At 44.0% G+C, this 115,343-nt stretch carries 101 protein-coding genes (2 of these 101 cut by a window edge); 40 read left to right on the top strand and 61 right to left on the bottom strand.

Annotated elements, in window-relative coordinates; translation table 11 throughout:
* Window positions 1–1,153: the 3' portion of an oxygen-independent coproporphyrinogen III oxidase gene (gene hemN, locus RJ41_RS01820; protein ID WP_052235380.1), read on the top strand. 221 nt of this gene lie to the left of the window's left edge; only the last 1,153 of its 1,374 coding nucleotides appear in the window; its start codon lies beyond the left edge, outside the window; the stop codon is at window positions 1,151–1,153.
* A gap of 2 nt (window positions 1,154–1,155) precedes the next feature.
* Here the strand turns inward: hemN and RJ41_RS01825 are convergent, their stop codons facing one another.
* From RJ41_RS01825 to moaB, 7 genes are all read right to left on the bottom strand, one after another.
* A complete protein-coding gene (locus RJ41_RS01825; protein WP_039216476.1) occupies window positions 1,156–2,397 on the bottom strand; it encodes an ATP-binding cassette domain-containing protein in 1,242 nt (413 codons plus the stop codon).
* Between the two features lies 1 nt (window position 2,398).
* Window positions 2,399–3,094 (bottom strand): molybdate ABC transporter permease subunit, encoded by a 696-nt coding sequence (gene modB / locus RJ41_RS01830; RefSeq protein WP_039216477.1) that lies wholly within the window; start codon window positions 3,092–3,094, stop codon window positions 2,399–2,401.
* 2 nt (window positions 3,095–3,096) lie between these two features.
* The gene (gene modA / locus RJ41_RS01835) at window positions 3,097–4,305 is read right to left on the bottom strand and encodes a molybdate ABC transporter substrate-binding protein (RefSeq protein WP_240485712.1); all 1,209 of its coding nucleotides are present in this window, start codon (window positions 4,303–4,305) and stop codon (window positions 3,097–3,099) included.
* A 17-nt stretch (window positions 4,306–4,322) separates the two neighbouring features.
* The gene (locus RJ41_RS01840) at window positions 4,323–4,796 is read right to left on the bottom strand and encodes a molybdenum cofactor biosynthesis protein MoaE (RefSeq protein ID WP_039216479.1); all 474 of its coding nucleotides are present in this window, start codon (window positions 4,794–4,796) and stop codon (window positions 4,323–4,325) included.
* A 2-nt stretch (window positions 4,797–4,798) separates the two neighbouring features.
* Window positions 4,799–5,047, bottom strand: a complete 249-nt coding sequence (locus RJ41_RS01845) for a MoaD/ThiS family protein (protein WP_014949773.1) — start codon at window positions 5,045–5,047, stop codon at window positions 4,799–4,801.
* A gap of 153 nt (window positions 5,048–5,200) precedes the next feature.
* Window positions 5,201–5,680, bottom strand: coding sequence for a cyclic pyranopterin monophosphate synthase MoaC (gene moaC / locus RJ41_RS01850; protein WP_039216480.1), 480 nt, complete (start codon window positions 5,678–5,680; stop codon window positions 5,201–5,203).
* Window positions 5,677–6,183, bottom strand: coding sequence for a molybdenum cofactor biosynthesis protein B (gene moaB, locus RJ41_RS01855; RefSeq protein ID WP_014949775.1), 507 nt, complete (start codon window positions 6,181–6,183; stop codon window positions 5,677–5,679). Before moaB ends, moaC begins: the two co-directional genes overlap by 4 nt.
* Window positions 6,184–6,307: 124 nt before the next feature.
* Here moaB and RJ41_RS01860 point away from each other — a divergent pair, with 124 nt between their 5' ends.
* Entirely contained in the window at window positions 6,308–7,078 is a 771-nt protein-coding gene (locus RJ41_RS01860) for a HesA/MoeB/ThiF family protein (RefSeq protein WP_039216481.1), read from the top strand.
* A gap of 90 nt (window positions 7,079–7,168) precedes the next feature.
* On the top strand, window positions 7,169–8,287 hold the full coding sequence (locus tag RJ41_RS01865; RefSeq protein WP_039216482.1) for a M14 family metallopeptidase: 1,119 nt from the start codon (window positions 7,169–7,171) through the stop codon (window positions 8,285–8,287).
* Window positions 8,288–8,831: 544 nt separating this feature from the next.
* Here the strand turns inward: RJ41_RS01865 and RJ41_RS01870 are convergent.
* The 7 genes from RJ41_RS01870 to RJ41_RS01900 all read right to left on the bottom strand — a co-directional run bounded on the left by RJ41_RS01870 (window position 8,832) and on the right by RJ41_RS01900 (window position 16,663).
* A complete protein-coding gene (locus tag RJ41_RS01870; RefSeq protein ID WP_032096159.1) occupies window positions 8,832–11,939 on the bottom strand; it encodes an efflux RND transporter permease subunit in 3,108 nt (1,035 codons plus the stop codon).
* A 60-nt stretch (window positions 11,940–11,999) separates the two neighbouring features.
* On the bottom strand, window positions 12,000–12,929 hold the full coding sequence (locus tag RJ41_RS01875) for an efflux RND transporter periplasmic adaptor subunit (RefSeq protein WP_014951216.1): 930 nt from the start codon (window positions 12,927–12,929) through the stop codon (window positions 12,000–12,002).
* Window positions 12,922–14,319, bottom strand: a complete 1,398-nt coding sequence (locus RJ41_RS01880) for a TolC family protein (protein WP_014951215.1) — start codon at window positions 14,317–14,319, stop codon at window positions 12,922–12,924. The genes RJ41_RS01875 and RJ41_RS01880 overlap by 8 nt, the downstream gene beginning before the upstream one ends.
* 72 nt (window positions 14,320–14,391) lie before the next feature.
* Window positions 14,392–14,769, bottom strand: a complete 378-nt coding sequence (locus RJ41_RS01885) for a hypothetical protein (RefSeq protein WP_014951214.1) — start codon at window positions 14,767–14,769, stop codon at window positions 14,392–14,394.
* A 19-nt stretch (window positions 14,770–14,788) separates the two neighbouring features.
* Window positions 14,789–15,688: a cation diffusion facilitator family transporter gene (locus RJ41_RS01890; RefSeq protein WP_014951213.1), complete on the bottom strand. Its 900-nt coding sequence runs from the start codon at window positions 15,686–15,688 to the stop codon at window positions 14,789–14,791.
* Window positions 15,675–16,040: a DUF3703 domain-containing protein gene (locus RJ41_RS01895; protein WP_039216483.1), complete on the bottom strand. Its 366-nt coding sequence runs from the start codon at window positions 16,038–16,040 to the stop codon at window positions 15,675–15,677. The genes RJ41_RS01890 and RJ41_RS01895 overlap by 14 nt, the downstream gene beginning before the upstream one ends.
* Window positions 16,037–16,663, bottom strand: a complete 627-nt coding sequence (locus RJ41_RS01900) for a cation efflux transmembrane domain-containing protein (protein ID WP_014951211.1) — start codon at window positions 16,661–16,663, stop codon at window positions 16,037–16,039. The genes RJ41_RS01895 and RJ41_RS01900 overlap by 4 nt, the downstream gene beginning before the upstream one ends.
* Before the next feature lie 79 nt (window positions 16,664–16,742).
* Here RJ41_RS01900 and cadR point away from each other — a divergent pair, with 79 nt between their 5' ends.
* Together cadR and RJ41_RS01910 are read left to right on the top strand one after the other, a co-directional pair.
* Window positions 16,743–17,165 carry a Cd(II)/Pb(II)-responsive transcriptional regulator gene (cadR, locus tag RJ41_RS01905; RefSeq protein WP_014951210.1) on the top strand — a complete coding sequence of 141 codons (423 nt, stop codon included), beginning with the start codon at window positions 16,743–16,745 and terminating at the stop codon, window positions 17,163–17,165.
* Window positions 17,166–17,492: 327 nt separating this feature from the next.
* Window positions 17,493–19,013, top strand: coding sequence for an ISNCY family transposase (locus RJ41_RS01910; protein WP_039216484.1), 1,521 nt, complete (start codon window positions 17,493–17,495; stop codon window positions 19,011–19,013).
* Window positions 19,014–19,043: 30 nt separating this feature from the next.
* On the opposite strand, the gene RJ41_RS19290 is transcribed toward RJ41_RS01910, so the two are convergent.
* The 9 genes from RJ41_RS19290 to RJ41_RS01950 form a co-directional block, all read right to left on the bottom strand.
* Complete coding sequence (locus RJ41_RS19290; RefSeq protein WP_080589192.1) at window positions 19,044–19,256, bottom strand: GDCCVxC domain-containing (seleno)protein; 213 nt, start codon at window positions 19,254–19,256, stop codon at window positions 19,044–19,046.
* A gap of 49 nt (window positions 19,257–19,305) precedes the next feature.
* Window positions 19,306–19,581 carry a mercury resistance system periplasmic binding protein MerP gene (merP, locus tag RJ41_RS01915; protein WP_014951208.1) on the bottom strand — a complete coding sequence of 92 codons (276 nt, stop codon included), beginning with the start codon at window positions 19,579–19,581 and terminating at the stop codon, window positions 19,306–19,308.
* A gap of 32 nt (window positions 19,582–19,613) precedes the next feature.
* On the bottom strand, window positions 19,614–19,958 hold the full coding sequence (locus RJ41_RS01920; RefSeq protein ID WP_014951207.1) for a mercuric transporter MerT family protein: 345 nt from the start codon (window positions 19,956–19,958) through the stop codon (window positions 19,614–19,616).
* Window positions 19,959–20,035: 77 nt separating this feature from the next.
* Window positions 20,036–20,419 (bottom strand): MerR family transcriptional regulator, encoded by a 384-nt coding sequence (locus RJ41_RS01925; RefSeq protein WP_014951206.1) that lies wholly within the window; start codon window positions 20,417–20,419, stop codon window positions 20,036–20,038.
* Between the two features lie 200 nt (window positions 20,420–20,619).
* On the bottom strand, window positions 20,620–21,405 hold the full coding sequence (locus RJ41_RS01930; RefSeq protein WP_039216485.1) for a DUF5677 domain-containing protein: 786 nt from the start codon (window positions 21,403–21,405) through the stop codon (window positions 20,620–20,622).
* Window positions 21,395–22,150, bottom strand: a complete 756-nt coding sequence (locus RJ41_RS01935; protein WP_032096156.1) for a hypothetical protein — start codon at window positions 22,148–22,150, stop codon at window positions 21,395–21,397. The genes RJ41_RS01930 and RJ41_RS01935 overlap by 11 nt, the downstream gene beginning before the upstream one ends.
* A gap of 14 nt (window positions 22,151–22,164) precedes the next feature.
* Window positions 22,165–22,962 (bottom strand): DUF3800 domain-containing protein, encoded by a 798-nt coding sequence (locus RJ41_RS01940; RefSeq protein ID WP_014951205.1) that lies wholly within the window; start codon window positions 22,960–22,962, stop codon window positions 22,165–22,167.
* Between the two features lie 101 nt (window positions 22,963–23,063).
* Window positions 23,064–23,369, bottom strand: coding sequence for a type II toxin-antitoxin system RelE/ParE family toxin (locus RJ41_RS01945; protein ID WP_039216487.1), 306 nt, complete (start codon window positions 23,367–23,369; stop codon window positions 23,064–23,066).
* Window positions 23,357–23,614 (bottom strand): type II toxin-antitoxin system Phd/YefM family antitoxin, encoded by a 258-nt coding sequence (locus tag RJ41_RS01950; RefSeq protein ID WP_039216488.1) that lies wholly within the window; start codon window positions 23,612–23,614, stop codon window positions 23,357–23,359. The genes RJ41_RS01945 and RJ41_RS01950 overlap by 13 nt, the downstream gene beginning before the upstream one ends.
* Before the next feature lie 475 nt (window positions 23,615–24,089).
* Between RJ41_RS01950 and RJ41_RS01955 the strand changes: the two genes are divergently transcribed.
* Window positions 24,090–25,139 (top strand): hypothetical protein, encoded by a 1,050-nt coding sequence (locus RJ41_RS01955; RefSeq protein ID WP_156964751.1) that lies wholly within the window; start codon window positions 24,090–24,092, stop codon window positions 25,137–25,139.
* Window positions 25,140–25,350: 211 nt separating this feature from the next.
* On the opposite strand, the gene RJ41_RS01960 is transcribed toward RJ41_RS01955, so the two are convergent.
* Entirely contained in the window at window positions 25,351–27,798 is a 2,448-nt protein-coding gene (locus RJ41_RS01960) for a zinc-dependent metalloprotease (protein WP_039216490.1), read from the bottom strand.
* Between the two features lie 456 nt (window positions 27,799–28,254).
* Here RJ41_RS01960 and trhP point away from each other — a divergent pair, with 456 nt between their 5' ends.
* Window positions 28,255–29,628 carry a prephenate-dependent tRNA uridine(34) hydroxylase TrhP gene (gene trhP / locus RJ41_RS01965; protein ID WP_052235382.1) on the top strand — a complete coding sequence of 458 codons (1,374 nt, stop codon included), beginning with the start codon at window positions 28,255–28,257 and terminating at the stop codon, window positions 29,626–29,628.
* A 3-nt stretch (window positions 29,629–29,631) separates the two neighbouring features.
* On the top strand, window positions 29,632–29,898 hold the full coding sequence (locus RJ41_RS01970) for a YfhL family 4Fe-4S dicluster ferredoxin (protein WP_039216492.1): 267 nt from the start codon (window positions 29,632–29,634) through the stop codon (window positions 29,896–29,898).
* Window positions 29,899–29,925: 27 nt separating this feature from the next.
* Here RJ41_RS01970 and RJ41_RS01975 read toward each other — a convergent pair whose 3' ends face one another.
* Complete coding sequence (locus tag RJ41_RS01975) at window positions 29,926–31,782, bottom strand: sensor histidine kinase (protein WP_039216493.1); 1,857 nt, start codon at window positions 31,780–31,782, stop codon at window positions 29,926–29,928.
* Complete coding sequence (locus RJ41_RS01980) at window positions 31,783–34,032, bottom strand: GGDEF/EAL domain-containing response regulator (protein WP_039216494.1); 2,250 nt, start codon at window positions 34,030–34,032, stop codon at window positions 31,783–31,785.
* 430 nt (window positions 34,033–34,462) lie between these two features.
* On the opposite strand from RJ41_RS01980, the gene RJ41_RS01985 reads away from it, so the two are divergent.
* Window positions 34,463–35,692 (top strand): aminotransferase class I/II-fold pyridoxal phosphate-dependent enzyme, encoded by a 1,230-nt coding sequence (locus tag RJ41_RS01985; RefSeq protein WP_039216495.1) that lies wholly within the window; start codon window positions 34,463–34,465, stop codon window positions 35,690–35,692.
* A 138-nt stretch (window positions 35,693–35,830) separates the two neighbouring features.
* Window positions 35,831–37,006: a saccharopine dehydrogenase family protein gene (locus tag RJ41_RS01990; RefSeq protein ID WP_039216496.1), complete on the top strand. Its 1,176-nt coding sequence runs from the start codon at window positions 35,831–35,833 to the stop codon at window positions 37,004–37,006.
* Window positions 37,007–37,080: 74 nt separating this feature from the next.
* Here the strand turns inward: RJ41_RS01990 and RJ41_RS01995 are convergent, their stop codons facing one another.
* Window positions 37,081–38,262 (bottom strand): pyridoxal phosphate-dependent aminotransferase, encoded by a 1,182-nt coding sequence (locus tag RJ41_RS01995; protein WP_039216497.1) that lies wholly within the window; start codon window positions 38,260–38,262, stop codon window positions 37,081–37,083.
* 370 nt (window positions 38,263–38,632) lie between these two features.
* On the opposite strand from RJ41_RS01995, the gene RJ41_RS02000 reads away from it, so the two are divergent.
* From RJ41_RS02000 to RJ41_RS02015, 4 genes are all read left to right on the top strand, one after another.
* Window positions 38,633–38,896, top strand: coding sequence for a DUF7218 family protein (locus RJ41_RS02000; RefSeq protein ID WP_014949788.1), 264 nt, complete (start codon window positions 38,633–38,635; stop codon window positions 38,894–38,896).
* Between the two features lie 262 nt (window positions 38,897–39,158).
* Window positions 39,159–40,133, top strand: a complete 975-nt coding sequence (locus RJ41_RS02005; RefSeq protein WP_014949789.1) for a DUF1852 domain-containing protein — start codon at window positions 39,159–39,161, stop codon at window positions 40,131–40,133.
* Between the two features lie 124 nt (window positions 40,134–40,257).
* On the top strand, window positions 40,258–41,298 hold the full coding sequence (locus RJ41_RS02010; protein ID WP_039216499.1) for a methionine synthase: 1,041 nt from the start codon (window positions 40,258–40,260) through the stop codon (window positions 41,296–41,298).
* A 726-nt stretch (window positions 41,299–42,024) separates the two neighbouring features.
* Window positions 42,025–44,865, top strand: coding sequence for a TonB-dependent receptor plug domain-containing protein (locus RJ41_RS02015; protein WP_039216500.1), 2,841 nt, complete (start codon window positions 42,025–42,027; stop codon window positions 44,863–44,865).
* 73 nt (window positions 44,866–44,938) lie between these two features.
* On the opposite strand, the gene RJ41_RS02020 is transcribed toward RJ41_RS02015, so the two are convergent.
* Complete coding sequence (locus RJ41_RS02020) at window positions 44,939–45,388, bottom strand: GyrI-like domain-containing protein (RefSeq protein ID WP_039216501.1); 450 nt, start codon at window positions 45,386–45,388, stop codon at window positions 44,939–44,941.
* 247 nt (window positions 45,389–45,635) lie between these two features.
* On the opposite strand from RJ41_RS02020, the gene RJ41_RS02025 reads away from it, so the two are divergent.
* The 3 genes from RJ41_RS02025 (at window position 45,636) to RJ41_RS02035 (ending at window position 47,751) form a co-directional block, all read left to right on the top strand.
* Entirely contained in the window at window positions 45,636–46,520 is an 885-nt protein-coding gene (locus RJ41_RS02025; RefSeq protein WP_039216502.1) for an EamA family transporter, read from the top strand.
* Between the two features lie 384 nt (window positions 46,521–46,904).
* On the top strand, window positions 46,905–47,123 hold the full coding sequence (locus tag RJ41_RS02030; protein WP_014949794.1) for a hypervirulence associated TUDOR domain-containing protein: 219 nt from the start codon (window positions 46,905–46,907) through the stop codon (window positions 47,121–47,123).
* A gap of 28 nt (window positions 47,124–47,151) precedes the next feature.
* Entirely contained in the window at window positions 47,152–47,751 is a 600-nt protein-coding gene (locus RJ41_RS02035) for a DNA-3-methyladenine glycosylase (RefSeq protein ID WP_039216646.1), read from the top strand.
* Window positions 47,752–47,767: 16 nt separating this feature from the next.
* Here the strand turns inward: RJ41_RS02035 and RJ41_RS18670 are convergent, their stop codons facing one another.
* The 3 genes from RJ41_RS18670 to RJ41_RS02050 all read right to left on the bottom strand — a co-directional run bounded on the left by RJ41_RS18670 (window position 47,768) and on the right by RJ41_RS02050 (window position 49,227).
* A complete protein-coding gene (locus RJ41_RS18670; protein ID WP_014979563.1) occupies window positions 47,768–48,103 on the bottom strand; it encodes a hypothetical protein in 336 nt (111 codons plus the stop codon).
* Between the two features lie 37 nt (window positions 48,104–48,140).
* Window positions 48,141–48,521, bottom strand: coding sequence for a VOC family protein (locus RJ41_RS02045; RefSeq protein WP_039216505.1), 381 nt, complete (start codon window positions 48,519–48,521; stop codon window positions 48,141–48,143).
* Window positions 48,522–48,606: 85 nt separating this feature from the next.
* The gene (locus RJ41_RS02050) at window positions 48,607–49,227 is read right to left on the bottom strand and encodes a LysE family translocator (RefSeq protein WP_039216506.1); all 621 of its coding nucleotides are present in this window, start codon (window positions 49,225–49,227) and stop codon (window positions 48,607–48,609) included.
* Between the two features lie 259 nt (window positions 49,228–49,486).
* Between RJ41_RS02050 and RJ41_RS02055 the strand changes: the two genes are divergently transcribed.
* Window positions 49,487–50,914, top strand: coding sequence for an aminotransferase-like domain-containing protein (locus tag RJ41_RS02055; RefSeq protein WP_039216509.1), 1,428 nt, complete (start codon window positions 49,487–49,489; stop codon window positions 50,912–50,914).
* A gap of 107 nt (window positions 50,915–51,021) precedes the next feature.
* Entirely contained in the window at window positions 51,022–51,429 is a 408-nt protein-coding gene (locus RJ41_RS02060) for a hypothetical protein (protein WP_039216512.1), read from the top strand.
* Between the two features lie 55 nt (window positions 51,430–51,484).
* Here the strand turns inward: RJ41_RS02060 and recD are convergent, their stop codons facing one another.
* The 3 genes from recD to recC are packed head-to-tail and all read right to left on the bottom strand — an operon-like array spanning window position 51,485 to window position 61,290.
* Entirely contained in the window at window positions 51,485–53,686 is a 2,202-nt protein-coding gene (recD, locus tag RJ41_RS02065; RefSeq protein WP_039216514.1) for an exodeoxyribonuclease V subunit alpha, read from the bottom strand.
* 33 nt (window positions 53,687–53,719) lie between these two features.
* Window positions 53,720–57,670 carry an exodeoxyribonuclease V subunit beta gene (gene recB / locus RJ41_RS02070; protein WP_039216516.1) on the bottom strand — a complete coding sequence of 1,317 codons (3,951 nt, stop codon included), beginning with the start codon at window positions 57,668–57,670 and terminating at the stop codon, window positions 53,720–53,722.
* Window positions 57,667–61,290: an exodeoxyribonuclease V subunit gamma gene (gene recC, locus RJ41_RS02075; RefSeq protein ID WP_039216518.1), complete on the bottom strand. Its 3,624-nt coding sequence runs from the start codon at window positions 61,288–61,290 to the stop codon at window positions 57,667–57,669. Before recC ends, recB begins: the two co-directional genes overlap by 4 nt.
* A 635-nt stretch (window positions 61,291–61,925) precedes the next feature.
* Between recC and RJ41_RS02080 the strand changes: the two genes are divergently transcribed.
* Entirely contained in the window at window positions 61,926–62,579 is a 654-nt protein-coding gene (locus tag RJ41_RS02080) for a dUTP diphosphatase (protein WP_039216519.1), read from the top strand.
* 159 nt (window positions 62,580–62,738) lie between these two features.
* On the opposite strand, the gene RJ41_RS02085 is transcribed toward RJ41_RS02080, so the two are convergent.
* From RJ41_RS02085 to RJ41_RS19135, 7 genes are all read right to left on the bottom strand, one after another.
* On the bottom strand, window positions 62,739–64,418 hold the full coding sequence (locus RJ41_RS02085) for an AMP-binding protein (protein WP_039216520.1): 1,680 nt from the start codon (window positions 64,416–64,418) through the stop codon (window positions 62,739–62,741).
* Between the two features lie 214 nt (window positions 64,419–64,632).
* Window positions 64,633–68,802 (bottom strand): EAL domain-containing protein, encoded by a 4,170-nt coding sequence (locus RJ41_RS02090; RefSeq protein ID WP_039216523.1) that lies wholly within the window; start codon window positions 68,800–68,802, stop codon window positions 64,633–64,635.
* 267 nt (window positions 68,803–69,069) lie between these two features.
* A complete protein-coding gene (locus RJ41_RS02095) occupies window positions 69,070–70,458 on the bottom strand; it encodes a ribonuclease J (protein WP_084081749.1) in 1,389 nt (462 codons plus the stop codon).
* 65 nt (window positions 70,459–70,523) lie between these two features.
* The gene (locus RJ41_RS02100) at window positions 70,524–70,757 is read right to left on the bottom strand and encodes a DUF2789 family protein (protein ID WP_039216525.1); all 234 of its coding nucleotides are present in this window, start codon (window positions 70,755–70,757) and stop codon (window positions 70,524–70,526) included.
* A gap of 131 nt (window positions 70,758–70,888) precedes the next feature.
* Entirely contained in the window at window positions 70,889–71,239 is a 351-nt protein-coding gene (locus RJ41_RS02105; protein ID WP_039216526.1) for a DUF2750 domain-containing protein, read from the bottom strand.
* A gap of 63 nt (window positions 71,240–71,302) precedes the next feature.
* The gene (locus RJ41_RS02110) at window positions 71,303–72,133 is read right to left on the bottom strand and encodes a LysR family transcriptional regulator (RefSeq protein ID WP_039216527.1); all 831 of its coding nucleotides are present in this window, start codon (window positions 72,131–72,133) and stop codon (window positions 71,303–71,305) included.
* A 126-nt stretch (window positions 72,134–72,259) separates the two neighbouring features.
* Window positions 72,260–72,427, bottom strand: a complete 168-nt coding sequence (locus RJ41_RS19135; RefSeq protein ID WP_167334062.1) for a hypothetical protein — start codon at window positions 72,425–72,427, stop codon at window positions 72,260–72,262.
* A 398-nt stretch (window positions 72,428–72,825) separates the two neighbouring features.
* Here RJ41_RS19135 and RJ41_RS02115 point away from each other — a divergent pair, with 398 nt between their 5' ends.
* Window positions 72,826–73,182 carry a MaoP family protein gene (locus tag RJ41_RS02115; RefSeq protein ID WP_039216528.1) on the top strand — a complete coding sequence of 119 codons (357 nt, stop codon included), beginning with the start codon at window positions 72,826–72,828 and terminating at the stop codon, window positions 73,180–73,182.
* Window positions 73,183–73,374: 192 nt separating this feature from the next.
* Window positions 73,375–74,115, top strand: coding sequence for a PRC-barrel domain-containing protein (locus RJ41_RS02120; protein WP_039216531.1), 741 nt, complete (start codon window positions 73,375–73,377; stop codon window positions 74,113–74,115).
* An 87-nt stretch (window positions 74,116–74,202) separates the two neighbouring features.
* Here the strand turns inward: RJ41_RS02120 and RJ41_RS02125 are convergent, their stop codons facing one another.
* Complete coding sequence (locus tag RJ41_RS02125) at window positions 74,203–74,514, bottom strand: ArsR/SmtB family transcription factor (protein WP_039216532.1); 312 nt, start codon at window positions 74,512–74,514, stop codon at window positions 74,203–74,205.
* 195 nt (window positions 74,515–74,709) lie between these two features.
* On the opposite strand from RJ41_RS02125, the gene RJ41_RS02130 reads away from it, so the two are divergent.
* Together RJ41_RS02130 and RJ41_RS02135 are read left to right on the top strand one after the other, a co-directional pair.
* On the top strand, window positions 74,710–75,060 hold the full coding sequence (locus RJ41_RS02130) for a rhodanese-like domain-containing protein (RefSeq protein ID WP_039216534.1): 351 nt from the start codon (window positions 74,710–74,712) through the stop codon (window positions 75,058–75,060).
* Between the two features lie 55 nt (window positions 75,061–75,115).
* Window positions 75,116–76,036 carry a LysR family transcriptional regulator gene (locus tag RJ41_RS02135; protein WP_039216536.1) on the top strand — a complete coding sequence of 307 codons (921 nt, stop codon included), beginning with the start codon at window positions 75,116–75,118 and terminating at the stop codon, window positions 76,034–76,036.
* Between the two features lie 11 nt (window positions 76,037–76,047).
* Here RJ41_RS02135 and RJ41_RS02140 read toward each other — a convergent pair whose 3' ends face one another.
* Complete coding sequence (locus tag RJ41_RS02140; protein WP_039216538.1) at window positions 76,048–76,653, bottom strand: exopolysaccharide biosynthesis protein; 606 nt, start codon at window positions 76,651–76,653, stop codon at window positions 76,048–76,050.
* 462 nt (window positions 76,654–77,115) lie between these two features.
* Here RJ41_RS02140 and RJ41_RS02145 point away from each other — a divergent pair, with 462 nt between their 5' ends.
* From RJ41_RS02145 to RJ41_RS02185, 9 genes are all read left to right on the top strand, one after another.
* Window positions 77,116–78,447, top strand: a complete 1,332-nt coding sequence (locus tag RJ41_RS02145) for a sigma-54-dependent transcriptional regulator (protein WP_039216539.1) — start codon at window positions 77,116–77,118, stop codon at window positions 78,445–78,447.
* A 14-nt stretch (window positions 78,448–78,461) separates the two neighbouring features.
* Window positions 78,462–78,686, top strand: coding sequence for a hypothetical protein (locus RJ41_RS02150; protein ID WP_039216542.1), 225 nt, complete (start codon window positions 78,462–78,464; stop codon window positions 78,684–78,686).
* A gap of 4 nt (window positions 78,687–78,690) precedes the next feature.
* A complete protein-coding gene (locus RJ41_RS02155) occupies window positions 78,691–80,196 on the top strand; it encodes a sensor histidine kinase (protein ID WP_039216543.1) in 1,506 nt (501 codons plus the stop codon).
* Window positions 80,193–80,645 carry a response regulator gene (locus tag RJ41_RS02160; RefSeq protein WP_039216546.1) on the top strand — a complete coding sequence of 151 codons (453 nt, stop codon included), beginning with the start codon at window positions 80,193–80,195 and terminating at the stop codon, window positions 80,643–80,645. The genes RJ41_RS02155 and RJ41_RS02160 overlap by 4 nt, the downstream gene beginning before the upstream one ends.
* A 12-nt stretch (window positions 80,646–80,657) precedes the next feature.
* Window positions 80,658–82,745 (top strand): response regulator, encoded by a 2,088-nt coding sequence (locus RJ41_RS02165; RefSeq protein WP_039216547.1) that lies wholly within the window; start codon window positions 80,658–80,660, stop codon window positions 82,743–82,745.
* Between the two features lie 186 nt (window positions 82,746–82,931).
* Window positions 82,932–83,261: a hypothetical protein gene (locus RJ41_RS02170; protein ID WP_039216549.1), complete on the top strand. Its 330-nt coding sequence runs from the start codon at window positions 82,932–82,934 to the stop codon at window positions 83,259–83,261.
* A gap of 4 nt (window positions 83,262–83,265) precedes the next feature.
* On the top strand, window positions 83,266–83,790 hold the full coding sequence (locus RJ41_RS02175; protein WP_039216550.1) for a hypothetical protein: 525 nt from the start codon (window positions 83,266–83,268) through the stop codon (window positions 83,788–83,790).
* A gap of 55 nt (window positions 83,791–83,845) precedes the next feature.
* Window positions 83,846–84,103, top strand: a complete 258-nt coding sequence (locus tag RJ41_RS02180) for a hypothetical protein (protein WP_039216551.1) — start codon at window positions 83,846–83,848, stop codon at window positions 84,101–84,103.
* A 24-nt stretch (window positions 84,104–84,127) separates the two neighbouring features.
* Entirely contained in the window at window positions 84,128–84,706 is a 579-nt protein-coding gene (locus RJ41_RS02185) for a CC0125/CC1285 family lipoprotein (RefSeq protein WP_039216552.1), read from the top strand.
* Between the two features lie 35 nt (window positions 84,707–84,741).
* Here the strand turns inward: RJ41_RS02185 and RJ41_RS02190 are convergent, their stop codons facing one another.
* Window positions 84,742–85,698, bottom strand: a complete 957-nt coding sequence (locus RJ41_RS02190) for a GlxA family transcriptional regulator (protein ID WP_039216553.1) — start codon at window positions 85,696–85,698, stop codon at window positions 84,742–84,744.
* 297 nt (window positions 85,699–85,995) lie between these two features.
* On the opposite strand from RJ41_RS02190, the gene RJ41_RS02195 reads away from it, so the two are divergent.
* From RJ41_RS02195 to RJ41_RS02205, 3 genes are all read left to right on the top strand, one after another.
* On the top strand, window positions 85,996–86,640 hold the full coding sequence (locus RJ41_RS02195) for a phosphoribosyl-AMP cyclohydrolase (protein ID WP_039216554.1): 645 nt from the start codon (window positions 85,996–85,998) through the stop codon (window positions 86,638–86,640).
* Between the two features lie 489 nt (window positions 86,641–87,129).
* On the top strand, window positions 87,130–87,306 hold the full coding sequence (locus RJ41_RS18825; RefSeq protein ID WP_014949832.1) for a DUF1328 domain-containing protein: 177 nt from the start codon (window positions 87,130–87,132) through the stop codon (window positions 87,304–87,306).
* 38 nt (window positions 87,307–87,344) lie between these two features.
* On the top strand, window positions 87,345–87,539 hold the full coding sequence (locus RJ41_RS02205; RefSeq protein ID WP_014949833.1) for a hypothetical protein: 195 nt from the start codon (window positions 87,345–87,347) through the stop codon (window positions 87,537–87,539).
* 83 nt (window positions 87,540–87,622) lie between these two features.
* Here the strand turns inward: RJ41_RS02205 and RJ41_RS02210 are convergent, their stop codons facing one another.
* From RJ41_RS02210 to RJ41_RS02240, 7 genes are all read right to left on the bottom strand, one after another.
* Window positions 87,623–87,841 carry a hypothetical protein gene (locus RJ41_RS02210; RefSeq protein WP_014949834.1) on the bottom strand — a complete coding sequence of 73 codons (219 nt, stop codon included), beginning with the start codon at window positions 87,839–87,841 and terminating at the stop codon, window positions 87,623–87,625.
* Between the two features lie 13 nt (window positions 87,842–87,854).
* Window positions 87,855–90,794 (bottom strand): DUF349 domain-containing protein, encoded by a 2,940-nt coding sequence (locus tag RJ41_RS02215; RefSeq protein WP_039216555.1) that lies wholly within the window; start codon window positions 90,792–90,794, stop codon window positions 87,855–87,857.
* The gene (locus tag RJ41_RS02220; protein ID WP_014949836.1) at window positions 90,784–91,077 is read right to left on the bottom strand and encodes a YeaC family protein; all 294 of its coding nucleotides are present in this window, start codon (window positions 91,075–91,077) and stop codon (window positions 90,784–90,786) included. The genes RJ41_RS02215 and RJ41_RS02220 overlap by 11 nt, the downstream gene beginning before the upstream one ends.
* A complete protein-coding gene (locus tag RJ41_RS02225; protein WP_014949837.1) occupies window positions 91,078–91,404 on the bottom strand; it encodes a zinc ribbon domain-containing protein in 327 nt (108 codons plus the stop codon).
* Window positions 91,405–91,660: 256 nt separating this feature from the next.
* On the bottom strand, window positions 91,661–93,319 hold the full coding sequence (locus RJ41_RS02230; protein WP_014949838.1) for an alanine/glycine:cation symporter family protein: 1,659 nt from the start codon (window positions 93,317–93,319) through the stop codon (window positions 91,661–91,663).
* 108 nt (window positions 93,320–93,427) lie between these two features.
* Complete coding sequence (locus RJ41_RS02235; protein ID WP_039216556.1) at window positions 93,428–94,567, bottom strand: M14 family metallopeptidase; 1,140 nt, start codon at window positions 94,565–94,567, stop codon at window positions 93,428–93,430.
* Window positions 94,568–94,735: 168 nt separating this feature from the next.
* A complete protein-coding gene (locus tag RJ41_RS02240) occupies window positions 94,736–96,181 on the bottom strand; it encodes a glyceraldehyde-3-phosphate dehydrogenase (RefSeq protein WP_039216557.1) in 1,446 nt (481 codons plus the stop codon).
* A gap of 192 nt (window positions 96,182–96,373) precedes the next feature.
* On the opposite strand from RJ41_RS02240, the gene RJ41_RS02245 reads away from it, so the two are divergent.
* The gene (locus RJ41_RS02245; protein ID WP_039216558.1) at window positions 96,374–97,258 is read left to right on the top strand and encodes a DUF2989 domain-containing protein; all 885 of its coding nucleotides are present in this window, start codon (window positions 96,374–96,376) and stop codon (window positions 97,256–97,258) included.
* A gap of 152 nt (window positions 97,259–97,410) precedes the next feature.
* Here the strand turns inward: RJ41_RS02245 and msrB are convergent, their stop codons facing one another.
* The 5 genes from msrB to malQ all read right to left on the bottom strand — a co-directional run bounded on the left by msrB (window position 97,411) and on the right by malQ (window position 106,496).
* Window positions 97,411–97,839 carry a peptide-methionine (R)-S-oxide reductase MsrB gene (gene msrB, locus RJ41_RS02250; protein ID WP_039216559.1) on the bottom strand — a complete coding sequence of 143 codons (429 nt, stop codon included), beginning with the start codon at window positions 97,837–97,839 and terminating at the stop codon, window positions 97,411–97,413.
* A 99-nt stretch (window positions 97,840–97,938) separates the two neighbouring features.
* Window positions 97,939–99,492 (bottom strand): NADP-dependent phosphogluconate dehydrogenase, encoded by a 1,554-nt coding sequence (gene gndA, locus RJ41_RS02255; RefSeq protein ID WP_052235384.1) that lies wholly within the window; start codon window positions 99,490–99,492, stop codon window positions 97,939–97,941.
* Window positions 99,493–99,820: 328 nt separating this feature from the next.
* The gene (glgX, locus tag RJ41_RS02260; RefSeq protein WP_084081750.1) at window positions 99,821–101,908 is read right to left on the bottom strand and encodes a glycogen debranching protein GlgX; all 2,088 of its coding nucleotides are present in this window, start codon (window positions 101,906–101,908) and stop codon (window positions 99,821–99,823) included.
* 47 nt (window positions 101,909–101,955) lie between these two features.
* Window positions 101,956–104,139 carry a 1,4-alpha-glucan branching protein GlgB gene (gene glgB / locus RJ41_RS02265; RefSeq protein WP_039216560.1) on the bottom strand — a complete coding sequence of 728 codons (2,184 nt, stop codon included), beginning with the start codon at window positions 104,137–104,139 and terminating at the stop codon, window positions 101,956–101,958.
* Between the two features lie 158 nt (window positions 104,140–104,297).
* Complete coding sequence (gene malQ, locus RJ41_RS02270) at window positions 104,298–106,496, bottom strand: 4-alpha-glucanotransferase (RefSeq protein WP_039216561.1); 2,199 nt, start codon at window positions 106,494–106,496, stop codon at window positions 104,298–104,300.
* Between the two features lie 237 nt (window positions 106,497–106,733).
* Here malQ and gap point away from each other — a divergent pair, with 237 nt between their 5' ends.
* Window positions 106,734–107,729 carry a type I glyceraldehyde-3-phosphate dehydrogenase gene (gap, locus tag RJ41_RS02275; protein WP_039216562.1) on the top strand — a complete coding sequence of 332 codons (996 nt, stop codon included), beginning with the start codon at window positions 106,734–106,736 and terminating at the stop codon, window positions 107,727–107,729.
* A gap of 172 nt (window positions 107,730–107,901) precedes the next feature.
* Window positions 107,902–108,753 carry a D-hexose-6-phosphate mutarotase gene (locus RJ41_RS02280; protein WP_039216563.1) on the top strand — a complete coding sequence of 284 codons (852 nt, stop codon included), beginning with the start codon at window positions 107,902–107,904 and terminating at the stop codon, window positions 108,751–108,753.
* A 122-nt stretch (window positions 108,754–108,875) separates the two neighbouring features.
* Here RJ41_RS02280 and RJ41_RS02285 read toward each other — a convergent pair whose 3' ends face one another.
* From RJ41_RS02285 to zwf, 5 genes are read right to left on the bottom strand one after another with little or no spacing between them, the layout of a single operon-like run.
* Window positions 108,876–109,520: a bifunctional 4-hydroxy-2-oxoglutarate aldolase/2-dehydro-3-deoxy-phosphogluconate aldolase gene (locus tag RJ41_RS02285; RefSeq protein ID WP_014949849.1), complete on the bottom strand. Its 645-nt coding sequence runs from the start codon at window positions 109,518–109,520 to the stop codon at window positions 108,876–108,878.
* A 3-nt stretch (window positions 109,521–109,523) separates the two neighbouring features.
* Complete coding sequence (locus tag RJ41_RS02290; protein WP_014949850.1) at window positions 109,524–110,477, bottom strand: glucokinase; 954 nt, start codon at window positions 110,475–110,477, stop codon at window positions 109,524–109,526.
* Window positions 110,477–112,303, bottom strand: coding sequence for a phosphogluconate dehydratase (edd, locus tag RJ41_RS02295; protein WP_039216564.1), 1,827 nt, complete (start codon window positions 112,301–112,303; stop codon window positions 110,477–110,479). The genes RJ41_RS02290 and edd overlap by 1 nt, the downstream gene beginning before the upstream one ends.
* 10 nt (window positions 112,304–112,313) lie before the next feature.
* The gene (pgl, locus tag RJ41_RS02300; RefSeq protein WP_039216565.1) at window positions 112,314–113,006 is read right to left on the bottom strand and encodes a 6-phosphogluconolactonase; all 693 of its coding nucleotides are present in this window, start codon (window positions 113,004–113,006) and stop codon (window positions 112,314–112,316) included.
* A 1-nt stretch (window position 113,007) separates the two neighbouring features.
* Window positions 113,008–114,501 (bottom strand): glucose-6-phosphate dehydrogenase, encoded by a 1,494-nt coding sequence (gene zwf / locus RJ41_RS02305; RefSeq protein ID WP_015067466.1) that lies wholly within the window; start codon window positions 114,499–114,501, stop codon window positions 113,008–113,010.
* Window positions 114,502–114,785: 284 nt separating this feature from the next.
* On the opposite strand from zwf, the gene RJ41_RS02310 reads away from it, so the two are divergent.
* A protein-coding gene (locus tag RJ41_RS02310; RefSeq protein WP_015067467.1) for a MurR/RpiR family transcriptional regulator crosses the window boundary here: on the top strand, window positions 114,786–115,343 show its 5' portion. It continues 294 nt past the right edge of the window; 558 of the gene's 852 nt are visible here — the first part of the coding sequence; it begins with the start codon at window positions 114,786–114,788; its stop codon lies beyond the right edge, outside the window.

Below are 115,343 nucleotides of genomic sequence, written 5' to 3' on the forward strand. Positions count from 1 at the left end.
GGTGACACGTCACAATGAAAAAGCGGACGAATATTTAGATTACATAGAAAAAGAAATTCTGTCTAAGCGTTATTTAACTGACGGCAGGCGTGCAGTTTCTCTGCACTTGGGTGGCGGTTCACCCAGTTTTTTGAGCGAGACTCAGCATACTTATTTAATGTACCTGCTTAAGAAACACTTTACCTTTGAAGCAGGTGCTGAACTGTCAATTGAGTTAGATCCCAGAAATATCGATAAACGCTATCTTCAAAACTTAAAGTGTCTTGGCTACACACGCATTAGCTTTGGTCTACAAGATACTGATTACAATGTTCAGAAAACCATAAATCGCGTACAAAGCACGTCTCACATTGCCGATTTAGTATTCGAGGCTCGGTCGCTGGGTTTCGACTCAGTCAACTTAGATCTAATTTATGGTTTACCGAATCAGTCAATTGAAACGTTCTCATCAACCATCGCCGCGACAAAAGCCATGATGCCAGATCGTATTTCGCTTTTTAGCTATGCACATCTTCCCGAGAGGTTTGCAGCGCAGCGTAAATTTGCTGAAGAAACACTGCCAAGTAGTGAAGAAAAAGCGGCGCTTTACAAGCTTGCCGTTAACAGCTTTACAAACATAGGTTATGAAATGATTGGTCTTGATCATTTTGCCTTAAGCAAAGACTCACTGGCTATTGCGAAAAATAAAGGCGAGCTTCACCGCAACTTTCAAGGCTATACTTTACGTGGAGACACCGACCTTATAGGGTTCGGCGTTTCAGCCATTAGCACGGTAGGTAATGCCTTTGCGCAAAATGCTAAGGAGCTAAAAGAATATTACCATCGGTTAGACAACCACCTGCCCAATGCGAAGGTTGGGCTGTCATTAAGTGCCGACGACCTGATTCGCAGAGACGTGATTTCTAGCTTAATGTGCAATTTAGCGGTAGACAAGCAAGCAATTGCCGACAAGCACCACATCATTTTTGATGAATACTTTGCTTCAGCCTTAAACAACCTTGAAGAACTTAAAGAAGACGGGCTTATCGAAATGACATCTCGGTATATTCGAGCGCCAGAGCCTGCTCGTATTTACATTCGGGCTATTTGTGCGCGTTTCGACGCTTATTTGAACGCAAGTGAAATACTCAGTAGCTACTCCAAAGCCATTTAAACCTAGGGCAGTTTAAACCGCGCAATCACTTGCACCCCTACATCAAGCTTAAGACGCGATAGAGAGATACAGCTAATGCTGGCATAGAGGGTTTGGTTACTGTTTAGTACATCAAGTTTTATCAACACTTTCGCGCTGTTTACGGTCGCTAGCTTTTTAGGGGTTAGTTTTGTATCTGCGAGTTTTGTGTCGGCGTTATTTTCTTCCACGTTCAAGGGGCTGAGTGAATTCGCCACGGGTTCGATGCTAGATATAACACATGGCAGCGCATTTAAAATACTGATTGTGCTGGCACTGCCAAAGTCAGCAGTATTGGTATCGACACTTACATCACAAGCTTTAACTGCAAAACGAACAGAAACTTGCTCAGCGCTTTGCTTAGGCAAATAGGACACTGATTCTGCAGTGACGAATATCTCGTGCCCCGCTACCTCAACGCGCTCAATGCCGTTTTCCGACTGGCACTGATCGTTGCCTTGTAAGGTTAGAACATTTTGATCTTGTTGCGTTTGGATACCGTGTTTGTAGCTGACAACGGCGTTTTGTGACTGGTTGCTGTCACGAGCTTCGCTTTGCGCAGTAACTTTAAATCCCTCAAGTACGCTAGACGGTGTCGCAAATCCCTCTTTTGCGAATACTTGAGTCAATACATCGCGCGTTTTTCCACAAAGCTCGGTGCGGCCTTGGTCAATAAAAACCAACTCATCGCTGAACAAGGCAAGGTCATCTAAATCGTGAGAAATAACAAGGCAGGTGAGCTTCCCCGACACACACAAATTGTTCAAGAACTGGTAAATTTTGCGACGGGTAAAGATATCAATCGCGCTTAACGATTCATCTAGCAATAACACATCTGGTCCATTGACCAACGCACGCGCAATCGCGACCCGCTGCGCTTCTCCACCAGAAAGCGCTTGAACTGGCTTATCGATTAAATGTTCGCAATAACAGCCGCGCAAGCAGGCGTCGATAGACATTGCATTAGGGCTTGCGTGACGCTGCGCCAAGGCTAAATTACCGCACACATCGGTATGGGGAAATAGCATGGGCTGCTGAAAAACGATGCCGACCTTTTGAGAGGTCCACGGCGTTTGCACTTTTGCGCTTTTTTCTACGCCAGCTAGGGCGCGAAACAGGCTGCTTTTTCCCGCACCTGATGGACCGGTAACCCCAATGAATCGGCTTTGTGGCTGCAATGAGATTTGTGCGTTAATGCGATTTGGTAGTAGCGCAGATATTTGCATGTTAACGCGCCTCATCACTTCGTGCGACGCCGTTAAAACGATAGAGCGCCGCGAGCATTACGAATGAAAAAATCAAAAGGGCCAACGCAAGGTTGTGTGCACTGTTATATTCCAACGCTTCTACCTGTTCATATAGCGCGATAGACAGCACCTGAGTTTCTCCAGGAATATTGCCACCTATCATTAGTACTACGCCAAACTCGCCTATGGTATGTGCAAAGCTTAAGCCTAATGCCACCACGATGGGCGCTTTGCTTAAAGGAATCACTATTTTTATAAACGCTTCAAAGGCCGAAAACCCCAGCGTTTTTGCTACATCTAAATAACGGTTATCCAATTGTGAAAAGCCGCTGTACAAAGGCTGTAGAGCAAATGGAAGGGAGTAGATAACAGACCCCAATACCAAGCCTTCAAAGCTAAATGCTAAATTACTCCCGATTAGGCTTTGCCATCCCTGCCCCAACGCACTTTGCGGTGAAAAAGCAATAAGCAAATAAAAACCCAGCACAGTTGGCGGTAACACCAAAGGCAACGCGAGTATCGACATAACCAAAGGCTTAGCTTTGCTCTGCCATTTCGCTAAAAACCACGCTAGCGGCAATGCGATTAACAACAGCAAACCACTGGTTATAAAGGCCAGTTTCAAGGTGAGTAATATGGCTTCAAGTGTCGATGCCCCGAAGAATTCTGTGAGCATACTTAGTTACCGACGCCCGATGCAATGGTAGGTTCATAGCCCCATTCAATTAAGCTGTGCTGCACCCCTTGCGACATTAAATATTGTACGAAAAGGCTGGGTGATGACACTCCACTAGCGTCACTCAAACGAAATGCTCTGGTTGGCTCAACGTTGTCGTTGTGAATAGGCTCATCAACTGGCGCTGCCGCATTTTTAATTGGAAGTGGTTCGAACAGATTCGGTGATAGTGTAGCTACCGTTTTACTGTTAACCACCAACGACTGAATGATGGGTTGATACAAGGTTTCAGGTACTGGGACGATAACCGTAACAGCATCGGCGCTTTTGGTATTCACAACACTGTTAAATTTAGAAGGCAAATTAGAGGATAAGTCTGCGGGCAAATCTAAGGCCAATGAGTACGCAACGAACGCCCCTTTCACGCTGCCGGTGGTATAAAACTGCAAGGTTTGTAGCACGTTTTTACCCATCACTCTGTGAGGTAAAAACTGTTGCCATAAGGATAAGTTTTGCAACGTCTGTTGCGCAGCATCACCATAGGGAGCCAGTTTAGGATTTGCGATAGCCACCTTGTTTTGTGGATTTTCCATTAATTGAACAAGCTGCTTCGACAAGCAATCGGTAAGCTGAACGTTTATTTGTGCAGTTGTTTCACCAGTAGATGAGCGCGCGATTTGCTCGCAGTTTCTTTCACTCGATTTCTTACTAGATATTTCGCTGAATGACTCTCTTGATAAGTCGCCAGCATAGACAAACGCCAATTTGCCTTTAGCATAATTCACCAGATTGCCGTGGTGAACTAGGTTATTATCAACTAACGCTTGCGGCCTAGCGCGATCTGCAGATAGAAACACGTCGAAGCTAGCACCATGTTGAATTTGCGCATACAAAGTGCCGCTAGAAGATACCGTTACCGCGACTTCTATGCCGGTTAGCTCAGTAAACTGCTCGGCAATACTCTTTAGCGGTTTTGCAAAGTTTGCCGCAACGGCTACGTTAATTTTTTCGTCGCGCTTGAAATTTACTGACTGGTTTTGTTTTTCGGCACTAATAACGCTCCCTTCATTTACAGTATTATTCGCCGCTTCAAAACTGCTCGCCTGTGCCACAGAACTTGAAAAAGCCATAACGCCTAGGGCTACACTTGCACATGTACTTGCACTTACCAAAATAAGCATGGCTAGGTTAACAAAGCTTGAAAGTCGCATTGCCAAAGAAAAAACCATTACTTTTTATGCATCCACTTGAGTGCCGCTTTATCGTCAGATGCTTTCGCCTCAACCCATTCAGATTTATCGCCCTTAAATTCTTTTTTCCAAAGCGGTACCGACTGTTTAAGCATGTCCATTAAGTAGCAGGCAGCGTCAAACGCCGCTTTACGGTGGGGAGCGGCGGCACCTACCCATACAATTTGTTCGTTGTTGTGTATGCGCCCTACTCTGTGCAGTGCGCCAGCACTGTTAAGTGAAAAGCGTTCGCTCGCTTGTTCAACCAGAAGCATTAACGCTTTTTCAGTCATGCCCGGGTAATGCTCTAATTCGATGCCGTCTATATCGCCAGCGTTATTAAAATCTCGCACTAGCCCAGTAAAAGTAACAATCGCGCCGGTGTTGCCGCAGGCCTTCTTATCTGCCGACTGCTTTAGCCTAGCGTAAAGCTCTCCTTGATCGAAATCTTCAACTTGAACTAGCGCAAACATAGCTAGCCCCCTGTCACAGGTGGAAATAGCGCCAGCTCATCACCGTCGCTAAGTACTGTTTGGAGATCGCAAAGCTCTTGATTACAGGCAGTAAGCACACTGCCCTCTAGGGCTAATGCCCACTTGTCACTACGCGTTTTAAGCTGCGATATCACGGTCTCAATAGTGCTGTTTTCGCTTATATGAAGCGCGATATTGTCCTCTCCCGTAATCTCTCGGGTTTGTGCGAATGTTTTTACCGTTACCTGCATGCTTTGCCTGTTATCTACGTTATTAAGGTCGCTTTATGCGCGCAAATTAATCTTTCCAAGCCTCTGAAATGGGTTGAGCCTAAAGTGCGTTGCTTTTTGAGCACGTGTACTCTTTATGCACGTCATTTTTTAGCTCACTGGCCTTTGTGAAAACTAGGTGTCGAACTGCCAGTAGCCTGTCTTACCGCCTTTTTTCTCCAGAACCCGTACCCCTTCCATATGCATGCCAGGGTCGATGGCTTTGCACATATCAAACAAGGTTAACAGCGCCACATTTACACCCGTGAGCGCTTCCATTTCAACGCCGGTTTTACCGCTTAGCTTGCAATAGCAGGTGGCTTGAATTCGGTTTTGGTCGGCCTGAATGTCGAAGTTTATATCCACCTTTGACAGTGCCAATGGGTGACAAAGAGGAATAAGATCGGCGCAGCGTTTTGCCCCTTGAATACCCGCTACACGGGCAACTGCAAATACATCACCTTTTGCAATTTTTGATTCAGAGATTTGGCGAATAACGTCTTCGCTTACGTATAAAAAACCTTCTGCTGTGGCTTCTCGCTTGGTAACGTCTTTATCGCTAACGTCGACCATATTGGCTTCGCCGCCAGCGTCTAAGTGGCTAAAGGTGCTCATGCTTCCACCAGATGCTTTACGAAATTACACGGTCTAAAGTCGGCATCAAGCTGGCTAGAAATAATTTTTTCCCACGCCGTACGACACGCGCCTGTTGAACCTGGCAGGCAGAAAATAACCGTATTATTAGCAAAGCCCGCTACTGCGCGAGACTGAATGGTTGATGTACCAATCTCTTCATAGCTAATTTGGCGAAATAGCTCGCCAAAGCCGTCGACTTCTTTGTCGAACAATACACTGATGGCCTCTGGCGTTGAGTCCCGGTGGGTGAAACCTGTACCACCGGTAATTAATACGGCGTGAATGTTTTTATCGGCAATCCACTTCGACACCACGGCGCGCTGCTGATAAATATCGTCTTTCACCAAGTCGCGATCATAAAGGTTATGGCCAACCGAGGTAAGCGCCTCTTTCAAGTAGTCTCCCGACTTGTCGTTTTCGAGGGTGCGCGTATCTGAAATAGTGAGTACGGCAATATTAAGGGGTTGGCTGACAACTGACATATGAAATCCTAATTTGATATGCGACATTTTGGCGGTTTTTGATAAAGTACCAGCCAAAATACTAATTGGTAATCACTTTATAAGGGTGCATGCCATGAATTCAACAACTAAGTTGGCATAAACTATGTCTAAAAGCCTAACTAATCAGCAGGCTATGCGCTATAACCGCCATATTGTACTTCCCAAAGTCGACCTAAACGGTCAGGAAGCGTTGTTAAACGCAAATATCTGTATCATTGGCATTGGCGGGCTTGGTACCGCGGCCGCAACTAGTCTGTGTGCCAGCGGCGTAGGCTCGCTTACACTCATCGACCATGACATTGTAGAGACCACCAACCTGCCAAGGCAAACCTTGTTTAGCGAACAAGACGTGGGCACAAGTAAAGTGGAAGCGGCTAAGTCGCGGCTTAATGCGATAAATAGCGACTGCGACATTACCGTAATAGCAAAGCCGTTTTCAGCGCCCGGCACTGCTCCACTATCGCCGACATTAAAACAGGCCATAAAACGTGCTGATGTTGTATTAGATTGCACTGACAACGTCGACTCGCGAGATGTAATCAATGAATTGTGTTTCAAACTGAATACACCGCTGGTTTCAGGCGCGGCCATTCGCTTTGAAGGCCAGCTTTTCGTCGCTATACCCGGTGAGAGCCGTTGCTATGCATGCTTACGAACGCTATTTGAATCGCCCGATTTAAGCTGTGTAGAGGCAGGTATATTCTCGCCAGTAGTAAATATTGTTGGTACTTACCAAGCTATGCTTGCCATGCAAGTATTGATGGATTTCGATAATATTCCTAAAAACACGTTAATGACGTTTGATGCTCTGTCGCACGAGTGGCGAAACTGGAAGCTACCTAAAGGCGTGGACTGCGAGCTATGTGCTTGTTAAGTTTATGTGCATTTGCGGTATGAATTCTAAAAACGTGATTAAAAACAACAGACTAAAACAAAGAACAAGACAGAAAATAGGTTGATTTAAATGACAACCCAAGTAGTGAAAAAACACATGGTAGTGGCGCAAAACGCGTCTGGACGTAACATGAACGTGCCAATTTATCGTATGAAAGGCGCGCGGCCTGGCCCTACTGTGTATATTCAAAGTTCTATTCACGGCGCAGAAGTACAAGGTAACGTGGTTATTTACCATCTTATTCAGCGCTTAAAAGACATGGATATTTGCGGCGAGATTATCTTAGTGCCCAACTGTAATCCCATTGGTACAAACATTAAAGCCGGTGAATACACATTAGGACGTTTCGACCCTGTGAACGGCACAAACTGGAACCGTGGCTATTTCTTTGACAAAGGTGCAGTTGAGCATTTCGCCAAAACCGTCACCCGCGAAGAGTCGATTGAAGGCATAAAACAACGTTTTCGTGCACACCTGTCTAATGCTATCGACAACAAGTTGGCTGAACCCTGGGGTTTAGGGCTTGCGCAGCAGCTAAATCTAAAGCTACAGCAAATGGCGGTGAACGCCGACTTCGTACTAGATCTACATAACGGCCCAGTATCTACCCGCCACGTTTATGTTCCCGAATACGCCAAAGACAGCGCCAAATTATTTAACATTCCACACTGTATTTTTATTCCGAATGTATTTGCAGGCGCATTAGACGAAGCAACATTTTGCCCGTGGTGGACACTGCAAGAAAGTATAAAAACTAATTTAGAGCGTGAGATCAGCTTTAACGTTGAAGCCTTTACCCTTGAAATGGGTAGCCAAGAAGTTATCGACTTTAATGAAGGCAATATAGACGCCACCAGTATTCTTAGTTACCTAAACGCAAAAGGTGTATTGCACGAGTGCGATATTAAGCCGAAAGAGATGCAGCGTTTAGGCGTGTATTTAAAAGACTATAAAACCCTGTTTACTAACTGGGGCGGCATGGTGGAGTACATGGCGAAACCAGGCCAAACAGTTAAGAAAGGTGAGCCGCTAGCGCAAATTTTAAATATTGACGACCTAGATACGGACAACGGCAGCAGAACTTTAGAAGCGCCCTGCGATCTTATCCCTATTTTACACTTCCCTTCAGCATCAGTGTTGAGTGGTACGCAGTTGTATAAGGTGTTTACGAATTATAAGGAGTTGTAGGTTTTTGTACGCCATTTGATGGAATAAAACTTTATTACAACATGGTTGATTAGAGTACCTAGAAATGTCTCACGCTAGCTGCTGGTTTAATTTTTGAATTACTTCCTGCCGTTCAATTTATTGTATTGAACGGCAGAAGAGTACCTTAAGCGGCCCATCGCTCAAAGACCCTTCGATGGCTGCAATGAGCGTAAAGCGGACCTTGACCACAGCAAATGCGCTGGTCCGCTTCAGACAAACAGCAGACGTTCAGGGCTCTCTGCTCTTGATTCCGATATTTACCATAAGCGGAAGTTAATATGCTTTATTCTGACTGACTCTTCAGTGGCATAAAGCAGTTATTCAGACCACAATAGTCCACAGGATGCGCCTCCAAAAGCCGAATGTTGAATATTACAATTGATAACCAACCCTACAACTCCAAATTTTTATTACAAAGCGATTTACGAGCCACCTCCCCATTTTGTCAAAAGAAGTCGAATGATCGTCATGGGGGTAAGTAAATCCGGGGCATTGATTTATAAACCCAAATGCCCCAGTGCTGCTAATTCACCTTATAGTGAACGAGTCTATAGAGTACAGGTAGTACAACCAGAGTTAACAAGGTAGAGGATATGATCCCACCAATGACCACCGTTGCCAGAGGTCGCTGCACCTCTGCGCCAGTACCTACGTTAAGCGCCATGGGCACGAAACCAAGACTCGCCACTAACGCTGTCATCAGCACTGGCCGCAAGCGAGTCATTGCACCATCAATAATCGAGTTTACCAACTCGCCAGTCTCTTCCATCCTCTGCCTGATAAAAGACAGCATTACCAGACCATTCAATACAGCAATACCAGAGAGCGCGATAAAACCAATCCCTGCCGATATTGAAAGAGGCATATCTCTGATCCAAAGAGCAAAGATGCCGCCAGTTAATGCCAAAGGGACGCCTGTGAAAATTATCAAGGCGTCTTTGACTGAGCCAAATGCAATCACAAGTAATGCAAGGATCAGGAAAAGCGTTGCGGGCACAACCAAGCTCAGTCGTTGACTTGCACTTTCCAATTGCTCAAACGTTCCACCATAACTTATCCAATAACCACTCGGCAGTGCCACATTGGCTGCGATTTGCTCTTTAGCATCATTGACAAAAGAGCCTAAATCACGATCTCTCACATTTGCTGTGACGACGATACGGCGTTTTGCGTTTTCTCGACTTATTTGACTGGGTATATTGGTATATTCAAGCTCAGCCACCTCGGCGATTGGCACATACTCACCATCATTGGTCATGATGGGTATATTTCCCAGCGCTTCTAAATCATTGCGAATCTCTTCAGGATAACGAACAACAATCTCAAAGCGTCTGTCGCCTTCAAATACCAAACCAGCTTCTTTGCCGCCAACTGATGCACTTAACCACGTTTGCAAGTCAGTTACGTCTAAGTTGTAACGCGCCAGCGCATAAGGCTTCGGGTTCACCGTGAAGATGGGGATCTCATCTACTTGTTCTACTCGTGCATCAGCAGCGCCCGGAATATCTTGTAATACGGATAAAACATCACCAGCTGAATCCCGCAGCTTATCCAGATCATCACCATATATCTTGATCCCTAAATCTGCCCTAACGCCACTAATTAATTCGTTAAAGCGCATCTGTATAGGTTGCGTAAACTCATAGTTATTGCCGGGTACATTTTGAAGATCCCTCTCCAATTGCTCGACAAATTCCGTTTTCGATAATGCAGGGTTTGGCCATTCATCAATTGGTTTTAGCATTACAAAAGTGTCAGTGACGTTGGGTGGCATAGCATCAGTAGCCACCTCAGCAGTACCCGTTTTAGCAAATACGGTGTTTACCTGTGGGTATTGCATAATGACCTGTTCAAGCCGTTTTTGCATATCGACAGCTTGTTCAATTCCTGTGCCGGGCACTCTCATTGCATGAAGGGCTATGTCACCCTCATCTAGTTGCGGCACAAATTCAGAACCTAGGCGCATCCCAAACCAAACACTGATAACTACGAGTAATGTTGCTGCACCTACTACCAACCATCGTAATTTTAATGCCCACTCCAGTACAGGGCGGTAAACTGATTTAGCCCCAGTGATTATTGGACTCGCTTTTTCACTGACTTTGCCTGACATAAACATAGCAACAGCTGCGGGCACAATGGTGATTGAAAATACCATTGCCGCTAGCAATGCCAATATTACGGTAGCCGCCATTGGGTGAAACATCTTCCCTTCGACACCTGTTAAGCTAAAGATAGGAATGTACACAATCGTGATTATCATCACGCCAAATAGACTTGGGCGTATCACCTCATTCGTTGCCTCAAATACGACTTCCAGCCGTTCTTTAAGAGGCAGTATTGCACCCGTTCGCCGCTGCGATTCACTTAATCGCCTAATACAGTTCTCGACGATAATAACCGCTCCGTCAACAATCAGTCCAAAGTCTAACGCACCTAAGCTCATTAGGTTCGCGCTAACGCCCGTTTGTACCATGCCTATTATTGTGGCAAGCATGGCAAGTGGGATGACAGCGGCGGTGATAATTGCTGCCCGTATATTGCCCAGCAATAAAAATAAGACAACAATAACGAGTAGTGCGCCTTCAACAAGGTTTTTTTGTACTGTATTGATGGCTTTATCCACGAGCGTAGTGCGATCGTATACACTTTGGATAATTACGCCCTCTGGCAGGCTTGCTTGGATTTCATCCACTTTATCAGCCACGTCTAGCGCAACAGCTCGGCTATTTTCGCCTATTAGCATCATAGCTGTGCCCAACACCGTCTCTTGACCTTCTCGTGTTGCAGCGCCCGTTCTAAGCTCCTTACCGATGGCGACCTCTGCAATGTCACTTACCGTGACGGGAGATCGGTTTGTAAGCGTTACCACCACGTTACCGATGTCCTCAACGCTCGAAAGTCTCGCTTGTGAACGTACTAGTATTTGCTGGCCGTTGCGTTCAATGTACCCAGCGCCCTGATTAGCGTTATTTCGATTTAATGCCCGCAATAAATCGTCAGTACTAACGCCGTAATTAAGCATAAGTTGAGGATTAGGCTTCACATGATACTGTTTGGTAAACCCCCCAATAGCATTAACCTCTGTTACCCCTTTCACCAAGGCCAGTTGAGGTTTCACCACCCAATCGTGTAACTCTCGAAGCGCCATTGCATCAAATTTTCTGCCATCGACAGTTACTGTGCCGGGCTTCGCGCTAAGCGTGTACATGTAAATTTCACCCAAACCTGTGGCAATCGGCCCCATCTTAGGCTCAATACCATCGGGCAATTGGCTTTTGATAATGCCTAGCCGTTCGTTTATGAGGTTTCTGGCAAAATAGAGATCCGTGCCTTCTTCAAAAACGGCCGTCACTTGTGATAAGCCATAGCGCGATAGTGAACGTGTGTAGTCCAAGTTTGGTAATCCTGCCAAAGCGTTTTCTACCAAAAAGGTGATACGTTGTTCAGTTTCAAGCGGTGAATAACCTTCTGCTTGTGTGTTGATTTGTACCTGAACGTTGGTGATATCGGGTACGGCATCAATAGGCAGCTTTTGATAACTGAATAGGCCTAATCCAATCACCAAAAAGGAAAGCATCAGAAAAATACCGCGCTTTTCGATTGCGGTACGAATAATGGAAACTAGCATCTTAAACCTCCCTTAGAACTACACGCCATTTGACAGGGAAATATCAGTTGTAGTGAGGCATTAATGATCATGGCCTGCCTCCGATTTTTCCAAATCTGCTTTAATTATGTAGCTATTGGAAGCCACGACGCGTTCGCCTGCTTCAAGGCCACTGATAACCTCGATATAGTGACCATCTGAGACACCAAGCTCTACCGCTCTGGGCGCATACTCATCACCCTCAACCACAAAAACAACTTGTTTGGCTTCATACTCTTGCACAGAAGATAGAGGAACCGAATGACTTACTGACTTAGTTGACGTCGTAACTTGTGCTTTGACCAGCGTACCGAGTGGCCAATATCCAGTACTATTATCGACAGCTACATTGGCAAGAGAGTGTGGATTGCCATCAGCTGAAGGCGTAATATATGCAATCTTGGAGGTTTGGTTGAAACCTGCGTGGCTTAGTTCAACTGACTGTCCAACCTTGATGCTGCTAAGCATTTGTGAAAAAACGGTCAGCTGTGCCCATACGTTTTTATAGTTAGCTAACGAAAAAAGTACTTGCCCGTTTGATAACTCACCATTATTCGCATGTCGCGCAATCACATTGCCATCAAAAGGTGACGTGATGGAATAACTTTTTAAACTCTCATTGGACTCAACAACCGCTAAAATATCACCTTTCTTAACGGAATCGCCAATGTTGACTTTTACATCTTTAATAACACCGTCAAACCGTGCTCTTATATGACTTAATGAGGCGGGGTCTGCACTAATTCGCCCATAAAGCGTACTCGTTAACGCAATATCGCGTGCGAGCACGGGAGTTGCAGAAATACCATTCTGAATTGCTGTTTCATTGCTCATTCTTACGACTTCACCTGCGTGATTGTCTTGATCGCTGGAACTTACATCACTGTGTTTACCTCCTGCGATTGCGGTTAGGCTATAAAGGCTAAGGGTGAAGATAGAAATAAGTACTTTTTGTATTGTGAATTTATTCATAATCATGACTTCTTATCGAAATGTTAGATGACTGCTGCCAATTGCTTTTGTGACTTGGGTGAAATGAGTCATCATTGTGCTCATTCGTCAGCGCGAGACCTGTGAGTGTTTCAATTTCTGTTTTGCTTAAGTGAACTTGAGACGCTGCCTCTATTAATGTCAGCCGGGTTGTCAGAAATTCTTGTCGAGTAGTTACCCATTCCAAGTAGCTGAAACGGCCCTCCAAATAGGCGTTCTCGACTAAATCTAACGCGCCCTTTAACGGAGGAATCACCTTGCGCTGAAGTGTGTCAATCTCTAGCAATGCTCGTGTATGTTCGCCTAACGCTTGATTAACTGAATGTAATAGGCTTCGAACGTTGCTTTGTCTTTGCTGCTCTATTGCGTCAAGACGTGCCCTGTTTGCTTCATATTCACCAAGGTTTCGTTCTTTTTGAAACAATGGAACGCTTACTCCGGCAACCAGTGCTGTTTCATCAATACCTTGCATTCTGCGAAGCCCCGCTGACCACTCAATATCAGCGCGGTTATTCGCTTGCACTAAACGAAGCTGCGCCGCTTGCACACGGCTTTGTTTAGCGTATAGGTCAATGTGAGGGCTATTTTGGATTGCGACTGCCAGCGCATCAAACGACTCAATCTTATTAAAAGCAAAAAGATCGCCTTCCACACGCTTAAAGCTCGGTACCTGCTCCCCCCACATGATGGATAAACTGCGCAAGGCAAACGTTAGGTCCTGTTGAGCTAGATTAACATCGAGCTTTGCTTGGGCCAGCGCAGCTTGGGCACGTTTTTGTTCTAACAAGGGGGACGCGCCTGCTTCAACGCGTTTCGTTACGGCATTCAATGTATAAAGTGCAAGTGCCTCTGCATCTTTTATGACGTCTAAGTTCGCCTGCAATACGAGTACTTTGATGTAACGACGATTAAGCTCACCGAGGATATCTAAGGTGAGTATTCGCTTTTCAACATCTTGCTGTATTCTTCGTTCAGAGAGTACATTCAACCTTGCTGCTGGCTTATCATTGAGCTGTAACACTGATGATAATGTCAAGGTAACTTCAAGCTCTTTGAGACCTGATACCTCGCCAGTTCCCAAAAAGTTCTCTAATTCAACCCCTGCATTCAATGCGGGTTTAAGCGCCGCCGTTTTTGACTCTCCGTCTATAACACGTTGTTTAAATTTAAACTCATACAGACTTGGATTATTGGCAAGTGTTAGTCTAATAGCGTCCTCAAGAGTCAGCGTTTCTCGTATGGGCGCTTGGACACTTTTGTCTACAAATCTGTTGGTTTTCGCCGCATGAGCGGTCGGTGGACTGAGTAATAAGCCCAGTATGCAACTGCACACAATGGCAGATGCATGCCCGAAAATAGGAAACATTTTCATTGGAATATCCTAATAATTTATCAATATTTAGCATCGCGAGTGTTATCAGCGCGGTGCTATCGAAAAAACGTACTAGGAAGTAATTTTGGGGGGGCGAAGTAAGCGGTTAATAGGTGCGTCAATTACCGCATCTAAATAGTTGAAATTGTGGACTGAAACCACTGTTTTCAGACTGTTGATATGACTCTGACTGACCCATTGTGCATGTGTGCCATGGCAGTGGCCGCAATGGTGACAATCAGCAGGATTGTGGTGCTCTGTACTTACTTTATCACTGGTTTCATTGGCAGACAGCTCAGACTGCACTTGCTCGTGCTCAGAATGCTTATGCTCGTGTTGCAAGTGCTGAATGTCTATTGCATGAAAATCTAACGAATTCGCCACAGCAGAAAACGACTGAAAGAGTATCAGCGAGATCACGATGTAACTTATGCGTTTTAGATTTTTCATGTATGAAAGGTTACCAAACCTAATTCACTTCGTCACGACATTGTTCATTAGCAAACTCCAGCTCAACTGTCGTATGTTCAAATTTATACTTTTCTAACGAACTGTGTATGTTTTCTTTGAGTGATTGGAGGTGCTCAAGACTGACATCTTCATCAAGAACAAGATGGACCGTCATTACGTTACGCTCACCGTCTAGAGACCAAATATGAAAATGATGAAGATCACTTACCTTATCGTTTGCCAGTAAATCGCTTCGAATCTTTGAAAGCTGTTCTTCATCGGGCGTTGCTTGCAAAAACAGCATTAGGGTTTCTTTGAGATTGCGGAACACATTGAAAAGGATGAACAAAGTAAAGCCAATGGATAAGATTGGATCTAAAATAGGCCAAGGCTTAAACATTAAGACGATGGACACGATAAATACTGCTACCCAACCAAGCACATCTTCCAGCAAATGCCAGTTGAGGACTCGCTCATTTAATGAGTCTCCCTCACTCAGTTTATAAGCCGCAAAGCCGTTTACTGCCATCCCAAAGATAGACAATAAAACCATCCCTTCAACTTGGGGCATTTCAGGCTCAGCCAAACGAGGTATCGCTTCAAGCAATATCCAAATGGAGCCTACCGTCAGCACAATACCGTTAATCAATGCACCGAGTAAGGAAAATCTTTTGTAGCCGTATGAGAATGTTTGATTAGAATCTTTATCGCTAAGCTTGTTTAATCCCCACGCTGTACCAATGGAAAGACTATCACCCAAATCGTGCACTGCGTCAGCCATAATAGCGGTGCTGTTGGTAAGCCATCCACCAATGAATTCAATAACAGTGAACACCACATTTAAGAAAAACGCCCATCCAATACGTTTAGACGCGTCGGTTGAATTCTCTTGCGAGTGTGAATGGTTATGACTGTGCATTTCTAATTTTTTCCAATATGGCTTTGTTTTCGGGTGAAATAGACATTGACTTGAATGGACTCACGTTTGCCCCACCAGTATTGCCCTCAGGCAATAAGCCAATTGGAGTTTTAGTCAGCGCACCTAGCATTCTAAAAATTTGTCCAAATATCTCTTTAAGGTCGCGGCGTTCTATTCCAAATTTAAGCATTTCATAATGCACTCGTGTGTGGTGGTATGTTGAGTGCTGACCGATGACATGAGCATACTCTAAGGCCTTAAATCCTGCTTTATTGTCATTGTTCGAAAGGGATTGATGCGCGGCGCTCAGTTTTTGAAGTATGTAAGGTTTTGCTGCTTGAGTGAAATTCATACGATCTCTCCATTCGTCGAGCTGTTTTCACGGAATTCCTGTCTGGCGTCTTTTAGAATTAAGACTGCGCCTCGTAACACAACGATAGACACAATAAAACCTATGACCAAATCAGGCCAACGAGTATCGAATAGATAAACCATCACACCCGCCAATATCACTCCTATGTTTGCAATGACGTCGTTTGCCGAGAATATCCAACTTGCTCGCATATGCACCTCGCCATTTTTTTGTTTTCTGATTATCGCCAAACATATAACGTTAGCGATAAGTGCAACACCGCCCATGCCCATCATAAGCATAGATTCAGGCCCACTTCCAAAGGTTGCGCGACGAGCTATGTCAAACAAAATTAATAGGCCTAATGCCAATTGAAAATATCCACTTACCTTTGCAGCATTGGCTTTGTGAACAATTGTTTTCCCTACTGCATATATACCAACACCGTAAACGACTGCGTCAGCCAACATATCAAGGGAGTCTGCAATAAGTGCTGTTGAGTCAGCGAGTAACCCTACACTCATTTCAATGATAAACATCACAGCATTGATGCCCAATAGCCAGTAGAGAACTGCCTTTTGTTCTTGGTCTTTTATCTCAATTTCGCACCCACAACCACTCATAAAAACACTCGCTTTACTCACCTATAACGCGAGTGTAAACTCTATACTTGGTATAGAGTCAAGCTTTAGGCAAGTTAAAATGAAAATTGGGCTTCTGGCAGCTAAGACAGGGTTAAGTATTCAGACAATTCGTTTTTATGAGCGTAAATCACTATTGGCTGCACCTGAGCGAACGGCATCGAATTATCGAAGCTACTCTGAAGATGCACTGAAGCAGTTATTGTTTATAAAGCAATGTCGCGCATTAGATATGACAATCGAGGAAATTAAATTAGTACTGGAAACCCGAGCAAACCCAGAGAATAGCTGCGAAAACGTTAATACTACAATAGATAAGCATGTTGACGATATCGAACATCGGATAGCTGAATTAAAAGTACTACAAGAAACACTGATTTCAATTCGTTCTGCTTGCGATCATGATAAGAAGGTTAAAGAGTGCGGGGTATTGCATCAATTAGATAGCATTGCAGAAGTGTGTTCTTCTAGTACGGAGAATTAGTCTCGAATTATCAGTTTTATGTTGGAGCTTTGTCATAGGTATTCGGCTAAAGCAGCCATTCAATTTTTATTAGTAGCATGACCGTTGATTACCTCATTCGTGTCATTAAAATCTTAATGAGCCAAGGTCTGCTTCACGTGCACAAGAGACTGTCAATTTTGGTCTAGCTCTATCTCTGAAAGTGTCAGGTTAAGTTACGACTAATCCAGTTTAGCGTGTTAACACCAAGCGACTTTGTCGTATCTTAATTACCAAGCGATTCTGTCGGTCATTTTTTTATGTGCCTGTTAGTGTTTTGTTTTTTGAATACTAGAAGGCATGTTGAGGATGATTGTGATGGATTCTAAAGCTCAACTCACCGTTGATATAATAGCTAAAGTGGTTGAAGGTAAAATATCGATTGCCAATGCTACCAAGTTACTCAATAAATCCCGACGTTCAATTGAACGCTATATAAAACGCTATCAAGAAGTCGGTATTCAGTTTGTGGTGCATGGTAATTGCGGTAAATCACCCCCGAATAAAACGCCTATTTCGATAAAAAAAGCCGTTCAAGCGTTAATTAAGGATAAGTATTTTGATTTGAATTTACTGCACTTAGCCGAGCAGTTGGCTGAGAATGAACACATTGTTGTTAAGCGTGAGACCTTACGTGGTTGGGCGCACGATATTCATCATGTAAAGCGAGCTAAGCGTCGTCGTAGCCATGTTCGTAAACGCAGAGAACGTATGGCCGCACCGGGCTTAATGATGCAAATGGATGGTAGTCCGCACCGTTGGTTTGGTAACAAAAAGCATTGTCTCATTGCGATGATAGATGATGCCACCAGTGAAGTTTATGCTGAATTCTTCCCATCAGAGACCACCGTTGGATGTTTGAAAGTCATGCGTGACTGCCTTGAAAAGAAAGGTGTGTTTAAAACACTTTATGTGGACAGAGCCGGAATCTATGGTGGGCCTAAGCGTTGTAACTTCTCACAAATGCAACGCGCTTGTGAGGAGCTGGGCATTGAAATTATCTTTGCCAATTCCCCACAAGGTAAAGGGCGCGTTGAACGAGCGTTCGAAACCTTCCAAGACAGGTTGGTGCCCGAACTTAGGTTGAACAATATCAACGATATCGCCGCTGCCAATGCTTACCTTAAGCATGTCTTCATTCCGCAGTTCTGGCAGTCGAAAGTCCAAGTGAAATCAAAGCAAGCACCTGAATTTACGCCTCTGTCAAAACACATCAACCTTGATGATATCTGCGTCATTAAAGACCATCGTAAAATACGTAACGACCATACCTTCAGTTATGGCAACAAATTCTACCTCATTGATTCACCGCTCAAGCACTCCATTGCCAATCAGAAAATCGAGATAAGGAACACGAGTAAAAAAGGGTTTACCGCTCACTTCGCTGGTCGCAAACTGAAGATCTCGGAAGTTAATGAGCCAAGCAAACTGGCATCAGAAGACTTGGCAGTACAGAAGAAACTTGAAGTATTAGCGTTAATCGAAAAGCTCGGAAGCGTCAGTGCTGCATCACGCCAAAGTGGCGTCTCACGAGACACTATTCATCGGCACTTAAGAATGGTTAAGCGAGGTGGCCCTGATGCGCTAAAACGGCAAGAAACGCCTAACATACGGCATAAAAACTGTGTAGATATGGAAATCGAGAAAGCGGTAATCGAGTTCTCTCTTGAACATCCTCACCTTGGTCAGCAGAAGGTGGCACATAAGCTAACAGAAGCATTAGGCATTGATGTTAGCCCAAATGGCGTGCGCAGTATGTGGTTGAGAAATGATATGAATACAACCGCACTGAGAATTGAGAGATCACTAGCTTTGCATGAATCATCATAATAAATAGCCAGTTGTTTAACTGACTACTTTTCAATTACAACAACTGTTGCCCTCTTGAATTGGAGGGCACTTCACTGTTCCATATGAGCAATAAACGCAGCAGTCGCCGCTCAAAGGCTTTAGCAGTGTTTTACATTTAGTGCATTCATAAAAAAATTGGCATGCAGTGGTTGGCATTTCTTCTTGCTGGCTGTAATCGCAATGTGGGCAAGTAATCGTCGATGAGAGTTCTATTTTCGCCATAGTTTTGTGTTCCTCTGAGGGTTTCAATATCGTTCAACTAGCGACGGCCTTACGACTTCACTAATGAAGGATAACCAGCATTCTTTGTAGCCTTTGTTAGTGCATCAGGATTTGTTATCTCATCGTCAAATGTTACAACAGCAAGTTTATTTTCAAATGTCACTTCCACTTGTTTAACGCCTTTAACGCGCTCAAGTGCTTTTTCTACTGTTATCGGGCACGTTACACAATCCATAGACGGAACTTCTAACGTAACAGTTACATCTTTTGCAAACGTCGCCGTGCTGCTTATCAACAATAAAGTTGTAATCAATAACTTCTTCATTTTTCTCTCCAATTAGAGTTAAGTGGTAGCACCTACACGACCCATATGATCCAGTAGTTGCTGGTAACAAAAACAAACGCCAACAGTGTGGTAAACCAAAATACTGCTTTTCGTCGTGTTCTTACCTTTGGGACTGCACAAGCCTCGTCATCCGCACAGTTTTCAACAGGCTGATGTATCTTCCACCCAGCAAAGCCAAATAAAACTACAACCACGAATATAAAAATAGGACGATAAGGGTCTAAGAGTGTTAAATGACTAATCCATGAACCACTTATACCCAATAAAAGTAAAACAAGAGGCCCGGCACAGCAGGCACTTGCACCGATTGCTGCGGCAAGCCCGCCTAAGATTGATAGTTGACTACTTTTTGCCATATTTACGTTTATTACACTGTTCTTTTAAGCACAGCATAAACTCCGTATATGGGTACGGAGTCAAGTGATGAGTCATTTTACGGTTGAAGTGACTGAATGATTGGGCAATCTTTATCACTTGGATTAGTTTTACAGTCTGAAATGAGCGAGACAAGGCTGTCTTTAAGGTTAAGCAAATCTCTTAACTTATCTTCAATTACTGCAAGCTTTTGCTCAGCGAGTTGCTGAACATCTTCACAATTACTAGCACTTAATATTAATAATGATGATATTTCCGCCAATGTAAAACCTAAATACTGTGCACGCTTTATGAACAATAGTCTTGAAAGTGCTTGTTCTGTATATTGCCTGTATCCCTGTATCGGTTTGATGGGTTGTTCAAGTAAGCCTTTGCGTTCATAGAAACGAACGGTCTCTACACCAACATTTGCCTCTTTGGCGAGTTTACTGATTGTATACATTGGCTACCTTTAATATTCTGGTTAATTCAATAATATACAAAACGTCTAATTAACTCATGCTTCAAAGGAAATATTTGCATATTTATTGAAGTGGATAATACTAACTGTTACCTTAAATGCGACAAAGTCGCTCGGTAATTAGACCGACATAATCCCTTGGTAATCACACTAATCCAGTTTAGCGGACTTCTTCAAAGGCGCTACTTTACATCTTCTTCTATTGGAATAGATTCCCAATAGTTGTTCCACCAATCGAGCGGCATTAGTTTTATTGATACTTCAAAGTGCTTTTCAAACAACCGATAAGTCTTGTCAACGTATTTGCAGGATCTATACAAGTAGTCGGGGTCGAGCGGCACGTCTAGTAGAGCAGGAATCAAGTGGTGCTTATGTAGTGGATTTTTGCAACGAGTCATATTGTAAACTGAAACATGGGGCCACATGCTATGCGCCACTTGGCTAAAGGGCGTGTAAGCAAAATTATAAAGGTCTTCGCAATCTGCCTCTTGCGCCATTTTCCTACAATTTAAATTCGACCACGTTCCAACATCCACTTCGACAAAAAATTCATTGCGTTGTGAATTAATCCAATGCTCTCTAAACTCTATCATTTGTTGAAGATCTTCTTTGTCTTCTTGATATTCCTCCTTTTCTAACAGGAGCTTGTAGTGTTCGATAAGTAACTTTGCTTCACCCAGACCATGCATAATGTATTTATGGGGTCGCTCTTCCAAATCATCCATCATCCACGCAAGCGTGATATATAAATCGGTCATAGAGCGTAAGAATAATGGTGCAGAATGTCCGTTCCATGTTGAGGGAGCTTGAGCCAACTCGATGGAGAGAGTAATTTGTCGAGATAAAAGACCACCAATGGCAGATAATGCCTCCAGTTTATCCGCGGGAATTTTAACTTTAGTCCAAACTTTATCGAAACTGTCCACTAGATAATCGACGTAGCCACTTACTAATTCTTCAATATCCATTGTCGCATCCATCTAAATCAAAAGCCTCATTCCAAAAAGTCTCTGGCCAATTGTTTTCAGGAACCCCTATTTCTTTCAAAAAAGAAGCTGCTGCAAATCCGTTGATATGAGCGCGAGCAAAACTTGCAACACGCTTTGCATCATCAGACTCTGGCGCTTTGAATATTGCATTGAAGTCAGGCAAGTCGATATGAGCAGAAATTTTCATTCGCCCAGATATTATCTCTGCGTAAACCGCAGTAACCTGAACTTTGGTCGCTTTTGATGACAGTCTATCCAAAAGCGCCTCTACATCCTCTTTCAGCATTTCAATGGCATCTTCACGGTCAACACCATACTGGTGCTCAGAAAAAAGAAACGCTAATGGATAGCTCTTTAATAAGTGATACTGATGTTCGAGATTACTTAAAACGTCGTTGAAATATGGTTTCGTTCTTAATGTCTCATACAATTCATTCTTTTTTGAATCTGACAGAGTTGTATAGCTACCCATGTATTGAAGCGGCGCAATTTTTTCACCCTCAAAGCAGTTATACGCAGTATCAATAAAATCAACAATGACTTTAGTTGCATTCCTATCGCCAAGACGAAGATATAATGACGACATCCAAATTAAGCACGGAAGCCGGTCGTTTACAAACGATGTTTCTCTCATCTTGTCGATTTGCATTAAAGGGGGGATGAACTTTTTGCCCACTTTTTTATGATCTTTTAACACCTTTCCTTGGTGGTTACTTTTTTTCATTCTTTTTTTCTACTTCACTTAAGTGATTTTGCAGGGAGCGGATATCTCAGCTCTACATTCTTCGTATGAATTTCACGTTGATCTCGCCTGATATCATGAAAATACCAAATATTAAATTTTCGCTCATAGTCCCAAGTGTCGTGTTTGAGCGAGTCCCAGCCTAAATATGATGCAATATGATTCGCCATATCTCGCTTTCTATCAGAGGTTACTTTTCCTTGAAACGCGCTCATAACTGCTCCCAACAGAAAGTCAGCCAGCTGTATTTGCTGAGAATCTTTTGAGTCTTTAGTCACAACTGTTTGAATCAGAGCATCACCGCCTAATTCTTGTTTTAGGATATTGTTAGCGATTGTATGAAACGCTTCGTCAGCCTTATTGTATCGCGACGGTAATGGGTCGACTTCGACTCGAAATTCTGATAACTGATTAGGATGTGCTTTTTTAACTGCTTTTATTTTTGAAGAAATAAGAGTTGTGAAGTGTTTTCGCATTGCAAGGTCGTAGTCACCGTCATGAAATGATTTATCTACCAATCCTTTTCTAATAACTATGCAATGAAAAGCCAGCCACGCGTGTTTGAAAAATACATCGGCAAGCTCTTTGTAAAAATCAATGTTATTTTTCTGATGAGCACGTTGCCATTTAATTTCGTTTGTATATCGATACTTTTCCCTAAGATTTCTGATGATACGAACAAAATCGCCGCGACGTTGGTACTTCATCCACAAGGAACCAAAACCGTAGTATACCTGCCCATCTATACCAGATTCGTCACAGGCAATATGCCAAATTAGCTTTCCTTTTGCCATTTATACACGCCTCCGTATGCATAATCATATTAAACAATGCAACATATAGTATTAGCAAGTTTAACTTTTAGTCAGGTAGGCGATGTTGTGAAAATTTGGACCTATTGACCCGTTAAGCGCTGATTGCACCAAACATTCCTGAACGACCGGAGTACGTGCAAAGTAAAGGCTTTGTTGTCCTCAAACTTATTAAAAATTCGACAGGGCTTCACATAAAGCTCACGGTAATTTAGAGATGGTAATTCAGAAACTGACTTTCCTGATTTAGGATATTCCTCAAGCATATCTACTTTAGCGAAGACTTCTTTAACCAGTTGCTTTGCCGCAACTAAATTAGATACCGTTATGTATTCAGCAATATTGTCCAAGTCATTTAGAGCAGGTTCTGTCCATACTATTTCAGCCATTTATCCATTTTCTCTTTGGCCTGCTGGTTAGTTAAAACGTCATCATTTCTTATTGCCTGCTCACCTTTTGCAATACCTTCTAGAATCGACATGCGCTTTTGCATCATCTCATAATCATCAACATCGACTAAGTAAGCCGATGGCTGACCATGTTCAGTAATCAAAACAGGCTCTTTTGAAGTATGCAGGTCTTGCAAAATTTTTGTGGCTTGTCTCTTCAATGTAGTAACTAATTCTACTTTCACGATGCAGGCTCCAACTTTCAAATGTATCACTTAACGATGACCACACAAGATTTCATTCGCTGAAAGCAGATTTGAAAAGAACTTACCACAATCTTCGCCACTAAAATTAAACCAATCGCCAAACTCATTACGCTGGGTGAATACATCAAAACCATTATCAGAATGTTTTAAACCATTGATCCCATACTCAATTTTTTTTAATCAATTTTAGTTCATAGTGTTTTACAGGAAGCGGGCATTTTTAGGTTAGAAGTCATGGTAGTTTTTCCCCACAGAGGCTGGGTGTGCGGTAAACACGTAAATGGTGTTATTTTCCAAATCGAATTCTTTGTGAAGTAGTTTCGATTAGCTACTAGTGTTGTATTTGAACATTTTCTGTTCTACTTTCAACTATACAAGGATGACGTCTTTTTGCCGCTTTTCAGTGCTACTGAATAAAGAGTTCTTTGTGATAACAGATCAAAAGGACTCTAATATGAAAAACTTTATGGTATTGCTACTCACAGCTTGCATTCTCTCGGGCTGTATCATTAAAACGAATAAAGTGAATGAAGTTTACGCTGGTAGCACCGCAAACATTGAATTCGATGGAATTGTTGACGTAATTAAAGGAACGAACAAAGATATCAGAATAGTTTTTATACATGGAATGGGGGGATATTCTTCCACCGGAGGTATCAATGACTACTCGCGTGTCATCAACGATTTACGTTCAGCTCTTAAAATAAAAAGTCCCTACATTGATGACTCTCTCGATAGCTTTAGCTACAAGGGTCAAACTCTAACATTCAATGTATTGTGGTGGTTGGACATCACGTCTCAAGCCAAAAGAAAACTAAGGGATGTCGATGACGACCCTGTATTAAATCCAAATAGAACCGCAACGACGAAACTCGCGAAAGATAGCCTACTTAATAATGGAATTGTTGACGTGGTCATGTATACGGGTAGTTCTAAAAAGCAGATAGTACAAAGGGTTAGAAGCCAAGTTTTAGATTTGAAAGAACAGATTGATGAAAATGAAAAGCTCATTGTTGTCACCTTTAGTCTAGGCTCTAAGATCCTTATTGATGTTCTCAATGAACTGAAGGCGGATGGAGATCATGTTCTAGATAATCGTGTCGATATGATTTATATGATGGCAAACCAAATCGCTCTATTAAATACCGGAGATTCGGTAAACAAAGCTCCGAAAACGTTGTCTGAGAAAATGGCTAGCGATTATGACACACTTCACTCAATCTTAGATGACGGTACTATTGATGCTAGAAACGCTAACCAAAAAAAGAGAGTAATTGCGTTTAGCGATCCTAACGATCTTCTGTCTTACCCAATAGATGAGAGCAGTGTTGGCGAATTAAAAGGCCAATATGCCAATGTTGCGATATCAGTTGCGAGAAAAACCTACAAGGTTCCACTCCCTGGCGTATATAAATATGGTGTGGTTAATTATTTACAAGCTCACACAGGGTATGTACATGATGAAGTAGTGTCAGATTATCTGCTCTTTGGTACGAGTAAGTAACGATTCATTACTTGGTCTAAATAGGCGAAATATGAGTTTCACTGTTTAAAGATTAATGTCTTGCTCAATTTTGTCCGCCAATATTTGCGTGTTGGCATAGGGGCCAGTAGCAAAGCTAGCCTAATAGATATAACAATACGCTGTGCCGCAGCATTATTCTGCGGCACTAGCTACTCATCAACGTTGCACTACACTGCCCCTTCACCTGCTATTAAATCGGCGAACCTGGCGGTAGCGGCTCTACTTCAAAGATGCTTGGCCATGCCTTACTAGCCCAATAAGTATCGAACTGTTCTTTCAGTATTTCATACTGATTGTCGTCTGCTTTGTCGTCTAACCATTCGCTAAATTCAAGCAGAGCAAGTTCGGCTTCCATTCTTACTTCAGGCGCCAACTTATCGTTAGTTACTGCTTTCATCACTGCATTTAACGCCACTAACTGTAAGCGTTTTGCTAATGGGCTTTGTGACTTATTTTTATACCAGTGAACGTTAAGTATTTGCTTCACCAGCATAGAAACGCCTACTTTTTTGCGTCTGTCATTAGTGCTTCTTGTCTGCCACTCCAAGCGGTTTAAGCGCTCTGGGTGCAATAGTAATTCAAACGCAAAGTTAGATGCAGAAGCGGCCGCAGAAACAGGGTCTAACATTAACCCCATTTTGCCCTCAAAGTGCTCGCGAGTAATATCGTCGCCATACGCTGTCGGTGGAATAAGGGCGAGTACCGATTCAGGTATCTTCAGGTAATCAGCAGTAGTGGCCGTAATTAACTGCTGCATAGCGCGTTGCTGCACTGCAGGCGCTACAAACTGTTGGCCCTGTGCTTTGGTATAGTCACCTTTGCGTTCGTATTCATACACTAAGCCGCCGACTTGCTTTGCAACGGCTTCTAACTGATAACGGTGGAGTAAGTAAATAGGTACTAAAGCATTTTCAAGAGACGACAAGCTACTGTTCGGGCTTAAGGTGTCCAAACCTAAATTGGCTAATGCCAGTTCGCGCACTTGTGAAATTTCATCGAAAGCATCTAGCGGATTGCTACCGTTTTCCCACATATGACCATTTGCTGATGCATGACGACTACTGCGGGTATCGGGGTCTGACTTAAAACTTAAACCCTCATTACGGCCTTTTACGATAATTTTTGCCAAGGCTTCGGTTGCCTCTACGTCGCTGGCAAAATCTTGATAGCCATACGCTACGGCGTGAATATCCCATGCGCCTATGCCTTTATCATACGCGCCTTCCAAGCTAATTTTGCCGTTTTTAATACTAATTTTGGGATGAGGATAATCCATTACCGACGCACGGTTATTTTCACTTGCCGCAAAGTTGTGGGCTATACCCAATGTGTGCCCTACTTCGTGGGCTGAGAGCTGCCTAATGCGGTCTAGCGCCATTTCTTGCTGTGCAGTGGTGTCGGTGCTGCCGTCCTTAAAAGGACTGGTTAGGCCTAGGGCAATTAAATAATCTTGTCTTACACGCAATGAGCCGAGCGTTACGTGACCTTTAATAATTTCACCAGTGCGCGGGTCGACAACCGACGAACCATAAGACCAACCGCGCGTTGCGCGATGTACCCAGTTGATTACGTTATAGCGCACGTCCATTGGGTCGGCACCTTCGGGCAATACTTTCACCTGAAACGCATCTTTGTAGCCTGCGGCTTCATAGGCTTGATTCCACCAGCTCGCCCCTTCTTTAAGCGCGGTCATTACGGGTTCTGGAATACCAGGATCTAGGTAATACACAATAGGCTCTACTGCTTCGCTCATTGCAGCATGCGGGGTTTTCTTGTTTAAACGATGACGGGTAATAAAACGCTGTTCGGTAGGCTCACTTATCGGTGTAGAGTAATCAAAGTAACTGAATTTCCAGTAGCCCGAGTACGGGTGGTACTCTCTGGGCTTGTAATTGTCGTCAGGCAGCGCCACAAACGAATGATGCAAGTGCACCGACAAGCTTTCTGGGTCGGGCGTAACTTGCTGCACGTATTCGCCTGGCTTCTTACCTGCAAAGGTGACTAAAGCCTCTAATTCAGTATTCTTTTCAAACCCTTTGGTTTTAGGTAAATACACGCCGCTTCGCATGTTATCTACGCTAAAACTGCCTTGGTTAGTTCCCGCTAAGCGATTGCCAATGCCGTGAATATCGCTTAATAAGAACGGTGTGTAATCTATTAGACTGGCGCTGTCGTTTTTGGCTACCAGCGTAAAACCTGCGATAACCGAATCAGCAAAGGCTTCATCAATGCTCTGTTTCTCAGCGTCGCTGCCGTGAGCTGCTCGGTATTTGGTGTTGTGCTGCTTTAATAAAACCTTGTTTCCAAATTTTTCAAAGCTTACTAAACGCGTATTGCCTAGCTGGCCGCGATCAAGGCCAATGTCGTTTGAACCTACGCCATACGGCAAACTACTTTGAAACAGGTATTCGGCGTGGTCTGTTGGCACCGCCAAGTAAACTTTGTCGCTTTCATCATCATAGTAAACAGGAATTAGCCCATCTTTTTTGGTCATATCGCTGGTGAATTCACCAATGCTTGGCAGCGCTGCCAATGCGGAAGACGTAGACACGACAAATAATACTGTAATCGCAATGGCCGATTTACCCGATGCTTTTACTTGTCGTGCCGCTTTATGAAAAATGTTCAATTGTAGCATGCAGTTAGTCCTTATTATTGTGAATTTCTAGCCTACCCTATGTGGCGGGTTTTGCCCAAGGTTGTTCATCGTTTAATGCGCTCTTTTTGCTTAGTATTTAGCTGTGAACGGGCTTGGTTTTTACTACCAAAGGTAATGCACTAAAAACGCAACTACATGGAGTAAAGCAGCTGGCATTGACTCTACTCAATTGTAAGTTAAACGTTCAAGAACATAATCGACAACAAATTGTTTGATCTTGGTCAACACCAATCGTTGTTTGACTTGTAGAGGTATTTTACGGCTTATAAAATCCGCCGCCTTGTTTAAAGCGTCTAGTAGCGGTTTTTATCTATGACTTCAAAATTATCACCTAATAGCAGCTCTTCTAACCTACGTGAAGACCCAGATTCAACATTGCCAAAACAAACGTTAATCGCGCCAGAATTGCTTGCACCTGCGGGTAGCTTACGCAACATGCGCTACGCTTTCGCCTATGGCGCTGATGCTGTTTATGCTGGGCAGCCACGCTACTCGCTTCGCGTAAGAAACAACGAATTCAGCCTTGAGAACTTAGCGATAGGCATAGAAGAAGCACATGCTTTAGGTAAAAAGTTCTATGTAGTAAGCAACATTGCCCCCCACAACAGTAAGCTAGGTACCTACTTAAAAGATATTTCACCAGTAATTGCTATGAAGCCCGATGCGTTAATTATGTCAGACCCAGGGCTTATTATGATGGTGCGCGACGCCTTCCCTGAAATGCCTATTCACCTAAGTGTACAGGCTAATGCGGTGAACTATGCCACGGTGAAGTTTTGGCAGAAACAAGGCATAGAGCGCGTTATTTTGTCTCGAGAGCTCTCTTTGGAAGAAATTGAAACTATTCGCGAGCATGTTCCAGACATGGAATTGGAAGTGTTTGTGCATGGCGCGCTTTGTATGGCGTATTCGGGGCGCTGCTTATTGTCTGGATATATGAATAAGCGCGATCCAAATCAGGGCACTTGTACCAATGCTTGTCGATGGTCTTACGATGTTAAGGCAGGCGAGGAAAACGAAACTGGCGACATCGTTCTAACCAATGAGATTAATAAGGCAGTTACAGCACCTCAAGAGGTAATTCCTACCCTTGGTGAAGGCACGCCAAGCCCCAAAGTGTTTATGTTAGAAGAAAAGGAAAAGCCTGGCGAACTGATGCCAGCTTTTGAAGACGAACATGGCACCTATATTATGAATTCTAAAGATTTGCGTGCCGTGCAACATGTTGGCAGGTTAACCCAAATGGGCGTGCATAGTTTAAAAATAGAAGGCCGCACTAAATCACATTACTACTGTGCCCGAACCGCTCAAGTCTATAGAAAAGCAATTGACGACGCGGTAGCAGGAAAGCCTTTTGATAGTACATTAATGGGAAGCTTGGAAACTTTAGCGCATCGAGGTTATACCGAGGGTTTCTTGCGTCGCCATGCGCACCACGCGTATCAGAACTATGAGTATGGCCACTCAGTCAGCGATAAACAGCAATTTGTTGGTGAAGTGATTGATCGTTGTGAAGAGTCTGGCTATGCAATTATAAACGTTAAAAACAAATTCTGTGTGGGTGACTCGCTCGAGTTGATGACGCCAAGCGGCAACATTACATTTACTCTAAATGAGATGCTGGATAAGAGAAACCATTCTATTAAGGATGCTAAAGGTTCAGGACACCAAGTAAGAATACCGATACCTAGCGATGTATCTTTAAATTTTGCACTACTGTTGCGAAACCTAGATGAAGGCGTTGATACCCGCAATCCGTTTCGAAAAGCACCTAATGCAGTAACACCTGAAAACGTGAGCGAGGCATAATTTATGGCACTGCTTATTCTTGATAGCTGCATAAACTGCGACATGTGCGAACCAGAATGCCCTAATGCAGCTATAAGTATGGGCAATAAAGTGTATGAAATAGACCCTTTGCGCTGTACTGAATGCGTAGGGCATTACGATGCGCCTACTTGCGTAGCGGTATGCCCAATCGATGTTGTTAAGCCCGACCCGCACAATAAAGAGTCACTAGACGAGCTGGCTGAAAAGTTTGTTCGTTTAAATAGCGAAACTTATGCTGTTGCCGAGTGAGCAACTTGAGGCGGGTCAATGCGTTTTTCAAGCGGCTCTATCTGGATCCATAACTGCGATGTTTGCAGGAACAATCAGCGTAAAGTTGGTGCCGCTTGCGCCACTTTTTACATTAATCTTGCCGCGCAAATTGTTTACCGTCCATAAGTACACCAAGTGAAGGCCTAACCCTGAGTTTCCGTTAGCTCTCGCGCTCGTTACAAACGGGTCAAAGATAGTGGACATGAGTTTTTTCGGGATACCCTGGCCATTGTCACAAACAGAAATTGTCACAGTCTCCTTACCTGACACTTTGATCGTCACTAAATTTGCTGAGTTTCCATCAAAAGCATGTTCAGCAGCGTTGGCTACAAGGTTTTGTAGGACTTGTGATACTACACCTGGGTAACTCTGCATCTCAATATCATCGTCTATATCAAGGTTTATGGACACACGTTTCGGTTTGAGTAAAGGTTTCATAGAAACAATGAGATCATTGAGCAGTTCCCCCAACGAGAAAACAATTATATCATCACTACCTCTGTCGATAGAAAGACGTTTAAAACGTTTAATTATCTCAGCACTTTTGTTAAGCCCACCTAGTGTAAGCTCAACAGCCTCATCAGCGTAGTCTAGAAAATTATGTAAGGCATCATAGCTCAACTTATCTGGTAGCAGCTCTTTAATTGCAACCACCTTATTTTGCAGCCCGCTTACTGCCATGATGCCACCACCGATGGGCGTATTAAGCTCATGTGCAACACCTGAAACAAGTAGGCCGAGTGATGCTAACTTTTCAGACTCAACTAACTCTTCTTGCAATAGTTCACGTTCATTTAACGATTTCTGGAGGGCATCTCTGTCGTTGGCCAATCGCTTTGCTAAGTCATTTAGCCTCAACGACTTATGTCTATCTCTTAAAAACCAAACAATGAATACGAAGCCAATAACTATTCCGGTAAATAATGCAGGTATGAAAGCAGCGTGAAATTGATTTTTGTAGATAGCGGGAGGCGAATAGGCAAATAACACAACTGACTCTTCTTCAAAGCTTTCTTTCCCGTGAGGATTAAGCGCTATTGCGCTGTAGATGGCATTATTATCGTCACGCCACATAGACTCACTGCCATTTTGAAGTACTTTTGACCAAAGTGTAGCCAGCCGAATATTGGCGCTACTCTCCTTCGAGCCCAACATCAGCGCCCACTCTTCATTTTTACTCGGTGAAAGCATCCATTCACCACTACCTTTCGCAACGAGAATTTTTGCCATTTCATTGCTGGCGTTTCGAAGTTCATCAAATAGAGGGTTTAATGCAAAATTAATAATGAATACACCGTTACCTAAGGGGTGATCTTTTCCAGTTATTGCACTTCTGATAGTCGTTGTTAGAGGATATTCTATCTTTCCATTTTCAATATTGAGATCGATAGACGATAAATAAACTTCACCGCTTTTATTTTTCAGAGCCTCTTGAAAGTAATAACGAGAATTCTTGTTCTGCAATCGTTCCTTAGAGACAACATTGTGACCGTTTTTTCTAAAATTAACGCGGATTTTTTCCTGTCCGTCGGTAGATAACCAACGCATTTGTGATATTGAAGGGTGATTCTTGCCAACATGAATAAATACATCAGTAGCAGTTAAGTGATTAACCCGAAGCAGGTCGATAACATGATTATTAATGAGTATAGTGCTGTTTCGAATATCACCCAATTTTGTATTAAGAGATTGATTTGCCTTGCTCAGTACCATGCTATGCTGGTTTGAAATTTGAGCAAGTTTTTCATCAAGTAGAGAGTTAAAAATGACTAGACTTAAGGAGAACGACGTCAGGATAGCGAACAGTAGCGCCACTATAACGTTTTTGTCGCTCAGTAACTTACGAGGAAAAGGAAGCCTCATTTATTGCGACCTTTTATTAGCCCACTTAATAAATTCTGAAAGAGCCATAGGTTTCGCAAAATAGAAACCCTGTGCCAATTCGTATCCTATGCCTATAAGCTCTAACTTTTCTTCATCGTTCTCAACGCCCTCAGCAATTACCTCAAAATTGAATTTGTTTGCAAGGCGTAACACCATTTCACACACTGCTACCCCAGCCTGTTTTTCATCACCTGACAATTTTGATACAAAGCTTCTATCGAGTTTCAATGTAGATACCGCCAAATCAGTAATATGAGAAAGCGATGAGTAACCAGTTCCAAAATCGTCGATACTAATTTTAATACCACGCTGTCTGAATTGTCTAAGAATAGGGTTGATAAAGTCGTAATCCTCCATGGCCTGAGTTTCTGTTATTTCTATCTCTAAAAGTGATGGCTCAATCGAACTTGAATCCAGTGAGTTCCAAACCTCTTCGACAAACGTTTCGTTACGCAAGTCACTGCACGTCACGTTGAATGATACAGGTACGCGTATACCCTCGTTGGAAAGCGCATCTATGGCGGCAATAGTTTTTCTTAAGACAATAAGGTCAATTCTGTTAATCAAACCTGACGCTTCTGCAACGGGAATAAATTTTGAAGGAGGTACGGTTTTGCCGTCAGGTCTCACCCACCGAATAAGGGCTTCTGCGCCGACGAGCTTACCAGTTAACATATTTACTTTTGGCTGCAATGCCACGCTTAGCTCGTTCGCCGATGTCATTGCACCATATAATTCGTGCAAAATGAGTTGTCGGTTAGCGATCTCACCTGTGGTCTTCACGTCAAAATGTGTATAGCTGAGTTTCTTTTCTCTGGCCGAGGCTACAGCAATTTGCGCGGTAGTGACTATTTCTGATGCAGCACTTCCTACGATATGTTTTAGCGACATTTCACCAACTGTTGATAAAACCGTATGCTGAACGCCGTCAATGACAACTTTCTTCTCCGTCAGCCTTGCCAATCTTTGTGAATCTACTGTGTCACTCTCAAGAAACAGCAAAGCGAGCTGATTATCATCTACTCGACATATCGCTGCGGCACGAGAAAACTCGAATAGCAACACCTGATGAAAAGAGCGCATTAAGGTTTCTATGTAGCGTTTACCTAACATTACTGCTGTTTCTGCGTAATTTTTTACATCGACAAGTACCAATATTGAGTCCGACAACGCTGAAGTATCTAACTGAGAGATTTCTCGCTCTAACCAGTTTCGATTCGGCGCATTCATTTCCGTATCATAATAGGCTAATTGCGATAGCCTGTTGAAAAGTGCAAGGTTAGTAAAACCGTTGGAAATGTTTTCACAAAATACCTGAAGAAGGGCAATATGTGCAGATGAAAGCGTTTCAGGTGTTTGCACATAGATTATGTAAGAACGCTTATCGACGCCCTGTGTTGAAAAATAAAGCGCTGACAGCCCCTCTGAAAAACTATGGCTTTGGCTGTTCATTGCGGTTTCTAGTAAAGATAAAATATTCGATTTTTCTTTCGAGTCAACGGCTTGTAATATATCTTGAATTAATCCCGATTGGTGTTTGCTAAAGCGGCCACTTACTGCGATAACATCGGCTTCTTTAATCGATTTGTATGCGTTATGGTGGGCGCAAACAATTCCCCCTTCACTAGAAACGCCTATAACTTTGGCTATCTCTAATAAAACCGTTCTGGTGAAACTACGTATATCTCGTTTAGACGTGATCACCCTTGATGCGTCAACTAACATTTGCAAGCCACGTTTTGCATTGAACAACTCTGTTAGATAATGCCATGTTCGAATATTACTGGTAACCGATGAGCGTAATTGCTCTTCAGATGTATCTGTTTTTATCCAGTATTCATCAATATCATACTGTTTCATTACATCTTCGTGAGGTGCCATCCCGGGCTGACCTGTTAGTAAGATTATTCTTACTCGGTTGTTTCCTATTACACTTCTAATGGTATCAACTAGGCGAAGTCCTGCATCATCAGTTTCCATCACTACATCAAGAAGAATAACGGAGATATCGTCTCTGGATGATAGTATTAGCGAAGCCTCAGCAGCAGAACTTGCAGTTACTACATTGACGGGGGTGTTATTAACCTCTAAGCCCCTTAAAGCTAAACAGAGTGTTTGCTGGTATAGATTATCATCTTCCACACTCAATATTGTCCAACAAGCGTTCTTTAAGTCCTGCTCGGTCTGACTACTTGCTTTGTCAAATTCTACTAGTCGCTTTATAGACATGGGAACCCCACATTAGTTTCTTCCTTGAAGTAACGACGACTTCACAATGCACAATTAGGAATGAGTATTACGTTGCTTAGACTTGGTAATTAAAAGATAGATAACACTGGTCGCTTTATGCAAATTAGAATACATGATTTTTTGTTAATATTTATTAGCAGCTCTAAATTCAGGAGTTCACAGTACACAAAAACGAACAACAATGGTTTTAAACTATGACAGTCCGACAAATCTCGATGTTGTTAAGCCCGACCCGCACAATAAAGAGTCACTAGACGAGCTGGCTGAAAAGTTTGTTCGTTTAAACAGTTAGCAAAAAAGTAATTCAGCGAGTTAATTGTACTTCTCAAAGAATTCCCTTGAATCATAACCAAGAGTGGTCCCTAATTGCGGTAAAGTTTGAATTGGCACTACTAATAAGGGGTTTATTTTGAAGTTTGCCTCTCGCGCTACGGCGATTTCTCCGTTTCTTGCTATGGCCTATGGCGAAAAAGCCACGGCACTAGAACAGCAAGGTAAAGATGTTATAAGACTTAATTTAGGCGAGCCTGATTTCGGCGCACCCGCGACAGTGCTCGCGGCAATGAAAGAAAGCTTGAGTGCCCCAGATTTTCCCTATACCTCGGCGCTGGGCATGCCTGAACTACGTGAAGCCATTGCACGTTTTTATGAAGTTAAACATGGCGTAGCGGTAAGCCCTTCTAGAGTGGTAGTTACCGCTGGGGCTTCTGGTGCTTTACTTTTGGCAAGTGCTGCCTTGGTTGAATCAGGCGACAACGTGATATTGGGCGACCCGTCTTACCCCTGTAACCGACGATTTTTAAACGCATTTGGCGCAGAGGTAACGCTGGTGCCAACACGCAGCGAGGATAACTTTCAGCTAACCGCTACAAGTGTTGCTGATAATTGGAAGCACAACACGAAAGGTGTACTTATCGCCACACCTGCCAATCCTACAGGTACGGTTATAGATGTAGAAGAACTGATTAAAATTGGCGAATACTGCAAATCCAAAGGTGGCTTTTTAATTGTTGACGAAATTTACTTGGATCTTTCGCTTTCGGCTAATCTTGATATTCGCGATGATGCATTCGCTTCCCAATCGACCCTGGGCACTAATACCAAACTTCAAACCGTACTTGCCAATACACAGCTTGAAGAAACAGTTGTCGTAATAAACAGTTTTTCCAAATATTTCGGTATGACCGGCTGGCGTCTTGGCTGGTGTGTGGTACCTGAAGCGATGACGCCCATCGTTGAAAAACTCGCGCAGAATTTGTTTATTTGCCCCTCTACCCTATCGCAAAAAGCCGCTCTTGCGTGCTTTACCCCAGAAGCTTTGGCGCAATGCGAGCAAAACCGCCATACGCTAGCAAAGCGAGCTTCCCTGGTTTTTAATGCTCTTGAAAATATGGGGCTTGGTTTAGATGCAAAGCCTGACGGTGCGTTTTACGCCTACATCAATATTAAGCACACAGGGCTAAGTGCAATTGAATTTTGTGATGCCCTACTTTCACAACATCATGTAGCGCTTACGCCGGGTAATGATTTTGGTGAGCACAATGCCAACCATTACGTAAGACTGTCTTTCGCCACTAGCATTGAACGCTTGAAGGAAGGCCTGTCACGGCTGGCTGAGTTTGTAGCGTCATTAAACTAACGGTTTTTACCAGTTACCGTTTAATTTCGTGAATAGACAAATATTACCGAAAAAAATGATAGATATGGGCGCTTGTGCGTATATTGGGTCACATAAATGGTTAACTCGTGTCGAAACGAAATAAAACAGGATAAAACAATGAGTAACGAACGGGAATTTGATGTAGTTATTTTCGGTGCTACAGGTTTTACGGGCAAATTAGTAGCTGAATATTTTCAGGCGCAGTATGGCAGCGACAGCAGTGTAAAATGGGCAGTGGCAGGTCGTAACGAAGCAAAGCTTAACGACGTAAAACAGGAGTTAGGCATTAGTGATAGTGTAGCTAGTATTGTAGCCGATGGTGACGATGCCGAAGCACTCGATGCCATGACAAAGCGCACGGCGGTAGTACTCACCACTGTTGGTCCATACCAAATTTACGGCGAAAAATTACTTTCTGCGTGCGTCGATAACGGTACTGGCTATACGGATTTATGTGGTGAGCCAGCGTGGATGCACCAAATGATCAACAAATATGAAGCGAAAGCCAAAGAAACCGGCGCTAACATTGTGTTCTCGTGTGGCTTTGACTCTGTGCCTTTTGACCTTGGTGTGTACTACCTTCAAGAACATGCCAAAAAGCAAACTGGCGATGTCATTGAATATGTAAAAGGTCGCGTTCGTAAAATGCAGGGCACGTTCTCTGGCGGTACGGCTGCAAGTTTAAAAGCGACCATGGCGGCTGCGCACAAAGATAAGTCTGTCATGGCTGCGCTTATTAACCCGCACTCATTAACCGATGGCACGTCAAATCAGACACAACCCGATGGCAACAAACCTTACTTCGATGAACAGTTAGGCACATGGGTTGCACCATTTATTATGGCGGCCATCAATACTAAAAACGTTCATCGCACGAACTATCTGGGCGGATATAGCTACGGTAAGAACTTTCAGTACGATGAAATGATGATGACCGGCCCAGGCGAGAAAGGTGAAGCCATGGCGAATCACGTTGCCAAAGATAAGTCGCTTGCTAGTGATGATGGCCCTAAACCAGGTGAAGGCCCGAGCAAAGAAGAGCGCGAAAATGGCTTTTACGATGTCATGTTTGTGGGTACCGCTGCCAATGGTGATATGCTAGCCGTATCGGTAAAAGGCGACAAAGATCCAGGCTACGGCTCTACCAGTAAAATGATTTCAGAATCTGCCCTTTGCTTGTGCAAAGACGTTAGTTTATCTGGTGGTTTCTTCACTCCTGCGGCAGCACTCGGTAACAAGCTTATCAGCCGTTTAGAAGAAAAAGCAGGCTTAACGTTTGCTATCGAGAAATAGCGATTCAAAAAATGAAGGCTGAACACAACTTGCGTTCAGCCTTTTCTCTCTGCGCTAGGTGTTATTGTTGTTTTTTAAGCGAGTACTGCTTTTAATGCTTTAACGCATGCGTCTGTTTCTGCTGGCGTACCCACACTTATTCGCGACCAAGAATCAAAACCGGGCCAGGTGCGCCCTACTACCTTTATACCCTGAGCTTTCATTTTTTCCGCAAACTTGTCGTGCGGCATACCCGTATCCATGTAAATGAAATTCCCTTGTGGATTCGGCGCATACGGCTGCTTTAATTCTTTGGCAACTTTTACTAACTTTTCGCGCTCAGTTTTAATCCGTGAGCGCATGGTGTTTAGGTTCGCGTGGTCATCCATGCTAGCCATACCCGCTACTAATGCCAAGTAATTCACACCACCCATGCGCAGCATACCGCCCATTGTTTTAGCTTGCTCAGCAGGCATGATGGCGTAACCGAGACGCTGTCCCGCCATGGCGTGAATTTTAGAGAAGGTGCGGCAAATCACCACGTTGTACCCTTCAGCTACTAGCTTCGATTGCACATTTGCGGGGTAAGCATCAGACATTTCAATGTAGGCTTCATCGATGAAAACCTGTGCTTTTTTCGATACGCGTTTTGCAAAAGCGGTAAGCTTCGCCGCATCTACCATGCTCCCTGTCGGGTTATTTGGATTACATACGTACACAGCAGTCGTATCTTCGGTTACTGCTGCTTCAATTGCATCTAGATCAAAAGTCATATCATTGGCTAACGGCACGTAGGTCACGTCTGCCCCCATAAACTCAGCGCCCCGTGGTACGCCTTCGTAGGTTGCCATAGACGTTACCAGCTTATTGCCGTTTTTGGTGATCCAGTCCGCATAGCCAAAAAGAATAGGTGAAGATCCATTCGTAATTACGATTTGCTCAGCAGATACGCCTTCTTGCTCAGCAATTTTTTGCGCTAACACTTCAACCGTAGCGTCGGTATAACGCGCTAGGTTTAAAAGCTCGCTTTGCATTGCCTTTGCGGCTTTTTTTGACGGCCCAAAGGCGTTTTCATTTGACGATAAGCGAATAAGACCATCGTTTACATTGGGGGTAGCAGACGGGAAGTGTTCAGTTTGCATACCTGCGGCACGAAGGTCGCCCATAATACTGTCAACGCTGGTCGTTAGCGCTACTGCTCCTGCACCTAATCCCACTGACTTTAACCAATTACGGCGTGAAGAATTCACGGTGCTCTGTTGTTCATTTTTATTCATATTTCGCTCTGTCTTCCGTCTACATTCACTTTAGACTAAAGGCTTAATTTTAAACGCGCAATAGCATAAAAACGCTAAACCATTGACATAAATGCACTTTCTACGTGCATGTGGCGCACTAAAATTGACAATATAAGAAGTTTTAACGCGTTAAGTCGTTACATTACGGTGCAGCGTTATTTTGTCGTTTTTAGCGTTTGCGATGAATGACATTTTTTCTGATGTTAAAGGCGTAGCACTCTCTCGCTATTGGTTCTTCGCACTTGAAGCCTGTCTTTTAAACGACTGTGTAATCCATCTATGTAAATACAAAGTAAGAATTACGGCGAAACATTAATCGATTACTCAGTATGCAAAACAGGAGTTAAATATGGCTAAGGACCACGGCAACCAAATTAAAAACGACGACACTTACGAAGCCCTTCGCGAGGAAGGCTATAGCAAAGAGAAGTCGGCGCGCATTGCCAATGCGCAAGCCAATAGCGAACAAACGCCTTCTAAAGATGGTGGAAAAGGCAAAAAGTACGAGGATCGCACTAAAGAGGAACTGTATCAAAAGGCCAAGGAAGTCGGCATTGAAGGTCGCTCTAACATGAGCAAAGACGAATTAATTGATGCGTTACGCAATCATTAGTGGCGGTGATGATTACGTTTTATCAGACACGCATAATTTGTGCATTTCATGGCAAACCTCAACTTCAAGTAAAGATCTACCGCCTCAATAGTAGGCGACTAGCTCTTCGCCCGCCCAATACATGACAATATTTCATGATAAAATGAAAATAAGTCATTTTTATTCATAGTTAAATCAACGTATAACGTGTTCATAGCTTTTACAGCAGTCTCACTACTCGGTTTAACTTTAGGAATAGAAGCGCATTCTCATGAACAACAACGTGAACACAGATTTCTCTTTTACTATTAACAGCGTTCAGTTTAATGAAGATTATCGCCCTTCAGACAACACACGCATCACCACCAACTTCGCCAATTTAGCTCGTGGTCAACGCCGCAAAGAAAATTTGCGCGATGCACTAAGCATGATAAACAACCGCTTTAATGCACTGGCTAGCTGGGATAATGAAAGTGGCGATCGCTATGCCGTCGAACTTGAAATTGTGTCGGTAGATATCGACGTTGAGGGTAACGGCAACACATTCCCAACTATCGAAATCTTACAAACCAATATCATTGACAAAAAAACGGGCAAGCGTACCCAAGGTATTGTGGGAAACAACTTCTCGTCTTATGTTCGCGATTATGACTTTAGCGTTCGCCTCTCTAATCACAATCGCGGCCAGTCTTCGTTCAGTGTCCCCACCGATTTTGGTGATCTGCACGGAAAGTTGTTTAAGTATTTCGTTAATTCAGAAGCCTATAAAGCACATTTTTCAAAGCTGCCGGTCATTTGTTTAAGCGTTTCCGACAATAAAACCTACCGTCGAACAGAAAATCAGCACCCCGTTTTAGGTGTTGAATATCAGCCTAATGAATCATCACTAACTGAACAATATTTCAAGAAGATGGGCTTAAACGTGCGCTATTTCATGCCACCAAACAGTGCTGCTCCTTTTGCATTTTATTTCTTTGGTGATTTGTTAAACGACTACACCAATTTAGAACTTATCAGCACAATTGCTACGATGGAGACCTTCCAGAAAATTTATCGCCCTGAGATTTATAACGCTAACGCCCAGGCAGGTTTAAGCTACAAACCAAACTTGAAAAATAGCGATCACTCAGTGACTCGCATTGTTTATGACCGTGAAGAGCGGACTCATCTAGCCGTTGAACAAGGCAAGTTCGTAGAAGAGAACTTTATAAAGCCTTATCAACACAAGTTAGCGCAATTCACAGCAAGCTACGCCTGATAAGTTCATTTTAATACTTGCGATATTCAAACCGCATACGTTGCGACACAAAACTATGATAAGGGCAGCACGTTCTGCCCTTCGCGCATCCATACAAATTATTGATTAGAAGAAAGCGAATTACATGAAAAAACTACTCCCCACTTCTATTGCAGGCAGTCTTCCAAAACCATCGTGGCTAGCACAGCCTGAAACCCTGTGGTCGCCGTGGAAGCTAGAAGATGAAGCATTAGAGGAAGGCAAAAAAGACGCGCTTCGCGTTACGCTTCAGGAACAAGCCCTATCAGGCATAGATATTGTGTGTGACGGTGAGCAAACCCGTCAGCATTTTGTAACTACCTTTATTGAGCACCTAGACGGTGTTGATTTTGAAAACCGTAAAACCGTACGTATTCGCAATCGCTACGACGCTAGCGTACCTGTCGTTACCCAAGCTGTTACACGGCCAAAATCAGTGTTCGTTGAAGACGCAAAGTTCTTAAGGAGCCAAACCGATCAGCCCATAAAGTGGGCGTTACCTGGCCCTATGACGATGGTTGATACGCTGTACGACGACCATTATAAAAGTCGCGAAAAACTTGCGTGGGAGTTTGCCAAAATACTAAACCAAGAGGCAAAGGAGCTTGAGGCTGCTGGTGTTGACATTATCCAGTTTGATGAACCTTCGTTTAACGTATTTTTCGATGAAGTCAATGAATGGGGTATTGCCGCATTAGAAAGAGCCATTGAAGGGCTTAAATGCGAAACTGCAGTGCACATTTGCTACGGATATGGCATCAAAGCTAATACCGACTGGAAGAAGACATTGGGCTCTGAGTGGCGACAATATGAGGAGAGCTTTCCTAAGCTAGCAAAATCCAATATTGATATGGTTTCTCTGGAGTGCCATAACTCTCATGTACCAATTGAGCTAATCTCGCTTCTTAAAGGCAAAAAAGTGATGGTGGGCGCTATTGATGTTGCAACTGACACAATAGAGACACCAGAAGAAGTAGCAGCTACATTACGTGAAGCATTAAAGTACGTGGATGCCGACAAACTCTACCCTTGTACAAACTGTGGTATGGCCCCTCTTTCTCGACAGGTTGCTCGAGGCAAGCTTGAGGCGCTCAGCGCTGGCGCTGAAATAGTAAGGCAGGAATTAGCTCAGAAGCTCAGTGCTTAATACGCCTCAAAACTTTTGTTAAGCAAGAGCATTTTGAAAGCGCACTAAAGCCCACATCAACGTGGGCTTTTTTATTTCTAGCGGTTAAAAAGAGTATCAGCGTTATTCTCATCTTTTCGACCTTATTTAAGGTTAACTCCCCCACATTATTTATAGTTTCCACAGAATCAAGGATAATTAAAAACATCATAAAGAAATAAGAGAGAAAATATAACACATAGAGAAGTAACGAATATTTAACTTATGAGCAACATTAGTAATTACCTGATTTAAAACAGCGACAAAACAACTATTATTCACGTTAAAAAAGAAACTTTAATATACACGGTTTAAATTTACTCAGTTAGTGCAATATACGAGCAAAAACCTTCTAACTCAAAATTAAACAAGCAAATGAAAAACAAGACGAAAACCGCTTAATAAGAGCTCTAAAAAGACACTTTTCGACCACATGGTCAATATAAAAACAATTATTGAACATTATTAATACAAAACTTAAAAATATTAATTAAACCTACTATTTATAAATTCTTTAAAATTAAGTTAACTCTTTCATAGCTAGAATTTAATTCACCGCAAAAAATTGATTTATTTAATACTAGATAATTAGAATGCGCGCCATTGCAACATAAGTAAAAACTACGCATGCAATTTGGCTAGCCCTTGCCTATTTACGGGGCGTTAACCAACAACAAGCACGTAAATCTAATTCACTAGGAACAATCCATGAAAAATATTGCAACTGCAGTTCAGTTAGCATTAGCAGGAAGTGTCGCGTTGACCTCAGGCAACGTTCTTGCACAGGACTCAACAAATGAAAGCGCTGACGTTGAAAAAATTCAGGTCACCGGTTCTCGTATCTCTCGTCAGGGCGCTATCGCTCCATCACCAGTAACAGCCATTTCTGGTGAGTCACTTCTTAATTCAGGTGCGATGAACATTGGTGAGGTGCTTAATGAGCTTCCTTCACTTGCAAACACATTCTCATTGGGTAATTCAGGTCAATTTATTGGAACTGCTGGTCTAAATATTCTTGACCTACGTGGTATGGGTACTGACCGCACGTTAGTATTGGTAGACGGTAAACGTCACGTATCTTCTTCAGCTGGTTCTGCAGCGGTTGATACCAACACCATCCCTACTTCATGGATTGAGCGCGTAGAAATCGTTACTGGCGGTGCTTCTGCGGTTTATGGTGCAGATGCAGTAACTGGTGTTGTTAACTTCATTCTTAAAAAGAACATTGAAGGTTTCGACGTGAGTGCGACGCAAGGCTTTGCACAGGAAAACGGTTATAAGAACGACAAATACCAAGCATCATACGGCTTTAACTTCGACAATGATCGCGGCAACATTGCTTTTGCAGCCGAATACAGCTCACAAGAAGCTTTAGAGGCCCTTGACAACCCTTGGACTGCAACGTCGTATCGTAATATGAGCTTTGAAAGCATCATGGGATACGAGCGCAGTGAAGACCAGTTAAATTCAACGGCATTTCCTGACAACTTTTACACTGCTAATGCGGGCTACTACACACTAAACAACTCTGGCGTTTTTGGCGGCAACTTTCAGACTTTCAACGCTGACGGTTCAATTCGCGAAATCTACACCGGTGACCAAGTAGACGGTGCGTTCTGCGCAAACTGTGATTCGTTTAACCTGCGCCAGTTTACGCAGCTTCAGCCTGAGTTTGATCGTACTAACCTAAATGTAAAAGGTAACTACGAGCTAAACGACGACACCACAGTGTATGCACAGGCTAAGTACGCGCGTACTCGTGCAATTACAATGGGCCAGCCTGCTTTCTTCTATGGCGGCTCAGAGACAACCATTTATCGTAACAATGCCTTTCTAGATGATAGCGTTGCCGCATATATGGATGAAAATGAACTAGACAGCATTCAGCTTAACCGCATGATGACTGACCTAGGGCGCCGCATCGAAGCAGACGAGCGTGAAACTTACCGCTACGTGCTAGGTATCGAAGGCTACATTGGTGACGAGTGGAACTACGAGGCATTTGTAAACTACGGCAAAACTGAATTAGAGCGTGAGAACCGCAACAACCTTGTTTTGCAAAACTTCGAGAATGCACTTAACGCAATAACTGACGGCGATGGAAACATTGTTTGTGCGTCAGGTAGTGATGACGGCTGTGTACCGTTGAACATTATGGGCTTTGGTCAGCCTTCACAAGAAGCAATTGACTACGTCAATACTACATCAGTTGGCACAAGCAAAATTGAACAATACAACGCTGGCGCAACCATCGCAAACTCTGGTATTTATGAATTACCTGCAGGATACGTTGGCTTTGCAGCCGGTGTTGAATATCGCAAAGAAAAAAGCGAAATTGAAGAACCTGATAATGCAGCGGGTACTTTTTTCAACACTCTAGGTGAAGATAAAGGCGATTACGATGTATCAGAAGTATTTACTGAAGTTACTATTCCACTACTTGCCGATCTCCCTGGCGTAGAAATGCTGACATTTGATACTGCGGCGCGGATTGCCAACTACTCTTCGATTGGCAACGCGAAAAGCTGGAAGCTTGGTCTAGATTGGAAAGTGTATGAAGATTTACGTCTACGTGCGACAAAATCATCTGCACTACGCGCGCCGAACATCGGTGAACTTTATGGTGAAGCAAGCCAAACCTTCTTCCGCGTAGACGATCCATGTCGTACAGACAACCTTGCTGACTTAGCCAACGCCGACCAACGCATTGCAAACTGTGCAGCGTTAGGTATCCCTGCAGATTTCAACTCTGATTACGACTCAGCAACGCTAGAGGGCGTAAACGGTGGAAACATCGACTTGCAAGCGGAGAGCTCAATCTCTAAAACACTAGGTGTTGTCTATACTCCTAGCTGGTTTGAAGGCTTTACCGCTACTGTTGACTACTGGGAAATCGAGCTGACAGACGCGATTTCGTCTATTGACGGCCAAACAATATTGGATCGCTGTGTTGACTCTGAGTCGGGTATTAACAACGTATACTGTGGCCTTATCGACCGTGATGGAACTACCGGTGAAATCACTCAGATTCGTAGCTATGCATTGAACATCGCGGGTCAAGAAGCCAAGGGTATCGACTTCGAACTAGGATATGATTTCGACGCGCTAGAAGGCGCATTCCGTACTAGCTTGATTGCGACTTACCTTAAAGACCGCAAAGAATTCCCATTCCAAGATAACCCTGAGGTATTCTATCAGTACGCAGGTACGGCAGGTGAATCTGATTGGCAGGGTGTATTCACCATCAACTATAGCCGTGGTGATTGGGAAGCAAGCTGGAAAACTCGCTACCTAGAACGTTCAAGCCTTTACGACAACCAAGAGTTAGCGCATAACCCAAATCCGAGCAACCGTATGGAACTGCCTTCATACGCTGTGACTGACGTGACCGCGGGTTACAACTTTGCTAACGGTGTTAGCCTAACCGTGGGTATTGATAACCTGTTTAATCGTGCGCTACCGACAGGCACGACAGGCACGGGTTCAATAGACGGCGCGTACGACAACATTGGCCGCTTCGGATACGTTACCGTAGCGTACAAAATGTAATTTACGTAATATTGAACAATGATAAAAACGGCGCTTATTAGCGCCGTTTTTTTATTATAAAGTTAACATGACGTCATTTTATCGCTATATAAACGTCTATATGGTTGCCATTCACATAGTGCTCGAAGTCTATTGAAAACGTCCTTTCATACTCGGCACCTCCTTCTGTGAAATAGCGCCAAATATCGCTCCATGCATCAATGGCAATTTGCGGCATTTCACCTTGTCGCGAAAAAACGAGATACTTTCCTGCGGGAATAGTGATGTGCTCAACCTTTAAATGTTCGGGCACTGAGTCACCGTCAAACCCAGCCAACACGGAAAAGTCACCGGAAAGATCGGATTCGTAGTTGAAATACACGCCATACACTCGCTCGCCGCCTTTATAGTCAACAGCTATCGAATTATCAAACCTTTGCCAAAGTGTGGGTATCTTTCCCAGTGGTGAGAATTCAGTGTGATTATTGGTAATCACCGAAAAGCCTTTAATATTTATCGGTGAAGAGAGTTGTCGCATTTCCATGTCTTTATTCCATTTATTTGTGCGAGATAATCATGATACACGCTTGTGCTTTGCCCACCATTCAGATCTTGGTTATTTCACTTACTTTTTATGTGTATTCTAACTGCAAAGTAAAAGGCTCATTGGTTTAAAATAATGAAACTAGCTGTTATCACCTTTTAATTTTCAATACTTTCCCTTATCAACGAGCATTTCAGTTTTAGAACAAATATAATCCTGTTTTGTCTCATCCAGGTTGCAATATATTGTGAATCAAAGTTTTTTACTTGCCATAGTCGCAGTGCTTCTGGCGATGGTAACCATACAGTCTGGTGCATCGTTTGCGAAGCAACTCTTTCCTATCGTCGGCCCTGAAGGCACCAGTGCTCTTCGTGCGTTTTTCGCCGCGTTGGTGTTAACAATAATTTTTAGGCCTTGGAGAGCGCGCTTGAGCGCGAAAGGATGGCGTAACGTTATTTTCTACGGCGCTTGCTTAGGCGCAATGAATATCATCTTCTATCTTGCGATTGAGCGTATTCCCCTTGGCATAGGTGTTGCGCTTGAGTTCACCGGGCCATTGGCCGTGGCATTTTTTAGTGCCAGAAAAAAGAGAGACTTTGCTTGGGCTATTTTAGCCGTTGCAGGCGTTTGTTTGCTGCTTCCCGATATTGGCGGCGCGTCGGCCGAGAGCTTAGATCCCGTCGGCGTTATTCTTGCCCTTACAGCCGGAGCGTTTTGGGCCGGTTATATCGTATTTGGAAACAAAACAGGCAACGAAGGTTCTGGCGGTGTTACGGTAACATTAGGCATGCTAGTAGCAGCTATCTGTGTAGTGCCTATTGGCGTTGCAAGTCAAGGTATCGCCTTACTCTCGCCACAGGCTATTTTCATCGGGGTCGCTGTAGGCGTATTCTCGTCGGCTATCCCGTATACGTTAGAAATGAGTGCAATGCGCAATATGCCTAAGCAAACCTTCAGCATTATGATGAGTGTTGAGCCTGCCGTTGCAGCCATAGCGGCGTTCATCATTATTGATGAAACCCTCACGCTTTCCCAATGGTTTGCAGTGGCTTTAGTCGTTATTGCTACCGCCGGGAGTTCAGCTACGCAAAAACAACTACCCAAACAAAAACAAGTTGAAACCCTTTCCTAGGGCCTGTTGACCTTTGGTGTACGAATTTTGGTCTAAATGGAAGCCTTTTAATCGCGAAACAGTCCTGCAAGCCTAGCGAGCTAAGTTAAAGGACTGTGACAAAGAGTAAAAGGCTTCCATAACGACCCCTTCGGGCAGCGCCTTTGTGCCATCTATACTGCGTTGAATGTTTTCGATTTAGAACCACTAAACCGTCAAACATCCGCCTTGTCTAGATGGCACACAGACCGCTGCAAAAATGTACAACAAAGGTCAACAGGCCCTAGGGTTTCAAACTTTCTTTACTTTTTTACCATCCTTATTTTCCCCCTTTTTGAACTCAGGTCTTATTCTTTTCGTTAAACAACTAAGTTAATAGTTGATTTAGTGGCTTAGGGAATAATTATGAAACATTATGCGGTAAACACAGAAGTAGAATGGGAATGGGGAAACGGTAGTGCAACGGGAAATATCAGAGAAAAATTTACCAATGATGTAGAGCGCACGATTAAGGGTTCGTCGGTTAAACGAGAGGCTAGCGACAGCGACCCAGCCTATCTCATTGAACAGGACGACGGTAGCAAAGTGCTAAAATCTCACAGCGAAATTACGAAGTCGTCTTAATCTGTTGATTAATAAACCTAAACAAAAAATGCAGCGTTCTTTTTTCACTGATAGCGATGTCGTCAATATAGCAAAGACGCTCATTGGTAACGTCCTGTTTAGTAATGTCGACGGCGTACTAACCGGGGGAACGATAACAGAAACGGAAGCCTACCGTGGTCATCAGGATCTTGCCATGGAAAAACACCTGTTGCGGCGCCCTTCTTCGATATCAACACTTAAAAAGCAAGGCGGCGTTGCTTACATCTACACCATTTATGGTTCTCACAGTATGTTGAATATTGTTACAAATGACGCTGACCACACTGATTCAGTTCTGATCCGAAAAATTAAGCCTACAGAAGGTGTAGACAAAATGCGTGAACGTCGCGGCGTGAACACATCATTGCGTAATCTATGTGACGGTCCAGCTAAGCTGACACAAGCTCTTGCGATAACACCTGCGCTTAATGGTGAGCCTGTAGTGAATAACACTTTGATTTGGATTGAGGAAAGTAACCATGCCATTGCTAGTAAACATATCATTAGTTCGCATCGCATTGGCATAGACTACGCAAAAGACGATCAAACCGGTAAGCTAGGTGCACGGGATGACACAACCTTGCCTTGGCGGTTCACGCTTAAGTAGCGCACCTCAATTGAAACTACTTCGCAAAAGCGAAAGTCAGCTTGCAGTCGATGTATTTGAGCAATTTGTTTACCACCCTTGGCACGGCAATATCACCGTTAGCAATTTTTGATTCAACATAAATATCGCAGTCATCATATTGAATTTGCTGGCGAATAACGTAATCGTTGAGTTCGTCAAACAGGCTTTCTTTTAAAGGCACCATGCCAATGAACGCACCTGAGCCTTTTTCATCTACAAATTCTTCACGCTTACTAAAGTAAGCGCCTTCAATTTCTCGTTTTAGCGTATACGCCTGCATGGCATCTAATTTTGTTAAGCGAAAGTGCACGCTAGTTTGGGAGTCTGTCACTGGTTATCTCGGTTTTTCTTGAAGTTTATCTAAATGGCTACTGCTTTATTTCCACTTTCCAAGGCGGGCTCACTCTATTCTCTCCTGCCCAGTACAGCTTTATTTTGTTGCCAGATGGATCGCTTAAAATGGCCTCTTTCCAAAGGTAGCGCTGCTGCGTTGGCGGCTGCTCAAAACGAATACCTTTTTCCACAAGAGAGGTATACAGCTCGTCTAGCGCCTCATGTTCGAAATAAATCACACTGTGATTTTGAGCACTTTCGCTTTCTAAAGAGAGCGAAAAAGTGGACGAGCCTTCAGGACAGGTGAATCTGGCATAATGCGATGTATCTACAATTTGAGTGAACCCAAGTGTAAGGTAAAACTCTACCGCTTCGACCATATTGGTAACGGGTAACGTAACTTGGTTCAATTCCATGAAGACCTGCTCCTTGTATTTGTATTGTTTGCGCTAGATTTAATCGTCGCGTCCTAGATGAGCGTGAATAGCTATGATTTTATCGTTACACTATCAAAAATAACGTGGCTGCTGTGGCCGCGCCCATTGTAAGGTTAAACTGCCGTCTTCGAGTTGGCGAACTCAACCACACGCGTATTTTTGCGCCTACCGCTGCCCAAAGCGAGATGCTTGGAAAACCAATCACGGTAAAAGCGGTAACAATCGCAATACCAGATTGAATGTAGTGCTCGCCAGGCAGTGAAAACGTGCCTACGCTGGCTAACGCCATCATCCATGCTTTAGGGTTAATTAACTGAAATAATGCCCCTTCCCACCACTTGAGCGGCCCTTGGCGTTTGGTCGACTTAATTTTGTTTTCTACTAGGCCTACTGGCTCATCTACGGGGCCAGTGGCAATTTTGAACGCTAACCATAACAGATATCCCACGCCAAGCACTTTTAGCACACTGTACAGTACGGGAAATATGTTGAACAGCGCACCAACGCCAAGCAGTGTGCCTATCATTAAACCTGCAACACCAATTACAATACCCAGCATGTGCGGCAGCGAACGTTTATAACCGTATTGTGCTCCAGAAGCCAATAGCATCATATTATTCGGGCCAGGCGTTACCGTACTGATGAACGCGAATGTCGCAAGCGCGATGAGTAAAGATGTTTCCATGACAGTCCTTATGTGTTGAGGTGAGCAATGCGTTTCTTTAAAAGAAAGGGGCCGGTTAACCAAACGCTTGTTTTTCACCAACACAATACAATCATATTTTTGTATGCATCATACCCAAACACACTTAAAAACAGCCATACAGTTTAGTCATTGTAACGTCTGTATGGTAGTAATTTCACCAATCTGTATGGTTAAAAGCTCCTGTCAATTAAGATATAGTCATCTGTATGAAAATGACTTCATAAGAATAAATATTGCGATGACGCTTTACGAAACATTAGCCAATGAACTTAAAGCCCAAATCGAGCGTGGTGTTTTTGAGGTGGGGAACAAGTTACCTTCGGTTAGGCAGCTGTCAACAGAACATGGAGTGAGTATCGCCACCGTACAAGAAGCATATCGAGTATTGGAAGCTCAGCAGCTGGTAGAGGCAAAACCTAAATCAGGTTATTTTGTCGCCCGTAGTGTATTAATAGATAATCCCCCTAGCATGACGAAGCCACCGCAACGCCCTATGGATGTGTCTCAATGGGAAGACGTGTTAGACACTTTGCTGAATACCTTCAATAAAGATCATGACGCTAAAACCCTGTGCCAGTTTCAGCATGCCATGCCCAACATGACTGCCAAAACCCTTAAACCGCTTATAAAACGCCTGCATGAACTCACCAAACATCGAGCGTTGGACGGCATGATATACGGTGACGTAAAAGGTGATGAAACTCTGCGAAAACAGCTAAGCCGATTGGCCGCAGCATCTGGCTGTGTGTTGCAAAGCGACGAATTCATTGTGACTTCTGGCTGCCAGGAAGCCTTATCTGTGTGCCTTCGCGCGGTGGCGAGCGCCGGCGATGTGATAGCGGTAGAATCCCCAGGGTTCTACGGTGCTATGCAAGCTATAAAAGGCGCTGAATTAAAAGCGTTAGAGATCCCCACCGACTCTGAAAAAGGACTGAGTTTAGAGGCATTAAAGCTAGCCCTTGATCAATGGCCGATCAAGGCCATTTTAGTCGCCCCAACGGTAAATAACCCTCAAGGATTTGTTATGCCTGAGGCGAAAAAGAAAGCGTTATATGAATTGGCCAGAGAGTACGACGTAGCCATTATAGAGGACGACATTTACGGCGATATTGCCTACGCCTACCCTCGTCCAAAAACCATTAAATCGTTCGATAAAGATGGGCGCGTTTTACTGTGCTCCTCGTTTTCAAAAACGCTAGCGCCTGGTTTTCGCGTGGGTTGGATAGCGCCGGGAAGCTATAAAAATAAAGTGCTCCACGTTAAATATGTCAGTAGCTCCATGTGTCCTACTCTACCCCAATTAGCTATAGCCAGTTTCATTGAGCAAGGCGGTTATGACAAACATATTCGGGCTATGCGTCACCATTACCTAAGTGCACGAGACGCACTACGTTCAGACATTAAGCGTTACTCTCCCGCCGACACCCGTATTAGCTACCCTCAAGGGGGCTATGTGCTTTGGGTAGAGCTAAACAGCCGTTATGACTCCGTGACGCTGGCTGACGAAGCCAAGCAAAAAGGAATTTATGTCGCGCCAGGGCAGCTATTTTCGGCAACAGGTAAGTATCGACATTGCCTGCGTTTTAATTTCATTGATAGTACGCAGGCTGCGCGCACCGAAGCTATTCAGCGTCTTGGTGAGATGCTTGTTGCACAAGACGCCTAATTATTTATACAAAAGGCGTAAACCCAAGGGCAGTTGATCCACATCAACGCAGGCTAGCCGTAAGTCCACCAAAATAAAACCATCCAAACTAACCTGTGAAACTTTGTATGCTTACGTTAGTGAATAATACAGATGCGAATGATGACATTGTGCCTGAAGCACACGGACTATACCGTCTGCATTTAAAGCCTAACACGCAAATGGCGATAGAGAACAAGCCCGTTTTCGGTGCGAACATTACCCTGCATAGCAGTGTTTTAAAGCATGATAATTTTGTGGCGACACCAGATAATATATTAGGTTGGCTGGATCACTGCGGTTTGTCACACTTTGCAGTGAAAGCCGAGACCGACAATTCAGAAAGTGAAGACACGTCTGTACTTTTGCCTTCACAGTTTTTAAATGCCGAAGGCGGAATTTTGCGTGTAACTGCCCCCACCCGTATTTATCTAATCAGCAAAACCCCTATTGATATTAACAAACGCGGCCTGTGCCTTTTTACGCCAGTGAAATAACCACACAGAAATGTACTCTGACCCCCAAATTTTTGGGGTCAGAGTACATTTATTTCTATTCAGTCTCTGGGGTGGCGTTTGATGTGCTCTCTAGTTGCAAGCTTATTGCCTCAGAAAGCCCGGAATAACGCTTATCCACCCGTTGAACCATGTGAGTAAATGTTGCGTTGTCAGAAATAATTAAGCAGCCGTCTTTAGCTCGGGTTAACCCTGTGTATACTAAGCCTCGATGAAATAAATTGGCGGCTTTTTCGCTATCAGGCTTAGGTAGAATAAGTACAACATGGTTAAACTCAGAGCCCTGAGATTTATGTATGGTCATGGCGTACACAGTTTCAAACTGCGGTACTCTTGATAGCGATATGCTGCGCAACGCTTGCTTTTGCTCTAGCCTATTGTCAGCACTGTCTCCCGCAATTGCCGAAGCTTTCTGACTTGAACCGTTTTGACCTGAAGCTTGGCTGTCCTGGTAAAACCACGCATATAGCTTTCCTTTGCTGTCAGGCCAGATTACACCAACCTCACCGTTTGATAGTCGCTGTGGGTGATGATTCTTTACAATCATAATGGGCTGACCTTGATAGAAATGCCCTTCCCGCTTTCTGATTTTGTGCTTGATAGCATCGAACACCAAATTATTCAGGCCTTCTACGCCCATTGCGCCTTTGCGGACCGGGGTTAGCCACCTAACCACATTCAGGCGATTAAGCGCTTCTTCGGCACTCCCAGCATCAAAAATAGGTAAGAAGCTTTCTTTGGCCAACTGGTGTAAATCACGGCCGCTAACCTGGTACTCTGGCCATAGGTAAACGCCAGATTGTAGGCGTGATGCAGTGTTTGAACCAAGACCCGCACTTTCGTTATTGTCGCTAGCCTTTTCGGTAATAGCGGCAAGTGCGCCTCTTGCATCACCTCGCTGTATGGCCGTTGCAACTTTTGCCACCTGCCCCTTGAAGCGCTGAGGTGCTTGAAGAGTTGCTACATAACTTTTGGCCTGCTCATCAACTGGTAACAAAGGCAAATGCGGGCATAGCGTAGCAATGTGCTGACGCATTGACGATGGCACGCCACCTAAAGAAAATCTTTCATCAAGACTATTTGAACTAGGTGAGGAATGTGCGCTGTTTGTGCCATCAGGCATATTTTTGTTTTCGTCAAAACTTGCTGCCTCGGTACTAACTAGCTGCTCTAACACGTTGCCAAGTTCAACTGCTGGAAGCTGGTCGGCATCACCGATAATATAAAGTCGCGCATGGTCTGGCAATGCTCGTACTATGCGCGTCATTAGCGCTAAGTCAACCATACTTGCTTCATCGACAATGAGTACATCTGCTGCCAATTGATTGTGCTGATTGAACTTAGTCGATACACCGTGCTCGCGCAATCCTAGTAATCTATGTAGCGTCACAGCATCGGTAGGCACGTTGTTAAGCACTGCGTCGTCCAACTTGCCGCGAAGCCCGTCTATGCTGTTCATGATAGATTCGGTCATACGCTGTTGCGCTTTACCTGTAGGGGCCGCCAGCACAATTTTTAAGTTTTCATCGCAAGCCTGTAATGCCAATAATAAACGCAATACGGTATAGGTTTTACCTGTTCCTGGCCCACCGTTTATAACGCAAAAGCGTTGCATCAGGCTTTTCGCCACCGCTATTTGCTGCCAGTCTTGCTGATCGGTTGTTTCGGTAGGAAAGATAGCGGGCCAAAGTTGCTTTACTTTTTCGCTAGCTTCATCACTTAAGGGCGTAAGCGCAGCTCGTTTTACAACATTGCGCGCTACTTCTTGTTCAAATTCATAATAGCGACGGCTGTACAGCTTGCCGTTGCTATAGACAAACAGTTGAGCCACCTGCTCGTTACTCAGCGCGCTTTTTACAATTCTAAGTAACGGCGTTAGTTGTGGCACGTCAACACCTGCTTTGGGCGCTTCTTCCTGCTCGGTTTGTTCAACCAGCGTCAGTGAAGCAGCGGCCGCCCCGTTACTGCTATGCTCATTCGTTTCAACCGCCAAGGCTGCCTCTTGTTCTGCGACTACCTCTTTAAAAAGCGTCGTACCCGCTATGTCTTTAAGATAGATACAGCTGTGGCCATTGCGCTGCATATACGACAAGTATGCTAAGATCCCAGCCCAAATAAACTGTTCTTCTTGCTCCAGTTCATCAATAAAGCCAAATTCTTTTGCGACAAATTTGTCGATCGCCTCGATGCCAAACAAGTTATCAAAAAATGACGGTACAGAGTGTTGATTGCTTTTCATTATTTTCCTTTGCTTTAGCCTCTATGATGTTGACTACTCGTCATCGAAACTAAACTGCTGCTGACCCAAAGACGTTTGTTCCAAAGGCTGGCGAGAGCTGTCTGCATTCGAAGAACCATCGCCTTGCTGGGCATCGTCTCTGCTCGCAAATATCCCGTCTAATCGGTTGAGTACAGACGATGGAATATCAGTGTAAAACACCCCTTCTCCGCGCTCGTTTTCTGGGTGCATGCCGCGTAAATACAGGTAATACACCCCACCGAAATGCACATCTGGGTCGTAGTTGGGCAGCGTATTCTTTAAATAGCGATGTAGCGCCAGGCAGTAAATTAAGTACTGAAGGTCGTAAAGGTGATGCTGGTTATTATGAAACAGTGCTGTTGGCGTGTAGCTATCTAGGGTATCGCCAAGCCAAGTCGATTTGTAGTCTGCCACATAAAACTGACCGTCATGTTCAAAAATCAAGTCAATAAACCCGTGCATCATTCCCTGTAATTTAGCTGTGATTAATTGAGGCGCAGTTTCCACCTCGCCACCAATAATGTCAGCCACGTTTTGCCTATGGGTAGCGAGTACTTCACGAAGCTGAGCCCATTGCGTGTCGTTCATTGGAAAATAGAATTCTGCTTCGCGCAGGGTTTGCGCTAAGGGCAAATCACTCATACTCAGCTGCATATTCGGATAAAGCGGTGTTTGCAGTGTTTCCTCTAGCCACTCATACAGTAGCGGCGTACGCTTTTCATCTAACCCAAACCGGTTAACCAGTTCTTTGCCCGTTTCTTCCCATTCAGGCGCACTAAAGTCACTGTGCTCTAGAATATCGTGAAGTAAATTACCTGCACTCGCGCCTTTCTCAAGAGTAAAACGCAAGTCATGTTTACTTACCGTACTTTCAATACCTTCGGAGAGATTGATGTCTGCATCAATTGAACCCACCTCACCCATAAGGGGGTCGCTTGCATACACTTCTTCATCTCGAATGGTTTGAAGTACGGACACACTAGGAAGGGTTTGACCCAAGGGCTCTGTTGTTGCGCCGGACTCTGCTGCTTTGCCTGTTTCAACGCTTTGGTTAGCACCAACCGTGGTTAAACGGCTCATGGCTGAGAATGAATACAGTCGCCATTCTTCGCTTGCCGTGCCGGTAAATTGCAACGCGGTAAGCTGAGGAAGCTCATCTTCTTGTTCAAAGCCGGTATACACTTCCTCAAACTCATCGCCATCGATATGGCTGGCATGGGACGCATCTTCTTCAGCAACACGGTTTAACACACTTGACCAATCGTTGTTGCTGCCATCGCCACTTACACCAAGTGCTCGTGCTAATGCGCTTCTTTCGTTGTTAGTTAGCGGTACAACACCCATGTAACAACGATGGGCAGCTCGTGTTACCGCCACATAGGCCAGTCGCATGTCTTCCGCTTCGCTCTCGCTTTGAACGCGAGCTATGGCCTGTGGCGTCTGCCCCAGTTGCATTTGTAAATCTTGTTTTTCTTCGTCGTAATAGGTAAATATCTGCGACGTAGTATTGCCGTTTTTAGCGGCGTCTTTATAGCCGGTGGCAAAAGGAACAAACACGATGGGGTACTCTAGCCCTTTCGAGCCGTGTTGAGTAATAAGTCGAATAAGTTGGCTGTCACTTTCAAGACGCAAAGTAAGCTCTTCATCGCTTTCAGGCTTATGAATTTGCTTATTCAACCAGTCGAGTAGCTGCTCTGGGCGCTGGTGAGTAGTGCTGGCTTTTTCCAGCACTTCGGCCAAATGCTGATAGTTAGTAAGGGCGCGTTCCACGCTGTCAGCATGAGGTTGATAGCTATCTTGCATTAAATACAGCAGCACACTCATGCACCCTTTTTGCAGCCACATATCTCGCAGCGACAATACCTTGTCGATAGCCGCATCCCACTGCGCGTCATCTTCATGGTACAGCAGTTCAATGAGTGTTTGGGCACTATACCCCCAAAGCGGTGACGCCAAGCTCGACGCCACTTTACTGGTGTCGTTGGCATGCCAAATACCGTTAAGTAACCGCAGTACATCTTTGGCTTCGGCACTGGCAAATAAGTTACTGCGATCGCTTAAATAAACGCACGCCAAGCCTTTTTGCTGCAGTACACTTTTGATAGCACCAGCTTCAGCCCTGTCTTTCACTAAGATAGCGATATCCTGAGGCTTCACCGGCGCGGTGCCACCATTGGCGATTTGAAAGTGCGCTTCGTTCAATAAGCGGTAAATCTCTTGCGCAATCCACTGAGCCATTTTGCGACGCATAATGTGGGCGTTTTCTTTGTCTTCCAAACACATGCTAACGTAGTTCATTGCGCTGCGTTTCGTTACAGCACTTTTCATTACACCGCTCTTCATTAAACTATTTTGTTCGGCAGGGTCAATAAGTGGCGTTTTTGCCGCGGCCGCTTTAGGCGTAAATTCGACTGGGTTGTATTTGATATCAAAACCAAACACATCGGCAGGTCTATTTGATGCCACAGGCGCACCATAAAATAACCGATTATAGGCCTTAACCATTCCCTCTACTGAGCGCCAGTTGGTATTCATCACCCAGCGGTAATCAGCCTGCCTACCCGCCTTTAAATAGGTAAAGATATCGCCACCGCGAAAACGATAAATCGCCTGCTTGGGGTCACCTATCATTAATAACGCACTTTCGTTAGCATTCTCAAGATTAGGATAAACTGCGTCTAAAATAGCGTACTGCTTTGCATCGGTATCTTGGAATTCGTCGATAAGCGCTACGGGGAATTTTTTGCGAAGTTCAGGCACAAGAGTATTATTTGGCTTCACCACTTCGTCGGCAAGCATGCGAATAAGATCGTCAAAGTCGATAACGCCAAGCTGCTTTTTCTGCTTTTCAACGCGGGATTTGATGAACGCAATGGCTTCAACCACCAGCTTGAATACAGGCACCTTACCAAGCGCTTTGTCTTTCTCACCAAATGCTTTTTTAAGCGCCCCTGCAAAATCTTTTATAGGCGTTAAGATCTCTTTTACGCCAGATGAATTTCGCGCATATCGGTTACCTTTAACAAAGGCTTCCGCTTCGGGCGGCGGAAGATAATAACTTTGTTCATCTACGCAAGAACGCAACCAAGCTTTAAGTGCAGCCAACTCCTGCGGCCGCTCTTTTTTATGGGCCGGTGTTTTGATGAGCTGTTCTACCAATAGCCCTTCATTGTCTTCTACGCTTTGAAGTAGAGACTTCACGTAGGCTAAAGACGTGTGCGGCACTTCATCTAGCTGCTTTTTACACGCCGCCTCAATATCTTCTTCACTAAGCAATATTGGGGTCAGAGTACTTTTAATGCTGGCGTTAAACTCTCGCAGCAGTTTTTCTGGTGTATGCCAGCCTGACTCTGCCAGTAGCCTAAACTCGTCCTCACTTTTGCTAATTTTTCGAATGAAGTCTTCGGCAGCTTCAAGGTACAAGTCGCTGGTGTCATTACCCAAGTTAAGCGACATGGCAAAGCCACTGTTAAACGCTAGCTGGGTAATAACATGCTGACAGAAGCCGTGAATAGTGAACACCGAGGCTTCATCAAGTTCTAGCTGCGCCGCTTTTAAAAGGGCCAGACTCTCTTCAATATCACAGTTGTTAAATAAATACTGATAAACCGGGTCACAGCTACTGTCTATTTCATTGCCGTTATCTTTGGCTTGCTGCCAAATAAGTAGAGCTTCTCTTAGTGTTGCCGCAATACGCCCCTTTATTTCTTCGGTCGCGGCTTTGGTGAAAGTCATCACCAATATTTCTTTGACGGTGAGCTTGTTTTCAAGCAATAGACGCAGATACAAGCGCGTAATATTAAAGGTTTTACCTGTGCCGGCGCTGGCCTCAATAAGATGGCGCCCTTTTAACGGCATAGCGACTACATCGAGTAGTTGCGCTTCAGTGCCACTGTGGTCGTCGGTTTGCAGCTTAGCTTGCTCGTCTAGAGGGTTGTCAGAGGATGTAGGGTTGTAACTCATAGCTTCTCCTCCTGAGACGCATTGTTGACCATGGCGAGCAACACAAAAGCACTTAAATACGGCACATCGTTCCAACTAACGCCCTGAGGAAACAGCCAATGTAAGTAAGGGTTGCTTGCCATATCGGCGCTGAACTGCCCGCTACTTTGTTGCCAGTCGGTTAATGCTCGCTGTAATTCTATCGTGTCAAAAAGTGCAGCGGCTTGATCCACCGCCTGTTTCGCTTTTTCATGTTTTTCACTTGTCGTTTCGCTAGCTACAGCGTTGTCTTTATCAGTGAACGGACACATCTCGTCAATTGCATGTTGAACTTGGCGAAGTATCGCTCTGTCGGCTTCACTAGTCCCGTCCGCACTATTTAGTAGCGCATGCAGAATGTCGGTAAACATCTCAGGCTTTATGCTTTCCACTACAGGCTTAGTATCAGAATTTCTGGTTCCGGGCATAAACGTACCGAACAAACTTAAATGAACTGGTGTCGGCGCCGTGTAAACTGCCATATAAAGCTGTTCAATAAACAAAAGTAACCGCACAGCAGTTTCGCGGTCGTAAGCGGGGAAACGCTGCTTTTTCAAAATGGTTTCGCCCTTTTCCCAGGCACACGAATAGACATCCAGCGGATACTTGCTGTAGCTGGTTTCTTCATCGCTACTTGAAAAAACTAATTGGGAGATGAAGAAACCCAAGGCGCGGTGAGCGTCAATCTTGCCAGCACAAAGCTCCACTAGCGCGTCACTGCCTAATAAAGCCGATGAAGTAAAGGCGATGTATTTGCCTTGAAAGTGCGCTTTTTTAGGTTCAGCGTCATGAGGGCCCATGGCCTGACTTAATGCCAATGCCCCTTCTTTCCACATTTCAACTTCATCTCTGGCAACGGGGTTATTGGGGATATCCCCTCTAAGCGACGCAAACGTGATGACTTTTTCACTATATGACAGCTGGGTAACATCATCTATCTCTGGCGCAATGCGCTCCGCAGATGAAAAGATAGCGTCGAGCACCTGATAACGCAGCAGCGCATTGGTTTCAAACGGCTCGCTATTTTCAAGTAGTGTAAACGATTGAGACAGATTCACGCCCAGCCGTTGGACAGAGAAATACTCCAGCGGATCTTTGAAAGCTCTCGCAATTTGAATACCTGATAAACGAAGCGATTGCGTTGATAGTGCATCAGGTGATGGTGCTAACGTTGCCGTATCCGCATCATTGGCAGATTCATTATCTGCTTCATCAGTATTTAATTTCGTTTTTTGTAACGCGTCAGCTAACCGTAACCACCCTGTTTCGTAGCTCGGCAAGGTTCCCGTAAAGCCTTCTTCACTGAACGGGTGTAGCGGCGCATTAACGCTGTACTTTGATAAATCCAGTGCGTAGCTGTTTGCTAACATATCCATGAACTCAGCCAATACTAGACTGGGTTGCCGCTCACTATTATTAGTAACGTCGTTTCCTTGGTAGCTTAAATATAAGCTCTCTCTGGTGGAAATAATGGCTTCGAGGAATAAATATCTGTCCTCCAAACGTCGTGAGCGGTCACCAATCTGGCGGCCAGCGCCCGCCATTAAGTCGAGGCCTAGCGGGCTTGATTTTCTGGGGAATTCACTGTCGTTCAGCCCCAAAATACACACTTTTTTAAACGGAATGCTTCGCATGGGCAGCATAGAACACACCGTAACCTGACCGGTCATAAAGTGGTTACCAGCATCTGGCGACGAGAATCGATTGAGTAGCAGGTCGCGAACCTGACGAAGGGTGAGTTCGTGTTCATAACCTGCCTCTTCGCATCGTGCAGCAAGATCAGCAGCAACTTTGGCAATAAGATCCCAACTTTGCTGCTGCTCTTTTATCGGCATAAAACACGCATCTCTAAGCGATATTAAGGCTTTAGACCACTGCGCGGGTGTCCTTGGGGCTGTTAATACTTGGGCAAACTCACCTAACAGCGCCACAACGTCGATAAGCTTGCCTAGCGTAAGCGCACTTTGTCCTTCAACGTCGGGAATAGTGAGTAAGTCACTCACAATGACTTCACTATCTGGTGCAAGCATACCCATAAGTAATCGACGTATTCCCCACCACCAGCTGTAAGTGTCGTCTAGATCAACACCTTCTGAAACGGCCGTTTTATGGGCGCTATTAAGACCCCAATGAATATGAGCTTGTTTTAGCCAAACCATCATTTGCTCGATATCATCTTGTGATACTGAGAAACGCTTTTGCACTGAATCTAGCTGCAGATAATCCATAATGTCCGACACACCAAAGCGGCTATCGGGCAGCTGTAACAGCGCCATAAACGCCGCAATCAACGGCTCTGCATCCATTGGGCTTCTATCTGCAATGGTACACGGAAGCCTAACCTGCCCCCTGCCAGCCAAAGCCTTAGTACCTACTCTGTGAAATACAGCATCAACAAATGGCGCGTAGTTTTCGATGGCGGGGCACATCACAAGAATATCTGATGGAGTGCGCGCTCTATCTTGAGATAACCAATGTAACAAGTGGTCGTGTAATACCTGCACTTCGCGAAGCGCGGAATGGGTACACATGATAGTAACACTATCGTCTTTCTCTGTTAAATCGCGAGTAAGTGGCTTCGGTTGAGCGGCTTGCAAGATATCGTTGTGAATATACTCGAGTAGACCACGAGCATTGTCGCTGTCAGCATTATCGTTTGTCTCTTCAAAATCTGGTGAATCAAACGCACTAATCTCAAAGGTATCCAGTTCGGTGAGTAAGTTGAATAGCTCTCTACCCTGCTTACCTAAGTTTCCAAGCAGCGGGTTGGACTGATCTTCTTCCATCCATTTTTTAAGGCCTTCTAAGCGCAATAATTTCGCCTGTTCGCTACTGCTTTTCGCTTCACCCCAATAATTAACGCTTGGATTTAAGTGAAATATATGAATATCGATGTGCTGCGCGAGGGCGTCAAAAAACGCGATCAGCTGCGGGGCCATAGTGTTAATGGCAAACACTATGACACGAGTAGGCAACTTATTCGCTGGATCATTTGGTAAATGGCCAGCTTCTAACGCCTCTAAGGTCATTTGATGCAAACGTGCAGGATGCAGCGGTTGCTCTTTGACCAATATGCGCCAAATTTCGCTTTGCCATATCTCCATGTCATCAAATACAGCGCGTTCGTTAGCTTCCCATTTAAACAACCAGTCTGGGCGGTACAACAAGTATTGCTCGTACACGTCGGCCAGAGCGGTAGCAAGCTGAAGGCGCTGTAACCCCTGCTCTTGTTCACTTCCGGCATTTTGCCAATACCGGTTAACTTGCTCGAAAGCTTCTGTGCTCATTAGCGAGCTATCTTGGAGAATATTGTCGATACGCCATGTCAGTACTTCACGACGATAGGGAGATTGCTTGGGTACTTTGTCCTGTCCAAGTACGGTACGTGCTGTATTCCACATAAAGCGCACCGGTAAAGGGTAATCAATATTCATTGCCACGCCGTGTTCTGTGGCAAGCTGCATGCTGACCCAGTGCTGCATTCCCGGGCTTTCAACCAAGATGGTTTCTGGCGTAAATACGCCCATGGGCTGCTGACGTAAAAGCGTGGTGAGAAGAAAACTTAAGTGTTCTAATTTATTAGAGGGATATAGCGCAAGCAATCGAAAAATCCTTTGTAGAACGTGCTTTTAGATACTGTGCAAAGACTGTACAGGTATCGTCGACCTTATAATTTAGTGTATCGCATTGGGCTCAGTAGTTAAGTTATTTCTCCAAAATTTAGATAAGCAAATGTCTTATGATAATAAAACAAATACTGGGGGCATGGCGAAATCAATACCCGGAGAGTTCTAGGCAAAGTGATAGAGGGATCTGGCGCAGTAAATGAGTACAAAGAAGCGTGTGTGGGCGATTTTCAGACAAAAAAAACCCACACAGACCTCAGGACACGAAAAATCTGTATGGGTAAGGTTTACGGTCTACTCAGTAACAACGTGAATAAGCGTTGCCTGGCACTCATTCACGTTAGCGCTACTGAGCAGCACTGTTAACGATTTATGTTGTGCAGGTTGAATGCCAACTTTTTAACCATTAAATATCAACAGCTTAAACAAAAGTAGAAAACATGACCAATAAGTCATAGTTTTACCGTGGTGCAAGTGCACCACAAGCAAGCAGACATTAAAGAAAGCGCTTTACTCTCGCCGTCGTAAATTTAGCAGTTTCTCCCGAAGCGTCATTCAAGTACAATTTCGCCTTTACGAAACGCAACACAATTTCACGGTCAGGAGCAACAATGTTAACCGCGCAACAACTCGCCACTATGCTTTCTCTTCAGGATAAAATGAACGCCAAAGTAAACCCAGACTGGCTAAATGCTGGTTACGGATACTTACGTGCAGCAATGGTAGAGTCAGTTGAAGCAATTGAACATCACGGCTGGAAATGGTGGAAAGCACAGCAAAAAGACTTGCCACAGCTTCAAATGGAATTGGTGGATATCTGGCACTTTGCACTAAGTGCCTGCATTATTGAATATAAAGGCGATATCGCTGAATCTGCAAAAAGTATTGCTTCTGAACTGGCAAGTGGCAACACCTTAGTGACTTTTGATGGCAAAGACTACGACGCGTCAAATCTGTCGCTTCTTGATAATTTAGAGCTCATGACGGGCCTTTGCGCCGCCAAACGCTTTAGCGTGCCACTATTCATGTTCATCGTAAGCCAGTGTGAAATGTCAGCTGACGAACTGTATCGTCAGTACGTAGGTAAAAATGTACTCAATTTTTTCCGCCAAGATAACGGCTATAAAGAAGGCACTTACGTAAAAGTGTGGGAAGGTCGTGAAGACAACGAGCACCTGGTAGAAGTAATGGATGCCCTAGATTTAACGAAGCCAGAGTTTAGCGACTTAGTGTATGAAGGGTTACGCTTTCGCTACCCTTCTTAAAGCGACCAGTGCGTTTCGTTTAACGCGATGTAGCGTCGCTGTAGTGCTTATAGCCCAACACAGTTTCAACGCTTATTGCGTCTCCTTCCGATAACAAAAAGCTCTGTCATAGACAGAGCTTTTTTAATTATTGCCAAAGCAAAAGACTCAACGACGATTTTACGCGTCAACCCAAACTAATTTGTCGCTATAGCTACCTTGGATAATATCTACAAAGCGGTCTTCTAAAACATGTCGTTTTACTTTGAGCGTCGGAGTCAGCAAGTCGTTTTCGATGCTCCATTCGTTTTTCATAATGACAACGCGATCCATAACTTGATGGCTTTCCAGTTTTGCGTTGATAGCTTCGAATGTTTTCTTAAGGCTTGCTTCAATGCCCGCTTTGTCTTTTTTCTGCGCTTCTTCACTAAGCACTAGCAAAGCCACAGGTTGAGGCAAATTAGTCCCCGTTACACACACTTGCTCAACAATAGGGTTTTCCATGAATTTTGCTTCAATCGGCGCTGGCGTAACATACTTACCCTTCGCGGTTTTAAAGATGTCTTTTAAACGACCAGTAATTTTAACGTAGCCATCAGCATCAATTACCCCTTTATCGCCAGTGCGCAGATAACCATCCTCAGTAAAGACTTCAGCCGTTTTTTGTGGTTCCAAATAGTATTCCAGCATATTGCACGGCGACTTAACTTGGATCTCACCTTCTTCTGACGTGCGAATGTCTACGCCATCGTATGGCTTACCAATGCAGCCGATTTTATCATGACGGAAAGGTACACTGCCGGTGCCATAAGCACTGTTCTCGGTCATTCCCCATCCTTCAGAAATGTAGATACCGATTTTCGCGAACCATTCAATGACTGCTGGTGCAAGTGGCGCCGAACCGCTTGCCCACAAACGTGCGTTATTAATGCCCAAGCCATCGCGAATTTTCTTCGCAACAATTTTGTTCAAAATTGGAATTTTAAGCAGCGTATCCAGTTTCTTCTGCGGCATTTTCGCTAACACGCCCATCTGGAACTTTGTCCATAAACGCGGTACCGAAATAAATAGCGTTGGCTGACAGTGACCTACATCGCGCTGGAATGTCGCTAGGTCTTCCACAAAGTGAATTTTACCACCACTGTAGTAGCTTGAAAGCTCGACCAGTACACGCTCTGTAATATGCGCAAGTGGTAAGTAGCTCATTGTGCGATCGTTTTGGTTAATACCCAATTGATCGAGGGAGCGACGCGCTGCCCAACAAGCCGTATTGTAACTGTGCACCACCCCTTTAGGCTGACCGGTACTGCCAGACGTATAAATGATGGTCATCAAATCATCCATATCAGGTACAGGCGAGTCTGTTATGGGCGCGATATCCATAAACTCCTTCCACTGCTGCCTAGTAGCAATGTTTGGATAAGGAAAGGCAACCGTTAAATATTCTGAAGGAATAGAGGCAACTTGTTCCGCAGTATTATCTAGTTTTCCAACGAACAATAGCTGTACGTCAGCATGTTTCAACACATACTGGACCGTGTCTGGACCGGCTGTTGAGAAAATAGGTACCGACACGTGACCTGCCATCATAATGCCCAGATCAGCGATAAACCACTCAGCACAGTTTTTTGAAAAGATACCTATACGGCTACCTTGAGGAAAATCGAATTCACGTAAACGTGCTGCCACTTTTCTGGCTTGTTCGGCAACTTGTTTCCATGTGTAGTCGTGGTATTCACCGTTAATAGGCTGTGTAAGAAATACGTCGTTCCCACGGCTTTGTTCCCAGTGGTACAACATACTTAATGGCGATGTTATTACTTCCGTGGTATTTGCGTTTGCTGTCATGTCTAGCGGCATAAGTCACTCATATGTTGTTATAATGTAGCTCATTTTTACAATGATTTCACAGACTTCTAATAAGCCCTATTTTTTATTGAAAAACAAGCTTTTTAAACAAGCGTTTACATTCTTTGCGATGAATAACAAGGCATTGGGCGCTAGATTTAATTTTTTTATAGATGAGGCTTTTTGCTCTTTATGATCTTTCTTGGATAAAAATTGCCTACAGCTCCTATACCCACTTTTTAAACAACAGAGGTTCAAGCTCATCAGCTGCGCATGGCTTTGCGTAAAAATACCCTTGGTGGAAAAAACACGATCTCTCAATAAGTTCGTCAACCTGCGCTTTAGTTTCAACCCCTTCTGCAACACAACTCATATTTAGGCTAGTCGCGAGTGCTATAGTCGTCGTAACCAACGCTTCGTTGGCATTACCAGGCGCCATTTCGTTAACGAAGCTTTTATCTATTTTAAGCACCGACAATGGGTAACGTTTTAAGTAACTAAGCGATGAATACCCCGTTCCAAAGTCATCTAGTGCTAGCACAAAGCCTTCATTAACAAAGCGATTAATTTGCCTCAAGGCATTATCGCTATCGTCCATTAACACCCCTTCGGTGATCTCAAACCTGAATGCTTCTTTTGGTAAATCGAATTCGTTTAATAGACTCAGTACACCGCTTAAGTCGAATTCTGTCTTAAAATGAAGCGCGGACAAGTTAATCGACACATACCCAGTAAAGCCTTGGCTATACCAAGATGCCAAGTCTTCGGCGGCTCGACGCATGGCTTGCCGTGTCACTTCTATAATATATTTCAGTTCTTCTAAAATGGGTATGAATTGGTCGGGGAATAGTGGCTCGCCATCTAGCTTACTTCTCAGAAGTAACTCAACGCCTATTGTGGTATTTGTCCTTGCATCGATGATTGGTTGATAGTGATTAAAGAAACAATTATCCGAGTACGCGCGCTTAACTTTATTTTCTAACAGTAAACGTGTTTTAGCGCGCTCATTCATATCACTGGTAAAGTATGTAAAACCACTTAATGCATCTTTCTTAGCGCTATACATGGCAACGTCGGCCTGCTTAATTAGCTCTGCGGGCTCAGACGCATCTTCGGGATAAAAAGCAACGCCAATACTACACGATACTCGAAGCACTTCTTCAGCCAGTGAAATTGGTGTTTCTACCGATTCGATAATTTGTGCGACAAAAGAACTTAGATCATCGCTTTCATCTACCTCTTCGATGACAATAACGAATTCATCACCTCCAAGCCGCGCCACCGTGCCAGACTCTGCTACTAGATTTCGCATTCTGTTCGCCACTATACGTAACAGTTTGTCGCCATAATCGTGGCCGAGAGAATCGTTAATACCTTTAAACCTGTCCAAATCTACAAACATTACTGCTACACGGTGTTCGTGATGTCGAGCAAGCCCAATGGCGTGTTCAAGTCTATCAAGTAGCAATGTTCTATTTACCAGCCCCGTCAAGCTGTCGTACGTAGCAATCTTCAGCAACTTGCGTTCTGCGTTTTTCTGCTCGGTAATATCTGAAATAACAATAAGGTAGTGCTCTGCATCGTTAGTCTCGCCACTTACTGCAGTAATATCTATCAGTACGTCGTAACGCTTGCCGTCGGCACCGTCAATAACAGCTTCGTCTTTCCAAAAATCACCGCCCTGCATTTCCGGAAGCTTGCCTGAAAGATGTCTATTTAGATTGGGATAGCGCATATAAAGCCGCGAAAGCTGCTTAGGCAGTGGCTCTTTACTATTAAATCCAAACACTTGTTCAAAGGAAGGATTAGCCGCGACGAGACGCTTGTCCTTATCGAAAATTAGTACCCAATCTCGCGTTTGCCTGAAAGCATCACTAAATAACGTCACTTGCTGTTGTGCTTTTTGTAATCGGACTAAGTGACGCTGCCTAGAAAGTAAGTAAGCCACTAACAGGCCCACGACTAAGGTGGCATATATCGAATAGGCCAACGGCGAACGAAGCGGTGCGTATGGCATAGACAGGCTTACTTCCGCTGGCAAAACGTTATAGTCGAAGCTTCCAGGCGTGGGCGCGACGGTAAAAACATAGTCTCCAGGTTCGATATTAGTAAAGGTTACTTTCGCATCTTCAGTAATACCTTCGGAAACCACTTTGTCACCATTTAAAAGTTTGTAGTAATACTTCACTTTTCCTATGCCAGACATGGCGAGTGCGGAAAAGTGAATGGTTAGCCCATAGTCCTCATAATTTAGATTAAAATGGTGACCGCTTAAGTTTTTAAGGGGCTGATTTAGCGAGCGATTACCTAGTACAACCTCAGTAATGGCGGTTTTCTTGCCAAGTAAACCACCGTCAACATCTAAACTTTCCAGTTGCGATGCAGAAAAGACAACGGCACCACTAGTAGAACCATAGGCCAGCCTTCCATCGTTAAGCTTTAGCGATGCCCCCTGATTAAACTCCGAAACACTTAGTTCTCGACCGTAAATAAAATTCTTAATTTGACCGGTGGAAGGGTCGTACCTGTGAAGACCTTTATGCGAACTAAACCAGATATTGCCAGACTCATCCTTCTGAAGCCCATATACAATGTTCGATAATAAAATATTGTTATCATTCAAATCATAAAGGGGTTCGAAAGTATCCGCATCTAGGCCTATTAGCCCCACACCACTGTATGCAAGCCAAAGTACGCCCATGTCGTCAATTACCCACGATGTAATGGAGCGTTCGCTCCCTCTATAAACCTCTGGGAAACGATATACAAGTTCATGCTGCGAGGTAGTCGGATCGATTAGCCACAATCCTCCTTCTGTAGCTAAAAAAAGCCTGTCATTGTGATATTTTGACTGCCCTATAAAACCATAAGAAAAATTGATATCGAACACTCGTGGGTCTAGTTTAAAGGGCGAAACTTCTTTTTTAACGACGTCGTATTTCAGAAAGCTTTCGTAACCAATAAAATACAAAATGCCCTCATTGGATAAGTGCATGCCGGGCCCATAAGTATCAAAAACTGTATTTTCCCCTCCACTCGATACTTCAGGACGAGACACTTCTCCTGTTTTTGGGTCAAATAACCGAATCCCTTCATAAGTACTTAAGAACAATTTTCCACTCTGCAAAGGAATAATCTTATCGACGGCTCCCTTTCCAAAAACTTCGTCATCGAAGTAATAAAACTTCTCGGATATATTCGTAGCAAAATCATAATGATTTAGCCCGTTTTCAGTCCCTATCCATATTTTATTGGGCTCTGTTTCAGCAAATGTCCACACAACATGACTGGTTAGCGTACTCTCTTCACCTGTTCTTTCATTCTGGATAGCAAAGATATCTGCGCTTTTAACCCCAAAATACAAAGCACCAGCGTAAACAGAACTCATCCACAAATTATCTGCTTCATCTTTGGCTATTGCGGTGATTTTTTTATTTGAGATTTCAGTGAAACCATTATTAGGCTCTAAGATATGTTCATGCTCCCAACCATTAGCCGTTTGAACTAGTTGGTACAAGCCTTTATTTGTGCCCATCCAAAACGCATTTTCTTTGTGCTGCACCAAAGTCCACACGTTTCTATCAGATGCAACTTGTGTAAATACGTTTTTTTTAACACCGCTGACTTGCGCTAAAAAATCTTTTTTGTCTGCAACGAATACCCCGAGTACCGTTGTAATCCAGACTCTGTTTTGCTCATCCAACATCAGAAATTTTGCATTGATATTGTCAATATTTTGCTCAGTATCACCTAGGTAATCCAAGCTAACCAAAGGCTGTTCAGCATCAAAAATAGTTTTAACATAAACACCTTTGGTCGTCGCCACTATCAAAACATCATCAATAGTTATGGCCGAACGAATACTATGTTGATTTTCAAGCAAAGGTGCCGGCAATTCAGCAATGCGGGTTATTTCGTTTTTTTCTGTATCAAATAGTTGCACTTCTTCGCTTAGTGCAATAACAAGTTTGCTTGGCGTATACCAATGAAATGTCTCGGCATGTTGCACAACCCCTTCTATGGCATGATATTTCGTGGGCGCTATTTGAACGACATTTTGTGTGGTTAAATCAAGATAAAAATTTCCTCGCCCATAGATACTGAACCAAAGCGCTTCTGAGCCTTGCAGCGCTAGCCGATGAACTGATGCATCAGCAAGGCTATTATCTGGGCCTGTTACGAGTTTAGTTCTTACGCCGTCCCACCGCACTAAGCCACCTTCTGTGGCAATCCATACAAATCCATCTTCGCTTATAACAATGTCATTTACGACATCTTGAGGCAGGCCATTTTTTGTCGAGAGAGACTGAAAAACAGGGTTAGATAACCGAGGAGATGCCACTGCACCTAAACAAACAAAAAAAGCCAAAAGAATAAGGTAGGTAAAACACTTCATCACGAATGGATCGCACAATTTACATTTTTATTATATTTTCAAGTGTAACAGAATGTTTGAAACATGGGCAGCTTCATGCCGAGGTTTTTACAATCTCAAAAAATATCGTTATAACATTGAAATTTAAAGGCTTATTAAAAGTACCCTGGTAGCTTTGTAATGCAAAAAGTACACCCTTTGACCAACTTGTGGCAATAAGTTTTCCAATGAATCCGGTGCACTGCTATATGGCTTTGTTTACAAACTGACTGTATTCATACTAATTCGTTAGTCTTGCTGTACTGGCACGCGTCCAACCGGCACAACCTGTCTTCTTATACTGGGCTGTGGCGCTAACCTGTATAGATCACCATTTTGACCCACATAATGCTTAGTCACACCACATAACTTCGCAATTTCCGCGTGGGCTTTTAGATGGTGGTGCTCACCATGAACCGGAATCGCAATCTTGGGTTTAACCCAGTGATACATTAATTTGAGTTCTTCCTCACAAGGATGACCGCTTGCGTGAATAGGTAAGACACTATCTTCACTGTGAATGACAGAGACACCTTTCGCTGATAATGCTTTGCTCAAACGCTCTACACTGTCTTCATTGCCGGGAATAACGATAGAAGAAAATAGAACCATATCGCCCTTGTCTAGACTAAGGAGGGGATGATTATCTCGTGCTAAGCGGGCCAACGCGGTATTTTTCTCACCTTGGCTACCTGTTGCAACTGCTAATACCTCTTGCGGTGGCAAATACCCTAGATGTTGTGGATCTGTAATCGGTAAATCATCCGGCCAAATACCTTGTTGTTTGGCAATGCCATACATGTTCATTAATGAACGTCCATACAATCCCATGTATCGCTTTGTTTTCTTCGCAATTCTTGCCAGTGAAATAAGCCTTGCTATATTGCTCCCAAAACACCCAACAACGACCCTCCCTTTCAGAGGCGCTATAGTGCTCAATAATCCGTCGTAACAGTTTCTCTCTGAGATCGAAAAACCAGGTTTTGGCGCGTTAGTGGAATCACCCACCAGGGCGAGAATATTTTCTTCACCCAATCGCTTGTAAAGGTTTATATCGAAAGGTTGACCAGTGATCGGGTTAGCATCAATTTTCCAATCTGCAGTATGCAATACCGTTCCCACTGGGGTGATGATCTTCAGGGCAAAAGGTTCGGGCAAAGAATGAGTAATGGCTAACCAATGCACGCCAAACGGTCCAATTTGCTTAATTTCGCCTGAATCAACTTCAATGATTGCAATTCGGTTTGCAAGCTTGGTTCGAGCAAGCTTGCGCCTTAACACTTCAGCCGTGAACGACGTTGTATAAATCGGCTTTTGAAATCGCTCCCATAAATAGGGAATAGCACCCACATGGTCTTCATGTGCGTGCGTAATAACAATACCCGCAAGCGAGTCCTTTTGATTTGAGATGAAAGTCGGGTCAGGAGCAACCACTCTGTGCGTTGACCCTTTGGATTGAGTTCTGCAGTCTCCCTTGCCACCCGCTTTATAATTTGGAACTAGAGGTTCGTCGAACGATACTCCGCAATCGACCATCAACCATTGACCATTGTGTCCGTACAAATTAAGGTTCATACCAATTTCGCCTGTCCCTCCTAAGGGAACAAACCACAAATCGTCGATGGTTGGTTGCAACAAAGCGTAAACTGCCTTTTTAAAACGTTAAATATAGCGTGCGAAAACGGGTAACTAAAACAACCTGATTATTCGTGAAGTTCTGCATTTAATTGATCGATGATTTCAGCCCATGCAGCATCTTCAACAATAGCTTCTTTTAAAAAAGCTGACTGACTTTCATTCCAATAAGGCGCTTCGTGTAAGTGCTGGCTGTTATTAAGTCCTCGATGCGCTTCAAAAAATTCAGCTATTTCTTCGTCAGAGCTTCCTAAACCGAGTTGGCTGAATAAACTATTCATTGTAGGTTGTTCAGTAAACATAACGCCTCCTAGGGTTACACATAAACAAAAGCACAATTAAAGCGACTTCAGCGCGGCATAATAAGCGCATGCAAATTGCTTTTGTTTCGTTACTAAATATCTACCCTCTGATGAGCCCTTGAGATCACACGTTAAAGATACTCAGCGAACTCCTCTGGAGTAATTACCTCACCTTCTTCTGCGGGAACAGGACATACTATGACCATAAGTTCGTCTTGCGTCATACCAGGCACCCACTTCAATAAAAATTCTTTAGTTGTCAGTTCCATGGCTTCGCAATGTGCCCAGTCTTCAGTAGCCCACAAAAGCGCAAGCTCAGCATCAGGCCAAACAGGTACGCCATCTTCCTCGTCGGTGGTAAGCATCACACAGCCGTGCTCGTCTTTTAGGATAAACAATTTCTGTTCTGCTTTAATCGTTTCAAGGCTTGCTTCCAAACGCTGAAATGCATTTTTTTCTAGTAAAGGATGTAATTGAGACATTGGACTCTCTCTAAAATTCTGTCATTTGCGTGCCGAACGTTGCGGCACATTCACTGGTTTCATTTAACAAGCCGTCGATACGCTTTCTATAATTTCCTTAAGACCAACCCGACGTACTTGCTTCATACTGTGCACGTAAACTTTAAATGACACGTTTTCTATCGTCTCTATTTTAGTCACTTTGGTGCCAGCTGGTAACTGCGTTTCAACACCAATTGGAAGTACAGCTATACCGCCTTCACTTTGTAGATTATTTAGCGCTAAATTTAACGAATTCGTCCTTAACTTAGCATCGCGAAGTTGCGGGTAGGTGGTAAGTAGCCAGTCTCGGGCTTTAGCGCCCCAATCTATTGCTACAAAATCTGCAGCATCTATAGAGTCTGCGCCCTCTCCGATACGGTATAGCGCCAGCTCATGCTCTAATAAGACATCGCTATTCACCTCTTCAGATTTAAGTGGCTCCGTGGAAAATGAGAGGTCTGTAACCCTTTCATGAAGCTGACGAGACAAGGTATCAAGCGTTAAAACTTCTGCCTTTACCGACCAGTCCGGAAATGAATTGTGAAGATGGCTAAGCATTCTAGGCAACAGCAACTCACTAGCAAGCTGTGTTGCACCACACACAACATATTCCGAAGACTGAATTTGTAGTTCTTGCTTCGCTTCATTCAACGTAGCGCATAATTGCTTTGCATAGGGAAGCAACTTTTCACCTGATTGTGTAAGCTGAATACTATTGCGCTGTCTTATAAAAAGCGTGGTGTGAAAATATTCTTCAAGAAGCTTTATTCGTGCACTAACGGCAGATTGAGTGAGGTAAAGGTTTTCCGCCGCTTTACCAAAGTGACGTGTTTTAGCCACCTCTATAAAGGTGGTGAGAAAGCGTATATCCATGCTTGTTGTACAACCGAATCAAAGTAGACGTAAATTGACACAGATCATACGGCAAGTAAATACAAAAGCACAGAAGCGCACCGCTTAATGCGGTGCGCTTAAATAAAATTTCACCAACTCGCTGAATTAATACTCTTCTTGGTGCAGGCGACGCTGTTTATCACGGCGTTGCAAGTCACGCTTCTGCTTCGCCTTTACCGAACTTTGGCGTTTGGAACTTGGCTTTTTAGCGTGAAAATCTTCCTCTTCTACCGAGTCCCATTCATCACGCTGGTAACGATAGTCTTTACTCATTGACTTCTCTGGGTTGTTAACACACTCCAATTATTATCGTAAGCAGTAAAATGGAAAACGAATTTTAATCATCGTAGCGATAAGAATTTTTGATTACGTACTCAATGAAACTTAATAGACCTAACACACTCGTTTCTATTACGCTTATATCAGCACGTTCAGCTAAACCATCAAGAGTTCAAAAACACGAATTTTTATCCAATAATCAAAACTTTAAAAAAGTACGTATTTCTAGTTATCTATAGCAGCATTGACTATTAATTAAACAAAAGTACCGAAATTCTTTTTCTTTTTAAGCTCTTAAAAATTTTTTATTGATAAGAGAAAAATCTTTTGTTTTATCTTCGTTTTTAATTATTTTAAAAGTGCGCTGAACAAAACAATACGTTGGGTACAACATGAAAAGTTTAGCTATTCGACTATCAGCAAAACCTTATATCGACCGTCAGAAGTTTCCGTATGGTTTCCGTAAATCAGGTGACTTCAGCATTACTGAAGCCGATCTTCTAACAAATTACGGAAAGACCTTGTTAGGACTTGAAAGTGGTGAACTATTGCCAGAAAGCGAAGATGAGAAACACTTCGTCGAATTCATTAATGGTAAAGTTGAAGCGGCTAATAACCTAGAAAAGGCATGGGCAAAGTACGTCAGGTTAGCTAGGGGTAAAAAGCACTTTTACACGCTTCATAGCAGTGCTAGCAACCAGTCGGATTACGACGATGATTTTTCTGATGATGAGTTTGATGTCGCCTAAAAAGCACTCTCCTGTTAAAGCTCGCTTAATGCGAGCTTTTTTGTTTGTAAACCATAATGATCTCAATCAACTTTAACCAAGAACAAAATGGTGAAAGGTTAAGGAATGTCTACACTGAGAGTAATAAAGAGCGACGTTTATCAACGTTAACCGTTGCTCTGCATAAAGAGCCCTAGCAAAGGAGGCGAAACGATGATCATAAGTTCAAAACAGCTCACTCATTTTTCTATTCATGCCTTTGATGACAAAGTGGGCGGCATCCGCGATATTCTTTTTGACGACGAGACGTTTACTGTACGTTACTTGGTTGCAGACACCAATACATGGCTTCCGCTTAGCAGAAAAGTGGTCATCTCCCCCATCGCACTAACCGAACTAGATAGAGATAAGAGCGTCGTACATGTGAATATGACGGTCGAAAAATTAAAAAATAGTCCTTCTATAGACGAGCATAAACCCGTCTCTCGGGAGTACGAGGAAAACCTCTTTAAATACTTTGGGTATGGGTACTACTGGATAGGGCCTGGAGCTTGGGGTGAATTTGCACACCCAAATGAGCTTGTTCAGTTGCAGCAGACTAATGACTCAGAAACGCTTCACCCCAAAAAGACCAGCAATCACTTAAGAGCTGTTGGTGAAGTAGGTGGTTATGAAGTTGCTACTACCACCGATAACGTAGGTCACATTAGCAATTTTATAATTGACTCGCGAAATTGGAAAATAGTCATGCTCGTTGTGGATACGAATAACTGGCTTCCAGGTGGAAAACATTTAGTTTTGATGCCACATGACATAAAAAATATTGATTGGGCCGCTCACAGTGTCGAGGTAAAGCTAAGTCATGATGAACTGCTCAAAAGACCAGAAGTCGATAGCGATAGAATTGCAGAGGACGATTACATCACAATGCTTTGCAAGCAATTCGATAAGTAGTTTACGTAGCGCTTTCAGAAGTCATATTGACCGTACAATGTCCGTTTGACCGCGGACATTGTGTTTGTGTGATGAAAGAATAAAGTATTACTGGCAGAAGAATTCGTACATTAACGCGATAAGACGTTTAACCCGTTCATCCGCAAGGCGGTAGTAGATTGTTTGACCTTCCCTTCTAGTAGCCACCATTTGAGACTCTCGTAATAAAGCAAGATGCTGGGAAATTACGGGTTGTGAAACGTTAACTACTTCTAATAGTTCAGTTACCGACTTTTCCTCCTCTAATAGTGAACATAGCACCATTAGACGGGTTTTATTCGCGAATTGCTTTAAAAAGATTTCAGCTTCCGCAGCGTGTTCCATTATATTTTCTGAACCTATTACCATTTCCTCGGACATAAGCACTCCCAATGTGTAAAGTATCTGGGCACTAATTTAGCGATTAACTATACTAAAGTATAAGACATTCTGCCGACTTGCCATTTTATGCGATGAATTCCAGTTATTTTTATTGTTTGGTTGAATACACAAGCCTTACATTAGTCTTTACTTATTTTAGTTTATTTGAGCAAAATTTATTTTTAAGGAAGGATTATGTTGATTGATTTGAAGACGCGTATTGAAAACATCAATTTTGATATACGTTGTGTGACTGCTGTACAGGCAGTAAATGAGTTAAAACAAAATAATGGTGTACTTATCGATGTAAGAGAAAATAGTGAAGCAACAAATCATCCTGTTCCCGCTGCGCTTAATATTCCGCGCGGTATTTTAGAGATGAAAGCACTTGAACGTTTTCAAGATGCCTCTACACCACTCTATGTTCATTGTGCGTCTGGCGTTCGTGCAAAGTTAGCGGCAGAACAGTTAATGAACATGGGGTATGAAAAAGTATCAGTCGTGACCTGTTCCGTACCAACCATTAACCAAGCCAACGAAAAATGACTTGCGCAAGATGTGTATGATATAAGAAAGTTAAATAAAAGGTTAAGGGCGATGCATGCTTAAATCTACACTAGAACAATGGCGTATGTTTAAAGCCGTGGTAGATGCCGGAGGCTTTAATCAAGCCGCTGCTGAAGTACATAAAAGTCAATCAAGCGTTCATCACGCGGTTCAAAAGCTTGAAAACGCTATCGGTGTAACGCTGTTTGAAAATATTGGCCGTAAAGTACAACTTTCCCCTCAAGGTGAATTAATGTACAGACGCGCGTCATTTTTACTTAGCGAGGCTCACAAGCTAGAAGCTGTAGCAAGTAGTTTAAAAGTAGGAACAGAAACAACGCTGCGTATTGCTGTGGATATTATTTTCCCTTCTGAGTTACTTTATAACGTTTTAGCCAAAGTCTCAGCAGAGTTTCCTTTATTGCGCATTGAAATAGAGGAAACTGTGCTAAGAGGTGCTAATGAATTGCTAGCGAGTGGCAAAGTGGACTTGGGCATTTCTCCTTTTGTCTTCCCAAATGGGTTCAGTGAAGATTTATGCGAAATTGAGTTTGCCGCTGTTGCTCATGCCGATCATCCTCTACATCAACTAAAAAGAGCGCTTACACTAGAAGACCTTAAAACCCATCGTCAAATTGTGGTTCGCGACTCTTCAGCCGAGCGTAAGGCAGATGTAGGCTGGCTCGGTGCGGAACAGCGATGGACGGTTAGCCATGTAAGAACATCGTTAGATATCATTGCTCAAGGGTTAGGTTTTGCTTGGTTACCTATAGCAATTATAAAAGAAGAACTAGAAAACGGTACGCTGGTCCCCCTTCCTTTAGATAACAATGCAGCATTACGAAAAGCCCTACTCTATCTTTCTTTCGAAGATGGAGACACATTAGGACCAGCAGCCCGCACATTCATAGGGGAATTGAGATACCAAACCATGAACCTACCCACCTCAGATTTCATGATAGATTCCGGCTCTTAATAACTATAGATTTAACTAATCGCTCCTGGTAAATGCTCAAAGCCTAGCACGAAACCAAATATCGATATTGTCACGCCTATCAAAGCCACCGCACCGTCGTCGGTGGCCATGCCAACGGCCATTATGAGGACTGCTAGTGCAGGTATGAAGCCCATTAAGGGAATGAGCTCAAGGGGTATCATAACAAGGCCACAACCTACACAGTTCAATGCAATCAAAGAACGAAACACAGGCTGCCTCATAAAAAAGCAACGAGGAATGAGAAAGCGATCTATTTTTTCAGCGTGAGGTTTAATCTTCTTAACGATGTTTCTTAATTGGTCCGCATCACAGTGAATATCCATCACTTTTTGAGGTAGCCAAGGGTGCCTGCTACCGAGTAAAATTTGCAATGCGATGAGTAAAATCGTCACACCGGTCAGTGAAGGGATACCGGGTATTGCGCCTATAGGCGTACAAGCGATAAATGATGGTAGCGCCAACATAGGACCAAAACCGCGCTTTTCCATCACTTCCCAAAAATCAGCAAAATAGAATAAATCCTGACTTGCTCTTGGCTGCATTTTTGTCAGCAGCTCGGACAAGGTCATTGATCTTCCGGCTGTTTTTGCCCACATTTTCAATTCCTTTGACTTAACTTTCGTTTTTCCCAGTAGTTTCGAAGCGCGCTCTCCACTATAAACGCGCTAAAATTCTGCGTTGTTTACATCACATATTAGCGAAACTTTGTAGTACAAAGTTGTGCGAAAAATATGCCATAGGTGTTTTACAGCCCTGTAAAAAGCGTGTGGGAATACTTTTTGCAAGACCATGTAAATTGGTAACACTTTGCACTAATCCATACGCTTAACCATCTTCACATCGATTGGCAATGTTGACGCTCTACAAAGTCATCGCCTAACGATATTTACGTCGATGATGCATTTCCCGTATGCGTGCTACCTAGAACTGAACGATTAAAGCGAGGAAATACTCATGGATGCCGTGCGTTTTTGTTATTGTTCCTTGTTATTTATGATAAAACTATAATATTGATTTTATTCCATATTCTTAATGGACAGAGAAAGAAGGACATCCACGTGCTAACCGTACTCTTAGTCGATGACGACGCCGAATTTACAGAAGTTGCCTGTACAATTATTGAATTTCTGGGCCACGACGTTCTCACTGCCGCTACATTAGCGGAGGCTCGAGACTGGCTCGAAAAAGAAACCTTCGATCACGTACTGCTAGATTTCATGTTGCCCGATGGAAGCGGCGCACATCTATTCAATGAACTTGATGCACTTCCTAAGAGACCTCGCGTAACACTCATCACAGGCCATCCGTCAGTCAAAAGCGTAATAAAAGGCTTATGTGGACCTACCGTCGATTATCTCGTCAAGCCAATACAGCGTGAAGAAATCGAGGCGGTACTGAGTAAAAAAACCAAACCAAAAGCGCCGGCTGAAGAAAAGATTGAAAAGCATTTCGACTTGCTTATTGGCGAGTCTCCCGTGATGAAAGAGTTGTACAAACTCATTTCACGGGTGAGCAAAACAAGCGCTAACGTTATGCTACTAGGCGAAAGTGGTGTTGGTAAAGAGGTTGTTGCAGCTGCAATTCACCACGCTTCAGAAAGTGAAGGGCCTTATATCGCCACTAACTGTGGTGCATTTTCAAAAGAATTAATTGGTAGTGAACTATTCGGCCATGAAAAAGGAGCGTTTACTGGTGCGGTAGGTCGTAAAGAAGGCGTGTTTGAGCAAGCAGAAGGTGGCACCCTTTTCTTAGATGAAATTACCGAAATGCCAATTGATATGCAGCCAAACTTATTAAGGGTTCTTGAGAATAAAGTCGTTATTCGAGTAGGTGGTACGAAAACGATTCCTGTTAACTGCCGTGTAGTTTCAGCCACAAATAGAACGATGGAAGAGATCGCACAAAGCAAAGTCCTGCGCGAAGACATTTACTTTAGGCTTGCTGTATTTCCGATAACAATACCACCTCTACGCGATAGAAAAGAAGACATTCCTCTGCTAGCTAAAACTTTCATTGCCGAATTTAACAAAGAGAACGGCTCGAATTTTAAGTGGGAGGAAAGCCAGCTAGATACGCTTCAAGCTTATGATTGGCCGGGCAACGTTCGTGAGTTAAGGCACTTTGTGCATCGTGCAGCCATTATGAGTGATCCAGAAAAAAGCGAAATTGAGCTCCCTAAAACTATCGAATCTCCATTTGCGCAAAAACAAAGTACAACACCTGCATTACAAGCGGGAAGAACCATTGAAGATGTAGAAAAAGAGCTTATTTACGCCACCTTGGAAAAAGTGAATGGCAACAAGACAACGGCAGCTGAAATGTTAGGTATAAGTACCAAAACCTTGTACAACCGTCTTCATGCCTATGGTGACCTTAGTAAAGAAGAATAAAAGAGGTATGCGACATGACTAGTGAAGAATTTGCTCGACTAAGTGTTTTCGTGCACGACGCTCGAAAACCTTTGAATAGAATATCTATGCAGGCTGAGCTAGTGAAAATGGCACTAAATGGAGAAGTCCCGCCCGAAAAGGCGTTGGCGGCATTGGATAAAATAATAAGCAGTGCAAAAGACTGCAGTCACACCCTTTCTGTTATGGCTACAGAGTTGGGTGAGAATGTTTCGGAATGAGTAAATGATTACTAAAGTCCTGTCTTCGTTATACAGCTGGATAATTTTGGTCGTTCTGGTCATCGTTGTAATAACAGCAAATTCCTTCTATGTGGTAAGTACGCTCAACGACCTTTCTGCACTGGAAGCGCGGCTGTTCACTACTAATCGCGTTATCAATGCAGTGAATCGCTTGCATGTAGCTATATTGAGAGTTGAGTCTGGTCAACGTGGCTACATGCTCACAGACGACGAAGAATATCTTACGGATTATACCGAAACACTCGGGGTAATCGGCGAATTAATGGACGAAGTAGAAGTCAGCTCTTTTTCATCTGATATTGGCGATCAGTCTGTGAGAATCGAAGAATTGCTTCAGCTGACAAAAGCGAAAGTGAATGAGGTTATAGAGGTGGTTGAGCTCGTTAAAGAGGGAAGAGAGCGAGAGGCTATTAACTCAGTTAGAAGTGATAAAGGCATAAAGTTATACAAGCGGTTCGAAACGCTATTTCGCGAAATTGACAGCTCTGAAAGAGATATGCAAGGCACGCACTTGGCAAACCTGATGAGCCTAAGAAGAGATTCGGTAAACACCTTGATTATTTCATCAGCAACTACGTTACTGCTTATAATCACTGTTTTTCTGCTTTTAAAAATTAATTCTCGAGAACATGAGAAATATCAGGCCGATCTCGAATCTGTGAATGAAGATTTAGAATCTCGAATTGAAGAAAGGACACAAGAGTTAAGTCTTTATTCCGACGAATTAGCACGAAGTAACCGAGAGTTGGAAGATTTTGCATTCGTAGCCTCGCACGACCTACAAGAACCACTTCGAAAGATAAGGGCTTTCGGAAACCGTTTAGAGTCTGGTTACAATGACGTAATAGATGAAAGAGGCAAGGATTACCTTGCGCGTATGCTTAACGCTGCAGAGCGTATGTCTATGCTTATTTCGGATCTTCTCGCATTTTCACGCGTTTCAACCCGTGGTAAAGAGTTTGATGAGGTAGACCTAAATAATACCATTCAAAGCGTACTCGGGGATTTGGAAATCGCCATTGATGAGACATCAGCAGAAATCAACGTAAGCGATATGCCCGTTATACGAGGCGATAAGTCACAGCTCGAGCAATTGTTTTTAAACTTAATATCAAACGCACTTAAATTCCAAAGTGAAGGCGTAACCCCTGCTGTTAACATTAACGCAGAAAAAGCAACCGAATCTGACACCCATGACATTCTGATGGCAGATGAATACGACTGGATAAAAATTACGGTTAAAGATAACGGTATTGGTTTTGAGCAATCTTTTGCTGAGAAAATCTTCGCTCCTTTTCAGCGCCTTCACGGTAGAAGCGAGTACAAAGGCACAGGGATTGGACTTGCTGTTTGCCGTAGGATAGTAGAAAGACACAATGGGCAAATCACTGCTCTTAGCTCACCGGGACAAGGAGCAACGTTCTCGATAATAATGCCTGTAGAGAGCGACCCGTTTGGCTCTAACAACAATAATGGAGAAACACAATGACGCGTAAACAAACACAACCAATTAATATATTGATGGCTGACGATGACGAGGATGATCGTTTATTAACCGTTGATGCGCTTCAAGAAAGTCGCGTTTTGAACAACTTGTTTTGTGTCGAAGACGGCGTAGAGTTGTTGGAATTTCTTCGTCACGAGGGTAAGTACTCCGACCCTGCTTCTGCCCCTCGCCCAAGCCTTATCTTACTTGACTTAAATATGCCAAGAAAAGATGGCCGTGAGGCGCTTCAAGAACTTAAAAATGACCCCAAACTTCGCAGTATCCCCGTTGTTATCCTAACAACATCTAAGGAAGAAGAAGACATGCTTCGCGGTTATGACCTTGGATGCGCCTCTTACATTACTAAACCGGTTAATTTTGAAGGCTTAGTTGAACTAATGCGTGCTTTAGGACGTTATTGGATTGAGTTTGTAGAGTTGCCACACGAGTAAAAGAGGTACTAGATGTCAGAGGTTATAAAAATTCTATTGGTAGAAGATGATGAAGATGATTACTTCTTAACTTCTGACTATCTAGAACAGTGTAAGTCACCCAAGTTCGAGCTAACTTGGGTGACAAACAGCCTTGATGCCGTGGAAGCGCTCAAGACTGAAGATTTTGATTTATGCTTGCTTGACTATTTGCTGGGCGCTGAAAATGCCATTGATGTTTTGGGTGTTCTAAAATCAAATCAATTTAGCCTACCTGTAGTGATATTAACAGGACAATCAGACGCTACCGTAGATGAAATGGTGATGCGCGCTGGGGCCGCAGATTATTTGCAAAAATCAGAAATTGAATCGCCACGCTTTATGCGCACTATCCGCTACGCTATGGTAAGGCGCGACATTGAGAACGAGCGTATTGAGCGCAATAAAGTAGAGCAAAAGAATAAAGCGAAGGACAAATTTCTTGCGCACTTAGGTCACGAGCTACGCACTCCCCTCACCTCTATCTTAGGCTATACAGAGCTCCTAATTGACGATGCTAGAAATAGCCCGTTTCAGCAAGAGTTATCGATCATACACTCTAACGGGAAACACTTGTTAAGCCTGTTAAATGACCTTCTTGATATGTCACGGATAATGGCAGAAAAGCTCGAGCTGAACATTAAAGATGTAAATTTATCTGCTTTTCTTACCGACATTCATTCATTAATGCGGCTCAATGCAAAAGACAAAGGCTTGAGCTTGAACGTGGTCTCTGAGACTAAAATACCTGAATTTATCCAGACGGATCCTACGCGCCTTCGGCAGGTGTTACTCAACCTCATCTCGAATGCCGTAAAATTCACAGATAAAGGCAGTATTACGCTCACCATAGCACTGGAGCAATGTGTAGAAGCTGGCAAACAATACCCGCTACTTAAGTTTTCGGTAGATGATACTGGCATTGGAATGCCCCCAGACAAGTTGGCCAATATTTTTCAACCTTTTGAACAAATTGAAGATGTCATGCGCGCCAACCACGGCGGCGCGGGTCTAGGCTTGGCTATCTGTAAAGAACTGGTCACGAAGCTTGGTGGTGATATTAATGTGGCATCTCGAATGGGGGAAGGCAGCACGTTTACATTTAATATTAATCCAGGTGACATTTCTTCCCAGCCTAACGTTGATTTAACGCTTGGCCAGATTCAACCTGTCGAATCGAGCAGTATTGACTTAAATGTCACAGGTAGGGTGCTGATTGTCGATGATTTGAGAGAAATTCGACGACTTACCGGTCACATTGTGAGTCAGTCTAAAGCAGATATAAGCTATGCTGAAAACGGAGTGAAAGCGCTGGAGGCGGTTCTACAGGCGGATGAACACAACCAACCTTTTGATTTAGTACTTATGGACATTCATATGCCTGTTATGAATGGAATTGAAGCTTTACATGCAATACGTCGCCACGGTAAGAATATCCCTGTGATCGCAGTCACCGCTGCCAGTCGAAAAGGGTTAAAGGAATCTTTGATACGTGAAGGCTTTAATGACGTTATCGGTAAACCGATAGATCGCTTTGCACTTGCACATCTACTTGCACAATATCTGCCCCCCGGGGACCACATTACTTTTACCAATGTAGAAGCGCAAGTAGCTGATATGCCAATGCACAAACCTTACGCGCCAGAAGAGGAAGGGTCTTCTTGCAGCGCTGTTGAGGCGTCAGTTAACTCAAATGCAGCACAAACAAATGATGTTAAGAAAGACAGCGAACAAAGGTGCAATAATAAACGTGTACTGGTAATAGAAGACGATGAAGACGCTGCAGAACTATTAAAACTGTTTTTAACCCATTTAGGGCACGATGTAACTACTGAATTCTGCGGTGCTGACGCGCTTGAAGCAGCTCGGAACGGCCAGTTTGATCATGTTCTAATGGATTTGACGTTACCAGATTACGATGGGTATGACTTGGCTGAAGAGCTTAAAGAAAAATTACCAGATGCCATCCTCACAATAGTAAGCGGCCATGAGGCAAGTAAAAAAACAATGGAAGCGATTGGAATAGACAGCGCGTTACTTAAACCAGTGTCGAAAGACGACTTGGCTTCTGTGATTGGTTAAACCAACCGTTACTCATAATTTACTAAGAAAATATTACAAGGGTTTGCCGAGATACTGTGATTATCTTGCAAACCTTTTGCCTGCTCGCCACCCCAAACAAATATATCCCCTTGATAATTATAGAAATTAACATTTGGTATGTGCGTTGCACCTTCTAAGTGAACCCTAAATATTAAGGAGAGTATTATGGCTACACAAGCTTCAGCTAAATCGCAAACAGTTAAACGTAACGGTACAAACGGCGTGGCTGAGCCGAGTCACCCGGTAACGGATCAACTGAAAGATTCTCTTCATGCATCAGTAGACAAGTTAGCAGACAGTGCAGGCATTGCAGAGGAAAACATTCGTCGCACTGCCTCATCGTCAGCAGAAAACATGTCAGCAAGAAAGCGATTAGCACAGCAAAAATGGCAGGCATCGAAAGTACGTCAGTATGCTATTGAAAACCCTCTGGCTACTGCGGGTATGGCGTTTGCTGCGGGTATGTTGGTAACGTCACTACTACGTAAGAAGTAAACTTATGAAAGCACCAGATTTTCGTACATCACAATTTATTGTGTGCAATGAAAATCCGTTTCGCCTGACGCCGCCCTCGGCGCAGGCGAGTTTTCGCGCACAGGTGAAAGGCGATCATACAACCAATACACCGCCAAAAGACCAACCATCTACTCAGCAAAATTACCCAGATCCATCATTTTCAGACATTTTCACTGCGTTTAAAGAAGCATTCAACCAAAGAAAAGCACAGGGCCTAGCGTTTCTCGAACTTACTAACAGTGAGTTGATGCTCATTAAAAAGAGTTTCTTTGTTACCATTTTCGCGTGTTTAGCCGCTTTCGCAGTAGGTACGGTTTGTTGGTTGATTTTAAATATCGCTATTGGCGCTTTACTCCACAGTATGGGTCTACATTACGTAGCTGTTCCACTTATTTTATTGGTGTTAAACAGCATTGCCGCATTTGGATTCTTTAAGCTTGCTCAGAACGCGTTTAATTACCTGAGCTTTAGCAGGCTAATTCAAACCTGGCGCAAGGTCTTCGAATAAAACGAAGCTTAACCCATACATCAAATGACATGAGCACTAAACGAGGCTATTTGTTATGAATATCTTTCTAAAAGCTAACATGCGCGACATTGCACAAAAAGAACATGCCTATTTTTCACAAAAACATCATGCCGACGTTGCACTTACACAGGCAAAAAGGCAATGTAAATTAATGATGGGCAAACCAGAGACCCTTCTTGGCATTGCGTCAGTAGGCGCATACAAAGGTGCAGTTGATGCAAAGCCTAATGCAAAGCGAAACCAAGCTCTAATGACATTAGGCAGGACCGCATTATTGTCATTGTTTCAGTGATTACAGTATTAAGGAACATGTGAGATGAACATCAAAAATAACATTAAGAATAGCCGTATACTTCTTACCTCTATGAGCATGGCATTAAGCCTTGCAATAGTGGGGTGTTCATCCACACCAGTGGCTGCGCCTACGCCATATAAGCCCGCTAATTCGAAAGCGGCTTACGGATACTCAAGTGAGAAAATCGCTGTAGATGAATATAAAGTGCTTTTTAAAGCAACGGATAAGACACCTGCAGATAAAGTTCAACAGTTCGCACTTTATCGAGCAGCCGAAATTGCCCAGAAACAAGGGTTCACTTATCTAGCGATAGTGAAAACGAATGTAGACAAAAAGCCAGTGATAGCGAGAGAGGTAATGACAGGGAAAGAAGAACCTCCAGTATTTCAAACAGACAGGCAATGTACTATGTCTGGCTGTGATGAGGTGGCTCAACCCATGGCCGTCCCAAGCTCTAACGACGTTGTAAAAACTCAGATTAACGACATTTACTTTACCATTGATGTAAAAATGGCGAATGATAAAACGCGTTTGGGTAAAAACGCTTTTACTGTTTTAGAAGTGCTTTCACAGCCTCTAGAGCCTAAAAATGCCAACTAGCTGAACGTCATTCTGTTTCTGTATACACTGTAGCATCAGTTTTTTAACAGGAATGCTTTTCGGTACGCAGTTGGCGTTACCGAAAAGCATCGCTCAAATGCACGAGCAAAACCGTGATACGTTCTAAAACCAACAACCAGTGCAATAGTCTTTATTTCTTTATCCGTCGTGGCTAGCAGGTCGCTAGCTAACTGCATTCTATACTTTTCCACGAACTGCGCCGGTGTCATATTTGCTTCTTTTAAAAAGAGTCTATGACATTGCCTTTCGCTCAAATAGACTAAATCAGATAACTGTTTAACGGTTATAATTTCATCGATATGCTCTCCAATCCAGCTTATAATTTTAGCAAGCCGATCAGATTTTGGCTTTTGAATGTCAAGTACGTTGGAAAACTGCTTTTGATTTCCTGAGCGTTTTGAGTAAACCACTAAATGCTTAGCAACATGGTGCGCGAGGCCAACACCGTAATCAATTTCTATGAGACGCAGCGTTAAATCTATTCCAGACGTAACACCCGCCGAAGACCAATATTTTCCATGTTGAACAAATAGCTTTTCGCGCTCTACATTAAGCGCTGGGTACTGGGACTGTAAATCGCTGGTAAACGCCCAATGGGTTGCAATAGTAGTATTATCAGGTAGGCCAGTTCGAGCAATTAAGTATGCACCTGTGCAGATAGTTGCAACACGTTCCGAGTTCAACATAAGTCGATTTAAGCTTTCTAGCTGAGATGGTGTGATAGACAGACTTCGCGCCCCCTTTCCTCCCGGAATAATCAATGTATGGCACGCACAAATATCGTCCATAGAGGTAGACGGTATAAATTGAAGCCCCGCTTCACACTGAACAATACTGCGATCAAAGCCCACTATCTTTAATTCATAGCTATCATCCATTCCCTGGAGTGCCTCATAAAAAGCAGACTGAGGACCAGCAAAATCGAGTAATTCCATTCCTTCGTATGCAAGTAAACAAATAAGTTTGCGCATAAGTCACGTAATAATGATGAAGTAATGCGATCATAATACACACTTACCAGCATGACAGATAAGACATTCATACGCCCAAAACTGACACATTTTTGGACATCTTCATTTTTAATGAGCCGTTAATCTTCTGTTAATGTTGTACAAAAGTCTCCGTCATTCAAGCCAGCTATCATTAAACCCATGAAGTGCAGAGCAGATTTGTAGACCGCTATTCACAACGTGACACAGGCTCTGCTCTAAGCAATTGAATCAGTTAATAGCACATATTTATTTTGCAAATAACTAAGGAGTCAGGCGATGAGAAAGCTAAGCACGTTAATGACAAAAACTACCCTTGTAGCAGCTACAGTAATGTTGGTGACTGGTTGCAGTGCAATGGCAAAACCGCAGATGGAGCATTCAGCTAGTTCGAATGTTCCGGTGTTAAAAGCTAAAGCACTCGACAACGCATTACTTTATTCCGACGAGTGTATTACTGAGCGAGAAGTGGTAACGGCACAAAAGATGTGGGGTGACGGCATAGTGCGAATTGGTGCAGTATTTAGTAACAAGGGGGATTACTCTGGTGAGGCCGCAGACTTTATACAAGCCATGTACGGTTACGACTTAAGCAGCGTATTGTTTAAACCCACACTTGCAGCTAACGATCAGTTCCGTTCAAGCTTCGATGCTGCGCTTTCATACTTTGTTGGCGGTAATGACGCATACGAAGAGGACAAAGGCTTTGCTATAAAGCCATACACAAATGTGAAATTTGATAATGTGGGTATTATCAACAACAGCTGTCGCATGGCCGTGGCGATGGGCAACTACTTCTTTACCGATACAAAAGGTGGCGAAACGAAGGTGGAATACACGTTTGCCTATGTCAAAGATAGTGACGGCGACCTGCGTATTGTTGCTCACCAATCTTCGTTACCTTACAACCCAAACGGTAACTAGATAGGCCATTGCCCCTCCATTCTTAGGAAGTATGAGGGGCGAAACACTCTCCCTTTGCAGGCAAGACGTCCCTTCCCTTTCGCTTTGCCTCTTTTTTATTTTCAACGAGAAAAATTATGTGCGCAAAACGCATTGTGGCGCGTTGAGATGGGATATTTACATAATCATATTGCGTCGCCAGGCGCCAATTCAGACGCCATAACAAACCACAACCTTGCTCTCACGTTTTTCGGAAGCTGGTAAGGATCAAAGAATAACTCCAGCCAAAGGCCCTTAACACACAAAGAGTAAAGTTGGGTGACTAGGGCCTTACTCAATCATGTAAAAAATGCATTCCTACGTGTAATCGTGACGTTAATTGCCTGCAGATACGGCTTGACAACCAGAGAAAAATTAAATTATATCGATATATTTCAATGACTTAAAAAACAGGCACAAAGATAGCATTAGTTAAAGTGAAAGTAACGGAAGCAATACGAGGATCTAGTTATGTTAGGTTGGGCAATCACATTTTTTATCATCGCCATTATTGCAGCAGTTTTTGGTTTTGGAGGCATCGCAGGTGCAGCAACAGGTATCGCACAGTTTCTTTTCTTTGTGTTTATCGCGTTGCTCGTAATCTCACTTATCGCAAATGCGTTACGTGGTAGAGCACCAAGAGCCTAAGAGTTAGAAGTATTTTAATAGGAAAAAGGAGTAAGGATATGTTTTCATTTAAAAACTTATCAAAGGTACTAGTAGCATCAGCATTTGCACTATCACTAGCAGCTTGCGGTGACGGTGAAGCGGAAGACGCAGGCGAAGAGCTAGACGAGATTGTTACCGATGCAGGTAATGCCGTTGAAGACGCTTGTGAAGATGTGAAAGAAGGCGTAGACGCTGAAGATAAAGACTGTTAAGCACGTTTTTATCAAAAAAGGGTCAGACAATTGTCTGGCCCTTTTTGTATTTACAGTCGACGTGGTTTGACCTAACTGGTTAGTTAAGACACTTCTTCACCGCCTAACTCACGAGCAAGATCGTCTAGTGTAGATAGCGTCGAATCAAATTCACCTACGCCGTAACGGTATTTTACACTCACGTGATGATCCGTACGCCCGAACTTCACTCTTAACCCTTCTGCGTCAATATGCTTCACGGTATTCAAAAAGCGATATGCAGACATTTCTGTTTCAAATTGAAACTCAACACTGTTTTCCATTTAGGCTTTCCGTTTAAGCAACAATTTCAGGGTGAGCATCAATAACTGAAACAACTCGTTGCAGCAAATGGCTATCTTCTTCGCTTATCGAGTCGTATGATAACCAGTCAGCAAGAATGTCGGGAGCTGTTGCCGCTTCGCCTTGCTCCAACTTAGATGTCATCATTTGTAGCTGTACGCTAGAGCGTACAGATGCGTCTGCATCTGGGCTTGGCATACCCGTTGCGACTTCTAATGCTACCGTTAACCATTGTCTATCGTGCTGAGTTGTTTTATTTCCAGTTGACTGACCCAATACGCTTGACCAACGCTTCCCTAACGTTTCCGCTAGAGATTGCTCATCACCACTTCCCTCACCTACACTTAGCTGTAGTAAAGAAATCAGAGCCTGAGCTCGCGCCAATCGGGCTTGAGATTGTGCATTTTTCGCTTGCGCCGCGCGCTTACTTTCAAGTGAATCAATCTTTTTATCTACTTTCGTACGTTGCGCTTTAGGCAAGTCGGTTAACTGAGCGCGAACGTCGCTTATTGATTGACTGTACGTTGCATCATCGCTGTTGATGTCAACAGCTTCCACTTGCTTGAGTAGCGAATCTACTAACGCGTTAAATGCATTATTCTGTACTTTCCGCTCGGCTTTTAAACGTTCAAATACGGTGTCATTGGCAGCTTTAAATTCTGCCCACAACTTACTCTCTTCACGTTTACCTGCATGGCCTACTTGCTTCCACTGGCTTTGCAATAGTTGAGCTTTGTCGGCAGCGCCAGCGACATCTTCTTCCGTAGCAAGTTGACAAGCTTGGGTGACTAACGCACGCTTTTGGGCTTGGTTGTCACTTTGCCATTGATTCACTTTAGCCTCAATGGGCGATGATACCGCCTTCCATTCTTGCTTCAGCTGTTCATAAATTTCACGTTCAACCTGACCTGCAGCGTGCCACTGCTTAGACGCTTTATCAAAAACCTTCACTAACTCGGCTTCCGGCATGTTAATGTCCATTGCCTTAACCGTAGCGATAATCGACATGCGCTGTTCACGCGCAGCAGCCCGCTGTGCATCTAACTTCGCGTAATGCGCTCTACAAGGCTCGAAGGCCTTTTCAAGTGCATCATCGAATTGCTGCTGTAACAGCGCGTCATCACTACTTTCTTCACTCGTTGACGATGACGGTGTTAGTGATAACCATTGCTTACGAAGGTACTTAATGGCCTCACTTCTTTGCTTAATATTTTCTGCATCAGCGCTGGCTAACGCTTTTGCTTCCTCTACAAGAGCGGGTTTGCGCGGCGCAGCAAGGTAATCCTGCCATCCTTCTAAGCGCGACACATCACCAGCGGTCTTTTCAAAACGCTTCTCTACATACTTTTTCGCTGAACCAGGAAGCGCAGCATAACTTTCCTGAAGCTTTGCAAATTTTGAAATAGCAACGCGGAATTTACCCTGAGCAATTAAGTTATCGATAACGCTAATGTGCTTTCTAATGTGTTTTACTTGCTCATTTTCTTTGGATTTTTGAGCACGCTCTTTGGCATTTACACTGCTTGTCGCTGCGTTAAAACGTTTAGACAGCGCCTTAGGAATGGCATCGATTTCGCGACTAAGCGCTTTATACGCTTGACGTGCTTCGTCAAACTCCGCTTTAAGAGCCACTACACTACCTCTTTGTAATGCGCCACCATTTACCTGACTCAAATCCTCAGTCGATGCGCTAGCTTCTTCAACGCTCACACCACGGGTATCTTTGTCCGACTCGCTATCGCTTGCCGAAACGATCTTAGCGGCAATGTCTTCGAGCGCCTGAAGTTTTATCAGTAGCTTTTGGCCGTATTGCTGCTGCATAGAGAAGCGATCAAGCTGCTCGTTTAGTTCGTCGACAGAGCGCTTAATCTGTGTAATTCGCTTATCAGTTGCAGATTCGTCATCGAGACGCGCTAGCTGTTCAAGCGTTGCTTCAACACCGCGCACGCTTTCATTGACCGTAGCAACATCAGCAAGCGTCGCTTCACAAAGCCTGTTATTGTACAACCAAGCTACCTGCTCCTTGGCATGAGTAAGCTGCTGTTCGCACAATGCTTTGGTATTGGCACGTTGCGACGCTTGTTGCTTCTCTTCCCATGCCGGGCGTATACGGCTTAAATATCGCTCGAGTTGCTCACCAATACGCGCACGCTTTTCTTCATAATCAGCGCGTTCTTCTGAAGTGAGTAAATCAATTTGAGCAAACAGCCCTGTCAATTCGCTCTCAAGTTCGTTGCGCTTTTCATCAATGGTTTCTACATCTGATTTGTCGAGCAAAGCCTGATATTTTGAAAGTCCCAGAGTGAGCTGCTTTTTAAGCTCCACTGGGCGCTTTGCAGCCTCTTTGATAGCATCGATCCGCGCATTAATTTGCGTAACAAGGGCATCATCTGACACTTTCTTAGCAAGCTTTTGCAGATCTGATACGTCCGAATGTTCGTTGACTAGTTGAGTCTGCAGTTGGGGACTTGCGCCTTCTAAAAAGACAAACTGGGTGAAAGATGGCTTCGCTACTTTTTCGATTAGCGCGTTAGCTAGCGCATCATCTTGTAAGAGCATAGGCTCTTTCTTCAACATTTGCGGTACTAACTGCACTACCAAATCGGTGTTGGCTGTTTCAGTTAAAAAAGAGAATATCTCTTGGCGGGAGAGTGTGACATCCCCCTCGCCTAACAAAGCGGCGTTTACCTTTTTCTCCGCCACTTTTTTAACGCGAGACTGCTTGGCAATTTGTGACATTTTAAGCCACAGCACAAAGCTATTAAGCTTTTCGAGTGCTGCTAAACTGACATTTGCATCTTCGTCATTAAATGCCAGTTCGTGAAGAATTGTTTTTTCCTGTGCCTTTTCGGGAGAGAGACTCTCGATTGCCTGCATCCGTTTTTCAGGCTTTGGGCTTTGGTGTGAAGGCGCAAATATACGACTAAATATCATCCTGTTTAAACCGCGCTATTGTATTATTATCATCCTGCTCATCGCGTAACGAGCGTTTAAAGTCGGCTTTGCTTTTATGTACAATTTCGCCGCTCTCGCCTACTGTCATATGCTCAGAGGACTTTTCTATTTTTGCTTGATACAGCATAACAGCCTGCATACTGCTAGCTTTTTGCTCTTCGTTTAAAGGCGTGCCATCTGGCCACTTACCTGTTTCAACAGCCTGACGCAGACGCTCGTAAATCTCCGGCGTCATGCTGGCTAAAAGTGCTTCTATATTCATTTAGGAAAAACGCTTTATGTAAACAATACGCGCGCGGTTTACTAAGTACCAAACAAAACCAACCACTGCGCCCAAAATAGCTAAATTATGTTGCAAATCACCTGGGCGTGTTCCGCCCCAATACATGAAGCCAAAACTCGCGACAAATATCAGCATAGCAAGAAGGGATTGGTTCTGGATACTGGCTAACTTTTTAAATCTTTGTAAGCTTTGTTTGCGTTCAATATCTTCAGAAGTCGCATCACCGATTTTAAAGTCGCAGTGAGGACACGTCTTCGCTTTGTCAGACGTTTTCTTATTACATGAAGGACAGTCAACTAATGCCATATGTTGCTCCTATTTATTGGGTGCGAAATGGAAATGCACAACACGCCATTGAACGAGTGAGCATTTATACGCGGACGGGTATCATACTTAAGTTCATCACAACAATGAAGTCGATTCTGTGGATTAACCCTATCGCCATAAAACGAAAATGCGCAGGGTGTTAACTTTTATACAAAGTTCACCGCTACGCATTTTTATATCTGGTGACCAAATTGCCTTTTCTCTCAATAAAACTCAAGAAAAGGCAATAATCGCCTTATTTTTTATGTCGAGACCAGTAGTCGTTAACCGTTTCTTTCATCTCTTTGCAAAGCAACATGATGCCGAATAGGTTTGGCAAAGTCATTACCACGATAGCCACAGCTGAAAGTGCCCAAACTAATGTGGTGTCAGAGAATGCAGCCCAAACAAACCCTGCGACGTAGATGACGCGATACGGCATTACCGAACGAGGACCGAACAAATATGTCATAGCGCGATCACCATAATATGACCAAGCGATGGCGGTTGAGAACGCAAACAGCATAAGCCCAATTGACACGATATATTGACCGAAATCGCCAAAGAAACCGCGAGTAAAGGCAATGGTGGTGAGCGCTGCCGAGTGAACCAGTGACTTACCGCTTACTTCAAGGTTCTCTTTAACCGGCTTTCCGTCAACAATCTTAAGCGTGCCAGTAAACAAGTCTTCACTACCTACTGCATACTTCACGTCTTCTGCTACAGACCTAGCGTTAAGCAGTGTAAAACCATCGCTTACAGCCGTGCCGTTAACAACGGTAATTGAGCCAGTATAAGGCTGTACATTGTTACCTTCAATTTCATTCAAGTAACCATATAGTTTGTTTACGTCATCCTGATTCGAGTCGTCGTATTGACCTGCAACAAAGTACATGTCTGAACGATCGAAGACGTTTTCGTGTTTTTCTTTCCACACGCCAGACGACAAAATAACCAAACCCGTTACGGTACAAATTAGAATAGTGTCGATAAAGGGTTCAAGCAGTGACACCATACCTTCTGAAGCAGGCTCTTTCGTTTTTGCTGCTGCGTGAGCGATAGGTGCAGAGCCTTGACCCGCTTCGTTTGAAAACAAGCCTCGGTTAACCCCACGGTTAAACGCATAAGCTAACGAAGCTCCCAAGAAACCACCTGCGGCAGCTGAACCAGTAAACGCATCACCGATAACTGCGGCAAACGAAGGCCCAATGTTGTCTAGGTTGGCGAAAATAACCGCTAGCGCACCAATAAGGTAGATAACAGCCATAACGGGAACAACGCGCGCTGTAAACGCTGCAATGCGTTGGATACCACCAAGGATTACTAAAGCAAGAAGAATACCCAGTACACTACCTACCATCCAAGGTTCGAAGCCAAATGTTGCTTCGATACTTTGCGCGATACCATTACTTTGAGGAAGGTTTCCGGTACCAAATGAGCTGACTACCGTAGCAACAGCAAATGCAACCGCTAACCACTTCATGTTTAGGCGACGGTCCATGTAATACATAGGGCCACCGGCCATGGTGCCGTCTTCTGTTTTTACGCGATATTTGTGCGACAGAGTAACTTCAACAAATTTTGTAGTCATACCTAAAAAGGCGGTTACCCACATCCAAAATAGTGCAGCGGGGCCACCAAGGAAAATAGCGAATGCAACACCTGAGATGTTACCTGTACCTACGGTACCAGACAGTGCGGTTGTAAGTGCGCGAAAGTGCGTGGTGTCGCCTGGATCGCTTTCTTTATCAAACTTACCGGTAACAACCTGCCAGGCATGTTTAAAGAAACGAATTTGCGGAAATTTAAGATAAACCGTAAAGAAAAGACCTACGCCTAACAGTACATAAGGAAACCAGAACGCGCCTCCTAAGAATCCATCGAGCATAGTTAGAAAACCATATAACCCTTCCAACGTTATTCCCCTTTTTTATTATGTTTAATTGTTGTTTTATTTTAATAATTAAAAGGCCTCTTTTTGTCGAGGCCTTTTTGCGGAAGCTTTCGCTTCCTTATTCTTATTTTATTGCTCTGATGCTTTTAGCTTTTTAACAACTGCATTCACACCAATAAGTAAATCTTCACCTAATTGACGGCTACGCTGTACCGACCAACCGTAGATATCGTCCGGTACATCTGCATTGTCTTTAAATGGCATTTCTACCGTGTACGCCATACATTTGAATTTCTCGCCCACTGCATTTGACGCTACGGTTAAATTAGCCTTGCCTGGCTCATCTTTATCGTAACCAAATTCATCTTGAAACTCTGGCGTAGCGTTCAACAGCGCATCTTTAAACGTATTTTCAAGCATTTTGATGCTGTCATTGTAGCTAGGGTTACCCTCACTTCCTGCGACAAAGTTGTACGGCAATGCCTCATCACCGTGCAAATCAAGATACATGTCTACACCAATTTCGCTCATTGCATTCAGTACGTAAAGTACTTCTGGGCTTTTTTCTTTCGATGGTGTCGCCCACTCACGGTTTAGATTGGTTCCTACAGCGTTGGTACGCAGATGACCGCGTGCGCTGCCGTCTGGGTTCATGTTTGGCACAATGTAGAAAACAGCATTATCAAGCAACTGTCGCGCCAAACCATCTTGCTCGTCGAGCAGACGATAAATAATACCTTCGGCACACCACTCGGCCATGGTTTCGCCAGGGTGTTGACGTGCCGTGATCCAGACTTTTTTCTTTTCTGGTGTTTCTTCACCGATAACCAGCATAGACATATCACGGCCATCAAGGGTAAGGCCTAGGAATTTGTGCTCGCACAGTAGTGACATCTGCGCGTCGTGTACAAGGTCAAGGTGACGTTCGTAGCTAAAAGGAATGAAATACGCGAAGTACACACTTGGCTGTTCTAGCGTTAGTGAGAACGTAAGATTGTCACCGTCAAATTCGCTAGGAATTCTAAACCAAGTTTGACGGTCGTAAGACGCTAGAACGTTATATCCCTTCCAACCTTCTGGATACGCTGACTTAGCCAGATTACCAATCGTCATTGTGTGAGTTACAAAAGTTTCGCCCACTAAACGAAAATGGAACCACTGAGCAAATTCAGATTGGTTGTCGTTGGGAATGGTTAGACGGATATCGTCTGGTGATTGTGCGCTAACAACTTCAATGTTACCGCTGTCGAATTGACTGGAAATATGCATAGACTGTCGTTTTCCTCATTATTTGAGCGCTAATTTAGCATAGACGTAAACACAAATTCCACGCACACAGCGGGTTTTATACTATCGAAAGTATACAAAATGTTTACACCATCAAAAAACCGACCACTTAGGTCGGTTTTTTATACAGTTAATTAAACTGCGCGTTGCTTACAGCGGCAACGTAGGGAAGCTTAGTCCTGCCATGTCACGAACTACGCGTAGCACCTGACAGCTATAACCAAACTCATTGTCGTACCACACATACAGCGTCAAGCGGTTGTCTGCAGCGATAGTTGCCTGAGAGTCAATCACAGAGGCCGCGCGAGAGCCAACTAAGTCTGTAGACACAATCTCTTTACTTGCCGTGTAGTCAATTTGGTGCTGAAGTTTCGAGAATAACGCGGTATCGCGCAAGAACTCGTTAACTGCAATGCGGTCCACTGACGTTTTAAGGTTTAGATTCAAAATCGCTAGCGATACGTTAGGCGTAGGCACGCGAATAGCGTTACCGGTAAGTTTACCCGCTAATTTCGGGTACGCCTTAGCAACCGCCTTCGCTGCGCCCGTTTCGGTAATAACCATATTAAGTGGTGCACTGCGTCCACGACGGTCACCTTTGTGATAGTTATCAATAAGGTTTTGGTCGTTAGTGTAAGAGTGAACGGTTTCAACGTGACCGTTTTCGATACCATATTCCTCGTCTAGCGCTTTTAGCACTGGCGTTATCGCGTTAGTGGTACAGCTTGCTGCAGACACGATAGTATCTTCAGGTGTTACTTCTTCGTCGTTTACACCGTGTACGATGTTCTTAATATCACCTTTACCTGGCGCAGTAAGAATAGCTTTCGCTGCACCTTTAGCTTTAAGGTGAAGACCAAGGCCATCGCGGTCACGCCAAATACCTGTGTTATCAACGATGATGGCGTTATCGATACCATATTGAGTGTAATCCACTTCATCTGGGCTGTTGGCATAAATGACTTGAATGTACGAACCGTTTGCTTTTAGCGCGTTACGTTCGTGATCAACTGTGATGCTGCCGTTGAACGGCCCATGCACTGAATCGCGGCGCAGTAAGCTTGCGCGCTTTTCTAGGTCGCCATCGCGCCCGCCACGAACCACTACGGCACGTAAGCGAAGCTTGTTGTTTTTACCTTGACGCTCAATAAGTAAGCGAGCAAGTAAACGACCTATACGGCCAAAACCATATAGTACAACGTCCTGAGGTTTCTGATCGTCCTCTTTGTCGGCAACGTCGTTTAGTTTTTCGTTAAGGTAGGCCGTAAGGTCGTTGTTGTCGACCGCAGAACCGTAGTGAAAATCAAAAGCTAATTTCCCAATATCAATTTGAGCCGGAGCAAGCTTCATGTTGCTCAGGGCTTCTAAAATTGGAAAGCTTTCGCGTAGACGTAGCTTAATACCTTCGTGCAGACGCACTTTGCGGTGCGCTTTAATAACATCAATAGCACTGGCGTTCAGTAGCGAGCGTCCATAAACTGAAATTTCAACTGCCTTATTGCGGTACAATTTACCAATAAGGGGCAACATCATTTCTGCGTATTCCTGACGCTCTTGCCAGCTGCTCTGTAATTCCTGCTCAAACTGTTGATTCATGCTTCTGCCTTCATCGATATTAATTTAACGGTGTTGTCGTTGTTGCAAGCGCGACCACTTATTAACTGGCACAATTGCTTTCAACAAATCCTAATTACGCGTCAGCTTTTTATTATTTTTAGGGTACACTAGGTGAGTTTTCGCCTGACGGTGACGAGCAGTATCTTAAATAAACAAGCAAGGAAGACCAAATTGTTGATAAGTTTCAAAACCTCTATGAAAACTCGTATAACAACGAATTTATTTAGTAAGTTTCCAACAAAAGGTTATGTAACGACGGTGTGGCTCGCAGCAGCGACAACACTGACGGGTTGTGGCGATCTTTTTGAACCTACTATCAGTGAAATTTGTGAATCTCACAGCGAGATTTGCTTAGATTTGAGTTTGGATGCCCGTTGTCGCGGCGAGCGAGCTGAGATTATTCGCCTGCGTTACTACAATCAAGATTCAAAAGACGACGCTTACAAATTCCCACTTCTTCTGAGCTTCGAAGAGTATCTCACCTGCGTTGAAGAAGTGCAGCATATCGAACACGTTAAACGCAAAGGCAAGGAAGCGACACGGCTAAAAGGCGTTATTACTGCTCAGCGTGAAATTAAACGCCTAAGCCGCGAGACGAAAGACTCCCTTGATCCTTACCTTTCTTACTATCATTGGACACGATATAACGACAAAGAGGCTTTTCATCGCTTTGAGCGCTACGCTGCCAGCAACCGCGTAAGCGATCCAAAGCTACTGGTCGCACTGGCCTCTGTTCAGATTAAAACAGACCAAAAGCGTACTATTGAAACCTTATATCGCGCGCTAAGTTTATATAAAGATAGCGACGACATTGATGTCAGTATTTTCTACTCGCTTGCTTCAATGGGAATGGATATGGACAACTATCGTTTTTCTTACGTCTGGTATGGTGTGGCTGAAGCCTTCGATGAGAGACTTAACGACACTCAGCGTGTTCAACTTGGACAACGATATGCCCTTCCAGTAGGTATTCTAGATAACATTGTTGATGAAATAGTCAGTAATTTGAATAGCGCGACCTTCAACGCAGATTCATTGAAACTGGATAAGCTCTAATTTTTTGAAACTCAATTACACAATTTCATTGGTAAATAATTAAAAAAACCGCCGTTTATGGGCGGTTTTTTATGATTGGATCTCTCGACTTTCCACATGAGGTCAAAATTTAATCAGATGTTTACCTTAATCAAGCGCTCACCTAGGGCTTTTTAACCTTTAATTTGTGTATCATCTTCGCCTTTAAAGGTCATAGATAGCGAATTTACGCAGTAGCGTTGACCCGTTGGCGCAGGACCATCTGGAAATACATGGCCTAAGTGCGAGCCACACTGCTTACAAAATATCTCAACCCTACGCATACCGTGACTCAAGTCTTCTCTGTAATCTACATTACCGTCATCAAGCTGCTTATAGAATGAAGGCCATCCACAACCAGCATCAAATTTAGTATCTGAGGGGAAAAGTGGCGCTTCGCAGCACTTACACACGTACAATCCATCTCGCTGCTCGTCTAACAATACTCCAGTGAAAGGTCGCTCAGTACCCGCTTCGCGGCATACATAATATTCCTCGTCAGTGAGCTCAGTTTTCCAGTCTTTTTTAGCTATTGATGCGTTTGCTTTTTCATCTGTCGACATAACTTACCTCTTAAAACAAAAAAGGTGTATTTGAAAACAAATACACCTTTCGATAGTTTACGCTCAATTATGAGCGCGTGTAACACTATTTAGTTCATACTATTTTTTGATAGCGGTTTGCGGACGTGCAGGATCACTCCACTCGATGTGATACTTTTTACCAGCTGGCTTATCTACACGCTGATAGGTATGTGCGCCAAAATAATCGCGTTGTCCTTGCAGCAAATTAGCAGGTAACACAGCTGTGCGATATGAATCGTAATAGCTTAGCGCCGACATCATTGCAGGGCAAGGCACGCCAGCCAGTGTCGCTTGGGCGATAGACTCACGCCAGTCAGCTTGATACTGCGTAATTTGTTCCGCAAAGAACGGGTCCAATAGCAAGTTGGCTAAGTCTTCGTTATTCTCGTAAGCCTGAGAAATAGACTGAAGAAATACGGCGCGAATAATACAGCCTGCACGCCATATTTTCGCTATTTCACCAAACTCCAGTGTCCAGCCGTGTTCTTTGCCTGCCATAGCCATTAACTGGAAGCCCTGTGCGTACGCACAGATCTTAGAGCAATAAAGCGCTTGCTCTAGCTTGTTGATGATCGACATTTTCTCATCATCGCTGAACGATGGCGCATCAGGGCCTGAAAGGACCTTACTCGCAGCTACACGCTCGTCTTTCAAACTAGAGATACTGCGCGCGAATACCGCAGAAGTGATGGTCTGTGCCGGACTACCTACTTGTAATGCGCTTACTGCAGTCCAAAGGCCTGTACCTTTTTGACCTGCTCTATCTAAGATCACATCAACCAACGGCTGCTGTGTTTCTGGATCCATTTGCTCAAGAACTTCAGCACTAATTTCCATCAGGTAGCTATTCAGCTTGCCTTCGTTCCAGCGACGAAACACCTCTGCTATTTCAGCTGGCGCCATATGTAGCGCTTCGCGCATAACATGGTAAGTTTCGCAGATAAGCTGCATGTCGGCGTATTCGATACCGTTGTGCACCATTTTTACATAGTGCCCGGCTCCAACCGGACCGATGTAGGTCGCACATGGTTCGCCTTCTAACACTGGTTGACCTGGCGTATGGCTTTCTAATGGTTTACCTGTTTCTGGGTCAACCTTTGCAGCAATAGCTTTAAGAACAGGCTCAATGCGTGTCCATGCATAAGGGTTGCCTGAAGGCATAAGAGATGGCCCGAAACGAGCGCCTACTTCACCACCTGACACGGCGGTAGAGAAGAAGATAAATTTACCTTTGTACTGCTCTTCACGTGCTACAGAGTCTGTCCACAAACTGTTGCCAGTATCAACCACGATATCGTCAGCGTGAATTCCGGCGTCAATAAGATGATTGCAAACGTGGTCAACAGGATCGCCAGCAGGCACAGAGATAATAATAAGATGCGGGGCTTTTAACTTGCTTAAAAGCTCGGTGTAAGAACTGCAGCCTTCAACGCGAGGCTCAGTATTTTCAGCTCTTTCGCTTGCGTCTTTGGCAAGAATAGACTCAACTTTATTTTGGTCTAAATCGAAACACGCTACACGATAGCCGTGGTCCACTAGGTTCATGGTAAGGTTACTACCCATCACCCCTAAACCGATAAAACCAATGTCACACGACTTGTCTTCGTGCGAATTACCACCTTTCTTTTGCATAGGAACACCCTCACATTTCAGATGGCTGCGCATGATACCACCTGAAAGAATAAAGAACAGTCTAAGCTAACAATTTAGTGCGCAGTGGTGTAATTGTCACCAGCGGTAAACATTAACGGGTTTTGTAAGCAAGTTTAGCCGAGACTTTGGCACGCATTCAGCACCTGCGTTATGCGCTTTTACCCATGCTGTATGAAATTCACACAAAGGTAAAGACTCTGTTTCCTATTCAGCTAAAGTGCACTGGGTAAAGTGCCGTTTAGCGGCACTCTGAAATTCGTTAACGGCACTCTTAACCAAGTATAAGGTCGTATTGTAAGCCATTATTCTATCCAGAGAACTGAGAGAAACTGAACAAGGTTAGCGATTTGCTGGCCTGTAAAAACACCTTCTGAATGCAAATTGAAGGCTGTTCTTCAAGAGAGCTGTAGCGCGTATCCAGGTGCATGGTCCACCCTCCCCTGGGTATGACAGAAGGTAGGTGAAAACGCACGTCGCTTTCACTTGCATTAACACACAAGAACCAATGCTCTGGCTTCTGTTCGCCCGTTACACAACCTTTTATTTCCACACCAAACGCCTTGTTATGATGCGCATTCCAATCTTCAGACGCTTTGTCAGAACCATCGGGCTTATACCAATTTATTTCTTTTACATTTCGTGAGAGCGTAAAAGTATCATCGTTCAGCTTTAGTTCGCTTAACAGTGAAGAGGACTGACGCAAACGGATCACATATTGGCAGAAGCTAAGAAAATCTTGCTTGCGCTTGTTTAATTCCCAATTCATCCAGCTAATAGGATTATCCTGACAATAGGCATTATTATTGCCATTTTGGGTGCGGCTTAATTCATCGCCACCAAGAATATGCGGTGTACCTTGCGAGAAGATCAGAGTTGCAAAGAGATTGCGCTTTTGACGCTCACGCATTGCGAGTATCTGCTCGTCATTCGTTTCCCCCTCAATACCATAATTGGCAGACAGGTTGTGTCCATGGCCATCTCGGTTTTCTTCTAAGTTATCGAGATTGTGACGTTCGGCGTAGGTCACTATATCGTGCAGCGTGAACCCATCGTGATATGTCACGTTATTTACCGACGTACTGATATGTCGATGGCCTTTGTGAAATATATCCCGTGAGCCCATTAAGCGGGTAGCAAAGTCCGCGGTAACGCCATCGTCTCCACGCCAGAAGGCGCGCACCGTATCGCGGTATTTATCATTCACCTCTAACCACGGAGACGGGAAGTTACCCACTTGGTAGCCTCCAGGCCCAATATCCCAGGGTTCGGCAAGCAATACTTTCTCTTTTAAGACAGGATCGCTATTAATGGCTCTCAATAGCCCAGATTTTTTACTATATTCTTGTGGCTCTCTTCCCAAGCATACTGCTAAATCGAAACGAAAGCCGTCAACGCCAATTACGGATACCCAGTGGCGCATGGCATCTAAAATAAGTCCCATCATAAATGGCTGCGCGGTATTTACCGTGTTACCGCAGCCTGAGTGGTTGGAATAAACCAATTCTCCGTTTTTCGTTTGCTCTAATAAGTACGCTTGGTAAGGGCAAAACCCCTTATAAGAAAGAATAGGACCGCCATTGCCTGCCTCTGCTGTATGGTTAAATACCACATCAACAATCACCTCAAGTCCGGCTGTATGATAAGCATCAACCATAGACTTCAGTTCAGCAAGCGCGTCTGACACACCGTAGCGTGGTTCAGGCGCAAAGAAGTTAACCGGGTTGTATCCCCAATAATTAGTTAAGCCTTTCTCTGTTATAAATGGTTCAGGCATGAATGAGCACAACGGCATAAATTGCACCGTGGTTATGCCTAATGCTTTGAGATGCTTGATGACACTCGGATGGGCAGCACCGATGAATTTGCCACGATGTTCTTTAGGTACATCGGGATGGAGTTTTGTGAGCCCTTTAATATGTGCTTCGTAAACTACTCGCTTGTGTTTCGGGATAACAGGCGCGCTAACATGACTGGGCGCATAGTCATTTTGATCAATTACTATGCACTTGGGGATCATAAACTGAGAGTCATGTTTGTATTGCCTAGCGTCCCATTTTATTGCGCGACTAATTTTCTTGGCATAAGGGTCGATCAGCAGTTTGTCGGTGGGTACTGCATGTAACCCTCCCTCACCGCGTTCTACGCGATAACCATAGTATTGTCCTGCGCTAACGCCGCTAAAGTAGCCATGCCAGACATCACCGGTTTTCTCAGGCAAAGGATGCTCACTCACCGCCTCTTCTGTGTCACTATTGAAAAAACACAGCACGACCGCCTTCGCATCGGGCGCGTATACGGCAAAATTACACCCATCTTGTGTAACTGTTGCGCCAAGTGGATATACCTTCCCCATTCCACTTTCTACAATTAGTGCGGTGTCTCGAATTTCGTTCACTTCGTTCTCAATTTATCTCTTCACTAGGGCGTGTCGCCCTAGTCGGATTAATCCACATTGGCAACATAAAATACTGTGGCTAGCGGCGGTAACGTGATTTCTGCAGAGTGTGTACGCTCATTCCAAGGTATGGTTTGCGTATTTACAGTAGAAGCAACGTCGTAGTCACTACCCCAATATGCACCATCATCTGTATTTAATGCTAGCGTCAGCGTGCATGCATCATCTACGCCTATTCTGAAGTTCTGACGAGGCACAGGCGTAAAATTAGATACCACATATACTTTTTGCCTCGCATCTTTTGACATACGAACGAATGAAACTACGCTTTGGTCTGCATTATTGTGGTCCAACCAAGCAAAGCCCCCTGGTTCGTGGTCTTGCTCGTAAAGCGCTGGCGTAGACGTATAGAGGTGGTTGAGCGCCTTATAAAGCGCTTGAATGCCTTTGTGCTTTTCGTAATCGAGCAAGTGCCAGTCTAAACTACTGTCATGGTTCCATTCTCGTGCCTGCGCAAGCTCGTTCCCCATAAAGTTAAGCTTCTTGCCGGGGTGGCCGTACATAAAGCCCGCGTAACAACGCAGGTTAGCGGCTTGCTGCCATTCATCGCCAGGCATTTTATGCAGCATGCTGCCTTTGCCGTGTACCACTTCATCGTGCGAAATCGGCAGCACAAAGTTTTCGTCAAACGCGTAAACCATGCTAAAGGTAATATCGCCATGGTGATAGTTGCGATAGGCGGGGTCTTTAGCGATGTAGTGCAATGAGTCGTGCATCCACCCCATGTTCCACTTAAAGCCAAAGCCCAAACCACCATCAAATACTGGACGAGAAACCTTGGGAAACGACGTTGATTCTTCGGCAATAGTCATGGCGTCAGGGAAGTGCTTGTACACTTCTTCATTCATCCATTTCAGTAAGCTGATGGCTTCGTAATTTTCGTTGCCACCATCCACATTCGGGATCCACTCTCCGTCATTGCGTGAATAGTCGAGATAAAGCATGGATGCCACTGCATCAACCCTGAGTCCGTCAACGTGAAATTTGTCTAGCCAAAACAATGCGTTTGCAACTAAAAATTGACGAACTGTGTCTTTGCCGAAATCGTAAATACAAGAATTCCAATCCGGATGCCAACCTTTTCTCGGATCTTCATATTCATAAACACAAGAACCATCAAATCGCGCCAAGCCATGGCCGTCTTCTGGGAAATGCGCAGGTACCCAGTCGATAATTACGCCTATACCTGCTTGGTGGGCCTTATCAACAAAGTATTTAAATTCATCTGGGTTTCCAAATCTACTCGTTGGTGCGAACATTCCCACGGGCTGATAGCCCCACGAACCGTCGAAAGGAAACTCGGAAATAGGCAGCAGTTCAACGTGAGTGTAACCCATATCGCTGACGTAGCTTATTAAGTCATCGGCAAGCGCTTTGTAAGTAAGGTAGCGCGCATCAGTATCAATACCCGGGCGCTTCCAAGAGCCAAGGTGCACTTCATAAATGCTCATTGGGCTGTTGTACTTGTTCCCCTTTCGCTTTTCCATCCATGCACTATCATTCCACTCATAGTTATTGTGGTTGTAAATTTTCGAAGCATGAGAAGGATACTGCTCTGCACTGAAGCCAAGTGGATCAGCCTTGTGCGGTAGATCGTGGCCGTGTGCATCTTTAATGTGATACTTGTAGCGCTCTCCCTCTGCGAGTTCTGGCACAAACAGTACCCAGTATCCCATAGAGGTCTTTTCCATAGGATGCGTGCGCCCATCCCACTGATTGAAATCGCCAATGAGCGACACCGTACTCGCATTGGGCGCGAAAACGCAGAACCTGACACCTTTTACCGAATCGCCTTGTGATGAAGTAAGTGTTAAAAGTTGCGCGCCCGCTTGCTCGTATAAATTTGAAGGCTTGCTATCGATGTAGTGTACCGCATGGTACGCCTGCTCGGAGAATTGATAAGGGTCGATATAGCCCTTATCGTCATTTAAGCCTTCGGCGATAACACGATAAATTTCACCCTGATATTCTTTAGGTAATTTTGTTTCAAAAAGACCATTGTTGGAGGTCGCGGTTACATTTGCTAGCGCTGTATTCTCCCATTTAATCGTTATTTGACTGGCATTGGGGTGCCAAACGCGAAGTATCGATTCTTGTTTATTGGTAATTACACCTAAATGGGAAAACGGCTGTGAACATAATACCTGTTCAAACTGCTGCGCTAATTGCATTCGCTACTCCTAGTAAAAACCCGCATGGCAGCGGGTTGAATTGTGAGCTTAAATGCGTTGACCACATTTAAGCTCTGTCTAGTACCGTACTGATACTCTATCTTACTCGTTTAAGTTACCCAAGCAACATACTATTACCCTTTATTCGATAATAGTAATTAACCTTGACTTGCTTGCTTTCTGGCGTGAGTGAGTTTAGACGCTAACTCATTTATATCATGTCTATCGAACATCGACTCGATATTCTCGGTTAGCTTTCTTCGCCAGTTCGGGTACTCGTCAAATGTGCCCGGAATATTGACCGGCTTATCCATTTCTAACCAGTCTTCTAACTGAAGGCTTAACAGAGCACTTGAACCACCAGCCATGTGTACCTGCATACCGTTATTCAATTCACGATTCATCCCCGTATAGTTAACATCGTGACCCACGTTGTCGCCAATTGAGCCGTGGCCGTGCAAAGTATCTAAAATCGCCTGTTTGTTTTCGTGACGATCCGCATAAAGCGTTTGTAGAATTTCTTCTGTTGGATATAGCCCTATCTCTTTGCCTAACTCTAAATCTAGACAGTGCCAGTAACCAATCAGCGTCGGCATATCGTGAGTAGTCAATGTTGACATAGACTGAACAGGATAATGGCTAGGTGAGAAGAAACCACCGTCTTCGGCTTGTTCGAAGAAAAATACGCGGTATGAGTACACGCCATTATCGGCAAGCTTACTGCGAATTTCTTCTGGTACAGTACCCAAGTCTTCACCAATAACCAGGCTTTGATTACGGTGACTTTCTAGCGCTAAAATACCAAGCAAATCATCTACAGGGTAATAAACGTAACCACCATCTTTTGCATTATCACCTTTCACTACCCACCATAAACGCAGCAACGCCATAACGTGATCGATGCGCAGTGAACCCGACGACGCCATGTTAGACGCAAACAAGTCAATAATAGGTTGATAACCCTGTTCATACAACTTACGAGGGTCCATAGGCGGCAACCCCCAGTTCTGGCCTAGTGGGCCTAAGATATCCGGTGGAGCACCTACGCTTGCGCCCGTGCAGTATAGGTCTTTGTTACCCCAAATTTCTGCACTGCCTTCGCTAACACCTACCGCTAGGTCGCGATAAAGACCAATAGTCATACCCGCATCTGTAGCTTTACTACTTGCAAGTTCAAGCTGCTGCGCCGCAATCCACTGCAAGAACAAGTAGAATTTAACGTCTTGTTCGTTAGCGCGCTTAAACTTGGCAACGGCTGGGTTGTGATAGTCTTTATATTCTTGTGGAAATACCGGCCACCCCCAGCTGTCTTTACCTTCAGCTTTTAGGTGCGATTGCAAGGCATCGTACACTGCCAACATATCTAAGCTTTCACCGCCCGCTTCCACAAACGCTTTAAACGCTTTATTTTGTTTGGTGTTTTTACGAAGGTATTTGGCATCATAGGCATCAAATACCGCTTTAAGGGCGGCCAATTTCACATGAGCTACCGCTTCATAGTCTACATGTTCTACATTACGTGCATGTTCCAAGGTAGCTTTAAACTCATCACTGCTTACTACCGCTTGTACTGATGCATCCTCGAAGCCATCAATGGCTGTCACATCGATATACAAATAATTAAGCCAGCGACGTGAGCTTGGTCCATAAGGCGAGCACGCATTAGGGTTTGCAGGGTAAAGCGCGTGAATAGGATTAAGCCCGATAAAGTCTGCGCCCACACCAGCGGCTTTTTCAATAAGCAGAGCTAAATCAGAAAAGTCACCAATTCCCCAGTTCTTTTCACTGCGAACGCAGTAAAGCTGAACGCTTAAGCCCCATATTTTTTTACCTTCTCTGATCTCTTTCGGTGTATAGCACGCTTCTGGTGCCACAATTAAGCGAGAACGCGCAAACTCATCGTCGTCAGCGCTTAAGGCTACATCGTGGTACCCAAGAGGTAAATCCAAAGGTAGGGTTAACACGTATTCATGAAACTCGACATCGTCGATATGCGCCATTGTCGTCATTTCTTGGTCGACTGGAGTAAATTGGTGAGTGAGCACGTCACCATTTTCACAGGTAACCGTTAGCGTGTGGTCATCGTTTACTAACTCGATAGGCAAACGAACTGCTAGGTTGATTTCTTGGGTATTGCGAACTACTTGAACAGGATTTAACGGCGACAACCATACCGACTTTATATCTTGTGTAATTTGCGACTGAATTTTTTCGTCACTGCTGGTGTCATAGCCAAGTGTGTTGAGCAGTTTTGCTTTACTTGATTCTGCGATGGTTGCTGGTTTTCCCCATGCGTCGACGTATTGGGTTTCTATTCCCCGCATTTCAACCAGTTGTTGCAGAAGTTGTTGTGTCATGGTGTGTCATTCCTGTTATTCGGTGAAAAACGCACTCGCCAGAGGTTTAAAGGTGCGTCTGCAAACAAATTTTTAACATTATTCTAGAAACAAAGGCTTCGCGATATGTGAATACGATTGCAATAGCGCTAATTCGTAATTTTGCAACACTTTTGCTTTTTATTTTGCTAATTATGGCATTTTGATCCATACTTTACGTAATTTATTTTCATTTTATTTAAATAATCGGGGTACGTTATGACAATTCGCATCGGTATCAATGGTTTTGGCCGTATTGGACGCCTAGTAATGCGCGCAGCAGCCGAGCGCAACGACATCGAAGTTGTTGCAATAAACGACTTACTAGACACGGACTACATTGCTTATCTTTTGAAATACGACTCTACACACGGTCTATTCGACGGTGAAGTTACAGTAGATAACAATAGTCTAGTTGTAAATGGCAAAACTATCCGCATTACTTCTGAAAGGGATCCAGCAGCGCTTAAATGGGACGAAGTAGACGTTGACGTAGTTGTTGAGTCGACAGGTTTATTCCTGACTAAAGAAACTGCCGCGAAGCATATTGAAGCTGGTGCGAAGAAAGTTGTAATGTCTGCACCGTCTAAAGACGACACGCCAATGTTTGTAATGGGTGTTAACCAAGAAAGCTACGCTGGCGAAACTATCGTTTCAAACGCGTCTTGCACAACTAACTGTCTTGCTCCACTTGCCAAAGTGCTTAACGATAAATTTGGTATCGTGGACGGCCTGATGACGACCGTTCACGCGACTACTGCGACTCAAAAAACGGTAGATGGCCCTTCAATGAAAGATTGGCGTGGCGGCCGCGGCGCGGGTCAAAACATCATTCCATCGTCAACTGGTGCTGCAAAAGCCGTAGGTAAAGTTATCCCTGAGCTTAATGGTAAGTTAACTGGTATGGCTTTCCGTGTACCTACCCCAAATGTTTCAGTAGTAGACCTTACTGTAAATCTTGCGAAGCCGGCTAGCTACGATGAAATTTGCGCAGCGATGAAAGAAGCCTCAGAAGGCGAGCTGAAAGGTATCATGGGTTACACTGAAGATGCGGTTGTGTCTAACGATTTCCTTGGCGATGCACGCACATCGATATTTGACGCCACAGCAGGTATCGCGCTTACTGACACATTTGTTAAGCTAGTATCTTGGTACGACAACGAATGGGGCTACTCAAACAAGGTTCTAGACCTTGTGGCTCACATTTCTAAGTAATAAACAAAATATAAAACAAATAGTTAAACTATTTGTTTCAAAATTGAGTTAATCTAAAGGTGCAAACATTATGTTTGCACCTTTTTTGTTGTCTCATATAAAGACGGTTTCCAGCGATGCCTATTTTCCCGTCATCTATTAGTAAGTTAAGTATTCAGTCCAAGGAGGACTTATGTCACCTGTGAATTCAGTTACCGTTAGCGAGTCTAATGGCCTCACCTTTTTAGATGTGGATAACGCTTTCGCCACAGCGCGTATAAGTTTATTTGGTGGCCATATTTTGTCTTTTGTTCCTAAAAGCGATAACAAAGAGCGGCTATGGGTAAGCCCACACGCTTATCTAAATGGAGAGCGACCTATTCGCGGTGGTATTCCGGTGTGCTGGCCTTGGTTTAGCGATGATCACGGTCGAGAAAAAGGTGCCCTCCCCGCTCACGGCTTTTTGAGAACACAAGTGTGGAAGCTGATTCATTCAGAAGATACAGAAAGCGGAACAACGATTACGCTTTCGCCAAGCTTTACCCGAGCAGAAGGGTTTGAGAATGATTGTAACGTGACCATGGTAATTACCGTTGGTGAGACGATGGACGTTGCGTTAACTACAGAAAATACGGGTGTTGTACCATTCGAATTTAACTGTGCGCTACATACATATTTCCACGTTGACCACATTCAACATACCCAAATAACTGGAATTGAAGGTCAATATAAAGACAAACTTGACGACTGGGGACTTAAGACGACACCGAGTCCTTACACCATCACAGGCGAAACGGATCGCATTCATGTTGCGCCGATTAAAACGGCAGAAATTGAAGTCGAAGGCAAAGCGTTCACGGAAGTGGTATCCGACGGCAATGACTCTTTGGTAGTGTGGAACCCGTGGTTAGGCGCCGCGTCTATTTCAGACATGGACCCATTTGGCTATAAGCATATGTTGTGCGTAGAAACATCGCTAACTCAGGGAAAGACACTGTCACCCGGTGCTAGCCACACACTGAAACAATCTATTGTTCCGAAGTAAATTATTTGAAGTGCAAGCGCAATTTCGCTGACACTTCGGAAGGTAGACAGTCGCAGTTCACGATCAAGAGATATAAAAAAACCTGCCAATGAGCAGGTTTTTTCATTTAAAGGTTCAGCAAATTACTGTTTAGCACCCGCAACAGCTTCTTTTGCTAGCTGCGTAATACGCGCCCAGTCACCTGATTCAATTGCGTCGTCAGGGGCAAGCCACGAACCACCTACACATTTAACGTTGTTAAGCGCTAAATAGTCATTGTAGTTGTTTGGACCAATGCCACCCGTTGGGCAAAACGTCACATCAGGGAAAGGACCACTGATTGACTTAATGGCTTTAACGCCACCTGAAGCCTCTGCTGGGAAGAATTTCATGTGGGTATAACCCGCATCTTTACCCTTCATCAAATCAGAAGTTGAAGAGATACCAGGGATAAGTGGAATTTCTGAATCCATACCCGCTTTTAGCAAATCAGCCGTCATACCTGGGCTAATTGCGAACTTAGCGCCAGCTTCAACTACCGCTTTAAGCTGCTGGGCGTTAGTCACGGTTCCAGCACCAATTAGCGAGTCAGGCACTTCTTGTGCAATTCGCTTAATCACGTCAATAGCAGCAGGGGTACGTAGCGTTACTTCTAGTACTTTAATACCACCTTCCATCAGCGCTTTTGCCAGAGGAACCGCTTTTTCTACGTCATTGATTACCAAAACAGGTACAACTGGACCGGCCGCAAAAATTTCCTCTGGAGAGTATTTCCATTTCGTTGTCATAATTTAGCTCGCTGTATTTTGATTCAGATATGCAGCCGCACCCAATAAACCATGATCAGGTTCTGCAATTAAATAGGTGGGAATGTCTTTCACGTAGTGCTTCATTTGCCCTTTCGCTTCAAAACGCGCTCTAAAATCGCTATTTTGAATAAATTCAGGGAAACGGTTAGCAATGCCACCACCAATGAAAATGCCGCCCGTGGTTGCCATGTTAAGTGCTAAATTACCCGCAAAGCTTCCCATAATTCGGCAGAATTGGGTAAGCGTCGCTTCAGCAATTTTACAGGTACCGTTCAGCGCAGCGTCAGTGATTTGAGCCGGCTCGGTAAATACAACTGGTGCTGATGCGTGGTTTGCTAGCGCGGTGTAAATATTATGCAGACCGCGTCCAGACATTACTTCTTCAGCAGAAGCACGTCCTAAGGTAGATTGAAGGTGACGCCATACGACAACATCGGTTTCATCTACCGGTGCAAAGTCTACATGACCACCTTCACCGTCCAGCGTCTGCCAGCCCGTTGAGGTCATTGTAATATGCTCAACACCCAATCCTGTACCAGGTCCAAAAACAGCGATATTGCCATTTTCTTTCGCAGTGCCTTCGCCAATTTGTACCACTTGCTCTTCGCCCAATACAGGCAAAGAGTGCGCTACGGCAGTGAAGTCATTGATAACGAACAACGCGTCTAGTTTAAGCTGAGAGCGAAGTGCATTTTGAGAAAATGCCCAGCTGTGATTCGTCATCTCGACTTGATCGCCCAATACTGGACATGCAATTGCAATACAACCTTGCGAAAAGCTGTATTCCGGCATGTCGCTAAAGTACTGCGCGATAGCGAGGTCGATGCTGGCGAAATCATTACACATGTATTTTTTGATGTCGGCTACACCTGACTCGGTTACCCTTGCAACACGAATATTCGTACCGCCAACATCAGCCACAAACTTCTGGCTCATTATGCTTGCTCCTGCGTGTAAAACAGTGAACATGCACCCTCTTCTGCACCCGTCAGAATAGCGCGCATACCCGCAAACATTTCACGTCCCATTCCAACGTGATGCTTAGCTAGGTTCGCTGGCGCTGCTTCACGTGCAGCCAGTGTTTCATCGTCCACATGCAGTGTTAGTGCACCAGTTTGCGTGTTTAGCTCAATAATGTCGCCCTCTTGCACTTTAGCAAGTAGACCGCCTTTATAAGCTTCTGGAGTCACGTGGATAGCTGCAGGAACTTTACCTGATGCACCAGACATACGACCGTCAGTAACTAGCGCCACTTTAAAGCCGCGATCTTGAAGCACCCCAAGAGGTGGCGTTAAGCGGTGAAGTTCTGGCATACCAATCGCTGAAGGACCTTGGAAGCGAACAACTACAATGCAGTCTTTGTCTAACTTGCCAGACTTAAACGCGTCATCGAGTTCAAACTGGTCTTCAAACACAACTGCTGGTGCTTTGATATTACAGTGAGGCGTGCGAAGTGCTGAGGTTTTAATAACGCCACGACCAAGATTGCCGTCAAGCACACTCAAACCACCATCTGGCTTAAACGGTGCGTCAACAGTTGCTAGCACTTCTTTATCAAGGGATTCCGTTGGGCCGTCTCGCCATTCTAATTCGCCGTCTTTAAGCACAGGCTCTTTAGTGTAGAAGTCTAAGCCTTCACCACAAATGGTCTTAACATCGTTATGTAGTAGACCCGCATCAAGCAACTGTCTAATTAGCAATGACATACCACCTGCTGCAACAAAGTGGTTAATGTCAGCTGAGCCATTCGGGTAAATGCGAGTAAGAAGAGGCACAGCATTAGAGATATCTGAAAAGTCGTCCCAATTTACGATGTAACCTGCAGCGCGTGCTACCGCAATAAGGTGCATGGTGTGGTTAGTAGAACCACCCGTAGCAAGAAGACCTACAAGGCCGTTCACAATGGCTTTTGCATCTACAATGTGACCAATTGGCGTATAGTTGTCGCCAAGGTCAGTTAAGCGTGTTGCTTGAACCGCAGCCGCTTTAGTTAACGCGTCGCGCAAAGGTGTGCCTGGATTAACAAACGAAGAACCCGGAAGGTGCAAGCCCATCATTTCAACCACTAGCTGGTTTGAATTTGCTGTGCCGTAGAAGGTACAGGTACCTGCTGAGTGATAAGATTGAGATTCAGCTTCAAGCAGTGCGTCACGCCCTACTTTACCTTCAGCGAATTCTTGGCGAACGCGCGCTTTTTCTTTATTCGGTAAGCCAGATGGCATTGGTCCCGCTGGAACAAAAACAGTTGGCAGGTGACCAAATGTAAGTGCGCCCATTAGCAGTCCAGGCACGATCTTATCGCAAATACCTAACATCAGTGTGCTATCAAACATGTTATGAGAAAGCGCGATAGCTGCACCCTGAGCGATATTATCACGACTCATTAGGCTTAAGTCCATGCCAGACTGGCCTTGCGTAACGCCATCGCACATAGCAGGAACACCACCAGCAAACTGTGCAACACTGCCAACTTCTTTCACAGCTTCTTTAATGAGCGCAGGATAGGTTTCATAAGGCTGGTGAGCTGAAAGCATATCGTTATAAGCAGATACTATAGCGACATTAGCCTTGGTCATCGAACGAAGGTCGGCTTTTTCACTCGTTCCACAGGCCGCAAAGCCATGCGCTAAGTTGCCGCAAGACAACACACCACGATGCGGGCCTTGACGACGTGCGTCTTCAATCTTTTCTAAATACGCTTTACGCGTTTCCTTGCTACGCTCAATAATACGTTGCGTAACTTCAGCAATTTTTGGATTCATTTTTTGTCTCCTATGGCGCCCACATCAGAGTGACCGGTGCTCTATTTACAACCGCGGTGATGGGCTTTTGCGCTTCGGTAGCATTTTCAATAGCATCTAGCAGTACTTGCTTTTTCTTTTCACCCGTTAAGTGTAAAAAGATATTTCGACTATTGAGTAACGCAGGTAGCGTTAATGAAATACGTTGATGAGGTGCTGTTGTAGGTTGAACAGCGATGCAAGTTCTGCCGCTGCTCATATCTAAGCCGTCAAGTACTTGTTCTGAACACGGGAAGAGCGATGCAGTGTGCCCATCTTCCCCCATGCCAAGAATCAATGCATCAAAAGGCTGTGACATGCTAGCTAGGTTAGACTCAGCTGCATTTACGCCTTCGTTTGCATCGTCAACATCGCTTTTAAGTTCGATAAAACGAGCTGCTGCGGCTTTTTTTTGAATTAGGTTGTTTTTCACTAAGCTGGTGTTGCTGGCCTCGTGGCCTTCTTCAACCCAGCGTTCGTCGGCAAGGGTGATGTCAACCTTATCCCACTCTAAATCGGTCTCACTAAGCTGCTTGAAAAGCGCCAGTGGAGTACGCCCCCCACTCACCACAAGCGACGCACGACCGCGAGTCTTAATACCTGTTTTCAAAATACTGACTAAGTCATGCGCGAATGCATCTGTCAGTGCGTCAGGTGTTTCAAATGATAGAGTTGTTAACGCCATATTATTTCTTCTTCACTGTTTTGCTTTCATACCAGCTGCGATTCTCACGCGCAAGAAGGCCAATAGAATCTACCGGGCCCCATGTACCTGCTTGATATGGCTCAGGCGGCTCGCTTGATTGCTTCCACGCTTCAAGAATTGAGTCAACCCACGTCCACGCCTGTTCTATTTCATCGCGACGAACAAATAGCGCCTGATTGCCCAACATGACTTCAAGGAGCAGCTTTTCGTATGCGTCAGGAATACGCTCGTCAGCGAACGCTTCAGAGAAGCTTAAGTTAAGCTTCGATTTTTGTAGGTCCATAGAACCAGAGCTAGTTAAGCCAGGCACTTTGTTCATTACAGTGATTTCTACACCTTCGTCCGGCTGCAGACGAATAACCAGCTTGTTTGGCGGAAGATTCTTGAAGCTGTCACCGAATAAGTTGTGCGGCTGACGCTTGAAGTAAATAACAACTTCACTCACCTTAGTCGGCATACGCTTACCTGTGCGCAGGTAAAATGGCACGCCGGCCCAACGCCAGTTGTCAATTTCAGCTTTTATTGCAATAAAGGTTTCAGTTTTACTCTGTGTATTGGCACCTTCTTCTTCAAGATAACCAGGTACTTCTTCACCTTTAACAAAACCAGACGTGTACTGACCGCGTACCGTGCTTTCGTTAATGTTAAACGAGTTGATAGGGCGAAGCGCTTTAAGCACTTTAAGCTTTTCATCACGAATGCTGTCGGCATCTAACGTTGTTGGCGGCTCCATTGCAACCAAGCTTAGGATTTGTAACAAGTGATTTTGCACCATGTCACGCATTTGCCCCGCGTCGTCGAAATAGCCCCATCGCCCTTCGATACCTACTGATTCCGCAACTGAAATTTGTACGTGGTCAATACAGTTGTGATCCCAGTTTGTTGCAAAAATAGAGTTAGCAAAACGAAGCGATACTAAGTTAAGTACCGTTTCTTTACCTAGATAATGGTCAATGCGGTAAATCTGTTTTTCGTCAAAGTATTCAGCAACTTGTTCATTGATCACTTTCGACGATGCCAAATCGTGACCGATTGGCTTTTCAAGCACTACACGAACACTTGAGTCGATAATTTTGCAGCTATGTAGGCCGCGACAAATGTCGCCATAAATAGCAGGCGGTGTAGCTAAGTAACACACCATGGTGCGAGTTGGGTCAACGTGGTCGTCTAAAACGCAGTAACTTTCCACATCTTTCATGTCTACGCATGCGTAATGCAAACGCGCTTTCATGCGTTCCCAAGTTTCTTCACATAAGTTCTTTTCACCAAACTTAATAAGGTTGGCGTGAACTTCTTCAATATATGCTTCAAGCTCCATTTCCTGACGCGCCACACCAACAATAGTAGTGTCTGGGTGCATCAAGTTAGCTTTTTCTAACTGATATAAAGAAGGCAATAACTTGCGTCGTGAAAGATCTCCCAGCGTACCAAAAAGTACAAAATCACAGGGCTCGTAGGAATTATCCAATACCATATTCGTCGACCTTATAAATGTATATGCTCGCAGCGTATTATAAAATTGTTTACAACACTAACGACTATTTTTACCGTATAGTTAACACCAAATGTAGTAAAATTACAACTTGAACCAACCATAGGATCCGAATCTTTACCATTTCCCTCAGTTTACCCTTATTTACCCTGTGAAAAACAACAAAATTTGTCAAAAAATTACATTTTTCTTGTCACAGACGTCACATTGGGTACTATTACGGATGTACCTTACAATAAATTGTGCTAACTAATTGCTATATCTGTATGAACATTTTAGAAAAAATCACACAAAATCAAGCGGCATTCAGTAAATCTGAGAAAAAAGTGGCTGAAGTCATTTTGGCTAATCCACAAACAGCCATTCATTCGAGTATAGCAACCCTAGCTAAGATGTCGGATGTTAGTGAACCTACTGTTAACCGATTCTGTCGAAGGCTCGATACGAAAGGCTTTCCAGACTTTAAACTCCATTTAGCGCAAAGTTTGGCGAATGGCACGCCCTACGTTAACCGACACGTTGATGAAAATGACAGTCCGGATGAATACACGAATAAGATTTTTGAGTCGACTATGGCCTCGCTTGAAGTTGCCCGTCAGTCAGTCAACGTCAATGTTGTTAATCGTGTAGTCGACCTGCTGACTCAGGCTCAGAAAATTTCGTTTTTCGGATTGGGCGCTTCAGCATCTGTTGCTCACGATGCGCTGAATAAGTTCTTTCGATTCAACGTTCCCGTTGTGTACTTTGAAGATATTCTGATGCAGCGTATGAGCTGTATGAATTGTTCGGCGGGAGATGTAGTTGTACTTATAAGCCATACCGGT

The sequence above is a fragment of the Alteromonas marina genome, assembly GCF_000808575.1.
Classification (GTDB): domain Bacteria; phylum Pseudomonadota; class Gammaproteobacteria; order Enterobacterales; family Alteromonadaceae; genus Alteromonas; species Alteromonas marina_A.

What these genes read in the sequence shown, in the direction of transcription:
- glgB (WP_039216560.1), bottom strand. Translation starts at nt 104,139, where the DNA reads ATGCAATTAGCGCAGCAGTTTGAACAGGTATTATGTTCACAGCCGTTT.
- RJ41_RS02215 (WP_039216555.1), bottom strand. Translation starts at nt 90,794, where the DNA reads ATGATATTTAGTCGTATATTTGCGCCTTCACACCAAAGCCCAAAGCCT.
- RJ41_RS01935 (WP_032096156.1), bottom strand. Translation starts at nt 22,150, where the DNA reads ATGAAAAAAAGTAACCACCAAGGAAAGGTGTTAAAAGATCATAAAAAA.
- gndA (WP_052235384.1), bottom strand. Translation starts at nt 99,492, where the DNA reads ATGCAAAAGAAAGGTGGTAATTCGCACGAAGACAAGTCGTGTGACATT.
- RJ41_RS02225 (WP_014949837.1), bottom strand. Translation starts at nt 91,404, where the DNA reads ATGGCATTAGTTGACTGTCCTTCATGTAATAAGAAAACGTCTGACAAA.
- zwf (WP_015067466.1), bottom strand. Translation starts at nt 114,501, where the DNA reads ATGGTATTGGATAATTCCTACGAGCCCTGTGATTTTGTACTTTTTGGT.
- RJ41_RS02160 (WP_039216546.1), top strand. Translation starts at nt 80,193, where the DNA reads ATGACGCGTAAACAAACACAACCAATTAATATATTGATGGCTGACGAT.
- RJ41_RS19290 (WP_080589192.1), bottom strand. Translation starts at nt 19,256, where the DNA reads ATGGCGAAAATAGAACTCTCATCGACGATTACTTGCCCACATTGCGAT.
- RJ41_RS02130 (WP_039216534.1), top strand. Translation starts at nt 74,710, where the DNA reads ATGTTGATTGATTTGAAGACGCGTATTGAAAACATCAATTTTGATATA.
- RJ41_RS19135 (WP_167334062.1), bottom strand. Translation starts at nt 72,427, where the DNA reads ATGAGTAAAGACTATCGTTACCAGCGTGATGAATGGGACTCGGTAGAA.
- RJ41_RS01945 (WP_039216487.1), bottom strand. Translation starts at nt 23,369, where the DNA reads ATGGCTGAAATAGTATGGACAGAACCTGCTCTAAATGACTTGGACAAT.
- RJ41_RS02120 (WP_039216531.1), top strand. Translation starts at nt 73,375, where the DNA reads ATGATCATAAGTTCAAAACAGCTCACTCATTTTTCTATTCATGCCTTT.
- RJ41_RS02015 (WP_039216500.1), top strand. Translation starts at nt 42,025, where the DNA reads ATGAAAAATATTGCAACTGCAGTTCAGTTAGCATTAGCAGGAAGTGTC.
- RJ41_RS02210 (WP_014949834.1), bottom strand. Translation starts at nt 87,841, where the DNA reads ATGGAAAACAGTGTTGAGTTTCAATTTGAAACAGAAATGTCTGCATAT.
- RJ41_RS02185 (WP_039216552.1), top strand. Translation starts at nt 84,128, where the DNA reads ATGAACATCAAAAATAACATTAAGAATAGCCGTATACTTCTTACCTCT.
- msrB (WP_039216559.1), bottom strand. Translation starts at nt 97,839, where the DNA reads ATGTCGACAGATGAAAAAGCAAACGCATCAATAGCTAAAAAAGACTGG.
- RJ41_RS02240 (WP_039216557.1), bottom strand. Translation starts at nt 96,181, where the DNA reads ATGAATCAACAGTTTGAGCAGGAATTACAGAGCAGCTGGCAAGAGCGT.
- RJ41_RS01980 (WP_039216494.1), bottom strand. Translation starts at nt 34,032, where the DNA reads ATGTCTATAAAGCGACTAGTAGAATTTGACAAAGCAAGTAGTCAGACC.
- RJ41_RS01975 (WP_039216493.1), bottom strand. Translation starts at nt 31,782, where the DNA reads ATGAGGCTTCCTTTTCCTCGTAAGTTACTGAGCGACAAAAACGTTATA.
- RJ41_RS02000 (WP_014949788.1), top strand. Translation starts at nt 38,633, where the DNA reads ATGGCTAAGGACCACGGCAACCAAATTAAAAACGACGACACTTACGAA.
- RJ41_RS02060 (WP_039216512.1), top strand. Translation starts at nt 51,022, where the DNA reads ATGCTTACGTTAGTGAATAATACAGATGCGAATGATGACATTGTGCCT.
- RJ41_RS01940 (WP_014951205.1), bottom strand. Translation starts at nt 22,962, where the DNA reads ATGGCAAAAGGAAAGCTAATTTGGCATATTGCCTGTGACGAATCTGGT.
- RJ41_RS02150 (WP_039216542.1), top strand. Translation starts at nt 78,462, where the DNA reads ATGACTAGTGAAGAATTTGCTCGACTAAGTGTTTTCGTGCACGACGCT.
- RJ41_RS01860 (WP_039216481.1), top strand. Translation starts at nt 6,308, where the DNA reads ATGTCTAAAAGCCTAACTAATCAGCAGGCTATGCGCTATAACCGCCAT.
- RJ41_RS01870 (WP_032096159.1), bottom strand. Translation starts at nt 11,939, where the DNA reads ATGCTAGTTTCCATTATTCGTACCGCAATCGAAAAGCGCGGTATTTTT.
- RJ41_RS01825 (WP_039216476.1), bottom strand. Translation starts at nt 2,397, where the DNA reads ATGCAAATATCTGCGCTACTACCAAATCGCATTAACGCACAAATCTCA.
- RJ41_RS02055 (WP_039216509.1), top strand. Translation starts at nt 49,487, where the DNA reads ATGACGCTTTACGAAACATTAGCCAATGAACTTAAAGCCCAAATCGAG.
- RJ41_RS02020 (WP_039216501.1), bottom strand. Translation starts at nt 45,388, where the DNA reads ATGGAAATGCGACAACTCTCTTCACCGATAAATATTAAAGGCTTTTCG.
- RJ41_RS02080 (WP_039216519.1), top strand. Translation starts at nt 61,926, where the DNA reads ATGTTAACCGCGCAACAACTCGCCACTATGCTTTCTCTTCAGGATAAA.
- RJ41_RS01890 (WP_014951213.1), bottom strand. Translation starts at nt 15,688, where the DNA reads ATGCACAGTCATAACCATTCACACTCGCAAGAGAATTCAACCGACGCG.
- RJ41_RS02125 (WP_039216532.1), bottom strand. Translation starts at nt 74,514, where the DNA reads ATGTCCGAGGAAATGGTAATAGGTTCAGAAAATATAATGGAACACGCT.
- RJ41_RS01880 (WP_014951215.1), bottom strand. Translation starts at nt 14,319, where the DNA reads ATGAAAATGTTTCCTATTTTCGGGCATGCATCTGCCATTGTGTGCAGT.
- RJ41_RS01920 (WP_014951207.1), bottom strand. Translation starts at nt 19,958, where the DNA reads ATGGCAAAAAGTAGTCAACTATCAATCTTAGGCGGGCTTGCCGCAGCA.
- RJ41_RS02280 (WP_039216563.1), top strand. Translation starts at nt 107,902, where the DNA reads ATGTCACCTGTGAATTCAGTTACCGTTAGCGAGTCTAATGGCCTCACC.
- RJ41_RS01840 (WP_039216479.1), bottom strand. Translation starts at nt 4,796, where the DNA reads ATGTTTGCGCTAGTTCAAGTTGAAGATTTCGATCAAGGAGAGCTTTAC.
- RJ41_RS02285 (WP_014949849.1), bottom strand. Translation starts at nt 109,520, where the DNA reads ATGACAACGAAATGGAAATACTCTCCAGAGGAAATTTTTGCGGCCGGT.
- malQ (WP_039216561.1), bottom strand. Translation starts at nt 106,496, where the DNA reads ATGACACAACAACTTCTGCAACAACTGGTTGAAATGCGGGGAATAGAA.
- RJ41_RS01995 (WP_039216497.1), bottom strand. Translation starts at nt 38,262, where the DNA reads ATGAATAAAAATGAACAACAGAGCACCGTGAATTCTTCACGCCGTAAT.
- RJ41_RS02140 (WP_039216538.1), bottom strand. Translation starts at nt 76,653, where the DNA reads ATGTGGGCAAAAACAGCCGGAAGATCAATGACCTTGTCCGAGCTGCTG.
- RJ41_RS01845 (WP_014949773.1), bottom strand. Translation starts at nt 5,047, where the DNA reads ATGCAGGTAACGGTAAAAACATTCGCACAAACCCGAGAGATTACGGGA.
- RJ41_RS02115 (WP_039216528.1), top strand. Translation starts at nt 72,826, where the DNA reads ATGAAAAGTTTAGCTATTCGACTATCAGCAAAACCTTATATCGACCGT.
- RJ41_RS02155 (WP_039216543.1), top strand. Translation starts at nt 78,691, where the DNA reads ATGATTACTAAAGTCCTGTCTTCGTTATACAGCTGGATAATTTTGGTC.
- RJ41_RS01865 (WP_039216482.1), top strand. Translation starts at nt 7,169, where the DNA reads ATGACAACCCAAGTAGTGAAAAAACACATGGTAGTGGCGCAAAACGCG.
- RJ41_RS01990 (WP_039216496.1), top strand. Translation starts at nt 35,831, where the DNA reads ATGAGTAACGAACGGGAATTTGATGTAGTTATTTTCGGTGCTACAGGT.
- pgl (WP_039216565.1), bottom strand. Translation starts at nt 113,006, where the DNA reads ATGGCGTTAACAACTCTATCATTTGAAACACCTGACGCACTGACAGAT.
- RJ41_RS02170 (WP_039216549.1), top strand. Translation starts at nt 82,932, where the DNA reads ATGGCTACACAAGCTTCAGCTAAATCGCAAACAGTTAAACGTAACGGT.
- trhP (WP_052235382.1), top strand. Translation starts at nt 28,255, where the DNA reads ATGCGCTACGCTTTCGCCTATGGCGCTGATGCTGTTTATGCTGGGCAG.
- RJ41_RS02220 (WP_014949836.1), bottom strand. Translation starts at nt 91,077, where the DNA reads ATGAATATAGAAGCACTTTTAGCCAGCATGACGCCGGAGATTTACGAG.
- RJ41_RS01875 (WP_014951216.1), bottom strand. Translation starts at nt 12,929, where the DNA reads ATGAATAAATTCACAATACAAAAAGTACTTATTTCTATCTTCACCCTT.
- RJ41_RS02045 (WP_039216505.1), bottom strand. Translation starts at nt 48,521, where the DNA reads ATGGAATTGAACCAAGTTACGTTACCCGTTACCAATATGGTCGAAGCG.
- RJ41_RS01960 (WP_039216490.1), bottom strand. Translation starts at nt 27,798, where the DNA reads ATGCTACAATTGAACATTTTTCATAAAGCGGCACGACAAGTAAAAGCA.
- RJ41_RS01930 (WP_039216485.1), bottom strand. Translation starts at nt 21,405, where the DNA reads ATGGATATTGAAGAATTAGTAAGTGGCTACGTCGATTATCTAGTGGAC.
- RJ41_RS01955 (WP_156964751.1), top strand. Translation starts at nt 24,090, where the DNA reads ATGAAAAACTTTATGGTATTGCTACTCACAGCTTGCATTCTCTCGGGC.
- RJ41_RS02165 (WP_039216547.1), top strand. Translation starts at nt 80,658, where the DNA reads ATGTCAGAGGTTATAAAAATTCTATTGGTAGAAGATGATGAAGATGAT.
- gap (WP_039216562.1), top strand. Translation starts at nt 106,734, where the DNA reads ATGACAATTCGCATCGGTATCAATGGTTTTGGCCGTATTGGACGCCTA.
- recD (WP_039216514.1), bottom strand. Translation starts at nt 53,686, where the DNA reads ATGAAAAGCAATCAACACTCTGTACCGTCATTTTTTGATAACTTGTTT.
- RJ41_RS02110 (WP_039216527.1), bottom strand. Translation starts at nt 72,133, where the DNA reads ATGGATATACGCTTTCTCACCACCTTTATAGAGGTGGCTAAAACACGT.
- RJ41_RS01885 (WP_014951214.1), bottom strand. Translation starts at nt 14,769, where the DNA reads ATGAAAAATCTAAAACGCATAAGTTACATCGTGATCTCGCTGATACTC.
- RJ41_RS02085 (WP_039216520.1), bottom strand. Translation starts at nt 64,418, where the DNA reads ATGCCGCTAGACATGACAGCAAACGCAAATACCACGGAAGTAATAACA.
- RJ41_RS18825 (WP_014949832.1), top strand. Translation starts at nt 87,130, where the DNA reads ATGTTAGGTTGGGCAATCACATTTTTTATCATCGCCATTATTGCAGCA.
- RJ41_RS01910 (WP_039216484.1), top strand. Translation starts at nt 17,493, where the DNA reads ATGATTGTGATGGATTCTAAAGCTCAACTCACCGTTGATATAATAGCT.
- RJ41_RS02205 (WP_014949833.1), top strand. Translation starts at nt 87,345, where the DNA reads ATGTTTTCATTTAAAAACTTATCAAAGGTACTAGTAGCATCAGCATTT.
- modA (WP_240485712.1), bottom strand. Translation starts at nt 4,305, where the DNA reads ATGCGACTTTCAAGCTTTGTTAACCTAGCCATGCTTATTTTGGTAAGT.
- RJ41_RS02105 (WP_039216526.1), bottom strand. Translation starts at nt 71,239, where the DNA reads ATGTCTCAATTACATCCTTTACTAGAAAAAAATGCATTTCAGCGTTTG.
- RJ41_RS01900 (WP_014951211.1), bottom strand. Translation starts at nt 16,663, where the DNA reads ATGAGTGGTTGTGGGTGCGAAATTGAGATAAAAGACCAAGAACAAAAG.
- RJ41_RS02195 (WP_039216554.1), top strand. Translation starts at nt 85,996, where the DNA reads ATGAGAAAGCTAAGCACGTTAATGACAAAAACTACCCTTGTAGCAGCT.
- recB (WP_039216516.1), bottom strand. Translation starts at nt 57,670, where the DNA reads ATGAGTTACAACCCTACATCCTCTGACAACCCTCTAGACGAGCAAGCT.
- RJ41_RS02180 (WP_039216551.1), top strand. Translation starts at nt 83,846, where the DNA reads ATGAATATCTTTCTAAAAGCTAACATGCGCGACATTGCACAAAAAGAA.
- RJ41_RS01925 (WP_014951206.1), bottom strand. Translation starts at nt 20,419, where the DNA reads ATGTATACAATCAGTAAACTCGCCAAAGAGGCAAATGTTGGTGTAGAG.
- merP (WP_014951208.1), bottom strand. Translation starts at nt 19,581, where the DNA reads ATGAAGAAGTTATTGATTACAACTTTATTGTTGATAAGCAGCACGGCG.
- RJ41_RS02290 (WP_014949850.1), bottom strand. Translation starts at nt 110,477, where the DNA reads ATGAGCCAGAAGTTTGTGGCTGATGTTGGCGGTACGAATATTCGTGTT.
- RJ41_RS02175 (WP_039216550.1), top strand. Translation starts at nt 83,266, where the DNA reads ATGAAAGCACCAGATTTTCGTACATCACAATTTATTGTGTGCAATGAA.
- RJ41_RS02100 (WP_039216525.1), bottom strand. Translation starts at nt 70,757, where the DNA reads ATGTTTACTGAACAACCTACAATGAATAGTTTATTCAGCCAACTCGGT.
- RJ41_RS02090 (WP_039216523.1), bottom strand. Translation starts at nt 68,802, where the DNA reads ATGAAGTGTTTTACCTACCTTATTCTTTTGGCTTTTTTTGTTTGTTTA.
- moaB (WP_014949775.1), bottom strand. Translation starts at nt 6,183, where the DNA reads ATGTCAGTTGTCAGCCAACCCCTTAATATTGCCGTACTCACTATTTCA.
- RJ41_RS02235 (WP_039216556.1), bottom strand. Translation starts at nt 94,567, where the DNA reads ATGCATATTTCCAGTCAATTCGACAGCGGTAACATTGAAGTTGTTAGC.
- modB (WP_039216477.1), bottom strand. Translation starts at nt 3,094, where the DNA reads ATGCTCACAGAATTCTTCGGGGCATCGACACTTGAAGCCATATTACTC.
- edd (WP_039216564.1), bottom strand. Translation starts at nt 112,303, where the DNA reads ATGAATCCAAAAATTGCTGAAGTTACGCAACGTATTATTGAGCGTAGC.
- RJ41_RS02050 (WP_039216506.1), bottom strand. Translation starts at nt 49,227, where the DNA reads ATGGAAACATCTTTACTCATCGCGCTTGCGACATTCGCGTTCATCAGT.
- RJ41_RS02035 (WP_039216646.1), top strand. Translation starts at nt 47,152, where the DNA reads ATGCAGCGTTCTTTTTTCACTGATAGCGATGTCGTCAATATAGCAAAG.
- RJ41_RS02010 (WP_039216499.1), top strand. Translation starts at nt 40,258, where the DNA reads ATGAAAAAACTACTCCCCACTTCTATTGCAGGCAGTCTTCCAAAACCA.
- RJ41_RS02190 (WP_039216553.1), bottom strand. Translation starts at nt 85,698, where the DNA reads ATGCGCAAACTTATTTGTTTACTTGCATACGAAGGAATGGAATTACTC.
- RJ41_RS02135 (WP_039216536.1), top strand. Translation starts at nt 75,116, where the DNA reads ATGCTTAAATCTACACTAGAACAATGGCGTATGTTTAAAGCCGTGGTA.
- RJ41_RS01895 (WP_039216483.1), bottom strand. Translation starts at nt 16,040, where the DNA reads ATGAATTTCACTCAAGCAGCAAAACCTTACATACTTCAAAAACTGAGC.
- RJ41_RS02030 (WP_014949794.1), top strand. Translation starts at nt 46,905, where the DNA reads ATGAAACATTATGCGGTAAACACAGAAGTAGAATGGGAATGGGGAAAC.
- cadR (WP_014951210.1), top strand. Translation starts at nt 16,743, where the DNA reads ATGAAAATTGGGCTTCTGGCAGCTAAGACAGGGTTAAGTATTCAGACA.
- moaC (WP_039216480.1), bottom strand. Translation starts at nt 5,680, where the DNA reads ATGAGCACCTTTAGCCACTTAGACGCTGGCGGCGAAGCCAATATGGTC.
- RJ41_RS01970 (WP_039216492.1), top strand. Translation starts at nt 29,632, where the DNA reads ATGGCACTGCTTATTCTTGATAGCTGCATAAACTGCGACATGTGCGAA.